This is a genomic window from Vibrio sp. T13N (assembly GCF_032970445.1).
GTDB lineage: Bacteria > Pseudomonadota > Gammaproteobacteria > Enterobacterales > Vibrionaceae > Vibrio > Vibrio diabolicus.
The window spans coordinates 1-115,343 of record NZ_JAWJYE010000013.1 but is presented as its reverse complement, the minus strand read 5'-3'; the positions used below and the strand labels follow the sequence as shown (position 1 = coordinate 115,343).

Annotated in this window: 94 protein-coding genes and 1 pseudogene; 65 read left to right on the top strand and 30 right to left on the bottom strand. The window is 45.7% G+C overall.

The window, feature by feature from the left end:
• Positions 1-63 precede the first annotated feature (63 nt).
• A complete protein-coding gene (locus R2S67_RS18895) occupies positions 64-1,998 on the top strand; it encodes a DEAD/DEAH box helicase (RefSeq protein WP_012842482.1) in 1,935 nt (644 codons plus the stop codon).
• A gap of 73 nt (positions 1,999-2,071) precedes the next feature.
• Here R2S67_RS18895 and R2S67_RS18890 read toward each other — a convergent pair whose 3' ends face one another.
• A complete protein-coding gene (locus R2S67_RS18890) occupies positions 2,072-3,610 on the bottom strand; it encodes a putative bifunctional diguanylate cyclase/phosphodiesterase (protein WP_031780182.1) in 1,539 nt (512 codons plus the stop codon).
• A gap of 363 nt (positions 3,611-3,973) precedes the next feature.
• Here R2S67_RS18890 and R2S67_RS18885 point away from each other — a divergent pair, with 363 nt between their 5' ends.
• The 9 genes and pseudogenes from R2S67_RS18885 to R2S67_RS18850 all read left to right on the top strand — a co-directional run bounded on the left by R2S67_RS18885 (position 3,974) and on the right by R2S67_RS18850 (position 12,775).
• A complete protein-coding gene (locus R2S67_RS18885; protein WP_006742422.1) occupies positions 3,974-5,167 on the top strand; it encodes an acetate/propionate family kinase in 1,194 nt (397 codons plus the stop codon).
• A 354-nt stretch (positions 5,168-5,521) separates the two neighbouring features.
• Positions 5,522-6,301 (top strand): annotated as a pseudogene (locus R2S67_RS22915) (PAS domain-containing protein); the annotation flags it as partial.
• A complete protein-coding gene (locus R2S67_RS22910; RefSeq protein WP_370687804.1) occupies positions 6,299-6,835 on the top strand; it encodes a methyl-accepting chemotaxis protein in 537 nt (178 codons plus the stop codon). The pseudogene R2S67_RS22915 and the gene R2S67_RS22910, both read left to right, overlap by 3 nt.
• Before the next feature lie 290 nt (positions 6,836-7,125).
• The gene (locus R2S67_RS18875) at positions 7,126-7,728 is read left to right on the top strand and encodes an ABC transporter permease (protein ID WP_005391019.1); all 603 of its coding nucleotides are present in this window, start codon (positions 7,126-7,128) and stop codon (positions 7,726-7,728) included.
• 24 nt (positions 7,729-7,752) lie between these two features.
• The gene (locus R2S67_RS18870) at positions 7,753-8,922 is read left to right on the top strand and encodes an ABC transporter ATP-binding protein (protein ID WP_317346638.1); all 1,170 of its coding nucleotides are present in this window, start codon (positions 7,753-7,755) and stop codon (positions 8,920-8,922) included.
• The gene (locus tag R2S67_RS18865; RefSeq protein ID WP_317346636.1) at positions 8,919-9,653 is read left to right on the top strand and encodes an ABC transporter permease; all 735 of its coding nucleotides are present in this window, start codon (positions 8,919-8,921) and stop codon (positions 9,651-9,653) included. Before R2S67_RS18870 ends, R2S67_RS18865 begins: the two co-directional genes overlap by 4 nt.
• Before the next feature lie 35 nt (positions 9,654-9,688).
• Positions 9,689-10,570, top strand: a complete 882-nt coding sequence (locus tag R2S67_RS18860) for a glycine betaine ABC transporter substrate-binding protein (protein WP_046873659.1) — start codon at positions 9,689-9,691, stop codon at positions 10,568-10,570.
• 4 nt (positions 10,571-10,574) lie between these two features.
• On the top strand, positions 10,575-11,411 hold the full coding sequence (locus R2S67_RS18855; protein ID WP_182035718.1) for a nitrilase-related carbon-nitrogen hydrolase: 837 nt from the start codon (positions 10,575-10,577) through the stop codon (positions 11,409-11,411).
• 17 nt (positions 11,412-11,428) lie between these two features.
• On the top strand, positions 11,429-12,775 hold the full coding sequence (locus tag R2S67_RS18850; RefSeq protein WP_317346631.1) for an MmgE/PrpD family protein: 1,347 nt from the start codon (positions 11,429-11,431) through the stop codon (positions 12,773-12,775).
• 37 nt (positions 12,776-12,812) lie between these two features.
• Here the strand turns inward: R2S67_RS18850 and R2S67_RS18845 are convergent, their stop codons facing one another.
• Positions 12,813-13,769: a GlxA family transcriptional regulator gene (locus tag R2S67_RS18845; protein ID WP_317346629.1), complete on the bottom strand. Its 957-nt coding sequence runs from the start codon at positions 13,767-13,769 to the stop codon at positions 12,813-12,815.
• Between the two features lie 154 nt (positions 13,770-13,923).
• On the opposite strand from R2S67_RS18845, the gene R2S67_RS18840 reads away from it, so the two are divergent.
• The 5 genes from R2S67_RS18840 to R2S67_RS18820 all read left to right on the top strand — a co-directional run bounded on the left by R2S67_RS18840 (position 13,924) and on the right by R2S67_RS18820 (position 20,527).
• Complete coding sequence (locus R2S67_RS18840) at positions 13,924-14,817, top strand: alpha/beta hydrolase (RefSeq protein WP_167418992.1); 894 nt, start codon at positions 13,924-13,926, stop codon at positions 14,815-14,817.
• Between the two features lie 58 nt (positions 14,818-14,875).
• Complete coding sequence (locus R2S67_RS18835) at positions 14,876-15,745, top strand: amidohydrolase family protein (RefSeq protein WP_317346626.1); 870 nt, start codon at positions 14,876-14,878, stop codon at positions 15,743-15,745.
• Between the two features lie 55 nt (positions 15,746-15,800).
• Complete coding sequence (locus R2S67_RS18830) at positions 15,801-18,848, top strand: FAD-binding and (Fe-S)-binding domain-containing protein (RefSeq protein WP_317346624.1); 3,048 nt, start codon at positions 15,801-15,803, stop codon at positions 18,846-18,848.
• Positions 18,849-19,056: 208 nt separating this feature from the next.
• Positions 19,057-19,935 (top strand): DMT family transporter, encoded by an 879-nt coding sequence (locus tag R2S67_RS18825; protein WP_048625206.1) that lies wholly within the window; start codon positions 19,057-19,059, stop codon positions 19,933-19,935.
• A 40-nt stretch (positions 19,936-19,975) separates the two neighbouring features.
• Positions 19,976-20,527, top strand: coding sequence for a DUF2301 domain-containing membrane protein (locus tag R2S67_RS18820; protein WP_226420790.1), 552 nt, complete (start codon positions 19,976-19,978; stop codon positions 20,525-20,527).
• A gap of 8 nt (positions 20,528-20,535) precedes the next feature.
• Here the strand turns inward: R2S67_RS18820 and R2S67_RS18815 are convergent, their stop codons facing one another.
• The 5 genes from R2S67_RS18815 to R2S67_RS18795 form a co-directional block, all read right to left on the bottom strand.
• Complete coding sequence (locus R2S67_RS18815) at positions 20,536-21,444, bottom strand: hydroxymethylglutaryl-CoA lyase (RefSeq protein WP_317346653.1); 909 nt, start codon at positions 21,442-21,444, stop codon at positions 20,536-20,538.
• Complete coding sequence (locus R2S67_RS18810; protein ID WP_048625205.1) at positions 21,444-22,283, bottom strand: enoyl-CoA hydratase-related protein; 840 nt, start codon at positions 22,281-22,283, stop codon at positions 21,444-21,446. Before R2S67_RS18810 ends, R2S67_RS18815 begins: the two co-directional genes overlap by 1 nt.
• A 29-nt stretch (positions 22,284-22,312) precedes the next feature.
• Positions 22,313-23,917 carry a carboxyl transferase domain-containing protein gene (locus R2S67_RS18805; RefSeq protein WP_317346621.1) on the bottom strand — a complete coding sequence of 535 codons (1,605 nt, stop codon included), beginning with the start codon at positions 23,915-23,917 and terminating at the stop codon, positions 22,313-22,315.
• 25 nt (positions 23,918-23,942) lie between these two features.
• Entirely contained in the window at positions 23,943-25,112 is a 1,170-nt protein-coding gene (locus R2S67_RS18800; protein WP_317346619.1) for an isovaleryl-CoA dehydrogenase, read from the bottom strand.
• A gap of 66 nt (positions 25,113-25,178) precedes the next feature.
• Complete coding sequence (locus R2S67_RS18795; protein ID WP_012842485.1) at positions 25,179-25,553, bottom strand: MerR family transcriptional regulator; 375 nt, start codon at positions 25,551-25,553, stop codon at positions 25,179-25,181.
• Positions 25,554-25,830: 277 nt separating this feature from the next.
• On the opposite strand from R2S67_RS18795, the gene R2S67_RS18790 reads away from it, so the two are divergent.
• From R2S67_RS18790 to R2S67_RS18725, 14 genes are all read left to right on the top strand, one after another.
• Entirely contained in the window at positions 25,831-27,042 is a 1,212-nt protein-coding gene (locus R2S67_RS18790) for a thiolase family protein (protein WP_317346616.1), read from the top strand.
• Positions 27,043-27,065: 23 nt separating this feature from the next.
• On the top strand, positions 27,066-28,559 hold the full coding sequence (locus tag R2S67_RS18785) for a CoA-acylating methylmalonate-semialdehyde dehydrogenase (protein ID WP_317346651.1): 1,494 nt from the start codon (positions 27,066-27,068) through the stop codon (positions 28,557-28,559).
• A gap of 19 nt (positions 28,560-28,578) precedes the next feature.
• Entirely contained in the window at positions 28,579-29,733 is a 1,155-nt protein-coding gene (locus R2S67_RS18780) for an acyl-CoA dehydrogenase family protein (RefSeq protein WP_317346614.1), read from the top strand.
• A gap of 38 nt (positions 29,734-29,771) precedes the next feature.
• Positions 29,772-30,557, top strand: coding sequence for an enoyl-CoA hydratase (locus tag R2S67_RS18775; RefSeq protein WP_317346613.1), 786 nt, complete (start codon positions 29,772-29,774; stop codon positions 30,555-30,557).
• A gap of 8 nt (positions 30,558-30,565) precedes the next feature.
• Entirely contained in the window at positions 30,566-31,714 is a 1,149-nt protein-coding gene (locus tag R2S67_RS18770) for an enoyl-CoA hydratase/isomerase family protein (RefSeq protein WP_317346612.1), read from the top strand.
• 2 nt (positions 31,715-31,716) lie between these two features.
• Positions 31,717-32,622, top strand: coding sequence for a 3-hydroxyisobutyrate dehydrogenase (mmsB, locus tag R2S67_RS18765; protein WP_005390978.1), 906 nt, complete (start codon positions 31,717-31,719; stop codon positions 32,620-32,622).
• Positions 32,623-32,732: 110 nt separating this feature from the next.
• The gene (locus R2S67_RS18760; protein WP_317346610.1) at positions 32,733-33,491 is read left to right on the top strand and encodes an SDR family oxidoreductase; all 759 of its coding nucleotides are present in this window, start codon (positions 32,733-32,735) and stop codon (positions 33,489-33,491) included.
• A gap of 793 nt (positions 33,492-34,284) precedes the next feature.
• Entirely contained in the window at positions 34,285-35,166 is an 882-nt protein-coding gene (gene cyoA / locus R2S67_RS18755; RefSeq protein WP_317346608.1) for a ubiquinol oxidase subunit II, read from the top strand.
• Between the two features lie 5 nt (positions 35,167-35,171).
• Positions 35,172-37,208 (top strand): cytochrome o ubiquinol oxidase subunit I, encoded by a 2,037-nt coding sequence (gene cyoB / locus R2S67_RS18750; protein ID WP_005375781.1) that lies wholly within the window; start codon positions 35,172-35,174, stop codon positions 37,206-37,208.
• The gene (gene cyoC, locus R2S67_RS18745) at positions 37,198-37,800 is read left to right on the top strand and encodes a cytochrome o ubiquinol oxidase subunit III (RefSeq protein ID WP_005375782.1); all 603 of its coding nucleotides are present in this window, start codon (positions 37,198-37,200) and stop codon (positions 37,798-37,800) included. The genes cyoB and cyoC overlap by 11 nt, the downstream gene beginning before the upstream one ends.
• Positions 37,800-38,111: a cytochrome o ubiquinol oxidase subunit IV gene (cyoD, locus tag R2S67_RS18740; RefSeq protein ID WP_005375783.1), complete on the top strand. Its 312-nt coding sequence runs from the start codon at positions 37,800-37,802 to the stop codon at positions 38,109-38,111. Before cyoC ends, cyoD begins: the two co-directional genes overlap by 1 nt.
• Complete coding sequence (cyoE, locus tag R2S67_RS18735; protein WP_220458597.1) at positions 38,072-38,986, top strand: heme o synthase; 915 nt, start codon at positions 38,072-38,074, stop codon at positions 38,984-38,986. Before cyoD ends, cyoE begins: the two co-directional genes overlap by 40 nt.
• A 680-nt stretch (positions 38,987-39,666) precedes the next feature.
• Complete coding sequence (locus tag R2S67_RS18730) at positions 39,667-40,770, top strand: NADH:flavin oxidoreductase (protein ID WP_317346604.1); 1,104 nt, start codon at positions 39,667-39,669, stop codon at positions 40,768-40,770.
• A 527-nt stretch (positions 40,771-41,297) separates the two neighbouring features.
• Positions 41,298-42,683: an FAD-binding oxidoreductase gene (locus R2S67_RS18725; RefSeq protein ID WP_085343642.1), complete on the top strand. Its 1,386-nt coding sequence runs from the start codon at positions 41,298-41,300 to the stop codon at positions 42,681-42,683.
• A gap of 105 nt (positions 42,684-42,788) precedes the next feature.
• Here R2S67_RS18725 and R2S67_RS18720 read toward each other — a convergent pair whose 3' ends face one another.
• A complete protein-coding gene (locus tag R2S67_RS18720) occupies positions 42,789-43,679 on the bottom strand; it encodes a LysR family transcriptional regulator (RefSeq protein ID WP_104973784.1) in 891 nt (296 codons plus the stop codon).
• Between the two features lie 155 nt (positions 43,680-43,834).
• Between R2S67_RS18720 and R2S67_RS18715 the strand changes: the two genes are divergently transcribed.
• The 7 genes from R2S67_RS18715 to R2S67_RS18685 all read left to right on the top strand — a co-directional run bounded on the left by R2S67_RS18715 (position 43,835) and on the right by R2S67_RS18685 (position 51,624).
• On the top strand, positions 43,835-44,233 hold the full coding sequence (locus R2S67_RS18715; protein WP_005375789.1) for a RidA family protein: 399 nt from the start codon (positions 43,835-43,837) through the stop codon (positions 44,231-44,233).
• Between the two features lie 72 nt (positions 44,234-44,305).
• Positions 44,306-45,766 (top strand): aldehyde dehydrogenase family protein, encoded by a 1,461-nt coding sequence (locus R2S67_RS18710; protein WP_237284292.1) that lies wholly within the window; start codon positions 44,306-44,308, stop codon positions 45,764-45,766.
• A gap of 69 nt (positions 45,767-45,835) precedes the next feature.
• Positions 45,836-46,825 (top strand): membrane dipeptidase, encoded by a 990-nt coding sequence (locus R2S67_RS18705; protein WP_317346600.1) that lies wholly within the window; start codon positions 45,836-45,838, stop codon positions 46,823-46,825.
• Positions 46,826-46,934: 109 nt separating this feature from the next.
• Positions 46,935-48,536, top strand: coding sequence for a BCCT family transporter (locus R2S67_RS18700; RefSeq protein WP_317346599.1), 1,602 nt, complete (start codon positions 46,935-46,937; stop codon positions 48,534-48,536).
• Between the two features lie 101 nt (positions 48,537-48,637).
• Positions 48,638-50,374 (top strand): hypothetical protein, encoded by a 1,737-nt coding sequence (locus tag R2S67_RS18695; protein WP_258687246.1) that lies wholly within the window; start codon positions 48,638-48,640, stop codon positions 50,372-50,374.
• Positions 50,371-51,102 carry a DUF3726 domain-containing protein gene (locus R2S67_RS18690; RefSeq protein WP_301580099.1) on the top strand — a complete coding sequence of 244 codons (732 nt, stop codon included), beginning with the start codon at positions 50,371-50,373 and terminating at the stop codon, positions 51,100-51,102. Before R2S67_RS18695 ends, R2S67_RS18690 begins: the two co-directional genes overlap by 4 nt.
• A 144-nt stretch (positions 51,103-51,246) precedes the next feature.
• Positions 51,247-51,624: a nuclear transport factor 2 family protein gene (locus R2S67_RS18685; RefSeq protein WP_005390944.1), complete on the top strand. Its 378-nt coding sequence runs from the start codon at positions 51,247-51,249 to the stop codon at positions 51,622-51,624.
• Between the two features lie 82 nt (positions 51,625-51,706).
• Here R2S67_RS18685 and R2S67_RS18680 read toward each other — a convergent pair whose 3' ends face one another.
• Both R2S67_RS18680 and R2S67_RS18675 read right to left on the bottom strand, forming a co-directional pair.
• Positions 51,707-52,702, bottom strand: coding sequence for an ABC transporter substrate-binding protein (locus R2S67_RS18680; protein ID WP_005390942.1), 996 nt, complete (start codon positions 52,700-52,702; stop codon positions 51,707-51,709).
• Between the two features lie 141 nt (positions 52,703-52,843).
• Positions 52,844-55,078: a hypothetical protein gene (locus R2S67_RS18675; protein WP_317346597.1), complete on the bottom strand. Its 2,235-nt coding sequence runs from the start codon at positions 55,076-55,078 to the stop codon at positions 52,844-52,846.
• A gap of 430 nt (positions 55,079-55,508) precedes the next feature.
• Here R2S67_RS18675 and artP point away from each other — a divergent pair, with 430 nt between their 5' ends.
• The 5 genes from artP to R2S67_RS18650 all read left to right on the top strand — a co-directional run bounded on the left by artP (position 55,509) and on the right by R2S67_RS18650 (position 59,137).
• Entirely contained in the window at positions 55,509-56,237 is a 729-nt protein-coding gene (gene artP / locus R2S67_RS18670) for an arginine ABC transporter ATP-binding protein ArtP (protein ID WP_104970792.1), read from the top strand.
• 88 nt (positions 56,238-56,325) lie between these two features.
• The gene (locus R2S67_RS18665) at positions 56,326-57,069 is read left to right on the top strand and encodes an arginine ABC transporter substrate-binding protein (protein ID WP_005390934.1); all 744 of its coding nucleotides are present in this window, start codon (positions 56,326-56,328) and stop codon (positions 57,067-57,069) included.
• 1 nt (position 57,070) lies between these two features.
• On the top strand, positions 57,071-57,760 hold the full coding sequence (artQ, locus tag R2S67_RS18660; protein WP_317346595.1) for an arginine ABC transporter permease ArtQ: 690 nt from the start codon (positions 57,071-57,073) through the stop codon (positions 57,758-57,760).
• Positions 57,757-58,425 (top strand): arginine ABC transporter permease ArtM, encoded by a 669-nt coding sequence (gene artM / locus R2S67_RS18655; protein WP_134645775.1) that lies wholly within the window; start codon positions 57,757-57,759, stop codon positions 58,423-58,425. Before artQ ends, artM begins: the two co-directional genes overlap by 4 nt.
• A gap of 139 nt (positions 58,426-58,564) precedes the next feature.
• Entirely contained in the window at positions 58,565-59,137 is a 573-nt protein-coding gene (locus tag R2S67_RS18650; RefSeq protein ID WP_317346593.1) for a protocatechuate 3,4-dioxygenase, read from the top strand.
• A gap of 74 nt (positions 59,138-59,211) precedes the next feature.
• Here the strand turns inward: R2S67_RS18650 and R2S67_RS18645 are convergent, their stop codons facing one another.
• The 3 genes from R2S67_RS18645 to R2S67_RS18635 form a co-directional block, all read right to left on the bottom strand.
• Positions 59,212-60,867: an ABC transporter substrate-binding protein gene (locus R2S67_RS18645; RefSeq protein WP_164665705.1), complete on the bottom strand. Its 1,656-nt coding sequence runs from the start codon at positions 60,865-60,867 to the stop codon at positions 59,212-59,214.
• 329 nt (positions 60,868-61,196) lie between these two features.
• A complete protein-coding gene (locus R2S67_RS18640; RefSeq protein WP_317346592.1) occupies positions 61,197-61,814 on the bottom strand; it encodes an OmpA family protein in 618 nt (205 codons plus the stop codon).
• A 5-nt stretch (positions 61,815-61,819) separates the two neighbouring features.
• The gene (locus tag R2S67_RS18635; protein WP_048625183.1) at positions 61,820-63,133 is read right to left on the bottom strand and encodes a TolC family outer membrane protein; all 1,314 of its coding nucleotides are present in this window, start codon (positions 63,131-63,133) and stop codon (positions 61,820-61,822) included.
• A 368-nt stretch (positions 63,134-63,501) separates the two neighbouring features.
• On the opposite strand from R2S67_RS18635, the gene R2S67_RS18630 reads away from it, so the two are divergent.
• Complete coding sequence (locus tag R2S67_RS18630) at positions 63,502-71,121, top strand: VCBS domain-containing protein (RefSeq protein ID WP_317346589.1); 7,620 nt, start codon at positions 63,502-63,504, stop codon at positions 71,119-71,121.
• 159 nt (positions 71,122-71,280) lie between these two features.
• On the opposite strand, the gene R2S67_RS18625 is transcribed toward R2S67_RS18630, so the two are convergent.
• Positions 71,281-72,942 carry an electron transfer flavoprotein-ubiquinone oxidoreductase gene (locus R2S67_RS18625; RefSeq protein ID WP_317346588.1) on the bottom strand — a complete coding sequence of 554 codons (1,662 nt, stop codon included), beginning with the start codon at positions 72,940-72,942 and terminating at the stop codon, positions 71,281-71,283.
• Positions 72,943-73,080: 138 nt separating this feature from the next.
• Between R2S67_RS18625 and R2S67_RS18620 the strand changes: the two genes are divergently transcribed.
• On the top strand, positions 73,081-74,046 hold the full coding sequence (locus R2S67_RS18620; protein WP_048625137.1) for an electron transfer flavoprotein subunit alpha/FixB family protein: 966 nt from the start codon (positions 73,081-73,083) through the stop codon (positions 74,044-74,046).
• Positions 74,047-74,112: 66 nt separating this feature from the next.
• On the opposite strand, the gene R2S67_RS18615 is transcribed toward R2S67_RS18620, so the two are convergent.
• From R2S67_RS18615 to pdhA, 3 genes are read right to left on the bottom strand one after another with little or no spacing between them, the layout of a single operon-like run.
• Positions 74,113-75,261, bottom strand: a complete 1,149-nt coding sequence (locus tag R2S67_RS18615; RefSeq protein ID WP_047009272.1) for a dihydrolipoamide acetyltransferase family protein — start codon at positions 75,259-75,261, stop codon at positions 74,113-74,115.
• Positions 75,258-76,241, bottom strand: coding sequence for an alpha-ketoacid dehydrogenase subunit beta (locus R2S67_RS18610; RefSeq protein ID WP_005395620.1), 984 nt, complete (start codon positions 76,239-76,241; stop codon positions 75,258-75,260). Before R2S67_RS18610 ends, R2S67_RS18615 begins: the two co-directional genes overlap by 4 nt.
• Positions 76,234-77,328, bottom strand: coding sequence for a pyruvate dehydrogenase (acetyl-transferring) E1 component subunit alpha (gene pdhA, locus R2S67_RS18605; RefSeq protein ID WP_317346586.1), 1,095 nt, complete (start codon positions 77,326-77,328; stop codon positions 76,234-76,236). The genes R2S67_RS18610 and pdhA overlap by 8 nt, the downstream gene beginning before the upstream one ends.
• A gap of 657 nt (positions 77,329-77,985) precedes the next feature.
• Between pdhA and R2S67_RS18600 the strand changes: the two genes are divergently transcribed.
• The 3 genes from R2S67_RS18600 to yegD all read left to right on the top strand — a co-directional run bounded on the left by R2S67_RS18600 (position 77,986) and on the right by yegD (position 80,720).
• Entirely contained in the window at positions 77,986-78,306 is a 321-nt protein-coding gene (locus R2S67_RS18600) for a DOPA 4,5-dioxygenase family protein (RefSeq protein WP_005375836.1), read from the top strand.
• Positions 78,307-78,631: 325 nt separating this feature from the next.
• Positions 78,632-79,255, top strand: coding sequence for a hypothetical protein (locus R2S67_RS18595; protein ID WP_005395624.1), 624 nt, complete (start codon positions 78,632-78,634; stop codon positions 79,253-79,255).
• A 112-nt stretch (positions 79,256-79,367) separates the two neighbouring features.
• Entirely contained in the window at positions 79,368-80,720 is a 1,353-nt protein-coding gene (gene yegD / locus R2S67_RS18590) for a molecular chaperone (protein WP_006742470.1), read from the top strand.
• A 339-nt stretch (positions 80,721-81,059) separates the two neighbouring features.
• On the opposite strand, the gene R2S67_RS18585 is transcribed toward yegD, so the two are convergent.
• Together R2S67_RS18585 and R2S67_RS18580 are read right to left on the bottom strand one after the other, a co-directional pair.
• A complete protein-coding gene (locus R2S67_RS18585; protein WP_114322961.1) occupies positions 81,060-81,533 on the bottom strand; it encodes a copper chaperone PCu(A)C in 474 nt (157 codons plus the stop codon).
• Between the two features lie 93 nt (positions 81,534-81,626).
• A complete protein-coding gene (locus R2S67_RS18580) occupies positions 81,627-82,088 on the bottom strand; it encodes a hypothetical protein (RefSeq protein WP_065646681.1) in 462 nt (153 codons plus the stop codon).
• 438 nt (positions 82,089-82,526) lie between these two features.
• Between R2S67_RS18580 and R2S67_RS18575 the strand changes: the two genes are divergently transcribed.
• Positions 82,527-83,576, top strand: coding sequence for a hypothetical protein (locus R2S67_RS18575; RefSeq protein WP_047009268.1), 1,050 nt, complete (start codon positions 82,527-82,529; stop codon positions 83,574-83,576).
• A 158-nt stretch (positions 83,577-83,734) separates the two neighbouring features.
• Here the strand turns inward: R2S67_RS18575 and R2S67_RS18570 are convergent, their stop codons facing one another.
• Positions 83,735-84,934: a DUF5666 domain-containing protein gene (locus R2S67_RS18570; RefSeq protein WP_317346582.1), complete on the bottom strand. Its 1,200-nt coding sequence runs from the start codon at positions 84,932-84,934 to the stop codon at positions 83,735-83,737.
• A gap of 90 nt (positions 84,935-85,024) precedes the next feature.
• On the opposite strand from R2S67_RS18570, the gene R2S67_RS18565 reads away from it, so the two are divergent.
• The 3 genes from R2S67_RS18565 (at position 85,025) to R2S67_RS18555 (ending at position 87,924) form a co-directional block, all read left to right on the top strand.
• Positions 85,025-85,693 (top strand): response regulator transcription factor, encoded by a 669-nt coding sequence (locus tag R2S67_RS18565; RefSeq protein WP_047009266.1) that lies wholly within the window; start codon positions 85,025-85,027, stop codon positions 85,691-85,693.
• Complete coding sequence (locus R2S67_RS18560; protein WP_317346580.1) at positions 85,665-86,906, top strand: HAMP domain-containing sensor histidine kinase; 1,242 nt, start codon at positions 85,665-85,667, stop codon at positions 86,904-86,906. The genes R2S67_RS18565 and R2S67_RS18560 overlap by 29 nt, the downstream gene beginning before the upstream one ends.
• Before the next feature lie 88 nt (positions 86,907-86,994).
• Positions 86,995-87,924 (top strand): SRPBCC family protein, encoded by a 930-nt coding sequence (locus R2S67_RS18555; protein WP_317346579.1) that lies wholly within the window; start codon positions 86,995-86,997, stop codon positions 87,922-87,924.
• A 147-nt stretch (positions 87,925-88,071) separates the two neighbouring features.
• Here the strand turns inward: R2S67_RS18555 and R2S67_RS18550 are convergent, their stop codons facing one another.
• From R2S67_RS18550 to R2S67_RS18530, 5 genes are all read right to left on the bottom strand, one after another.
• The gene (locus tag R2S67_RS18550; RefSeq protein WP_164665694.1) at positions 88,072-88,527 is read right to left on the bottom strand and encodes a hypothetical protein; all 456 of its coding nucleotides are present in this window, start codon (positions 88,525-88,527) and stop codon (positions 88,072-88,074) included.
• Between the two features lie 12 nt (positions 88,528-88,539).
• Positions 88,540-90,318 carry a S8 family peptidase gene (locus R2S67_RS18545; protein ID WP_317346577.1) on the bottom strand — a complete coding sequence of 593 codons (1,779 nt, stop codon included), beginning with the start codon at positions 90,316-90,318 and terminating at the stop codon, positions 88,540-88,542.
• A 249-nt stretch (positions 90,319-90,567) separates the two neighbouring features.
• A complete protein-coding gene (locus tag R2S67_RS18540; RefSeq protein WP_012842508.1) occupies positions 90,568-90,909 on the bottom strand; it encodes a hypothetical protein in 342 nt (113 codons plus the stop codon).
• Positions 90,910-90,916: 7 nt separating this feature from the next.
• Positions 90,917-92,830, bottom strand: coding sequence for a tetratricopeptide repeat-containing diguanylate cyclase (locus tag R2S67_RS18535; protein WP_253651218.1), 1,914 nt, complete (start codon positions 92,828-92,830; stop codon positions 90,917-90,919).
• A gap of 616 nt (positions 92,831-93,446) precedes the next feature.
• The gene (locus R2S67_RS18530; protein WP_317346574.1) at positions 93,447-94,703 is read right to left on the bottom strand and encodes an aromatic amino acid transport family protein; all 1,257 of its coding nucleotides are present in this window, start codon (positions 94,701-94,703) and stop codon (positions 93,447-93,449) included.
• A gap of 381 nt (positions 94,704-95,084) precedes the next feature.
• Between R2S67_RS18530 and R2S67_RS18525 the strand changes: the two genes are divergently transcribed.
• From R2S67_RS18525 to nirD, 11 genes are all read left to right on the top strand, one after another.
• On the top strand, positions 95,085-95,519 hold the full coding sequence (locus tag R2S67_RS18525; RefSeq protein ID WP_046875335.1) for a GNAT family N-acetyltransferase: 435 nt from the start codon (positions 95,085-95,087) through the stop codon (positions 95,517-95,519).
• A 292-nt stretch (positions 95,520-95,811) separates the two neighbouring features.
• On the top strand, positions 95,812-98,457 hold the full coding sequence (locus R2S67_RS18520; protein ID WP_317346573.1) for a nitrate reductase: 2,646 nt from the start codon (positions 95,812-95,814) through the stop codon (positions 98,455-98,457).
• A gap of 20 nt (positions 98,458-98,477) precedes the next feature.
• Positions 98,478-99,383, top strand: coding sequence for a uroporphyrinogen-III C-methyltransferase (gene cobA, locus R2S67_RS18515; RefSeq protein WP_124008001.1), 906 nt, complete (start codon positions 98,478-98,480; stop codon positions 99,381-99,383).
• A complete protein-coding gene (locus R2S67_RS18510) occupies positions 99,380-100,333 on the top strand; it encodes a glycosyl transferase family protein (RefSeq protein ID WP_317346571.1) in 954 nt (317 codons plus the stop codon). The genes cobA and R2S67_RS18510 overlap by 4 nt, the downstream gene beginning before the upstream one ends.
• 170 nt (positions 100,334-100,503) lie before the next feature.
• Positions 100,504-101,421: a dienelactone hydrolase family protein gene (locus R2S67_RS18505; RefSeq protein ID WP_170891788.1), complete on the top strand. Its 918-nt coding sequence runs from the start codon at positions 100,504-100,506 to the stop codon at positions 101,419-101,421.
• 73 nt (positions 101,422-101,494) lie between these two features.
• Positions 101,495-102,076 (top strand): ANTAR domain-containing response regulator, encoded by a 582-nt coding sequence (locus R2S67_RS18500; RefSeq protein ID WP_317346570.1) that lies wholly within the window; start codon positions 101,495-101,497, stop codon positions 102,074-102,076.
• A gap of 265 nt (positions 102,077-102,341) precedes the next feature.
• Complete coding sequence (locus tag R2S67_RS18495; RefSeq protein ID WP_124007997.1) at positions 102,342-103,706, top strand: CmpA/NrtA family ABC transporter substrate-binding protein; 1,365 nt, start codon at positions 102,342-102,344, stop codon at positions 103,704-103,706.
• A gap of 80 nt (positions 103,707-103,786) precedes the next feature.
• Positions 103,787-104,752, top strand: coding sequence for an ABC transporter permease (locus R2S67_RS18490; protein WP_012842517.1), 966 nt, complete (start codon positions 103,787-103,789; stop codon positions 104,750-104,752).
• An 11-nt stretch (positions 104,753-104,763) separates the two neighbouring features.
• Entirely contained in the window at positions 104,764-105,600 is an 837-nt protein-coding gene (locus R2S67_RS18485) for an ABC transporter ATP-binding protein (protein ID WP_005450080.1), read from the top strand.
• Between the two features lie 10 nt (positions 105,601-105,610).
• Positions 105,611-108,130, top strand: coding sequence for a nitrite reductase large subunit NirB (gene nirB / locus R2S67_RS18480; RefSeq protein WP_317346564.1), 2,520 nt, complete (start codon positions 105,611-105,613; stop codon positions 108,128-108,130).
• The gene (gene nirD / locus R2S67_RS18475; protein WP_301567142.1) at positions 108,131-108,466 is read left to right on the top strand and encodes a nitrite reductase small subunit NirD; all 336 of its coding nucleotides are present in this window, start codon (positions 108,131-108,133) and stop codon (positions 108,464-108,466) included.
• 98 nt (positions 108,467-108,564) lie between these two features.
• Here nirD and R2S67_RS18470 read toward each other — a convergent pair whose 3' ends face one another.
• Positions 108,565-108,969: a PPC domain-containing DNA-binding protein gene (locus tag R2S67_RS18470; RefSeq protein ID WP_029832967.1), complete on the bottom strand. Its 405-nt coding sequence runs from the start codon at positions 108,967-108,969 to the stop codon at positions 108,565-108,567.
• 1 nt (position 108,970) lies between these two features.
• Positions 108,971-109,546 (bottom strand): TetR/AcrR family transcriptional regulator, encoded by a 576-nt coding sequence (locus R2S67_RS18465; RefSeq protein ID WP_005395660.1) that lies wholly within the window; start codon positions 109,544-109,546, stop codon positions 108,971-108,973.
• 144 nt (positions 109,547-109,690) lie between these two features.
• Here R2S67_RS18465 and R2S67_RS18460 point away from each other — a divergent pair, with 144 nt between their 5' ends.
• From R2S67_RS18460 to R2S67_RS18445, 4 genes are all read left to right on the top strand, one after another.
• The gene (locus R2S67_RS18460; protein WP_012842172.1) at positions 109,691-110,305 is read left to right on the top strand and encodes a glutathione S-transferase; all 615 of its coding nucleotides are present in this window, start codon (positions 109,691-109,693) and stop codon (positions 110,303-110,305) included.
• Positions 110,306-110,518: 213 nt separating this feature from the next.
• On the top strand, positions 110,519-110,779 hold the full coding sequence (locus R2S67_RS18455; protein ID WP_005395662.1) for a hypothetical protein: 261 nt from the start codon (positions 110,519-110,521) through the stop codon (positions 110,777-110,779).
• Between the two features lie 29 nt (positions 110,780-110,808).
• The gene (locus tag R2S67_RS18450; RefSeq protein ID WP_317346560.1) at positions 110,809-112,002 is read left to right on the top strand and encodes a PP2C family protein-serine/threonine phosphatase; all 1,194 of its coding nucleotides are present in this window, start codon (positions 110,809-110,811) and stop codon (positions 112,000-112,002) included.
• A 23-nt stretch (positions 112,003-112,025) separates the two neighbouring features.
• Positions 112,026-112,523, top strand: a complete 498-nt coding sequence (locus R2S67_RS18445) for an ATP-binding protein (protein WP_053808346.1) — start codon at positions 112,026-112,028, stop codon at positions 112,521-112,523.
• Positions 112,524-112,555: 32 nt separating this feature from the next.
• On the opposite strand, the gene R2S67_RS18440 is transcribed toward R2S67_RS18445, so the two are convergent.
• From R2S67_RS18440 to R2S67_RS18430, 3 genes are all read right to left on the bottom strand, one after another.
• Positions 112,556-112,747, bottom strand: a complete 192-nt coding sequence (locus R2S67_RS18440) for a hypothetical protein (RefSeq protein ID WP_054868056.1) — start codon at positions 112,745-112,747, stop codon at positions 112,556-112,558.
• A 34-nt stretch (positions 112,748-112,781) separates the two neighbouring features.
• Positions 112,782-113,117 carry an Hpt domain-containing protein gene (locus R2S67_RS18435; protein WP_005395669.1) on the bottom strand — a complete coding sequence of 112 codons (336 nt, stop codon included), beginning with the start codon at positions 113,115-113,117 and terminating at the stop codon, positions 112,782-112,784.
• Between the two features lie 429 nt (positions 113,118-113,546).
• On the bottom strand, positions 113,547-115,343 hold a 1,797-nt coding region (locus R2S67_RS18430; protein ID WP_317346558.1), incomplete at its 5' end, for a serine/threonine-protein kinase.

The window sequence follows — 115,343 nt, the reverse complement described above, 5'->3', positions numbered from 1 at the left end:
GAATCAGTATCGAATTGGAAGAGCATATGGGACTGTTTTTTTGTTTAATTAAGTAGGATCCCAATGCAAGATTCTGTTATTCAATTCAGCGATTTATCTCTGAATGATTCTATCCTTTCTGCTCTAGACGGAATGGGTTTCGTGTCACCAACTCCAATTCAGGCTGCGGCAATCCCACACCTGTTGGAAGGTGCTGACGCGCTGGGTAAAGCTCAAACAGGTACAGGTAAAACGGCAGCGTTCTCTCTGCCTCTTCTAAATAAGATCGATCTCAACCAACGTAAACCACAAGCTATCGTTCTTGCGCCAACGCGTGAGTTAGCGATTCAGGTTGCGGCTGAAATGAAAAACCTTGGTAAGAACATCAAGGGTCTTAAAGTTTTAGAGATTTACGGTGGTGCTTCTATCGTAGATCAGATGCGTGCTCTTAAGAGCGGTGCACAAGTTATTGTTGGTACTCCAGGTCGTGTACAAGACCTTATCAACCGTGAACGTCTACACCTAGATGAAGTAAACACGTTTGTACTAGACGAAGCTGACGAAATGCTAAACATGGGTTTCGTTGATGACGTTACTGCGATCATGGAACACGCACCAGAGTCTGCTCAACGCGTTCTATTCTCTGCAACAATGCCTCCGATGCTTAAGAAAATCGTTGAGCGTTTCCTACGTGAGCCTGTAATGGTTGACGTTGCTGGTAAGAACCACACTGTAGACAAAGTTCAACAGCAGTTCTGGGTAGTGAAGGGTGTAGAGAAAGATGAAGCGATGTCTCGTCTTCTTGAAACAGAAGAAACTGATGCGTCAATCGTCTTCGTACGTACTCGTCAAGACACTGAGCGTCTAGCTGATTGGCTATCTGCACGTGGCTTTAAAGCGGCTGCTCTGCACGGTGACATTCCTCAGTCTCTACGTGAGCGTACTGTTGATCACATCAAACAAGGTGTTATCGACATCCTAGTTGCAACTGACGTTGTGGCACGTGGTCTTGATGTTCCACGTATTACGCACGTATTCAACTACGACATCCCATTCGATGTTGAGTCTTACATCCACCGTATCGGTCGTACTGGCCGTGCTGGACGTAAAGGTAAAGCGATCCTTCTCGTTCGCACTAACCAAATCCGTATGCTTCGCACCATCGAGCGCGTAACTAAGTCATCTATGGAAGAAATTCAACTTCCTCTACGTGACCAAGTTGCTGAAGCTCGTCTAGCTAAGCTAGGCGCTGAGCTTGAAGCAGAGAAAGAGCACAAAGCACTAGACAAATTTGCTGAGCTGGTAGAGAAACTACAAACTTCTCTAGACATCGACCCAGCAACGCTTGCTGCTATGCTTCTTAAGCGCCAGCAAGGTAAACGTCCTCTGTTCTACATTGGCGAAGACCCAATGGTTGAAGCGATTGAGCGTGATAAGCAACGTCGTAAAGAGCGCCGTGAAGGTGGTCGTGACGGCGGTCGTAACTTCAACAACCAAGATTGGGATACTTACCAGCTTCAAGTTGGTCGCGAGCAAGGTGTTCAAGTTAAAGACATCGTTGGTGCTCTAGCGAACGAACTAGGTCTAGGTAAAGGCTCTATCGGTGCGATCAAGCTAGCACAAGGCCACACATTCGTTCAGCTACCAAAAGCAATGACTTCTGAAGCTGCGGGCAAGCTAAGCAAACTACGCATCCGTCAACAAGATGTTGGTGCTGTAGTATGTGACTTCGATGACTTCCGAGAGTCTCGTGGTGGTCGCCGTGACGGTGGTCGTCGCGATGGTGGTCGTCGTGATGGCGGCGGTTACCGTGGCAACCGCGAAGGCGGCAACCGTGGTGGTGATCGTCGTGAAGGCGGTCGTCGCGAAGGTGGCTTCCGTGGTAACCGTGACGGCAACCGCGATGGTAACCGTGAAGGTGGCGAACGTCGCTTCGATCGTAACCGTGGTGGTGATCACCGTGGTAACCACCGTGGTGAGCGTGGTCACGGCCGTGGTCGTCGCACTCAAGAAGCATAATCACGAATCAGTGATTAGAGCAATTGATTAAATTGCCGCAAGAATTGAAAGCCGAGCGAAATGCTCGGCTTTTTTATGCGCGTCGAATACGGCTTTGTTTTTCATCGTGCTCATTTACCCAGGTTATTACTTCGTTTAAGGGTAGGGCTGGACAAAACAAGTAGCCCTGAATGATGTCGCAGCCACGACTGCGTAAAAAATGCAGTGTATCCATGTCTTGAACGCCTTCTGCGACGACTGAATACCCTAGGCCATGCGCTAACGCTATTGTGTTCTCAACGATAGAGCGGGTGCCCTCTGTCCGGCTTGCGGTACAAAGAAATGATCGGTCGATTTTAATTTGATCAACTGGGAGATCTCTCAAAAGCGACAGAGATGAATACCCGGTGCCAAAGTCGTCCAAGCTGATCTTAATACCCAATCCTTTGATTTGGTGAATCAGGGGGTTGAGCTCAACAACTCTATCAATCGCCATCGTTTCAGTAATCTCTAAGCTTATAAGGTCAGCAAATTGAGGGTTTACCTTGAGCAGTGTTTCCAAGCGGTTAAACAATAAATTAGACGAGAGATCTTTAGCAGATAAGTTAACGTGGACAGGAAGCTTGATGTCTTTTTCTATAAAGGTCTGGAGATCTTTTTCAACTTGGTTGAGGACCCACATGGTGATGTTGTGCACTTGATTACTTCGCTCCGCGATGGGGATGAAGTCGTTAGGCGAAATCGTTTTACCATTTTCATCATGCCAACGGATCACGGCTTCAAAGCCGACAGCTAAGTTAGTATGTGCATCAATCAACGGTTGGTAGTATAGCTGGAACTCCTCTTTTTCCAGCGCACATTGAATACGAGAAGAGATTTCGAGTTGGTACTTGGCCCCGACGTTCATGTCCTCATTATAAAATGCAAAGAGATTGCCATTTCGTTTGGCGTGATACATGGCAATGTCCGCATGCTTTATCAATAGATCATTGGACAGAGCGTCATAAGGGTAGGTACTGACACCGAAAACAACGCGGGAAGAGACTTGAAACTCATCTAAATGGAAGCGATTAGACAGTGCCGAATCTAACTCTTCGATGAGACTTTTGCCTGTTTCCTCGCATGCTGACGAGGTGAGGATGACAAACTCATCGCCACCAACGCGGAAAATCTTGTCACTGCCTTTAAGTTTCTCTTGGAGACGTTGCCCAATTTGAATCAGCAGTTGGTCTCCACAAAAGTGTCCCATAGCATCGTTGACTTGTTTAAAGTTAACGACATCGAAAAGGATCACTGAGAAAGGGTCTCCAGACTGTATTCTATCTTCGATTAACTCAAAGCAGTATTTACGGTTAGGGAGTCCAGTAAGTGCGTCGTGAACGGCATTACGCTTCTCTTTTTCAGCAACGGTATGAAGTTCTAGTATGGAGTCGTTGCTCCATTTGATAACCAGCACCACAAAAATGCTGCCACCGAATAAAATGAGAGAAACTCCGGTTTCCAAGAGGGAAGCGATAGGTTTTTGCATTATAGCGTGTAAAAAAGCGGCATATGCAAAAATGAAACAGCTGATTAACAACAATAGGAAAGTCCACCCGGGTACATCAGTTCTCGAGCAGATGTTTTTTGTCATCTGCCATCCCCAGCAGAGCAAAATCAAACCTAAGATCACTAATAGAAATGCAATAGTGGGCACATTATTACCCCGATTTATTGATTGGTTTATTATTTTTGTTCACCCAATAAACAACGTAGCTCATATCTCTGAATTTGTACAAATTGACCTATTCATAAATTATGTTTAACAAGTCATATTTTTTAGTCTTCAAATAAAATCAAAACTTGCTACAGATCAACAAAATTTGTTCAATCAAATCGCTTTTACTAAAAGATTGTTGAAAGATTAAAAAATTATTGAATAATAGAGGGGCAAACAAGAAGTACGCAGCGCACAAGCGCTATTACAACCTCTGCTCTACAACAGGATAACTATTTCATGTCTAATTCGTTTGTACTGGTGATCAACTCTGGTAGCTCTTCATTAAAATTTGCTGTTATTGATTCTGAAACCGGTGAAGCTTTGGTATCAGGTATTGGTGAGTGTTTTGGCCTACCTGAAGCTGAAATCAGTTGGAAATATCAGGGAGAAAAAACCGTTGAAGCAATTCCTGCTGGCGGTAACCATCATCAGTACGCTGTTGAGCGAGTGGTAAAACTACTCGAGACTTTGGGTTTGAGCTCAAAATTTGTAGCTGTAGGCCACCGCATTGTTGCTGGTGGCGAAACCTTTAAAGGCACAGTAAAAGTCGATGAAAAAGTTATTCAAGAAGTTGAGCGTCTTGCTGAGCTAGCGCCACTTCATAACAAAGCGAATGCAGAAGGCATGCGAGCAGCAATGGCAGCATTCCCTTCACTGCCTCAATTCGCTGTGTTTGATACTGCTTTCCACCAAACAATGCCTGCCAAAGCGTTTATGTACGCGCTTCCTTACGAGCTTTACGAAGAGCATAAAGTGCGTCGTTACGGTGCTCACGGCACAAGCCACTACTACGTAAGCCGTGAAGCAGCGAAAATGCTAGATAAGCCGGTTGAAGAAAGCAGCTTTATCACCGTGCACTTAGGTAATGGTGCATCAGTGAGTGCGGTTAAAAATGGCGAATGTGTTGATACAAGTATGGGTTTGACGCCGCTAGCTGGCCTAATGATGGGCACTCGTTGTGGTGACCTCGACCCAAGTGTTATCGAGTTCCTTTTCCGTAAAGGTTGGGAAAAAGACGAAGTGTTCGAGATGATGAACAAGAAGTCAGGCTTCTTAGGTGTATCCGGTGTAACAAGTGACGCACGTGGTGTACTAGAAGCCATGGAAGCGGGTAACTCACGTGCGAAGTTGGCATTTGAAATCTTCACTTACCGTGTTGCGAAATACATTACTTCTTACCTAGCTGCTCTGGATTCATTAGACGGCATCATCTTCACTGGTGGTATTGGTGAAAACTCACTACCAATTCGTCGTGAAATCTTGAAAAACCTAAAACTGCTAGGTTTTGTTGAAGATGAGAAAGGCAACGAAGATGCAAGATTTGGCAATGCAGGTGTTATTGCAACATCTGAGTTGCTCGGTGCGAAAGCACTAGTTATTCCTACCAATGAAGAGTGGGTAATCGCTCAACAGTCGGTGGAACTGCTGTAAAACGGCAAAAATTTTGGGAACTAAGTCAAAGCCCTTTCCTTTATGGAAAGGGCTTTTTTTGATCCAAATACATTCTTTCTCCATACAACTATTCGCATTAATACGGATCTCTAATAGCTGCCAATTGCCTTAATATTGATAAATATATAAACAACTTGGGCGGTGAAGAAATTTCAGTATACTGCGCTTAAGTCATACCAAAGAAAAATAGCCTTATGTCATGTAGGTGTCTCAGCTCGGAGACAGGAATTGCGTTTGAAGAACGATCAAACGAAATCGGATCTTTGCAGGCTATTGGGTATATAAATAATAAACCGTTGACTAGTTCGAAGATTAGTCAAATGAGAGAAAGTCATGTTTTTTAATAAGTCGCTTCAGCAAGAAAACCAACGATTAAAGCAGGATCTGCAACGCTTGCAGCAAATCCAACACAGTTTAGATGAAGAAATGCTTCGCTTAACGCTGGATAAGAAAGGCTGCATTACCTCTGCAAATACAAAACTTCAGCAACAACTCTTTTTCACTGATGCGGATATTTTAGCGAAACCGATTACCGAGTTGGTACCGTCAAATTCGCGTAATACAGAGCACTTTCATCGAATGAAGAGAGCCGTTCAAGACAAAGTATTTTGGAATGGCGCGATGCAAGTACTTAAAGGCAACGGCGAAGAAGCGTGGTTACGAACGGTTATCCAGCCTGTTTTGAACGAACATCAAGAAGTTGAAAGCTTTTTTGTGTTTGCTTCTGAGCTTACGCGAACGATCAAAACATCGCGTGAGCAAGAGGACATGCTGAATGCGTTGAGCCGCTCTATGGCGGTTATTGAGTTCACGTTAGATGGTAATGTATTAAAAGCCAATGATAATTTCCTTAGTACGATGGGTTATACACTGGATCAAATTAAAGGAAAGCATCATCGTATGTTCTGCGATCAGGAAGAGGCTGGTTCTGAAGCTTATCGCGAGTTCTGGCAACGTTTGGCAAAAGGACAGTTTGCTTCAGACCGATTTAAGCGAGTTAACCGTTACGGTGAAGAGGTATGGTTAGAAGCCTCCTATAACCCTATCCATAACGATAGAGGAGAGCTCTACAAGGTAGTCAAGTTCGCGACCGACATCACCCAGCAGGTGATGCAAGAGCAGCAAATGGCTCAGGCTGCGCAATTGGCTAATGAAGTTTCTCAAGAGACCGGAACACAAACACTGCAAGGTCAGCAAGTGATAGGTTCGACGCTAGAAAAGGTGCAAACACTGTCTGACCAGATGCAGCAAGCGAATACGGCCATTGACGAGCTCAAAGCGCACTCATCACGCATTAGTGAACTGGTTAATAGCATCAGTGGTATTGCAGACCAAACTAACTTACTAGCGTTAAATGCGGCGATAGAAGCAGCTCGCGCGGGTGAGCATGGTAGAGGCTTTGCCGTTGTTGCTGACGAGGTCAGACAGCTTGCCACAAGAACCAATGCGACCACTGATGAAATTGTCACAATGGTAACTGAAAACTTAGAGCGAACCGATAATGCTGTCCAACTGATCGCCAAATGTCAAAAAGAAGCACTAGATACGCTAGAACTTTCAGAAAAAGCGGGGAATGTGATGAACGAAATACAAGATGGTGCTAGCCGTGTCGTAGAGGCTGTGGAGCAATTTAACCGCTCATTGTAGTGGGTTTTTCATGCTATCAATGGCTGTTTTCAGTTCCGATATAATCAACTTGTTTACTACTGCTGCTCATCGCCAATAAAGCGCTTTTTTTGGTGATGAGAAAGCTAATTATTTCCCTCCTTAATATTTCGTATTTCTATCTTAACGTGTCGCTATTTTACAACACTGTTAATAAAAAGTAGCGTAATTTAATCTCCTGTTAACTTGGTTACGAATCACAGTTGGGGGAGACCTACTTGGACTTACTAAATTTCACCATAGATAACTTAGCACTGCTAGGTACGCTTACCATGGAGCACATCTCTTTGGTCGCTCTGGCTGTTGGGCTTGCCATCCTAACTGGCGTACCTATCGGCATTCTTATCACACAAAATGAGCGCGTTGCGAAAGTGGTGCTTTACGTAGCGTCCATCATTATCACCATCCCTTCAATAGCACTGTTTGGTTTGATGATTCCTCTCTTATCGACCATTGGTCATGGGATTGGCTACGTGCCCGCCGTGATTACCGTACTGCTTTATTCTCAGCTGCCTATTATTCGCAACACTTATACCGCCATTCACAACGTAGAACCGTCACTCCGAGAGGCAGCTCGCGGCATCGGGATGACGCCTTTTCAGCGTTTGAAAATGGTGGAAATTCCATTGGCGATTCCGGTGATTATGGCGGGTGTGAGAACGGCAGTAGTAATGAATATTGGCGTTATGGCGATCGCCGCGTATATCGGAGCAGGAGGGTTGGGCGTGTTTATCAGTCGTGGCATCTCGCAAAGTGATCCTCGACAACTGATCGTTGGTGCCATCGCCGTCAGCCTTCTGGCTATCATCGCGGATTACGGATTGATTCGACTACAAAAAAGATTAACGCCACCGGGCCTAACCGCTGCTCGATAAAGGATAAATAATAGGGACATTCAAATGATCAAAATTGACAAGCTAACCAAAATTTTTGAAACGCCTAATGGCCCGGTGACTGCCGCAGATCACATTGAGATGGAAGTTCCCAGTGGTGAAATTTGTGTGTTACTTGGCCCATCCGGTTGTGGCAAAACTACCACGCTGAAAATGGTCAACCGAATTATTCCCGCGACATCTGGCAAGATCTATCTTGGCGGTGAAGATACTTCAGGGATGGATACAGTCACTCTGCGCCGCAATATCGGTTATGTTATTCAGCAAATTGGCTTATTTCCCAACATGACGATCGGCGAAAACATCGCGGTGGTTCCCAAGTTATTAGGGTGGGATAAGGCAAGATACATGACGCGTGCAAAAGAGCTATTGGAGATGGTGGCTCTTGATCCTAGCGTCTTCCTTAATCGTTATCCAAATGAGTTGTCTGGCGGACAGCAGCAACGAATTGGTGTTGCCCGAGCGCTAGCTGCGGATCCTCCCGTCATGCTGATGGATGAACCTTTTGGCGCGATTGACCCGATCAACCGTGAAGTAATCCAGGATGAGTTCCTTAAAATGCAGCAAGAGCTCAACAAGACCATCATGTTTGTCAGTCATGACATTGATGAAGCGGTCAAAATGGCCGATAGAATTGCGATTTTCCGTGATGGTCACCTGGTTCAGTACGATACGCCTGACGATTTGCTCGCACACCCGAAAGATGATTTCGTGAAAAACTTTGTCGGAGATGATCGCGCACTTAAACGTCTTCGCTTAGTGACGGCTGAATCCGTCATGCAGACCACTTTTGCGTACGTGAAACCTAACGATACGCTTGCCGACGCTTTAACCAAAATTGACGCGTATGGGTATCGCGACGCCGTGATATTAGTGAATGACCAACACCAACCTATCGGCTATGTGCCAAAAGCTACCGCAATCAATATGAAGGGGTACTGCGGCGAACATTATGTCGGCCTGAAAACAATCGCCCGAACCACGGATGATCTGCGTAAAGTCGCGTCGAAGATGTTCACGCACGACATTGTTTGGATGCCGTGTGTTGACGAGAGTGGCCGCTTAGTGGGCGAAGTCACACAGCGCGGCATTACCCATTATCTAGGCGCAACTTATCAGCGCGATACCTCTCTTAGTGAGCCACAGCCATTGCATCAGGCTAAGGAGGCATCGTGACCAATCAGCTAAAACAAACCTACTATTTCGTTTTATTGGCGTGTGTCTTTGCGTTGGGTATTTATTTACAAGGCGCGGGTACGATCGATGATTTCCTCTACTACCAAGAAGACATGGTTTATTTGACGGTTCAGCACATTGAACTGGTGCTGCTGTCTGGTGGGTTGTCGATCCTAATCGCTATTCCCGTCGGCGTATTGCTCAGCCGTCCTCGTTTTCAGAAAGTCGCAGAATCGGCGATGCAGGTTTTGAATGTGGGGACCACGATTCCTACTTTAGCTATTCTTGCGCTGGCAATGAGCTTTCTTGGCATTGGCACCGTGCCTGCGGTATTTGGGCTGACGATTGCCTCGTTGTTGCCGATTGTCAGAAACACCTACATCGGGCTGAAAGAAGTGCCCGCTCATTTAAAAGAAGCGGCGTCAGGCATTGGTATGACCGAGTTACAAATGTTGTTTCAGGTTGAAATTCCTAATGCGCTGTTCGTCATTTTTGCCGGTATCCGCACGGCGTTAGCTGTCAACGTGGGCACCGTTCCACTGGCCTTCTTAATTGGTGGCGGTGGGTTAGGGGAGCTCATTTTTACCGGTATTGATCTGGATGAACCCATCATGATGCTGGCAGGCGCTATTCCTACAGCGATGCTGGCTATCGCTATCGACAGTGTGGTAGGAGCCGTTTCTTATGTCACTGTACCTAAAGGCTGTAACCCTATTAGAGCTAGACAATAACAATCCTAAAAATTGAACACAGACAGGAGTCAAACATGTTGAAGCAAATTACTCGCCGCTTGCTGGCCGTTGGTGTACTGCTTTCAAGTTTTCACGCATCTGCGGAAATCGTCGTAGGTGGTAAAAACTTTACAGAACAACAGCTTTTAACGGAAATCACGTCTCAATATTTAACCAAAAAAGGCTACGACGTTGATAAACGTTCGGGCATGGGCAGTGCGGTTTTGCGTAAAGCGCAAGAAAACGGCCAGATTGATCTTTATTGGGAATACACGGGCACATCACTGATCATTTACAACAAAGTCAAAGACAAGCTCCCAGCAGAGCAAGTGTATCAACGCGTTAAGGAACTCGATGCGAAGAAAGGTCTAGTTTGGCTTAACCCTTCAAAAGCGAACAACACCTACGCGCTCGCTATGCGCAGTGACGATGCGAAGCAACGTGGCATCTCAACCTTATCCGACTTCGCCGAGCAAATGCGCCAAGACCCGCCAATGACCATTGCTTTGAATGCGGAATTCTATGCACGAAAAGATGGCTTCCGACCTTTACAGAAAACCTACAAATTCAAAGCTTCACGAGACCAAGTGAAACGCATGGATACGGGGTTAACTTATGATGCGCTGAAAGGGAAAGAAGTCGATGCTGCGCTCGTATTCGCAACAGATGGTCGTATCAAAGCATTCGGTTTTACCGTTTTAACGGATGACAAACAGTTTTTCCCTGATTACGCGATCACTCCTGTGGTTCGCCAAGAAACGCTAGATGCGAACCCAGAGCTTGCCGAGCAAATGAACGCGCTTTCTGCGGCGATCGATGGCGATACGATGTCGACTTTGAATCAACAAGTTGATGTGGAGCGACGTTCGATCTCAGAAGTCGCAAGCCAGTTCCTATCTGAGCATAACTTGGGGTAATACCATGACTATCCTGCAAGTCAGTGTGGCCCAAATCAACGCCCAGTTAGGCGATGTGAATGCCAATCTGAATACTCATCAGGATTACATAAAGCAAGCTGCGGCCTTGGGGTCGCAGCTATTGCTATTTCCTGAACTCTCCTTGACCGGATACCAGCTCCAATCTTCTGTGCGTGAAGTTGCCATGAAGCGTGATGATGCTCGGCTTAAAGAGCTTGCGCAACTTGCACCGCACATGTCCGTGATTGTCGGCTTTGTTGAACAGGCTGATCCGGGAGAGTACTACAACGCGATGGCTTGGTTGCTCGGTGGTACGGTGGTTGCTGTGCATCGCAAAATCAATTTACCAACCTATGGTGGGCTTGAAGAGGGCAAGTGGTTTCATTCTGGTGACGCAACCACCAGCGTTTCTCTTGATGATAATTGGCGAGGCTCGGTTTTAATTTGTGCCGATTTATGGAATCCACCTTTGGTTCATTGCGCGCTACTCGATAAGCCTGAAATCTTGCTCGCGCCGATCAATTCGGCCAGCAGTATTGTCAGTAAAGATTTTTCCAATGAAGACAACTGGTTAGTTAACGTTAAATTTTATGCGGTGCTCTACGGAACTCCAGTTTTGATGGCCAACCGTTACGGGCCAGAGGGCGAAGCGTGGTTTTGGGGAGGAAGCTGTATTTTGTCTGCAACGGGTGAGCTATTGGCGCAGGCAGAAGACGGTGAAACCTTGATAACTGCAACCTTGTCATTGGACGATATTGATAAAGCCAGATTCGAGCTGCCTACCATGCGAGACAGCAATACACCATTGATCACAACACTATTGTCGAAGGCAAAACGCTAAAACTGGAGCAGTAGACGATGCAATCTATTCATCGATTTATTCACGAATTAACCTTTGAACAGCTTCCCGCTGACGTTATTGAACAAGCGAAATATTGCGTCTTGGATTTGTTAGGTGTCGCCGCAGCTGGTAAAGCGACGCAGCTGCAAAACATGGTAGCCAAACTCGCGCAGAAGCAGTTTGCCGGTGATACGCCGATGCTGTTTTCTGATCACACGGCTAGTGGTTGTGGGGCAACTCTATATGGCGGCATGTTGATTGACAGTATGGACGCGCACGACGGCCAAGTCCTGACCAAAGGCCATGTTGGCGTCGCTGTTTTGCCGGGGCTGCTCGCCAGTATGCATGAGTCAGCAGTTACGGGAGAAGAGTTATTAACGTCCCTCGTCATTGGTTACGAAATAGCAACTCGCGCCGGAATCGCGCTGCATCAAACCGCTTGTGATTACCATACTTCTGGTGCTTGGAATGCGTTGGGCGTCGCCGCGGTGTCTGCAAGAAGAAAAGAATTAACGGAGGCACAAACAGGGCATGCGCTCGGCATTGCCGAGTTCTATGGCCCGCGCAGTCAAATGATGCGTTGTATTGAACATCCAACCATGCTCAAAGACGGCTCTGGCTGGGGAGCGATGGCGGGCTTTGCCAGTACAGAGCTGGCAGAAGAAGGATTTACTGGCGCGCCAGCCGTGACTCTGCTGGACCAACAAACTCACGCTTTGTGGACAGATTTAGGGCAGCGCTGGTATATTCTGGAGCAATACTTTAAACCGTATCCGGTTTGTCGTTGGGCTCAACCCGCGGTTGAAGCAGTGAGAGCACTGCAACAAGAAAATAAACTAGAACCTGATGAGATTGAACTTATCGAAGTTCACAGCTTTCATCAGGCGGTGTGCCTGCATACCAAGCGCCCAGAGACAACCGAGCAGGCTCAGTACAGTTTGCCATTTTCAGTCGCGAGTGCGGTCATGGATAATACGGTCACGGTAGAAGCCGTCACCAAAGGACTGAAAGATCCTGCTCGCTTGGCAATTACGGAGCGGATGAAGTTAATTGAAGAGCCTGCTTACAATGATAAGTTTCCAGCCGAACGCTGGGCGCATGTCGTGGTGACGTTGAAAAATGGCGACAAACTGACTTCGCCTCCCTGTATTGCGCGAGGTAATCCTGAAAATCCTCTCAGTCGAGACGAGATGCAAGGTAAGTTTCGCACTTTGGCAGAGAAAGAATTGTCCGCTTCGCGCGTGTCAGCGATAGAGGAGGGCTGTTTGCAACTTGATAAAGCCAGTAAAGAGCAGGTACTTGCTTGGCTATCACTGCTTTACCAAGGCACGTTGTCTGATAAGCCGTCTGACACATCACGATGAGATCGAAGAGATCGAACTTCTTTTCTCTTACTCAATCTTAAGCTAAACGTCGCTCTTCACGCGGCGTTTTTTCATAGCGTTTTTTGTAGCAGCGCGCAAAATACGATGTAGAACTGAACCCACAAGCGGTGCTGATTTGAGTAATGGACAGCATGGTTTGCAACAACAAATGTTGAGCGCGTTCTAAGCGCAATTGAAGGTAGTAATTACCTGGTTTGTCTTGCAAGTATTGCAAAAATAATCTTTCCATCTGCCTGACCGATAATCCTACTTGTTCGCCAATTTCATAGCACTTTAGCGGCTCTTCCATGTTGGCTTCCATGATCTCTACAGCGTCGAGCAGGCGCGGGTGGCGGATGTTGTGCTTACGAATTAACGACATCCGCTGTTTATCATGCGCTGGTCGAATCGCAGGGTGAATGCATTGCTCAGCCACTTGATTCGCCAAGTCGCTCCCATGTTGGTTTGTAATTAAATGAAGCATCATATCCAAACCAGCTAAGCCGCCCGAACAAGTTGGTGTGCGTGGGTCGAATTCGTACAACTCACTGGTCACGTTAATGTTTGGAAACTCCTCTGCCAGGCTGTTGGCGGACTCCCAATGCACGGTACACGTTTTGTTTTTTAACAGGCCAGCTTTTGCTAACAACACGCTGCCTGTCGAAGTCGAGCCCACGGCGATACCTTGACGAAGCGCTTGCTTTAACCACTGATTCACCGACCCACTCGCGGCAGCAACGTGGGCGCCAATACCCGCTACAACCAGCAGCAAGTCTAAATGAGCAATGTCGTTGACTGACTGTGTTGGCGAGAATGAAACGCCATTGCTGGCCGACACTTCTTTATCTTCGAATCCATAAATATCCCACTGATACAAATCGCAACCAGCGAGGCGGTTGGCCATTCGAAGAGGTTCGATAACCGCCGAAAAAGAGAGCATCGAAAAATCAGGAATAAGGAAAAAACCAATGCGATACGTGTGTGTCGTTTTCATTCTCTGTGGTCACCAAGTGGGCAGTTCATCTATGTCGTATTTCTGGATAAGAATGTCGCAATTGTTAAATTATTGCTATCAAAATTCGAACATGATGTGACTTAAGACAAGGAGTTCTTTGTCGAGCATACACATTCATTTGGACGAGATAATTATGATTGAACAAAAAGCCCCAGTAATTAGTGATGGTCTACGCCTTGATGGCGCTTTCTTTACTGACGAGAACGTTAACAACCCAGACTTACCGATCGTTATTGTCTGCTCAGGCTTTACTGGGCAAAAAAATATTCACCCAGAACGTTACGCGAGAGCCTTAACTGCGAAGGGCTTTACAGTATTCGGATTTGACTACCGTGGCTTTGGTGAATCTGAGGGTATTCGTGAGCGAGTTATTCTGGATGAACAAGTACGCGACATCGCTAATGCGGTTGCGGTTGTGAAACAGCGCGCTAACGAGGAAGGCCGCAAAGTCGTACTGGCTGGCTGGGGCATGGCGGGTGGATTAATTCTTGATGCTTACCGAGTTTGCCAAGATGCGATTGATGGCCTTATCTCCATGAACGGCTTTTATGATGCGGTACGTGTTCAGGTTGCTCAACGTGGCGAGCACGGCTGGAAAGCGTTCCGTCAATTTATGTTAGAAGAGCGTACACGTCTTGCTCTTGGTGGAGAAAAGCAGGGGATTGATCCATTTGAAATCTACCCGCTTGATCCAGTAAGCCGCGAATATGTATTCACTGAACTGGTCAAAGCGCCGGGCTACGGAGTGACATCTGATCTGGATTTTGCGGATTCTCTCATCAATTTCAAACCGGAAGCTCTACTGGACGAGCGATTTGCAGACGCGCCAATCTTGATTGCGCACGGTGCAGAAAACGACCTTCACCCAGTGACCGAAGCAAAGTCGCTGTACGCGAAATACCCTGGGCCGAAATCTCTATTCTTACTGCCTGAAGGTGGTCACACCGAGTGGATGTTGGACGACGATCCTAAGTTTATTCAGTTTTCTGGTGTGATCGCGAACTGGTTGAGTGAGAACTTCAGTTAAGTCTTCAAGAGGTGCTTTCGTTGATGGCACCTCTACCTTTCTGACAGGATGATTTTCTATGAGCATAATTCCATTTTGTGAAGCGGCTGACCCATTTGTAAATAAACCAACAATCGCGATTCCTGAAGGCGCGGTTGATTGTCACGCCCACGTTTTTTCTTCACGTTATCCGTACTGTGAAACGCGAACCTACACGCCACCCGATGCCAGCGTCGGCGCGTACCTGCATTTGCATCAGCAATTAGGCATTCGTCATGGCGTGCTGGTTCAGCCGAGTGTGTATGGCAATGACAACCAGTTGCATCTTGATACATTACGGTATTTACGCCAGCAAGGTTACGACTACAAAGGCGTCGCGGTCGTGGATGCGGATGTGTCCGAGCAAATGCTGGATGAGCTACAAGAAGCGGGATTTTGTGGGGTGCGGATGAACCTGCTGTTTAAAGGTGGTATTGAGTGGCGTGATGTTGAACGTTTAGCGGCTCGCCTTGCAGAGCGACACTGGCACCTTCAATGCTTAATTGATGTTTCACAGTTTGATGACTTATATCGCCGATTAAGGGCTTTACCCGTGCCCGTAGTGATTGATCATCTTGGACATATGCCAACAAACAAGCTTATTTCTCATCCTGGTTTTCAAACCTTATTGAAGCTTAAGGCCGAAGGGAAAGTGTGGACAAAATTGTCGGCACCGTATCGTTTGTCGCCTCAATCACCGCCTTATGATGACGTTTCTCCATTTGCTCAAGCTTTGTTAGAAGCGAATGAAGAGCAGTGTGTTTGGGGATCGGATTGGCCTCACCCATGTTTTGCCGCTGAGATGCCAAATGATGGCCAGCTGTTAGATACCTTGTGGCACTGGACGCAAGATACGACACTGTTTGGCAAGATTCTGGTCGATAACCCCAAGCGCCTCTACCGCTTTTAACTCCGCATTTATGTTACGAACCTAAAAAGACAACCGTAAGGCACTGATTCAAATTATGCTTCCTGCACTTCCGCTACAGGTTTCCTCTGATCCTGTGGTTATCAAGTTCTTTAACACCCTTAAACAGCTTGGTTTCAAGGGGGATACTGATGCCCGCTATACCACTAGATTGAGCATGGCGACTGATAACAGCGTCTACCAGCAACTTCCTCTGTCGGTCGTCTTTCCTGCCAACCATCATGATGTGGTAATACTTGGCAAGGTCAGTGCACGTGATGAATTTAAGCACCTGACCTTTTCGCCCAGAGGAGGCGGAACGGGCACCAACGGACAATCATTGAACTCGGGGATCGTGGTTGACCTGTCTCGCTACATGAATCGAGTGTTAGAGATTAACGAGCGGGAAGGCTGGGTGAGAGTGGAAACTGGGATAGTCAAAGACCAACTCAACGACATCGTTCGTCCTTATGGTTATTTCTTCTCGCCAGATCTGTCGACCAGCAACCGCGCAACATTAGGTGGGATGATTAATACCGATGCATCAGGCCAAGGCTCTTTGCAATATGGTAAAACCTCGGATCATGTGTTGGCGCTCAAAGCCGTATTGGCGGATGGTTCGGTTCTCGATACCGAAGCAATTCAACAAAACAAATGCTTAAACAGTGATGTAGTATCGCGAGCGTTAAAAATTACGGAGGAAGTTTGTCGAGACAAGCGTCAACAGGTTCTGGATAAGTTTCCTCCTCTGAATCGATTTCTTACTGGTTATGACCTAAAAAATGCCATAAACGACAAGAGTGAAGAGTTTGACGTCACGAGAATATTATGTGGCTCTGAAGGTACGTTAGCTTTTATCACTGAAGCCAAGCTCAATCTTACGCGAATACCTACCACGCGACGGTTAGTGAACGTTAAATACGATAGTTTTGACTCTGCATTGCGAAATGCTCCCTTGATGGTCGAAGCAGAGGCGCTATCGGTAGAGACGGTTGATGCAAAGGTGCTTAATCTTGCAAGAGAAGACATTGTCTGGCACTCGGTAAAACACGCGATCTCAGATGTGCAGGGCAAAGAGATGCAAGGGATTAACTTTGTCGAGTTCGCAGGCAGTCACAACGATGATATTGAGGATAAAGTTGAACGCTTACTTTCAATTCTCGATAAAGAAATGGCTCACCGACGCAGTGGTATCATCGGTTATCAAGTCTGTCGTGAACCCCAAGACATCCAAGCTATTTATGGCATGCGCAAGAAAGCGGTTGGGCTGCTTGGCGCGACCAAAGGTCAGGCAAAACCGATTGCATTCGCGGAAGATACCTGTGTGCCGCCTGAAAATTTGGCGGACTTTATCGCGGAGTTTCGTACGTTGCTAGACAGCAATAACCTGCATTATGGCATGTTTGGGCATGTGGATGCTGGCGTCCTTCACGTGCGTCCGGCGCTCGATATGTGTGACCCTGAGCAAGAAGCGTTGATGCATCAACTGTCCGATGATGTAGTCGCGCTGGTGGCAAAATACAATGGCTTAATGTGGGGAGAGCACGGTAAAGGATATCGCTCAGAATATGGACCAGCCTTCTTTGGTGATGAGCTCTTTACTGAATTAAGGCGTATTAAAGCGGCGTTTGACCCCGACAATAAAATGAATCCGGGGAAGATTTGCACACCACTGAATAGCGACGCTGAAATGGTAAAAGTCACAGCGACCAAGCGTGGCTACTATGATCGTCAGATCCCCGTAGAAGTCCGAGAGTCGCTTAAGCCCGTGCTGTCTTGCAATGGCAATGGGCTGTGTTTTAATTACGATGCTGATAGCCCAATGTGTCCATCATTTAAAGTAACAGCCGATCGTCGCCACTCTCCGAAAGGGAGGGCTGGGATAATGCGTGAATGGCTGCGTCGCCTTAATGACAGTGGCTTCGATTTGCTCGCTAACGAACAACAGCTTCTCAATCAAACATTATCGGTTAAGCTTTTGACTCAGAAGCTGAGTAAGTTGATATCTCGCCCCACATCTGACGACCTATCGCATGAAGTTTATGAGGTGATGAATGGCTGTCTAGCGTGCAAAGCGTGTGCGAGTCAGTGTCCTGTTAAAGTTGATGTGCCTGATTTTAGAGCAAGTTTTTTACACGTCTATCACTCGCGTTATCGCAGACCGCTGCGCGACTATCTGCTGTCGAATATTGAGCAACTGTTGCCGATTATGGCAAAAGCTCCCAAGCTGGTTAATCAAATTGCATCTAGTAGGCCTGTTACGCAAGTATTAGAGACATCCATCGGTTTTGTTGATTCGCCAGTGCTATCGATCCCTACGTTGCAAAGTCGATGTCAGGCACTTGGAGTGAGCCCGTTCGACTTTGCGTATCTAGAATCGCTTTCCCCAGAAGTGAAGCAAAATTACGTCTTGATTGTTCAAGATCCATTTACCAGCTTTTATGAAGCCGAGTTGGTTGCGGACTTTATTCAGTTATTGCAGCGGTTAGGGAAACACCCTGTTGTTCTGCCTTTCAAACCTAATGGGAAAGCTCAACATGTAAAAGGTTTCCTTAAGAAATTCGCCAGAAATGCACAAAACACCTCGGACTTTCTCAACCAAGTTGCTGATCTTGAAATTCCTATGATCGGTATCGATGCAGCCTTAGTGCTTTGTTATCGTGATGAATACCATCAGGTTCTAAAAGAAAAGCGGGGCGAGTTTACAGTTTATACGGCTCATGAATGGCTGGTGGATACACTCAATGAATGGCCGCCAGTAAGTTTATCAGACGAAGAGCCTTGGTATTTGATGGCGCATTGCACAGAAAAGACCAAAGTACCGGAGACTGAGAAGTCTTGGCAGTCTATTTTTCATCACTTTGGTTTAAAGCTGCAAGTGATACCTACGGGATGTTGTGGCATGGCAGGGACATTCGGCCATGAAGTGGATAAGAAAAGTACGTCTGAAGCTATTTATCAGCTGAGTTGGAAACCGAATATAAAGAACCTGCCCACCGAGCGTGTGTTAGCCACGGGATATTCCTGCCGCAGTCAAGTTAAGCGTTTTGAAGGGGAGGTAGTTCGACATCCGGTCCAAGTTTTAGCCAGTTTGTTTAGTGCATAAGATGCTTAGGCAATTTAGTATACGAAAACGCTTGCCTTAAGACTTTACCTGCCTTTAATGTATCCGGCCGCAGAACTTCAATCTGCTTAACAACACAGGAGAGAATTGGGCTTTCACTTCCGCTCGACAGAAACTCCTTTCAAATTGATACAACAGCGCAGCAAACTTCCCTTGCTGCGATACTGTGTTCCATATTTTGTGAGTACTTATGTTTAACTCAGAACGCAAAGCGACGGTTATTCTGGTTGCGACAACGATGATCGCGGCACTTGGTTGGATCTTTTCTAAGGAAACAATACAGGGTTTACCACCTTTCGGCTTTATCGGGGCGCGATTTACTATTGCATCGCTCTGTCTGCTGCCGTTGTGCTATCGACCTTTGTTGAAAGCGAATTTGAGAGATGTGCTTTCTGCTGGTGGTGTCGGGCTCCTGTTAGGCAGTGCCGTTATGACATGGATTTACGCCATCTCCATCAGCGACACGCTCGGGGAAGGCGCATTTATCATGAGTCTCTCCATGCTATTTGTGCCTATTGTTGCGTGGGTTATGTTTCGTCAACGACCACAACGAATTTTCTGGCTCTCTTTGCCTATCGCGGTATTAGGTCTCGCCTGTCTCTCTTTAGTTGGCGGTTGGAAGCAATCGGCCAGTCAATTTTGGTTTCTTGGGGCGGCACTGGTTCTTGCGCTTCATTTTAATGTGAACAGTAAATACTCTCAAAAATTACCTGTGTTGCTGCTTACTTGCGTGCAGCTTTTTTCTGCTGGTTGTTTAGGTTTGTTGGTTTCTTTCTTTATGGAGTCTTTTCCGGCAGAGGTTGACTCCTCCATTTGGTGGTGGTTCGCGTTGAGCACTTTGCTAGCGACGAGCTTGCGTTACGTAATGCAAACCATGGGTCAAAAATTTGTTCAGGCAGGTAATGCTGCCTTGATCATGATATTAGAGCCAGTTTGGACCGTCATTCTGAGCGTGCTGTGGTATGGCGAAGTGCTAACGGCAAATAAGCTAGTGGGCTGTGTGCTTATCTTATTTTCTCTTATTATTTACCGTACTGGCGGGCGATTTCGTTTGTCTATCCCTAGGTAGCTTCAAGAAATGTGGGTAGGGAACAATTTAGGAGTGAAGCATGGCCAATACTGAGCATAAGGAATCACTAGACTTTTTAGATATTTTAAGTGTCTGTTTATACCGTTTAGGAATTAGCGTATTTGCCTTTGGACTTATCGCGATGACGATATCGGGTTTGCACCTTATTGAAGGTTCGGCATTTTATGATCGAAATGTGTTGCTGCTCATCGCCATTGCAGGTGTATTAACTGCAGCAAATATCCATGTCTACAGTAAAACTGTGCGTACTGTCATCAGCTGGTCAACTTGGGTGGGACTGCTCTTCATGGTGAGCGATCCAGACTTATCCCGCGTGTGGCTTTCTCTTGGTTTTGTCTTTGTCACTTTTTCCGGTGTGGCGCTGAAAGAGTCCTTTTGTTTTAAAGTTCCAGGCTTGAAAGCGGTGCCAGTGCTACTTGCCATCGCAACCTTTGCGTTTTGTTTCGAAATACTGACGGTAGCGACTATTGCGACAGGGTTGTCTGGCTTAATTATGGGTTTCCTGTCTATATCAAAGTGGCGGATGCCACTTCATTTTGATATTGGTATTAAAGCAAACTACGAGGTTTAATAAACGTCTTACGTTAGAGGTGTCATACGGTTACGCAAAGCTAGCGATACTTTTGACGTGGGTTCTCGATTAAGCTCTTCGCTGATCATCCAGCCAGCTTTTGCTAACAGCTCCAAGTCGATCCCCGTTTCGATCCCTAATCCTTGGCATAAATACAGTACATCCTCCGTCGCGACATTCCCCGAGGCACCATGAGCGTATGGGCATCCACCCAGCCCAGCTACACTGCTGTCGATGGTATTGATGCCCATACTCAATGCTTGATGAATATTGGCGAGCGCTTGTCCCCATGTATCGTGGAAATGGACAGCAAGCTGGGGGAGAGGTGTAACCAACATGACGGCTTCCAGCATAGCAGCAATTCGATTTGGCGTGCCTGTGCCGATGGTGTCACCTAGAGACACCTCATAGCACCCTAAATCGATGAGGGATTTGGTCACGCTCGCCACCTGTTTAGGGGCTGTTGGACCGTCGTAAGGGCAACCGGCAACGCAGGATAGATAACCTCGAACAGGGATGCCGTGTTTGGTGGCTAATCGCATTACAGGCTCGAAGCGAGTTAAACTTTCTGCAATCGAGCAATTGATATTGTGTTGGCAGAATCCTTCTGATGATGAAGTGAAAATTGCGACCTGATTGGCACCAGCCTCCAAGGCTTGTTCGAAGCCTTTTAGGTTTGGTGTCAGGGCAGAATAAGTAACATGATTTCGCCTTGTTATTGCTTTCATGACCTCTGTTGAGTCCGCCATTTGTGGCACCCATTTGGGCGAAACAAAAGAGCCCGCCTCAATATGCGTTAGCCCAGTATCAGAGAGTAAGTTGATCAACCGGATTTTAGTCTGGGTCGCAACAGGAGATTCATTTTGCAATCCATCTCGTGGACCTACTTCGACAATATTTACTTTGGAAGGCAGCATTACTTGTCCTGTGATTTGGTTACCCAACTTGGGCTTCGTTTTTCAAGAAACGCTTGCAAGCCATCTTGGCCTTGTGGCGATACCCTAATGTCCGCAATGAGCTTGCTAGTATAGTGAATCAGTTGTTGATCGATGGGGTTTTGATGACATTGGTGACAGAGCGTTTTCGCTTTACGCATCGCATCTGGGCTATTAAGTAGTAACGTCTTGATCACGCTATCGACCGCATTTTCAAGTTGTTTGGCTTCTTTCACTTCGTGCACAATACCAAACCGTTCGGCATCCTCGGCTGAAATGACTTCACCACTTAAAATATAACGTCTAGCTTGTCGATTCCCCATCGCGCGCATGACGTAGGGTGCAATGGTTGCCGGAACTAAACCAAGCTTAACTTCACTTAAGCAAAAGTTGGCACATTGGCTCGCGATGGCGATATCACTGCAACAAATCAATCCCAGCGCGCCGCCATAAGCGGAGCCTTGTACAACCGCGATGGTGGGTTGAGGGAACGAATCTAGTGTTTCCATGAGTCTTGCCAAGTTTTGGGCATCAACGAAATTATCTTGCCTCGTGCTGTCGGCCATCGACTGCATCCAATTCAGGTCGGCCCCGGATGAAAAGTGCTTGCCGTTACTTTTTAATACCAAGCATCGCACATCCGTTCGTAAAGCGAGATAATCTAGGCGGTGGATCAGCAAGTCGATCGTACAAGCATCAAAAGCATTGTGCTTGGCTGTTCTGTTTAGAGTGATGGTCGCTACGCCATTGTCATCGACATGCCAAAGAACATCATCTTGTCTTTGGGCGTTGGGAATAATGCTTGGTTGCATTTCCTGCATACTTACTTCCTTAATTTATCTCTGGATATTTACATTCTGAAGACGCCAAACTCGCTATCAGGAATGGGGGCATTTAATGCTGCAGTTAGCGCTTGACTCAACACCTGACGCGTTTGTTTGGGGTCAATAATTCCGTCATCCCATAGCCGAGCGCTCGCAAAATAGGGATGTCCTTGTGTTTCATACAAGTCTATGATTGATTCTCTAAAAGTGTGTTCTTCTTGCTCTGACCACGCTTCTCCCTGGCGTTCCTTCGCGTCTTTTCGAACTTGTGTTAAGACGCCTGCCGCTTGTTCTCCGCCCATCACAGAAATACGCGCGTTCGGCCACATCCACATCATGGTTGGATCATAAGCTCGGCCGCACATGCCATAATTGCCAGCGCCGTACGACCCACCGATGATCACGGTAAACTTTGGTACGTCAGCACAAGCGACGGCCATCACCAGCTTGGCGCCATGTTTTGCGATGCCTTCTTCTTCCACCTTTTTCCCAACCATAAATCCGGTAATGTTTTGGAGAAAGAGAAGCGGTGTTTTCCGTTTGGCGCAAAGTTCAATAAAGTGCGCGCCTTTTTGTGCCGATTCAGAAAACAAGATGCCGTTGTTTGCCACAATGCCGATCAAGTGTCCGTGAACGCGAGCAAAGCCACACACTAACGTTCTGCCGTACAAGGCTTTGAATTCGTCAAAATCAGAATCATCGACGATGCGGGCAATGATTTCTCGAACGTCGAATGATAGTCGTAAGTTGGCATTCACGATTCCGTAGATTTCTTCAGCATCGTAGCGGGGAGGTAGCACGGTGTTTTCCGGCTTAATCGGTATCGCTCTATTGGCATTGGCAATGGCTTCTCGGGCAAGCATTAGGGCATGCTCATCATTTTCAGCGTAATAATCAGCAACACCAGATTTACGACAATGCACGTCTGCACCGCCGAGCTCTTCACCCGTCACGACTTCGCCAGTGGCCGCTTTAACTAGAGGCGGTCCCGCCAAAAATATGGTGCCTTGCTCTTTGACCATAATGGACACATCCGCCATGGCAGGAACATATGCGCCCCCAGCAGTGCAAAGTCCCATCACAACAGCAACCTGAGGGATGCCTTTTGCTGACATCCTCGCTTGGTTAAAGAAAATGCGACCAAAGTGTTCTTTGTCGGGGAAGACGTCGGACTGATGAGGGAGATTTGCGCCACCGGAGTCCACCAAGTATACGCAGGGGAGTTGGCAACGTTGGGCTATCTCTTGCGCTCTAAGGTGTTTTTTTACCGTGAGTGGGTAGTAGGTTCCGCCTTTTACCGAAGCATCGTTGGCGATGACCATACATTGAATCCCCGCTATGAAACCAATGCCGGCGATAACGCCAGCGCAGGGGATGGATTCGTCATACATTTGCCAGGCGGCAAACTGGCTGATTTCAAGAAAGTCAGTGTTGTCATCAAGCAAGCGCGCGATGCGTTCTCGGGCGGGGAGTTTTCCTTTTTGCCTCTGGTGCTGAATGGCTTTTTCACCGCCTCCCTGTTTGATGGTCTCGATGTGTTGATTCAGTTGAGTGACTAACGTTTCCATTGCAGCTTTATTGGAAAGAAATAACTCGTCAGTTGGCTTAGTTTTACTTTTGATAATGGCCATAATGACTTCCTTGTCGTATGTTCCCTTAGCGAGATTCTTCGAACAGTTCTCGGCCTATTAACATGCGGCGAATCTCTGAGGTACCCGCGCCGATTTCATAAAGCTTTGCATCACGTAGCAAACGACCAGCAGGGTATTCATTGATGTAGCCATTCCCACCGAGCAACTGTATTGCATCAAGTGCCATTTGTGTGGCGAGTTCTGCACTGTACAGAATCGCTCCTGCGGCATCTTTGCGTGTTGCGTTACCTCGATCACAAGCCGCTGCGACGGTATATACATACGCTTTTGCTGCACTCATTCGAGAGTACATATCGGCGATCTTGCCCTGAACTAACTGAAACTCGCCAATGGATTTTCCAAACTGCTCTCGTTCATGTACGTACGGGACCACAATGTCCATGCAAGCTTGCATTATCCCGAGTGGTCCGGCAGCGAGGACGACGCGCTCGTAATCTAGTCCACTCATTAACACCTCGACGCCTTGATTCAGATCGCCAAGAATATTCTCTTTCGGCACTACGCAATTGTTAAACACAAGTTCGCAAGTGTTCGAGCCTCTCATGCCTAGTTTGTCCAGCTTTTGAGCATGGCTGAAACCTTCGACGTTGCGTTCAACAATGAATGCGGTAATACCTCGTGAACCTGCATTGACATCCGTTTTAGCGTAAAGCACCACTATGTCAGCGTCGGGACCGTTGGTGATCCACATTTTGTTGCCATTCAGTACAAAATGGTCGCCCTTGTTCTCTGCTTTCAGTTGCATGCTTATCACGTCTGAACCTGCATTGGGCTCACTCATAGCTAGGGCGCCAACGTGTGTACCATCGATGAGTTTGGGAAGGTATTTCTTGCGTTGAGAAGGCGTGCCATTGCGAAAGATCTGATTGACGCACAGATTAGAATGAGCGCCGTAGCTTAAAGCGACGGAGGCAGAGGCTCGGCTGATCTCTTCCATCGCTACAACGTGAGCAAGGTATCCCATGCCTGCACCACCAAGTTCTTCATCGACGGTGACACCGAGCAACCCCATATCTCCAAACAAAGGCCACAAATGCTTCGGAAACTGGTTATCGCGGTCTATATCTGCGGCGATGGGAGCAATATGTTCCGTAGCAAAGGCATTAACGTGGTCTCGGAGCATATCGATGGTATCACCAAGTCCGAAATTCAGTGGGGCGTAGGTGCTTTTCATAACGTCTCCCGATATCAGAGGTAAGGTGGAAAAGCCGATTGCAGTGTCGCTATTTGAGTATAGCGGTTATGTCTCTTTGCTTTTGAGTGTTTGAATACAGCGTTCTTTAGCGGCATTCAACTCTGCCATTACGACGCTAATGTCATTGAGTTGCTGTTGTAGGACGGCTTGTTTCTCTTCAATGATATTGAGCATTTTCAATAACTGTCCTTCGGTTTGTTGCATGTCATAGAGCTCGAAAAGTTCACGAATTTCTGCCAGTGAAAAACCGAGCCGTTTCCCTCTTAAAATCAGTTTGAGACGAATTTTATCTCTGCGTTGATAAACGCGCATGTTGCCTTTTCGCTCTGGTTCAATCAGACCTACGTCCTCATAAAACCGGATACTGCGAGTGGTAATATCAAACTCCTTGGCGAGGTCACTGATCTTGTATTTTTCCATAACATACTTACCTCGAATAAAAATCCAGTTTCTGGAAATCGAACCTTCAACGGAAAGGCCGAACGCAAATTTTGAAAGATAAACGCCTACTTGGTGTGTTTTTTCATCTCATTGTAAAGGCTAGTGCTATGCTTACGTAAACGTCAAGAAATCGCAGTATGAAAGTTTGTCAGTGAGAAAGGGCGACAAAGACTGGCGTAGCACTTGGTAAGCAATGTCATGCAAGGGCGTTATCAGTCAGTCTAGTGTTCACATATACCTCAAGGGAATGCGAATCATGGAAAAAGACATCTGGATTGTCAGCGCGAAGAGAACGCCGATCGGGCGCTTTCAAGGAAAGTTGCAAACTTACTCCGCTCCCCAATTAGGCGCACTGGCGATCAAGGCGGCAATGCACGAAGTGAATGTGACATCTGTAGATGAAGTCTTCATGGGATGTGTGCTCCCTGCGGGTTGTGGGCAAGCCCCGGCGAGACAAGCGGCAATTGGTGCGGATTTACCCATGAGTGTAGGGTGCACGACTATCAATAAAGTGTGTGGTTCCGGCATGAAGAGCGTCATGTTGGCGCACGATCTTATCAAAGCTGGAACTATTCGAACGGCCATTGCTGGTGGTATGGAGAGTATGACCAATGCGCCGTATTTATTGAAAGAGGCGAGAAAGGGAATGCGCATGGGCCACCAGTCGACGTATGACCACATGTTTCTCGATGGATTGCAAGATGCGTACGAAGGGCACTTAATGGGTGTTTATGCTCAGCACGTCGCAGACAGGCTTAAGTTTACCAGAGAGCAAATGGACGAATGGGCAGTGATGTCGGCAAAACGTGCGTTGGAAGCTCAAGAGCGAGGCTTATTTGCAGACGAGCTCTCACCGATTGAATTCAACACCAAGTCTGAACAAGGAACGCTGGATTACGATGAGCACCCGCGCTCGATTGATCTGGATAAAATCCCTCAACTCAAACCTGCATTTGATAAAAAAGGCACGGTGACCGCTGCGAATTCGAGTGCGATTTCCGATGGCGCTGCAGCGCTTGTTCTAATGGATGAAGAGACTGCGATCCACCAAGGTCTTGAGCCACTCGCCGTTATCAAGTCTCACGCCACACACGCCAGAAAACCTGCTGAATATACTTTGGCTCCCGTTTATGCGATTGAACAGTTGTTGTCCCAGTTGGATTGGTCAATTGACGAAGTGGATCTGTGGGAAATCAATGAAGCCTTTGCTGTCGTGACACAAATCGCGGTAGCAGAACTTGGGCTTGATATGAGCAAAGTCAATATTAAAGGCGGAGCGTGTGCACTCGGGCATCCGATAGGCGCAAGTGGCGCACGAATTCTGGTGACATTGATTCATAGTTTGCGTCAGCTACAAGCTTTAGGTACCGACGGTGATCTAGACGCCAAAAAAGTGATGCGAGGCGTTGCGACACTTTGTATCGGTGGTGGAGAGGCAACGGCGATAGGCATTGAAATACCGCTTTAATTGAAATCAGAAAGGAGTAAATGATGACTCGTTTGGTTCCCTTGTTTATTGGTGGCGAGTTTCGTGAATCTCAAACTTCGGATTGGGTTGAGGTGACCAACCCTGCCACTAATGATGTCATTGCGTACGTTCCCTGCTCAACGGATCACGAGATGGAAGCCGCCATTGATAATGCGAAAGAGACATTCCAATCCTGGAAGGAAGTGGCAGTATCCGAACGTGCCAGAGTCATGCTTCGTTATCAGCACCTTCTCAAAGAACATCATGACGAGCTTGCCACACTGCTTTCTCATGAAACGGGTAAGATTTTAGCGGATGCTAAAGGCGATGTGTGGCGAGGCATAGAGGTTGTTGAGCAGGCTGCAAACATTGCCAGCAACATGATGGGCGAAACCGTCGAAAACGTTGCCACGGACATTGATAGTTACTCAATGATTCAGCCCCTAGGTGTGTGTTGCGGCATTACGCCATTTAACTTTCCTGCCATGATTCCGTTGTGGATGTTCCCAATCGCTATCGCTGCGGGCAATACGTTTGTGCTTAAACCCTCCGAACAAGTGCCGTTGACCTCTATTCGTTTAGCCGAACTATTTGAGCAAGCTGGCGCGCCGAAAGGAGTGTTGCAAATCGTTCACGGTTGCAAAGACCAAGTCGACTTTCTACTGGCTCATCCTGACATTCGAACGGTGTCATTTGTTGGCTCGGTTCCTGTTGCCCGTTATATCTACACCACGGGTACGAAACACTTTAAACGCGTTCAAGCTTTTGCTGGTGCTAAAAATCACATGGTGATCATGCCTGATGCGAACAAGGAACAAGTGGTGAATAACCTAGTGGGGGCCTCCGTTGGGGCGGCGGGGCAGCGTTGTATGGCAATTTCTGTTGCGGTATTTGTCGGCGATTCAAAACAATGGATTACAGACCTCAAACAGGCAATGGCGAAAGTACACCCAGGGCCTTGGGACGATGAGCAAGCTGCTTATGGCCCACTGATCAGTGAGCAAGCTAAACAACGCGTATTGGACCTAATTGAAGATGGCAAACAACAAGGCGCAGTGTGTGAACTGGATGGCAGTCAGTGTGAAGTGGAAGGCTTTCCCGATGGAAACTGGATTGGCCCAACCTTGTTTAGCGGTGTAACAGCGAATATGTCGATTTACACGCAAGAGATATTTGGCCCTGTTTTAGTTTGTATGGAAGTCGAAACGTTGCAAGAGGCCATTGAGTTGGTGAATCGCAACCCATACGGGAACGGCACTTCCATTTTTACGGCTAATGGCGCTGCTGCAAGAAAATATCAGCATGACATTCAAGTCGGTCAGGTCGGGATCAATGTGCCTATTCCGGTACCTTTGCCATTTTTCTCTTTTACAGGCTGGAGAGGCAGTTTCTATGGCGATTTGCATGCGTATGGTAAACAAGCGGTACGTTTTTATACCGAGACTAAAACGGTGACGGCACGTTGGTTTGATGACGATATTCCAACGGGGCCCAATTTGACCATCCAACTGCGCTGAGTGAATAGAAGGAGTTTTTATGGACTTTGAACTTAATGAAGATCAACGTGCATTTGCCGATACCGCTCAGCAATTTGCCGATGAGCGTTTAGCGCCGATGGCGGCGGAGTGGGATGAAAAACAGATCTTCCCCAAAGACGTATTGAGAGAGGCTGGAGAGTTAGGCTTCCTGAGCCTCTACACTCCAGAAGCGCAAGGTGGCCTAGGGCTGAGTCGCTTGGATGCTTCAATTATCTTTGAACAACTGGCCATGGGATGTACGTCCACTACGGCGTTTATGACGATTCACAACATGGTCAGTTGGATGATAGCCAGTTTTGCTACCGATGAAGCCAAAACGCAGTTCTGCCCGAAGTTAGTTACGGGGGAATGGTTAGGCTCCTATTGCTTAACCGAGCCCAACGCAGGATCAGACGCCGCTGCACTGACCACTTCCGCTACAAAAAAGGGGGATAAGTATGTGCTCAACGGTGGCAAAACCTTTATCTCTGGCGCAGGAGAGACAGATGTTTTGGTCGTGATGGCGAGAACTGGAGAAGCGGGTGCCAAAGGCGTGTCTGCATTTGTCGTTCCTGCTCAAGCAGATGGCATCAGCTATGGGCGCAAAGAACCCAAAATGGGTTGGAACAGTCAACCAACACGAGCGGTTACTTTTGAGAATGTCGTTATTCCAGCTAGCCATTTACTGGGCGAAGAAGGGCAAGGTTTTGTCTTTGCGATGAAAGGGCTTGATGGAGGGCGTATAAATATTGCGACCTGCTCCGTCGGTACGGCTCAACAGGCCCTTAATCAGGCGGCACGGTACATTCAGGAGCGTAAGCAGTTCGGCAAGCCGCTTGCGCAGTTTCAAGCCTTACAATTCAAATTGGCAGACATGGCGACAGAGCTAGTGGCTGCGCGGCAGTTGGTGCGCTATGCCGCCAGTAAGCTCGACCGAAATGACCCAGATGCCACTGCTTATTGCGCGATGGCAAAACGGTTCGCAACCGATGTGAGCTTTCAGGTTTGCGACCAAGCGCTGCAGCTTTATGGCGGCTATGGTTATATCAAAGAGTATCCAATGGAACGTCATTTCAGAGATGTGCGTGTGCATCAAATTCTGGAGGGAACGAACGAAATTATGCGTTTAATCATCGCGCGCCGTTTGCTCTCTGAGGAGTCGACCTTGCTGTAGCGAAGTATTGGATTTGTTCATTGAGAAAGGATTCATATATGCCATTAACCCAAGAAGCCATTCAACATACGATCACTAATCACGTTGCGGTGGTGACGATGAACAACCCGCCAGCCAATACGTGGACAGCAGAGAGCCTCAAGGCATTGAAGTCGCTCATACTCACACTTAACAATGATAAGCAGGTCTATGCACTGGTTTTAACCGGCAGTGGAGAAAAGTTTTTTTCTGCTGGTGCGGATCTCAAGCTATTTTCTGATGGTGACAAAGCGGTTGCGTTAGACATGGCGCGATGCTTTGGTGAAGCTTTTGAAACGCTCTCGGAATTCCGTGGTGTTTCCATTGCCGCCATTAATGGTTACGCCATGGGCGGAGGTTTAGAAGTGGCATTAGCTTGCGATATTCGAGTAGTTGAAGAGCAAGCGATACTTGCTTTACCTGAAGCCAAAGTTGGACTTTTGCCCTGCGCTGGCGGTACCCAAAACCTCACAGCGTTAGTAGGGGAAGGCTGGGCAAAGCGCATCATTTTATGTGGAGAACAAGTCAACGCTGACAAAGCAAAAGAACTAGGCTTGGCTGAGGAGTTAGTTCCCAAAGGCGAAGCTTTAAGTAAAGCGTTGGAGCTTGCTGAATCTGTTGCGAACCAGTCACCATCTTCTGTCGCCGCATGTAAGGCGCTCATTCAAAATATGCGCTCTGCGCCACTTAAGCACGGCTTAATGAAAGAGCGAGAGTTGTTTCTGAATCTTTTTGATACGGAAGATCAAGTTGAGGGTGTTCGCGCCTTTTTAGAAAAACGCCCACCGCAATGGAAAAACCGATAGGAGGCCACATGGCAGGGATGGTAACCATTAGTGAAATAGAGTGCTTAGATGGCGTGCACCGCATTGGTATCGCAACGTTAGACAACACCGCTTCATTGAATGCATTGACGTATGACATGTTGGTCCAACTCAACGATCAGCTTATCAAGTGGCAAGATGATCCGCATGTGACTTGTGTGGTACTAACCGGCGCTGGAGAAAAAGCATTCTGCGCTGGTGGCGATGTTCGAGCTATGTATCACGTCATGCATAACGAGAGTAAAGAAAAAATCGTAGAGTTCTGTACGGACTATTTCTCGTTGGAGTATGAGTGTGACTATCTCATCCACACTTACAACAAACCTATTATCGGCTGGGGAGAAGGTATTGTCATGGGTGGTGGGATGGGGCTTTTTATGGGAACCAGCCATAAAGTTGTGACAACAACATCACGCCTTGCTATGCCAGAAATCAATATCGGACTGTATCCTGATGTGGGAGGTACGTGGTTTTTAAGCCAGATAGATCCGCAAGTGGGTTTATTCCTCGGATTGACAGGTTCAATGGTGAATTCAAGTGACGCTGTCACCATTGGTTTGGCCGATTGGTTACTGTTGGAAGAGCAGTATCCCACCTTACTGGATGAGCTAAAGCGGCTCCAGTGGGGCAAAGAAGATGCGAAAGAGTTGGTAACTGCGCTACTACAATTAATGGAAGAACAGGTTATTGATAGCAAACCAACCACGCAAATTTGTCCATACTTAGATCAGATAGAGGAAGCGTGCAAAGGCTTTGATCTTAATGCAATAGCACAGCGAATCATGGCTATCGAAGGGAACAGTCAGTGGATAGAAAACGCGAAACAAACGTTCGCCGCGGGCAGTCCGATCACCGCGCATATTTGCTTCAGACAAGTGAAAGAATACCACAGCTTACCACTTGCAGATTGCTTCCGCTTGGAGCTGAGTTTATCGGTTCGCAGCGCCTTATTAGGTGAGTTTAAAGAGGGCGTCCGTTCTCGGCTTATTGACCGGGATGGCGAACCTAACTGGATGTTTAACAGTGTCAGTGAAGTCGATGAAGATGTCATCGATACCTTGTTTACCTCACTTTGGCCGGATGACGAACATCCGCTTGCTGATTTGGGTGAACAAACACTAGGTCAAGAAGGAGAATGATCATGAGTACCATCGCATTTATCGGTTTAGGAAGAATGGGGCATCCGATGGCGCAAAACTTATTAGCGTCTGGATTTAACGTGCAAGTATTTGATGTCGATAGCGAAGCGGCAAAGCAACTTGCACCTTTTGGTGCGGTGGTGGCGAGCTCTATTGAGGAAGTCGTGGATGGTGCAAGCACAGTCATCACGATGCTACCAGCAGGTTCTCACGTTCGTTCCGTGTATCTTGGTGACTTACACGGCGGCGTAGGTGTCCTCAATCTTGTCTCGCCAAGTACCTTGATGATTGATTGTTCAACCATTGATCCGGACTCTGCGCGATTAGTCGCCAATGAAGCGGCAAATAAACGCGTGCTGTTTGTCGACGCGCCCGTTTCGGGTGGCGTTGCCGGCGCTAAAGCGGCGACATTAACCTTTATTGTTGGTGGCTCGGATGAAGCGTTTTCTAAAGCCAATGCCATTTTGCAGTACATGGGTAAAAATGTTTTCCATGCCGGTAAAGCGGGCGATGGTCAAATGGCGAAAATCTGTAATAACCTGATGCTCGGCATTTTAATGTCTGGTACGTGCGAGGCGTTAAATCTAGGTATCGATCATGGGCTCGATCCCAAAGTGTTATCAAACATCATGCTGCAAAGCTCTGGCCGAAATTGGGCATTGGAGCTTTACAATCCTTGCCCAGGAGTGATGGACAGTGCACCAGCCAGCAACGATTACCAACCGGGCTTTATGAGCAAACTCATGTTGAAAGATCTCGGTTTGGGGTTAGATGCGGCGTTACAAACACACTCTTCGGTTCCGATGGGCTCACTGGCGCGTAATTTATATTCTTTCCACAACGCGAGCGGCCATGGCGAGCTCGACTTCTCAAGCTTGTTTGAGTTTTACAAGAGTAAGAAGGGCTAGACTGAGTTTTGCTACAAAGCCGTCTGAAATGGTGAAGTAAAACTCATCATTTCGGACCTCCTAAACAGGCTTGAAATAGGGAACATTATTAGCGACGGAGTGCAGTAACTATGGATATTAAAAATAGTGTCATTGCCATTACAGGTGCAGGGCAGGGACTTGGGCAAATGATGGCAATTACGCTTGCTCAAGCCGGTGCAGATTTAGCGTTATTAGATGTAAACGCTAGCGGCTTAATGGAAACGCAAGAGCAGTGCCGAATGCTGAGCGCAAAAGCGTTGACTTATCAAGTGGATGTAACGAGCGAAATCGATGTTGAAAACACGTTTGAAGCGGTTATCCAAGATTTTGGCCAACTCAATGGGCTAGTCAATAACGCTGGCGTGCTAAGAGATGGGTTACTTGTAAAATCAAAAGACGGCGTGATCAGTAAGATGTCTTTGGATAAATTCAATTTGGTCATGAACGTCAACGTTACGGGGACATTTTTGTGTGGGCGTGAAGCTGCCGTCAAGATGATTGAGAGCGGTTCACAAGGCGTTATCATCAATATTTCTAGTGTCGCGAGAGCAGGGAATATCGGTCAAACCAATTATTCTGCATCTAAAGCGGCGGTCGCAACCATGGCGACAACGTGGGCCCGTGAGTTAGCAAGATACGGTATCCGCGCGGCGGCGATTGCACCAGGTGTGGTACATACCGCGATGGCAGAGCAAATGAAACCAGAAGCCATAGAACGGCTAGAAAAGATGATCCCAATTGGAAGGATGGGTGAAACAAGTGAAATCGCGCATGCAGTAAAATACATTCTTGAGAGTGATTACTTTACTGGCAGAGTTTTAGAAGTGGATGGCGGCATTCGTATGTAAAAGCTCTAGGGTTAGGTCCCACAGACCGGAATGATAAGCTTCTTTCCCTTTCAACATTTCCTATTTTGCCGAGAGCCAGTTCTGGGCAACGTAAGTGTGTTTATTACTCATGTTTGGATTCGCCCTGCGAATGGTTTACCAAAAGTAAATAATGAGAAGTAAATACCACTCAAATACTAAGTGAAATCATTAATTTGACATTGATCACAATTTTCCACTTTTAATTTCCCCTTCGTAATCAAGCTATCTATGTAAATGCAGTTGATAGTCAGTCTCATCAAAATGAATTTGCAACTGTCTGTTTCAAAAGACATTAACTGTGAAACACGTGAAATTCGTGTTGAGGTTAATCTCCTATTTTAAGTGTGTGGGTTTCATTAATGGAAGGTTAGTTTCCAGTTGTGGCTAATGAGCTTTAACTTTTTACTCCTCATAATGCGCCAAATGTAACATTGTGTTTCAAAGTGTAACAATAAACTCACACTAATAGTGTGGTTTTGATCTCCACTCAATTCCGTTTTGTTTCGCTCTGATCCCGACGTTACTCATGCTCAACACATAAACATTCTAATGACTATAACAACTGGTTCTTAGCTTGATACCAATCGTAGCAAGTAATTGTTCATTCTAGCGGGTTAAGATGCTTGATAACGGCGCTGAAAAATTTGTGAGTAGAATAACTACTTATCAAAATTTTTGCCTTTTTATCAAACATTTCCCCTGCGCTGTTTCTGAGCTCTTATTTACTGTGATTGGCATTTGTTTTGAAACCAGACAACCATCGAGAAAGTTAATGGAAGCCTCAAGATATAAACGCATCTTGTCGAGGGGAAGTTTGGCGTCCGTCATACTTATGCTCTCAGGATGTAATTCAGCTTTACTTGACCCCAAAGGTGCCATTGGTGTGCAGGAAAAAGAGCTAATTATTACTGCTCTTTTGCTGATGTTGATCGTTGTAATCCCTGTGATTTTAATGACGATTTACTTCGCTTACCGATACCGCGCCTCTAACACTGAAGAAGAGTACGCTCCCGAGTGGTCACACTCGACCAAAATCGAAGTGGTGGTATGGACAGTTCCAATCATCATCATTGCGATTCTTGCGACGATCACATGGCGTTCGACTCATGAACTAGAGCCCTCCAAACCATTGGAAAGTGATGTTAAACCAATGACGATCGAAGTGGTGTCACTCGATTGGAAATGGTTGTTCATCTATCCAGAAGAAAACATTGCGACGGTGAACTATGTGGCGTTCCCGAAAGACGTGCCAGTGCAGTTCAAACTGACTTCGGACAACATCATGAACGCGTTTTTCATCCCTCGCTTAGGTACACAGATCTACGCGATGCCAGGCATGGTAACCAAGCTCAACCTGATAGCGAACCACGAAGGTGACTACAAGGGTTTTGCATCGAACTACAGCGGCGAAGGCTTTTCGCAAATGAAGTTCACAGCATCTGCAATGTCTGATCGTGCTGCGTTCCTAAATTGGGTGCAGAAAGTGAAGGCGAGCCCTGATCGTATTGAAGATTGGGAGCAATACAGCTCACTGGCAGCGCCAAGTATCGCAGAGCCAGTCACTTTGTTCTCTAGCGTTCCTCCGTTCTTGTTCACCGACGTTGTGACTCAGCATCCTGGTTCAATGAACTGTTTGCCTGAAAACCAAGGATAATCGTAATGTTTGGAAGATTAACTCTTGATTCAGTTCCATTCCACGAACCTATTATCGTCATCACCTTAGCGGTTGTGGCGCTGGTTGGTTTAGCCGTAGTTTACGCGGTAACCAAAGCCGGAAAGTGGCAATATTTGTGGAATGAATGGTTTACTTCAGTAGACCATAAAAAACTTGGCTTCATGTACATCGCAGTAGCGATGGTGATGCTTGTTCGTGGTTTTGCTGACGCAGTCATGATGCGTAGTCAGCAACTCCTTTCTTCTGCGGGTGAAGCAGGTTACTTACCACCGCATCACTACGATCAAATTTTTACTGCCCATGGCGTGATCATGATCTTCTTCGTAGCGATGCCATTGGTTATTGGTCTGATGAACATCATCGTGCCATTACAGATTGGTGCGCGTGACGTAGCTTTCCCGTATCTGAATAACTTGAGCTTCTGGCTGTTTGTTGTTGGTGTAATCCTAACAAACATGTCTCTCGGCTTAGGTGAATTTGGTCGTACCGGCTGGTTGGCGTATCCGCCGCTTTCAGGTATTGAGGCTAGCCCAGGAGTCGGGGTCGACTATTGGATTTGGGCGCTGCAGATATCAGGTGTTGGTACGACGTTAACAGGCGTGAACTTCTTCGCGACCATTTTGCGTATGCGTACACCGTCTATGCCAATGATGAAGATGCCAGTTTTCACTTGGGCATCTCTATGTGCAAACATTTTGATCATCATTTCATTCCCAATCCTGACGGTGACTATCGCTCTGCTAACGCTGGATAGATACCTAGGCATGCACTTCTTTACCAATGATCTTGGCGGCAACGTAATGATGTACGTCAACCTGATTTGGGCTTGGGGCCACCCAGAAGTGTACATTTTGATCTTGCCAATTTTTGGTGTGTTCTCAGAAGTCACCGCAACCTTTTCACGTAAAAAGCTGTTCGGTTACACATCGCTAGTTTGGGCTACCGTAGTTATCACGATTCTTGCGTTTGTCGTTTGGCTACACCACTTCTTTACGATGGGGTCTGGCGCGAACGTAAATGCCTTCTTTGGTATTGCCACGATGATCATTTCTATCCCAACTGGGGTGAAGATCTTCAACTGGCTATTCACCATGTACAAAGGCCGCATCCGCTTTACGACGCCAATGATGTGGACGGTGGGCTTCCTGATCACCTTTACTGTTGGTGGTATGACAGGCGTACTAATGGCTGTTCCGGGCGCAGATTTCGTTCTGCATAACTCAGTATTCCTGATTGCTCACTTCCACAACGTTATCATCGGTGGTGTGGTGTTTGGATGTTTCGCTGCGATCACTTACTGGTTCCCGAAAGCGACAGGTTTCACCATGAATGAAACTTGGGGCAAACGTGCGTTCTATCTTTGGATTATTGGTTTCTTAATGGCGTTCCTACCGCTTTACGCGCTGGGCTTTATGGGTATGACTCGTCGTTTAAGCCAAGACATCAACCCTGAATACTTCCCACTGTTGTCGATTGCCGCAGCAGGTACGGTTGTGATTGCACTGGGCGTATTGTCTCAGTTCATCCAAATTTACGTGAGTATCCGTGACCGCGAGCAAAACCGTGACCTAACTGGTGATCCGTGGGGTGGTCGTACTCTTGAGTGGGCAACATCGTCTCCACCGCCGTTCTACAACTTTGCACACCTGCCAAAAGGTGATGTGCTGGATGCCTTCTGGTACCAGAAACAAAGTGGCGAGTTCGATCCAACTAAAGAAGTGGAATACGAACGTATTCATATGCCAAAAAACACGGCAACAGGCATCTACGTGTCGGCTTGGTCGCTCCTATTTGGCTTCGGCATGATTTGGTACATCTGGTGGCTAGCGGCAGCAAGTTTGGTCGGTATTATCGTGACGTGTATTCAGCACAGCTACAACGATGACGTGGATTACTACGTGGAAGTTGAAGAGATCAAAGCAATTGAGGCCGAGCGTCGAGCTCAGCTTGAAGAAGCGAAGAAAAACTCAGTGAAAGACAGCGAAAGTAAAGATGATCTGGAGGTGACGTATGCAAACTAATATCGCAGCACATCACGACCATGATCACCACCATGACACGAATGGCAACAAGCTATTTGGCTTTTGGGTTTACCTGATGAGTGACTGTGTATTGTTTGCGACCTTGTTCGCGACTTACGCTGTGCTGTCGAGCAATTCAATTGCGGGCCCAACAGGTAAAGACATTTTCGAACTCCCATTCGTGTTTGTCGAAACCATGCTGCTGCTGTTTAGCAGTATCACATTTGGTTTTGGCATTATCGCGATGAAGCGCAACAACGTTGCTGGTCTCAAACGTTGGATGTTAGTCACGTTCGCGCTTGGTCTTGGCTTTATCTGTATGGAGGTCTATGAGTTCCATCACCTGATTGAAGAAGGCTATGGGCCACAAACAAGTGCATTCCTATCGGCATTCTTTACGTTGGTTGGTACGCACGGCCTGCACGTAACCTTTGGTCTGATTTGGTTAGCGGTAGCGTATCATCAACTGTCGACGAAAGGTCTGAACGACAATATGGCAATGCGCTTTAACTGCTTAAGCCTATTCTGGCACTTTCTAGATATCGTTTGGATTTGTGTCTTTACCATCGTTTACTTACTGGGGGTAATGTAATGGATCAACATGTAGAAACCAGTTCGTCAGATTACGTGAAAGGCTTTATTGCCTCACTGATTCTGACGGTAATTCCGTTCTACTTTGTTTGGACGAAATCATTACCAGATACAACGACCTATGCGATTCTATTTGGATGTGCATTAGTGCAGATATTTGTTCACTTTAAATACTTCTTGCACATGGAAACAAAAACATCCGACGGACGTTGGAACCTTGTATCACTGATGTTTACCGCCATTGTTGTACTTATCCTTATCGCTGGCTCGGTATGGATCATCTACAACATGAACGTCAACATGAAGTTGTAGGCCAAGGTATGCTGAAAAGTTATTTGTCTATCACCAAACCGGGCATTATTTTCGGCAACCTGATTTCTGTTGCGGCGGGGTTCTTCCTCGCCGCAAAAACAGAACCAGCCAGTCTAATGTTGTTCGTTACAACGTTAGTTGGTGTGGGGTTAGTCATCGCTTCAGGTTGTGTGGTGAATAATATTTTCGATCGTGATATCGACCAAAAGATGGCACGTACACGAAATCGTGAAACAGTGAAAGGCAACATCAATATCGATATTGCGTTTGTTTATGCGCTTGCTTTATTGCTGGTAGGAACCGCACTGTTATTTATCCGAGTGAACCCACTATCCGCTGTCGTCGTTTTGCTTGGCTACGTGTATTACGTGTTCTTTTACACGATGTGGTACAAACGTAACTCGGTGTATGGAACCTTAGTGGGAAGTATTTCAGGTGCAGTCCCGCCATTAGTGGGTTATTTAGCGGTAACAAACTTTATTAGCTTGGAAGCGATTTTACTCTTTACCATGTTCTGTCTCTGGCAAATGCCGCACTCGTACGCGATTGCCATGTTCCGCATGCAAGACTACCGAGAAGCCGGGATTCCCGTATTACCAGTTAAAGAGGGCATTCATAAAGCGCATCGACACATGAAAGCGTATGTCGTGGCGTTTGGGGCCGTATCGTTGGGGTTATTTTTACTTGGTGAAGCCGGGTATGAATACTTAGCGGTTGCAGCGGTCGTTTGCTTTATGTGGACGAAAGTGACTTTTCGCAGCATTGATGACAGCAACTACATCGCTTGGTCAAAGTCGGTGTTTAAAGTCTCACTGCTAGTGGTGATGGGGATTAGTGGTGTGCTTGGTGTCGAGTTGATTCCTCTAGCTCTGTAACAACCAGACCTAAGCGTTTGCTACGCGCTAATATCTTTTGCTGCTGAATGCATGAATGACCTTACCTAGAAGTAAGGTCATTTAACTTTCTATTGTCCTTTATTTTCCCTGTTTTTCCTGTTTCTCCTCTAGCTTCACTATCACGTATTCATATCTAAAAGCAAAAACAACCAGTGTGTAAAACATAGTGGATCGCGCGTTTCCGCTGACGCGTAATAATGCCAAGAGATAGCGACTATTGAGCTAAAAAGTATAAACAGCGCAATAACTCTATTTGCCATATGAAAATTCAATATCGATAGTTTGTAATGTAAACATTTTTTTGGGGGGGGGAGTGCTAGTTCCCATGGCAGCATACAAACTAACAATGTGAATGTTTGAGTTGAATCACCAGCTAGCGAAATACAAAAGTTTTACGACTGAAAGTGGGTGAGGAAGCATCTTAACTCCAGTGAAATGAACACGATTAAGAATCATCCTTTTACATAATCTAAAAACTCACTAAACCTTAACCCAGATTAAAGTTTTGTCGTCTCCGAGGCATTAAGGTGCGCCTGTAGTTTGCAGGTCTCACGGATTCAGAGAAGGAACAGCCATACGTTGGGTATCGCTGTTCCTTTTTTGTTCTTGGTTACTTGGGAAAAGATAGAACCATAAAGACAACATTAAGAGGACTGGTTTTGAGCATTTTGTTTTCCGAAGCCCGCATTGGCAACATGACCCTAAAGAACCGTTTTGTGCGCAGCGCAACGTGGGAGAACATGGCGACTGAAGATGGCCACATGACGGATAAGCTTTACGATATTTACGAAGAGTTGGCGAAAGGTGAAGTGGGTCTAATTGTTACCGGTTATGCCAATATCGTGGAAGAAGAGAAACCCAACGCTGGGATGATGGGGATCTACAACGACTCTTTTATTGAAGAATACAAAAAGCTAACAGAGCTAGTACATCAACACGATTCTAAAATCGTAATGCAAATTGCTTACGGTGGAACCAAAACCACCTACAACGTCGGTGAGCGTGTCATCTTCGCTCCGAGTGACGTGCCTGAGCGTGGCACGAATACGCAAGGCAAAGTGATGACTACGGACGAAATCGACTACATCGTAAAGGCATTCGCATTGGCGAGTAAACGTGCTCAAGACGCTGGTTTTGACGGCGTAGAGATACATGCGGCACACACTTACTTAATTAACCAGTTTTTAAGCCCGTACTATAATCGTCGCGAAGACGAATACGGTGGTGGCTTAGAAAATCGCATGCGTTTCCTTTTAGAAATTTTTTCTGAAACCAGAAAGCTGGTTGGGAATACTTTCCCAATCCTTGTGAAGCTTACCGCGACAGAATTCTTTGACGGCGGTTTAACGTTCGATGAAACTCGCGTCGTTTGTAAGACACTCGAAGAAGTGGGCGTTGATGCGATCATCGTGTCTGGCAATATTCACGGCAAAGCAAACGAACTTGTTGGTGAAACATTCGATGGTTATACATTACAAGAAGAAGGTTACTTTCACGAATATGGGCACGTGATCAGTCAGGACGTTAACATACCGGTGATTACTGTCGGCGGATTGAGTGACATTGATGCGATTGAGAAAATTGCAGAAGACACAGATATCCAATTTTTCGCTGTGTCACGTCCTTTATTGGCTGAGCCTCAGTTAATAAAGCGCTGGAAAGAGGGTAATCGAGCGCCAGTGGATTGCGAGCGTTGCTCAAAATGCCGAACCAAACGTGGTAACTTTTGCGTAGTGTATAAGAACCGAAATCGTCGTAAATAACCCACCTTAAGTGACGGTATGTCACTGATAAATAGTGCAATAGTCTTCTAAAACACTAAGAAGGCTATTCAATTTAATTCAATATCACTGCCTCTAACGGCTATTCACTATTCGCAGTCCGAAATATTTTTATAATCCTATTTAATTGATAAATAAAGGTAATATAATTAATTATTAAAAATATTAATTATAAGACAAAGTTTCATATCTGAAACTAAATTGCATTCTAAACTTACAATGAACTTATTAATAATTAGGTGCGAGTGTCACGCAGGGTAAAGAATACAGAAGGTGCTTTGAGGTGCGGTATCATTGCGATAACTATCTGATTTTTATAACTGTGTTTCAGCTTTATCGAACCCAAGAGAGTAAGGGAATTTGTGACCCTACGGTATCGTTACTGTGGGACCTTGTTTATTTGCTGAAAATAGCTACTCAAACGTCACGTTTAATTGTGAGGGACTTGTATTAGCTTGTCGTTGCATTGTGCTTTGCAAGCCTCATGTAAAACGTGAGAGGCAACTAATATGAATAGTCTAGAAAATGCAACCATTGAACACTTCAAAAATCAATTTCAGGGTGATGTTGTTTTGCCCGGAGATCCTACGTACGACGAAGTTCGTCAAATCTGGAATGGCATGATAGATCGCAGTCCCGGTGTTATCGCTCGCTGCAAGTCTGCCGATGATGTCGTGATGGCGGTTAACTTTGCTCGGGATAACAATCAGCTACTTTCGGTCCGAGGTGGTGGGCATAATATTGCGGGCAATGCGGTTTGCGATCATGGTGTGATGATCGACTTGTCGCTTTTGAATCATGTTCAAGTGGATGAAAGCGAAAGAAGGGCTTTCGTTGAACCTGGCTGTACGTTGGCTGATGTCGATGAGGCCACACAAAAATATGGATTAGCAACGCCTGTCGGCATTAATTCAACCACGGGAATTGCGGGGTTAACGCTTGGTGGTGGTTTTGGTTGGTTGAGCCGAAAATATGGTATGACGATAGACAACTTGGTCTCTGCAAATGTCGTAACTGCAGATGGTCGTCAACTGCTCGCGAATGAGACAGAAAATGCCGATTTGTTCTGGGCGTTACGTGGGGGCGGCGGTAACTTTGGTATCGTTACGCGTTTTGAATTCCAGCTACATCCTGTCGGTCCAGAGGTGTTAAGTGGTCTCATTGTCTTTCCATTTGAGCAAGCGAAATCCATTATCACCCAGTTTGCGAAATTCACTGAGTCGGCCCCTGATGACCTAAGTGTCTGGATGGTGAGTCGGAAAGCGCCGCCACTCCCATTCTTACCTGAAAGCGTTCACGGTAAAGAAGTAGTTGTACTCGCGATATGTTATGCGGGTGACCCGGCTGAAGGTGAGAAGTTAATTGCACCGTTGAGAGAGTTTGGTGATGCACATGGTGAGCACGTTGGTGTACAGCCATTTGCGGCGTGGCAGCAAGCGTTTGATCCATTGCTTACTCCGGGCGCACGTAACTATTGGAAATCGCACAATTTTAACTCGCTAAGCGAAGGTGTGATTGATGCAGCGATAGAATACGCAGGTAAGTTACCATCGCCTCAGTGTGAGATTTTTATCGCCTCTCTTGGCTGCGCTGCCTCTAGACCTGAGCCCGAGTCTATGGCTTATTCTAGCCGTGATGCAAACTATGTATTAAATGTGCATGGAAGATGGGATTTAGCAGAAGATGATGAAGCTTGCATCAGCTGGGCAAGGGAATTTTTTGCCAAGACTAAGCCCTATGCAAGTGGCGGAGCGTATATCAATTTCCTTACACAAGACGAAGCTGAACGTACAGAGTCTGCCTACGGTCCCACCTTTGCGCGTTTACAAGCAGTGAAGAAGAAGTTTGATCCAAATAACTTGTTCAGAATGAATCAGAATATCAAGCCAGAATAAGTGCAATAAGAGCGTCGTCATTTCATATGACCGGATCTGTCACTTAATATCAAATAACAGTGGCTCTAAAATCTAATGGAGCCACTGTTAGCTAAAACCTTCGAACTACGTCTCTTCATCTTGATAGTTTAGATAACGTACACACAAATCATGAAACGCTTTTGCTTGAGGCGAGATCGTGCGGTCAGTCAACGTAAAGATACCAATTTGCCTTTCAAGGGGTGGATCGATAAGCGGGATCCAAACCAAGCGTGTTTCATTGGTTGGGAAAGCAAGCTTCGGTAGGGTCGTGACACCAATCCCAAGTTCTAAGACAGAAAACAGCGAAGTGATATTCTCGACCGAATAGAGCGCTTGCTCACTCAGCGCTCTGGCTGGGGTTGGATCGAGAAGCGTACAGGTGCCGTTACGAATAAAAGGCTGTTCGAGCAAAGTTTGCCACTCGATTCCCTCTGTTTGATTGGCAATAGGGTTATCTTTTAAACACACCACGCCAATGGGGTCGGACAACAGCGGCGTAAAGTCAATGCCGCCCTCATCAAGGTGAGAGGGGTTACCGAGCGCCAAGTCGACTTCACCGGAGAGTAAGCGAGCCTCGACGCCCGCCGCGTTATCATCGATCAAGCTTACTTCTACATTTGGATACTGCTCGCAAAAGGCACCCAACACGCTCGGGATGAGTTTCGCTGCAACAGAAGGAACGCTCGCAATTCGCACTCTCCCTTGCTGTCCGGCCGCGGCAGCTTTGAGATCGTTGTCCAGCGCACTGTAGATATTGAGAAACTGAACCACCTTGGGCAAACAAATCTCACCAAAAGGCGTTAATTTGGTTTTGTTGCCGGGTTCAAACAGCGTTTGTCCTAGCATTCTCTCTAGCTCTTTTATCGACGTGGAGAGCGCAGCCTGAGATCGATTTGCACGATGTGAAGCGGCTCGAAACCCACCTTCCTCGACTACCATCACAAAATGCATTAATTGTTGAAGCTTAATACTCATCCCTAATGCCTCTTAATCCCTTTATTTACGTTATTCTCAATGAAGTGATAAGTTTTATTTATCAAATGTAAAAAATTTACCGTTAGATTTATCGCCTGTCAATGTGCATCATTTAACCATATTGAAACAAAGCTGTTACAAAGGTTGAAAGGCACGTGAATACTCCTACTAAAAAACACCCAGTTAAAACCAGTCTATTTGCTTCTAAAGCGCCGCTTGAATGGGCGATAGTCAACAACGGAACCCTATATACGGCTCAAATTCCTATTGATGACACAGGTGCGGTTGTGGAAGGCGGCATCGAAGCACAAACACGTCAAACCTTTAACAATCTCATTCACACCCTGGAGTGTGCAGGGGAGTCTTTGGACTCTGTATTGCAGGTCCTGATTTACGTGACCGACAGAGAATACTTAAAAACCGTTAACCAAGTGTACGCGGAATATTTTGAAGCGCCGTACCCAAATCGCGCCGCCATGGTGGTTGCAGGGTTAGCACGAGAAGAAATGTTGGTGGAGTTTGTCGTCTACGCGTCGGCAAGCCAACCAGAATAAATCCAACAAGAATAATTGAGATCAGTGAGTGGGTGGCTTGCCATCACAAATCGGAAGAACAAGGAAAGAACCATGACTTTTATTAACAATGTTCAAGCAGAAAAATCCCTCTATATAGCAGGTGAATGGCAATCGGGCATGGACACCATCGCCAATATTAACCCTTCTGATATCAGCGAAAACATTGGTGATTTCGCACAAGCGAGTGTGTCGCAAGTAGAGCAAGCGATTCAAGCGGCTAAATCAGCGCAGCCAGATTGGGAAAAAACACCAATCGAGCGTAAACAAGCAGTGCTGCAAGCGATTGGTGATGAGCTCATTGCACGATGTGACGAATTGGGCACCTTGCTTTCGCGTGAAGAAGGCAAGCCATTTGCTGAAGGTCGAGGTGAGATTTACCGTGCTGGCCAATTCTTCCAATATTTTGCTGCTGAGGTACTGCGTCAAATTGGCGATAACGCTGCTTCCGTCCGTCCAGGTGTCTCCGTTGAAGTTACTCGCGAAGCAGTCGGCGTTATCGCCATTATCTCTCCTTGGAACTTCCCAACAGCAACAGCGGCTTGGAAAATCGCGCCAGCACTTGCGTTTGGCAACAGTGTCGTCTGGAAGCCTGCCAACCTAACTCCAGCAAGTGCCGTTGCACTGACTGAGATTATCCATCGCCAAGGTTTACCTGCTGGCACGTTTAACCTCGTTTTGGGTAGCGGTTCGCAAGTAGGTAATACCCTTATCAATTCGAAAGACGTGAACGGCGTTAGCTTCACTGGTTCTGTGGACACTGGCCGTAAAGTTGCAGCGGCTACGGCACCAAACTTTGTGCGTTGTCAGCTAGAGATGGGCAGTAAAAACGCGCTCGTAGTGGCAGATGATGCAGACATTCAAATTGCCGTTGAAGCCACAATCGCAGGCTCATTCTCGGGTGCGGGTCAAAAATGTACTGCGTCTTCTCGTCTTGTGGTTATGGACGGAATTCACGACGCGTATGTTGAAGCGCTAATCAAACGCATGAGCGAACTTAAAGTGGGTCACGCACTAGAAGAGGGCGTATTTATGGGCCCTGTTGTTGATGGTAACCAGCTGAATGCGAACTTTGAGTGGATTGAAAACGCTCGCCAAGCGGGCGCAGAGCTGGCTTTTGGTGGCGAGCGTCTGAGCCTAGAGCATGACGGGTACTACATGTCACCAACCCTGTTCTTGAACACACAAAACAGCTGGGAAGTGAACCAAGAAGAAGTCTTTGCACCAATGGCAAGCGTGATTCGCGTTTCTGATCTGGATGAGGCAATTGCAGTCGCGAACGATACGCGCTTTGGCCTGACAGGCGGCATTATTACGCAAAGCCTGCGCAATAGCGCGATCTTCAAACAGCAAGTCCAAACGGGCTGCGTCATGGTGAACTTGCCAACTGCGGGTACAGATTATCACGTCCCATTTGGTGGCCGTAAAGAATCTAGCTTTGGTCCTCGTGAGCAAGGTCAGTACGCCAAAGAGTTCTACACCGTGGTGAAAACCGCTTATCAGCGCCCTTACTAAGAACAGCAGGGTAGCTGGTGGTGTCAGCTACCCGCACTGAAAGGCTAAGAAATTGTTTAAGGAGTGGTTATGTACCAACAACGGATTGTGATTGACGGATTGCAGTACTGCAATTGGGAGCGAGAGTACTTCCAAACACTCAAGGCGAGTGGCATTACCGCCGTTCATGCCACCATCGTCTACCACGAAACTGCGCGCGAAACCTTAACGCGTTTTGCTGAGTGGAACTTGCGCTTCGAGCAAAATGCGGACCTCATCATGCCTATTTATTCAATGGCAGATGTAGAAAAAGCCAAAGCAGAAGGCAAAGTCGGCATCTTCTTCGGCGCGCAAAATTGCTCACCAATTGATGATGAAATTGGCCTGATTGAAGTGATGCGCCGCCAAGGTCTGCTGATCATGCAACTGACCTACAACAACCAAAGCTTACTGGCGACAGGTTGTTACGAACAAAACGATTCCGGCGTAACTCGCTTTGGTAAGCAAGCGATTGAAGAGATGAACCGAGTCGGGATGATCATTGATATGTCCCACAGCGCGGAGCGTTCAACGTTGGAAGCTATCGAGCTCTCTTCGCGTCCAATTTGTATCAGCCATGCTAACCCGACATTTGCGCATGACGCACTGCGTAACAAGTCCAACACCGTGATCAAAGCACTGACGGAGCGCGGCGGTTTGATTGGATTCAGTTTATATCCGTTCCATTTGCCAAATGGCAGCCAGTGCACGCTGGATGATTTCTGCCAGATGGTTGCGAAAACCGCAGACATGTTTGGCGTTGACCATTTAGGTATCGGTAGCGATTTGTGCTTAAACCAGCCGCAACAAGTGTTGGAGTGGATGCGCAACGGTCGTTGGTCAAAAGCGATGGATTACGGCGAAGGTTCAGCAAGTAACTCGGGATGGCCAGATGCGCTGCCATGGTTCTGCGGCAGTGCAGGGATGGAGAACATCTACAACGGATTAATGCGTCACGGATTTAGTGAATCTGAGGCAGGAAAAATATTGGGTGAAAACTGGTTCAACTTCCTCAAAGAAGGATTAGAGCCTATTTCATAGTACTCCCAAAATTAGGAACCGCCTGCCTACATAACAACAATACGGCAGGCGTAAAACTCACATTTGTAGCCAGTCTTTGGCAGCTGCAAAGAACCTCTGGAGCCAGAGTATGTCTGATTTAACCAATAGCATGAAAGCTTCCACGATGAGCGTGTCATCGGGCAAGTCAAAAGCAACACACAACACATCAACAACAGAAAACACGACGGACAAATTAGGACTGAATAACCCGGCCTTTTGGTATAGCGGTGGTTTTATCGCGTTGTTCGTTGCTATTGCACTTTATGACGGCGAGTTGTTATCTACGATCGTTAACGCCGGCTTTGGCTGGGCAGTTCAGGTGTTTGGTCCTTACTGGCAGTTACTGCTGCTTCTCACTTTTCTTATTGGTCTTGGCTTGGCTGCAGGGCGAACAGGCAAGGTGATGTTGGGCGGGATTGCGAAACCAGAAATGGATTCTTTCCGCTGGATGGCGATTATTTTCTGTACCTTATTGGCTGGTGGTGGCGTTTTCTGGGCTGCGGCTGAGCCTATCGCGCATTATGTTAGCCCACCTCCTCTATACGGCGCGCAAGATAACCCGCAGCAAGGTGCGGTGAATGCGTTGTCGCAATCCTTTATGCACTGGGGCTTTTTGGCTTGGGCGATTGTCGGTAGCTTAACTTCTATCGTGGTGATGCACCTGCATTACGACAAAGGTTTGCCACTAAAACCCCGTATTTTGCTTTACCTAGTCTTGGGCGAACGAGCGCTTAAAGGCCAACTCGGTGCATTGATTGACGCGTGCTGCATTATCGCGGTAGCCGCGGGCACTATCGGTCCCATTGGGTTTCTGGGCTTGCAGGTTAGCTACGCGTTAAATGCGCTGTTTGATATTCCTGATGGCTTTACGACTCAGCTTATCATCATTTTGTTTGCGATTGCGCTTTACACCTTGTCAGCACTCAGTGGATTAAGCCGAGGCATGCAACTGCTTAGTCGTTACAACGTGATTCTGGCAATGGCATTGATGGTTTACATCCTGTTTTTTGGCCCTACGAATTTTATCTTTAACGGATACATTCAAGGTGTAGGGAGCATGCTGGATAACTTTATCCCAATGGCGACCTATCGCGGTGACGAAGGTTGGCTAAGCTGGTGGACAGTATTTTTCTGGGGCTGGTTCCTTGGTTACGGTCCGATGATGGCGATCTTTATTGCGCGTATTTCCCGAGGTCGCACTATCCGCCAAGTTATTTCAACCATCAGTATTGTGGCTCCGCTCACCACCTGTTTTTGGTTCACGATTGTAGGCGGCTCTGGCCTTGCGTTTGAAATTGCTGAGCCGGGTAGTGTGAGTGCGGCGTTTGAAGGCTTTAACTTGCCAGGTGCTTTGCTTGCGGTGACTCAGCAACTACCAATGCCAATGCTGACTTCAATTCTATTTCTGGTTTTAACCACGATCTTCATCGTCACGACGGGCGACTCAATGACCTACACAATCAGTGTCGTGATCAGTGGTGAAACGGAGCCGAATGCGATCATCCGTACCTTCTGGGGCGTAATGATGGGTGTGACAGCTCTGATCCTGATTTCGCTTGGCTCTGGCGGCATCTCTGCACTGCAATCTTTCATTGTGATTACCGCGGTTCCGGTTTCTCTGATTCTGTTGCCGTCACTTTGGAATGCACCGCAAATCGCAATCAAAATGGCGAAAGAGCAAGGGCTATAACAATTATCTAATTCAAACAACGTGGAGCTTGTGCGGGTGTTTTCCTCCTGCATCCGCACAAACCCTAGTATTCTTACAATAACAAATAGGTGGTGAGCAAAATGGATGCACATCGTTCTACTTATACGGAAGCAACTATGCGCGATGCAGCGATTGTCATGGCAGCCGAAAGGCTTGGCGCAATGCACCAAAACCGAATCAGCTTTGTTCGTAGTCTGATTCGTAATATGGCAAGCCAAAACTGGCAAGTAACCAAGCATGAGTGGCAACTTTGTCCGCGTGGTTATGGTCACGTTATTTACAAGTTGACCACGCCAGAGCACGTTTATCATTTGGTGGTGTTCTGTGATGAAATTGCTGATGACGAGCGTAATGACCGCGTCATTGCTGAAAAGTGGGACGTCACATTCGCACTGGTTCAAGGCGATGTTGATGTTACTTTGTTGGAAAGATTGCGAGCAAATGTACCGCTGCAAGAAGCGGGACGCAATCCGAATAACGTGCTTGTTCTGGCTCGCGCAAACAAAAGCGTGCGTGTGTTTGAACACATTGTTAGCGCCCTTTCTCAAGGCAAGCAGCCCGAGCCAAAAGAGCTGGCGGAAGTGGGTTATATCCTGCGTACCACAGCTGTTTATGGGAACGGCAAGTTTGGCATCGCCGATTTCAAACTGCTAGAGAACAACTCAGATTTCAGCCAGTCTTTTAGTGCGCAAATGTGCGCAGTATATATGTTGCGTGAATTCAGCTTGGATTGGGTGCACTACCTAGCACTTCAGCAAGGTCACGACAACGCGGTGGCATTGCACCGTGGCTTGCAGCGCTACCTTGGTGTCGGAAATGCTACTGGCTTAGGCATGGCTCCATACTTGATTAATCACCCGTGCATCGTTGACCAATGGATGACCTCTCGCGAGCGTGCAGTAGCGCGAGTCTTTGCGATGCCGTGTGAAGCTTCATTCCATGCTCCTTTGCAAGGATTACTACAAAAAGCGCAGCGTCATTTAGAGCAAGTCATCACCATCAATGAACATCAAGACAGGCTCAATCATCAAGCGACAGCAGACATCAAACAACTGCTATCGGAGCTAACAACGTTAATGGCATTACATCCGAACTGGGCGAGTTTGGTCGAGCATAAGAAAACAATGAGTGTGGAAGCCCAAGAAATCCTCACCTCTTGCTTGATCGAACTCTACCCATCTTTAGTGGATGAATTTGCTAGCCAAATGAATACGGATGAAACGTTATCTATTCCGGGCGGGAAAAAGATCCAAGATTTACTGGAAGTGTTGCAAAGCAAATACCGCTGGGCGATTGATGCGGATTACTCACTAGCCGAGAACAACTACTGGTTCTGGTATCGCTCGCAAGACAAAGAAGAGCCAAGGCTTGGTGTTCGTGGGGAGGAAGCAGGAGAAGAAAAAGAGCTGCCGCTTGATATCGGCAGACAAGTGAATCGCTTGTACCACGCCTTGCTTGGTTGTGATGAAGAAATGTCCGTAGCAGAGTTTCTGTTGCAAAATCCAACTTACCGTTCGATCACACGTCGCGTATGGACGTTAGGCAACCGAGCAATGGGTGATATTCAAATGAACGTGCTGCGTAAAGATGCGTTACCAATGCACTTATTGCGCTGTAAGTTGGCGATCTTTGGTGCGACTAAGTTTGATCCTCGCTCGGATCGTTGGGTTCGAGTAACTTTCTTCCAAGGTGCGCCGCTGTTAGATGAAATTCACGATCCTAAACTGGCGGACACATGGATTTTCCCGAGCATGCCGGAACGAGAAGAAATCGCACAAAGTGACAATCAAAAAATCAACGGAGGATTTGCATTATGATCGTCTCTCACAACGAATTGGTGGCCGCGGTTAATAAGGCATTTCTTGGCATGCGCCGTCACTGTGGTGAGGCGGATGTCATTGCGAACATGGTGGCGGACTTGCAAATGGCTGGCTTGCACGGGGTGCGTCACTTTAATAACGCCAGCCTGTTTCTTGGGTTAGATTCGGACTGCGCCGTATCGGTGACCAACAGCACGCCATCGAGTATCGAGATGGATTTGCACAATGGCAGTGTGGCGTGCCACTTACCCGCCGTGTTGGATTTCGCACTTGAGAAAATGATCAACAGTAAGTCGATTACTATCACGTTGAAACAGTGCCATAACCGTTGGCTAGGTTTTAGTGAGTTGTTGAAGCTCTCTGCAAAAGGCATTGCGTGCCGTGCACAATGGGTCAATGGCTCTAGTCCAAAACGAACGCTTTATGTGTTAAATCGTGGACGAATCGCGCCAGAAGTCTTTTTCTCGGATCAGTTTGATGGGCATGATACGGATTTGCATAGTATGGTTATCGAACTCTCTGTGAACGATTTCGATATCGAGAAAAGCGCACAAGGATACACCATTCACATTGAAGGCGATGAGTTAAGCAACACGCAACAAGCCTCTTGGCAAAATGGTATTTTTGTCGAAGACCAAGAGTGGGAAACACTGAAACAAACCGCAACCGCGTTGCTGGTGGAGAACAGTGAGCGTTCCATGCAGGGCGCTGGTGGTGTGGTTTAAGCTCTGAAGGGACAGTGATTCCAAGTTTCAAGTGATGAAGGCTGCGGTTTAGCGGCCTTTTTTGTGCGCGATGTTCGGTCACTTCTTAGGTTCTAAGGCTATGATTATCGTTAAATACCAAGTAGAGCGACATAGGGAAGAAAAATGGACCTGCAAGAGAACAAAAGAAATGCCATTGCGTTTTACGAAACCGCCTATCGAGGTAATCCAAGAAAGGCGGTTGAAGACTACGTTGGCGATGAGTACATCCAGCACAATCCATTAGTTGGAAACGGCCCCGAGGCTTTTATCGAGTATTTTGAGCGGATGCAAAACGAGTATCCAAATAAAGACATTACGTTTGTGCGAGCCATTGCTGAAGGGAATTTGGTGGCACTACACACTCACCAAACATGGCCTAATGATATTGAATACGTGACGATGGATTTCTTTCGTTTTGATCATAATGGGAAAATCGTCGAACATTGGGACGCTCTGCAAGAGATTCCTAAAGAAACATTGAATGGTCACACCATGTATTAACGAATCGTTGATTAGCCTCCAATACTATTTATTCAAACGGTATGGGAGGCTAAATTATTTGGTACGAGTTAGACGTCAATCACTAGAGCGCTTTTTCGATCTTCATCGCTACGTCTTCAGATACCCAACCTTTCCATAAGTCAGGGTAGGTATTAAAGAAGTAAAACATCGCTTCTTCACCATCTGCGTAGTTATCTTCCATCCAGGCCAGCATTTCACTCATTTGCTCGTTGGTAAATCCGCGTTTCTGCAAGTACGCGAATGCTTGGGGTTCTTTGTTCGCAAATGCCTCAGTTGTTACTGTGCGAACTGGAGAAGGTGGGTACATTGTTACTTTGGGAGAAGTACAATCAGGCTGGGTGGTACAGTTGCGATACTCTTCCAAATCTGTTCCGCTACCAAAATCCACTTTGACCATATCATACTTGCCCAATACGGGTGTTGGTGACCAGTAGTAACCAAACCAAGGCATTTTGCGATCATAGGCTTTGGCGATGGTGCCAGCTAATGCTGCGCCAGAGCCTGGGTCAACCATCTCAAAGCCGTGCTCACTTAACCCTAATGCATTAAACAAGTGACCGGAGGTGATTTGGCATGTCCAACCAGCAGGGCAGCTATAAAAGGCGAACTTGTCATCATCCTCAGGGTGTTCAAACAGCTTGGCGTGTTTAATGACGCCTTCTATCGTCGCGAGCTCTGGATACTGTTTTACCAGATAGGCGGGAACCCAAAAACCTTCTTCACCACCATTGACAAGCGACTCACCAGCGATGCGCAAGCGTTTATCAGCAATGCCTTTATCAAGCGCTTCTTTAATACCGTTTGTCCATAACTCTGGCGCAACGTCAGGTTGTCCCTTTTCAATCATAGAGGTGCCCGTAGGAACGCTATCACCAGGGATCAATTCCGCATCGCACTGGTAGCCTTCATTTAAGACAAATTGGTCGATGTGCGCCATTAAGCTGGCCGAATTCCAATTCATATCCGCGATGGTTATTTTTCCACATTCATCTGCATTTGCATGAGTTGATAATGCTGATAGCAGCAGAACAGAGAGCATTGAAGGTGTCGTCTTCATGTGACTGAATTTCCTTGTCGTTGTCATTTACTTCAGTATATACATCGGTTTATAAAGATTCAGTGAACAAGGTTTTTTCAGTGACGTTAAGCATAAAAACGGCGATTTATGAAGCGTTTAGTGAGAGTGGTTGAAAGGGAGTTAATACAGCAAGAACACCCCTTCGTAGCCGCCGATCTCAATGTGAGAAACATAATCGCCGATGTTACCGTCTTGATCTACAGGTCGCATAGGTTCTGGAAGTGCGATAGTTATCTTCGGTGAGGAGAAATAATCGATATTCTTGCCAAAGAAATCAGTCCGATACAGCACTCGGCCTTTAGTAAATTCGCGAGCTAACACCATCTCCGTAGGGCCATGCATCACTACCGTATCTTCTGAGCGATACGCAAAGTACGTATGGGTTGGTAACAAATCGATAGCGCCATTAGGCAAGTCAGGATGAGCCACTTTGCTCATAGAAGCATCTCCAATCATCGTGTAATCGGCGGAATAGGGCGTGCTGGTGGACATCATTAGCGGAGTCGCCTGATACCCATCTGGGATTTGATTGGCAGGCGTACCTAAATCGATGGCAAGCAAGGTGCTAGGTTGATAAGCAATATTCTTTGGTACGCCTGCCTTCCAGAAGTTGTTAACGGTGGTGTTATTGCTTCCATATACGTAACCATTATTCCACTGACTAAAGTAACTGCGCTCAGGGTGATAGTTTAAGTAGAACACCGCTAGTGCAGAATATTGGTCCTGCTTCCAACTGTTTTCTGTGTTACCAAAGTATTGGACGCGACCATAACGCGTTGTTGCTTGATAAATCACGTTCTGGCCAACTTTGGCGAGAGCAGAGTTATCCCAAAACTTAGCCAAGCCAGCATAGCCACTAAAGCCAGTGGAAGGGAAAAGGTAGTGCTCGCGCAAGTACAAGGAGCCAGCATCAACCAAGTGGTTTTGGCCGTTACGACCGAATAAGTTGGCCGTGCCTATGTTGAGGCCAATTAACGCATCCGCATCCAGCGTCGCCAATTTGTTTAAGAACGCCGAGAATTGCGCTTTGTATGCATCATCAGCGGCTTGGCTTCCCGCCACCAAACCAAGCTCATCCACCGTACCACCAGAATAAACGTAGAACTGATTTTCTCCGAGTAACTTATTCGTATCATCGTTGTACGCACCGTTTAAACCTTGTTTCGCCCATTCAGCTTGATAATAGTGGCGCATTGTATTGGCAAAATCGGGATTGCCGAGATTAGTCAATGCCCAAGAAGAGGTTTGATTCCACATGCGACCAAATGGAATAACGCGTGACTCCCAACGAAATCGTGCCGTTGCATTCTTATTCGAACGGTTTTTGTATTCATTCCAAGAAAGATAATTGTCTTGGTTTAGGTCCGCAGATTTGTCGAAGCCACGAATTTTGCGCCAGCGTTGAATGGTTTGACCTTCAGGTGTCTCCGTTGGTGCTCCTGAGACATTGGCGACAGGGAAGCTATCTTTGAGTTGAATGTTTTCGAGGCGTGGGCGGTTTTCTATGTTGTCGTCATGCCAAGTAATTTTCGCAACGTAAAGGCGGCCGCCGTCGCGTAAAAAAGTGGACCCAAAATACTGACCGCCACCATAGGTTTGTCCGCTACCATCGTGTGTCGTAGCGCGAACCCAATCCGAAGGAACAGACCAGTTTACCGTTTGGTTTTTAGTCATGCTCTCAGTCTTGTCTTTTTTAATTGAGAAGTTTTTCCATTCTGTTACCAGACCGAATGAATCGATGGCAGAAGGGTATTCAATTATGAAGTTGCCACCTTGAGCAAACTGGGAAAACGTAAGGGTTAAGCGGTCGAACTTCTCTGAGTGATAAACATAGAGGGCACCACCATTATTCGCCTGACCGAATACATCAGCATCCCATGGCGGTGGTTGATATAGCCAAAAACCGGCGTGGTCAGCACTAGCCGTATAACCAACAATCATCGGTTTTCGATTGAGCAGAGTATTCTCGCCATGGCTTGAGTCAACCTCTGCGATGATAGTGTCTTCAGAAAAGTGGAGAAAGAAATCTTCGTAGTCAACTCCATTCAGTTCTGCTTGGTTACGTATATCGTTTTCCAGCCAACCTGAGTTAAGTTCCAGCTTTTGGTTGTACATGTAACCAAGCGCTTTTACACGCTCGTTATCACTCTTATTTTCGTAAGCTCCAAACACGATATCGGCATTATCCAACTCCCATTCAAGTGCAGCGGCAGCAGAGATAGGCTTATCTTGAAGATCAATACCCTGTTCATGCAATCCAGGTAACACGATTGCTGTTCTACTCCAAACGCCGGGTATAGAAAGCAAGCTCAGAGAAGCGAGTGTAACGAGAGAAAAACAATGCGACTTCAACATGGAGTTATCCCATTAATACTTAGATGACTCAAATTAAGAGTCAGAGTACAAAGAGAAATTATAGTCCATTCGCGAAGTCGTAATCAGTACCCCGCCGATTGAGGACTTTACAGGAAAACTAACAGGGGGATGCTGTGCAAAAATGAGCGGGTGTACTTGGAATAGATCATCCTCATCGACTCAAAACTTCCTCTACACGTCAGCACAAAAGTAACCACCATTTTAACCTTGTTTCGGTCGTCACCATGTTGTTGGATTTTTCTTCAACAAATTCAGTTAAAACTAACTCTTCAAACCAGTCAGATACTCTGTCTTGGTGGTTGCAGATCATACAAAAAATTAACAAATTAAATTTTTATACATTTTTATTGCATAAAAAGTCCAGTTGAGTAATATAAATACCAAGTGACAATTAATGCGGTATGTCAGCATGACTATTCAGGTAAGCGGAATCAATAAATCCTACGGTGAGACACAAGTGCTTCACGATGTCAGCTTTAAGTGTGAAAGCGGGGAAACACTGGTGTTACTTGGTCCAAGTGGCGCAGGTAAGAGCTCTCTACTGCGTGTTCTTAACCTTCTTGAAGGGGCGGATAACGGCAAGCTAAACATCGCAAATGATGTTTTTGATTTCTCTACTGAAATCAAAGAGAAACAAGGTTTAGCACTTCGTCGTAAAGTAGGCATGGTGTTCCAGCAGTACAACTTATGGCCGCATATGACAGTAATGGAGAACCTGATTGAGGCTCCGGTAAAAGTATCTGGCATGGATAAAGAAGAAGCGAAGAACCAAGCAATGCAAATTCTCGCAACACTGCATTTGGCAGACAAAGCGGATGCATGGCCGATGCAGCTTTCTGGTGGTCAGCAACAACGTGTGGCGATTGCTCGTGCATTGATGATGAAACCGGAAGTCTTGCTTTTTGATGAACCGACCGCAGCGCTTGATCCGGAAATTACTAACCAAGTCGTTAAGATTATTAAAGATTTAAGCGAAACTGGCATCACCCAAGTCGTAGTAACGCATGAGGTCGATTTTGCTAAAAAAATCGCTAGCCACGTACTGTATCTAGAAAAAGGACACATCGTCGAGCACGGCACAAATGATTCGTTTTCTAACCCGCAAACCGCCCAGTTTGCTGACTACCTAAATCACTAAATTACGTTTTTAAAGTTCAGTCTATTTAACAGATAAGCTCGGCTGTCATTGCGAGTGTCAGCCCACTAAGTACACACGGAGTATTGCAATGAAAAAGATTCTACTAGCTTCACTAATCGGCCTGTCTTCTGCAACTATGGCAGCAAACGCAGCAGCACAAGAAGAGATCAAATTCGCGATGGAAGCGACGTACGCACCATTCGAATACATGGATGAAAATAACCAAATCCAAGGTTTTGACGTGGATCTGGCGAACGCACTATGTAAAGAAATGGAAGCCAAATGTACCTTCCATAACCAATCTTTTGACAGCCTGATCCCTGCATTAAAATTCAAACGTTACGATGCGGCTATCTCTGCAATGGATATTACTGAGGCGCGTTTGGAGCAAGTGAATTTCACGAATGCATACTATGAAAACTCAGCAGCGTTTGTTTCTATCAAAGAAAAAGTTGCTGATCAAAAAGCACTAGAAGGTAAGCGCGTTGGTGTTCAAAACGGTTCAACACACCAAAGTTACCTGATTGAGCAAATGCCGGGCGTAACAGCGGTTCCTTACTCTAGCTACCAAGACGCATTCATCGATATGAAGAACGGTCGTATTGATTCTGTATTCGGCGATACAGCTGTCGTAGCTGAATGGTTCAAGAAAGAAGACAATCTAGCATACGTGGGCGAGCACGTAACCAACCCTAAATATTTCGGTAACGGTTTCGGTATCGCAGTAAACAAAGGTAACGATGAGCTAGTGAACAAGCTGAACACGGCACTGAAAACAGTGAAAGCGAACGGCGAATACGACGTAATCTACAACAAGTACTTCGGTAAGTAATATGGCACTAACGGGTTACTCTTTATCGCTTGTTCAAGCTAGTTGGATGACTGTCCAGCTAGCCTTCACAAGCCTTTTAGTCGGTTTGATTCTGGCATTGGTATTCGCCAGTGGTGAAATGTCTCGCCGCGTTTTCGTTAAATGGCCAATGACGGCATTTGTGACGATTGTGCGTGGCTTGCCAGAAATCCTTGTCGTGTTGTTCATCTATTTTGGTTCGACGCAGGTTCTGTTTTTAATCACCGGCGACTTTATTGAAGTTAGCCCGTTTTTGTCTGGCGTGGTGGCGTTGTCATTGATCTTCGCTTCCTACGCTTCTCAAACTCTACGTGGCGCATTGAAAGCCGTTGGAAGAGGGCAAAGAGAGGCAGCAAGTGCACTAGGCATCAGTCAGGCACATGCTTTCGTTCGCATTGTTTTGCCACAAGCAGTAAGACACGCGCTACCAGGTTTAACTAACCAATGGTTGGTTCTGTTGAAAGATACCGCGCTTGTATCACTGATTGGCGTAACGGATTTGTTGAAACAAGCGCAGCTAACGTCTGCTGCGACGCATGAAGCTTTTACATGGTACGCAACCGCTGCGGCGATTTACCTAGGCATCACTTTGATTACACAACGTGCCGTCAAACTGATTGATAAGAAGTTCTCAATTCAAGGCATGAGCATGGGACAGGAGGCAACCGCATGAACGAACAATACGTTTGGCAAATGCTGAATGGCTTGGGCACTAGCCTCCAATTGACCGCCGCTTCCTTGGTTGTGGGCTGCCTCTTAGCTCTGATGATGACGCTGACTCTGATCCTACGTACTCCGGGTTTGCATTGGGTAAGCCGTGGCATCATCACCTTGTTCACTGGTACGCCTTTATTGGTGCAGATCTTCTTGGTTTACTACGGTCCGGGTCAGTTTGATGCAGTGAGAGAAAGTGTTTTTTGGACATGGTTAAGCCAACCTTGGTTCTGTGCGATGTTAGCGTTAGCGCTTAATACCGCGGCGTACAGCACTCAGCTGTTTAAAGGCGCGTTTAACGCGATTCCTTCTGGTCAATGGCAAGCGTGTCGAGCTCTAGGGATGAACAAAACCGCAACGCTAAAAGTGCTGCTGCCATACGCTATTCGTCGTGCCGTTCCGGCTTATTCGAACGAAGTGATTTTGGTCTTCAAAGGCACGTCATTAGCGAGCACGATCACGATCATGGATCTGATGGGTTACGCGCAGCGCATTAACGCACAAACTTACGATACGTTGACGGTATTTGGTATTGCGGGCGCATTTTATTTAACGGTAAATGGTGTGCTAACTCTCATTTTCCGTCAGGTAGAGAAGAAAGCACTAGCCTTTGAAGCCGTTTAATTATTAGTAGCTAATTTGTAAATGCCTCTGTTCAAGCGTTGCCCTGAACAGAGGCATGTTTGTTTTAGTGTACTGCTACGCTGGAAAAATCATCAAGAATCACCAAACTTAAGTAAGGTAAACAATCACTGGTGATGATATGGAACGTCGACACTTCTTAGCTTTATGGTCGCTAATATTTGCGCCTTCGCTAAAATCCGCTAGCCCAATGAAGCCGACACCGCCTCAAACGGAAGGGCCATTTTATCCCGTGGTTCCAGTGCCACTTCGTCAAAGTTTGATTTTGCAGTCGAAAGGTCTGATTGGTGAGCCCATTTTTCTTCAGGGTAAGGTAATGGATACAGCAGGAAACCCATTGTCTGAAATGAAAATAGAAATATGGCAATGTGATGGACAAGGCATCTATGAACACCCGAATCAACCTAACAATAATAAGTTTGATCCTCACTTCGCAGGCTTTGGTGCAGTTTTAACTGACGAAGATGGGAATTACCTTTTTCAAACGTTATTTCCGGTTCCATATAGCTCTCGACCTCCCCACATCCACGTCAAACTATGGAGTGGAGAGAAAGAGCTGTTAACGACTCAGCTTTATTTGAAAGGGCGAACTGGTAACGAGTGGTGGGGCGGAAAAGCCCGTGATTATTTGCAGTTTGAGCCTGTCAACATTGATGGTCGAGTCGTCGGTGAGTTCAATTTTGTGCTCGCTTAATGCGATTAAGCATTATTTTGAAAACTAACCTCGTAGATTACCAAAGTAATTAGCAAACAGAAGCTTCTAACAGATTAGTCTTGTCCGGCTCTGACTCTTAGTTTGTAGAAATCACTGTACCCAGATTTACGGAGTTGAACACCGCTTACACCTTTCGCTCTGGTGATTTTTTCTTGCCCCCAGAACAATGGTAAGATTGTTGTATCAGCTCTGAGCTCCGAGAGTATTCCCTCCAAACGTTTTTCAGGCGTGGGATCAGAGACTGCATCGTGTACGTGATTAACGTGCTGCTCAAATTCATCAGAGTGAAGAGCAAATCGAATACCAGTACCTGTTAATAGCCACTCATAAATTCCATAGGTTAAAGGTGGCTCAATGACATCTTCGACAAAGAGCAAGTCGGCTTGTTCTTTTACAAGTTGAGGATTACTAGCGTCAGTTAGCTCCACAAATTCTACATGCAACCCAGTTTGACGGATTAAATCTACGATCCATTGGTTCGCTTTACTTAAATAATCAATCGTCCACTTTGGATGGGTTATGACCAACGTTCCCTCAAGCTGAGGAATATTCTCATTGTGAGAGCTATCATCGAGAATGTGCATTGTTTCCAAGCCATTCGCTTTGGCAAATTTAAATCTACGACTCTCGATAAAAGAAAATAGGCGCTGCCAAGTTTGCTCGCTTAGTGAGCACTCGGCGCGACGATTACGTGCTAGAAAAGAAAATGCCTGAATCATATAACATTCGGTATCGTCAGTTTCCTGATTATAACTGATGTATTGAGCCAGCTCAGTCCCTTGATGAGAGAGCGTGATTTGCTCCAATAATGCCTTTTTTGCGAAATAGTTATGATGTTTCTTCAGTACTATTTTGTCGGTATCCCAATGCCTAAGTACAAATGGGCCAGTACCTATTGTGATACTGCGACCTTTAAAGCTCTTCTGACGTCGAGTAGTGATAGACGCATTTGCGGTTGCTAAGCAGTAAATGAATAAGTTATTAGGCTGCTTTAAGTCAATACGTATAGCTTGTTTGGCATTATCGAAGCTGATACGAGTGACTTGCTGAAGTAATTTTTGGACGGGGCCATCTGTTGTAACGAGCTTATTTAAAGAGTGTACGACATCTTCTGCTTGTAATGTTAGCCCATCGTGACAGTAGATATCAGGGCGGAGCCAAATATATATACAACTGCCTTCATTTTTGTACTCACAAGCGAGGTGATTTTTTAATTGACCGTAGTGATCAACGGTAAATAGGGTGTCATACAAGCTGCGTATTACCTGCAGTTCTGAAAAGCGATAAGTCAGTGAAGGGGTTAGCTCATCTACCCAAGGATACTGGCTGACGATGAGTGTATTTGAATCTTTGTTTTCTTCTGAAACTTCTGCGAGTGCTTGGCTAAGTGCGCTTACAGCAGTGCTACGGTAATGCTCAAGTAACCTCGAGATGACGTCAAAGCTACCATTGTTGATTTCATTACGAATCGTAAAGTAGAGGGCTTGATGTATTGTTACCGTCACTTTTAGTGTGCTGGCTTTCCCACGGCCACGACCTGGCTCCCAATGGATCCAATTGTAGCTGTCAAGTATTCTCAGTATATTAGATATATTGCGTCTAGAAGTTGAAAAAACCAGTTCTAAATCGTCGAGGTTTACCTGATACGTTTGAGAGTGTTTGTAATGTTTTAATAACTGGCTCAATCTACGAAGACATGTTTCTGTCATGTTTTATTATGTTTCCTCAATAGATGATTGATTTATTAAAGCTATATAATAAATTGATTTCATATTGTGGTGAAGAAAGGTGATTGCTTAAACCCCTCAGTGTTATTGATTGGCTTATCTTCTTCCCATTTAAAAGTATTGGTGGTTTTCATTTTGACTCTAATATATTACTACTAATATAGAGCAAAGGCTCACTTTTTAATTTTTACTATAATATTAGTGAGTTATGATTAATGTTAGTGTTTGTTTTATTAGTTGTGTCTAATTAGTTAGGCGTAATGACATGAAAATACCCCCACTCATCTATGTAAATAAGCAGGGGTATAAGTTTATTTTACTTCTGGGAAGGTAGTGAATATCGTCCACTCATCTTTAACCATCCCTTGCTGGCCGACAACAGTGGCAGTAACGCGGCGGTTTAATGCGTGGCTGACACGATCCATACCCGGCTCTGCTAGCTGTGTGTCGCCAAAAGCAATAATTGCGAGGCGGTCACCCGGGATTCCCTTTTCTATCAATAGATTGCGTACATTCTCTGCACGATGGCGAGATAGGTTTAAATTATAGTCTGCGCGTCCTACCTTACTTGCGTATCCTTGTATCTCTATAGAAGTGGTTGGATACTTTTTAAGAAATGCAGCCAACTCATCTATCTTGTTTTTAAAAATTTGGTTAATAAGAGCAGAGTCATTATCAAACAAAATCTTAAGTTGGTATTGCTCTTCTTTATGCAAATAGGTTTCACAACCATCATTGTCCACTTCTGCCCCTATTGGAGTACCTGCGCAAATATCACGAGCGTTTATCACACCATCTTGGTCCAAGTCGTTTAGGTCAGCAATCTGATTCGCCTTTGGTATAGGAATGTACGCCAGCTCATCTTTTGCGTATGCACTATGATGACTCATTATGACCAAAGCCAGAGTGATTAGAAGATTCTTTTTCATTGTATTTAGTACTCCACCGATTGAGTCCACTCTTCCGGTATGTCGACGCGCAATGCGTCTAAAAGCTGCCCGGTTGAAGTCAGGGTTCGATATTGTGCGTATTGCTGCGCAAATTGCGTTTCTAAGTAGTTTTTGCGTGATTCAAACAACTCGTTTTCAGTGTTCAGCAGATCAAGTAGGGTGCGCTTTCCAATACGATATTGTTTTTGGTATGCAATAACGGTGTTTGACATGGAATCAACGTGTTGTATTAAAAAAGACTTTTGTTGTTTAGTCAGCTCAAGAGCGCTCCAAGAAAGGCGGAGCTCTTGCTCCACACTTCGGTATGCTCGCTCTCTGAGGTCTTTCGCTTTATTGAGTTGGTAGGCCATACTGTCACTGTTTGCAGAGTCTCGGCCACCGTTGTAAAGGTTGTATCGGACACGGAGCATTGCTTGTGTTTCAGAGTTGAGACCATTTACTCCTCCTACATCATCGTTCCAGCTTTGTTTCGCTTCAAATGAGATGACTGGGAAATAGTTTGCATCTGCTTGTTTATATTGGAACCTGGCAGAATCGACATCTGCGAGTGCTATTTTTATGACAGGATGATTGTCAAAAGCCTGCGATTGGGCCTCGTCTAGAGAATTGGGGATAAAGTTTTGGTCTGCGTGCGGAAAAATAAGGTTAGTTGGTGCTTCACCAACTAAGCGAAAGAATGCTGTTTGAGCGTCTTTATGGTTATTTTGTGCAGCTAAAACATTACTTTGAGCTTTTGCTAAACGAGCTTTAACCTGGTTAAGGTCGGCAACTGAGCCAATTCCTGACTCTGTACGCTTTTTAATATCAGTATAAATTCGCTTATGTGTGTTTAGGTTGCTAGTGGAAAGCGCAGTCAGCTTTTGTGTTTTTACTACATCCAAATAAGCTTTGATGACTTCTAACGCAACATTTTGGGCATCTGCAAGTAACTGATAACGCACAGACTCTGCATCTGCAGAGGTACGATCAATGTCATATAGGGTTTTTGAACCATCCCAGATCAACTGGGTAAGAGTAATTGCCATATCTTTGCGGGTCATCTCGGTATCACTCTTACCAGTAGAGTCGGAAGGGTGAATGCTCTCGTAACCGATACCCGCGTCAATATCGAGACTAGGTTTATATGCTCCACGTGATTTATCGATAATATAACGACTACTCATATACTCGTTAAACGCACTTTTGATATCAGGGTTCGTTGCAAATGTTGTCGCTATTGCTTGTTCTAAAGTTTGTGCGCTAGAAACCAGTGGTATTAGCAAACCAAAACACGCGATACTAATATTACTTAGCTTCACTAAAATCTCCCCAAATAATTTAACGCCAGTTATTTTTCAAAAATAAATATTAAAGATTACTAATGTTACCCAAGGCAAACGTTTCCCTTTGCTTGCTTTTTTGGAATGTAAGCTGCTATTTCAATGAAAATTTAATGACAAGTTTAAAGAATATTAAAAATAGGTCGCATAACATATGTTTTTACGGTGCAAAATAAAACAAATTTAAAACATGAAAATTATTGATAGGATAATTGCGTGTTTTAGGTGGGTTAATTGATGCTAGCTTACGCCCAATTGTGTATATCGCTTCTTGAAAATAAGTCTTATTACTTTCTTAGTTTTATGGACTTTGAGATTTTTGTATTTACTAAATGAGGTATAAGCTCTTGGTTGGACCATCAAAATTAACCGCACAAACCTATGTTGTAATCGGCCTAGATGGTCAAATTAAAGCTTTTGCGTCTAAAGAAAACTTGTTACCGGGAGAAGTGGTCGTTGAATTAGTAGAGGGGAAGATCCAACCTCAGCATGTATATATTGCTGACACAGAAGGTGAAGCTCAAACTGATTCTACCGACAAGCTTGCGAAAATATTAGAGGCCATCGAAAAAGGACAAGACCCGAGTCAACTAGGTGATGAATATGCTACTGAAGCTGGTGAAATTACGGGTTCAAGTTTGACGGCCTCTGGTACTGTTGAACGAACGGGGGCAGAAGTACTAGCAAGTACTTTTTTTGAAACCGCCGGCGTGACGACAGAGCAAAGTACAACGCTATTTAATATTTCTCGATTCACAACCTCAGAGCTTGGTGAAACTGAAGCGTTGATTGATGGTGAAGATAGAGGTGCCGTTCAAGAAGACGTGACGCTTGGAACTTCTGGCAACCTCAGTGTTACTGATCCAAATACAGGTGAAGCGTTATTCCAATCACAGAGTGAGGTTCAAGATAGTTATTGGGGCGTCTTCTCAATTGATGCTTTCGGTAACTGGAATTATCAGCTGAATAATGAGCACGAAGAAGTGCAGGCTTTGGATCATGACAGTGACCCAATCATCAGAAGTATTACCGTTTTATCTGTAGATGGCACTGAGCATGAAGTTGTGATCTCTATTACGGGCACTGAAGATGCGCCAGTCGTGACGGGCACGTTCACGGGCAAGGTGACTGAAGGCAATCTCAGTGATGTCGCGACCGCAACAGGCACCATTGCTATTTCTGATGTTGATAATGGCGACGATCCGATTTTTGCAAACACCACCGTTACGGGCACCTACGGTGAGTTGGTATTGGTGGATGGTCAGTGGACGTATACGCTGGACCAAAGCCAGGTTCAACAGCTGGACGAAGGTGATCAGGTAAAAGACACCATCACCCTGACGGCAACCGATGGCACCCAACAAAACATCGTGATTGATATTACGGGCACCGAAGACACGCCCGTTGTGACGGGCACGTTTACGGGGTCGGTGACCGAAGGCAATCTCGGTGATGTCGCGACCACAACAGGTACCATTACTATTTCTGATGTTGATAATGGCGATGAGCCAGTGTTCAGCAACACTACCGTTACGGGTACTTACGGTGAGCTGGTATTGGTGGATGGAAAGTGGAAGTATACGCTGGATCAAAGCCAGGTTCAGCAGCTGGACGAGGGTGAACAGGTGCAAGACACCATTACTCTCACAGCGACCGATGGCACCCAACAAAAGATCGTGATTGATATTACGGGCACCGAAGACACGCCAGTCGTGACGGGTACGTTCACCGGCAAGGTGATCGAAGGCAATCTCGGTGATGTTGCGACCGCAACCGGCACCATTACTATCTCTGATGTTGATAATGGTGATGAGCCAGTGTTCAGCAACACTACCGTTACGGGCACCTATGGTGAGCTAGCATTGGTGGATGGAAAGTGGACGTATACGTTGAACCAAAGTCTGGTTCAAGAGTTAGATGAGGGTGAGCAGGTGCAAGACACCATCACTCTCACTGCAACCGATGGTACCCAACAAAACATCGTGATTGATATTACGGGCACCGAAGACGCGCCTATTGTTGACGGTGCGTTCACCGGCAAGGTGACTGAAGGTAATCTCGGTGATGTTGCGACCGCAACCGGCACCATTACTATCTCTGATGTTGATAATGGCGACGATCCGATTTTTGCAAACACCACCGTTACGGGCACCTATGGTGAGCTGGTATTGGTGGATGGGAAGTGGACGTATACGCTGGACCAAAGCCAGGTTCAACAGCTGGACGAGGGTGAGCAGGTGCAAGACACCATCACCCTGACGGCGACCGATGGCACCCAACAAAACATCGTGATTGATATTACGGGCACCGAAGACGCGCCTATTGTTGACGGTACGTTTACTGGCAAGGTGAGCGAAGGCAATCTCGGTGATGTCGCGACCGCAGCAGGTACCATTACTATCTCTGATGTTGATAACGGCGACGATCCGATTTTTGCAAACACCACCGTTAAGGGCACCTATGGTGAGCTAGCATTGGTGGACGGGAAGTGGACGTATACGCTGGACCAAAGCCAGGTTCAACAGCTGGACGAGGGTGATCAGGTGCAAGACATCATCACTCTCACGGCGACCGATGGCACCCAACAAAACATCGTGATTGATATTACGGGCACCGAAGACGCGCCAGTCGTGACGGGCACGTTCACCGGTAAGGTGACTGAAGGCAATCTCGGTGATGTCGCGACCGCAACAGGCACCATCACCATCTCTGATGTTGATAATGGCGATGAGCCAGTGTTCAGCAACACTACCGTTACGGGCACCTACGGTGAGCTGGTATTGGTGGATGGGCAATGGACGTATACGCTGGACCAAAGCCAGGTTCAACAGCTGGACGAGGGTGATCAGGTGCAAGACACCATCACCCTGACGGCAACCGATGGCACCCAACAAAACATCGTGATTGATATTACGGGCACCGAAGACACGCCTATTGTTGACGGTACGTTCACAGGCAAGGTGACCGAAGGCAATCTCGGTGATGTCGCGACCGCAACAGGCACCATCACCATCTCTGATGTTGATAACGGCGATGAGCCAGTGTTTAGCAACACTACAGCGACGGGCACCTACGGTGAGCTGGTATTGGTGGATGGGCAATGGACGTATACGCTGGACCAAAGCCTGGTTCAACAGTTGGACGAGGGTGACCAGGTGCAAGACATCATCACTCTCACGGCGACCGATGGCACCCAACAAAAGATCGTGATTGATATTACGGGCACTAATGATGCTCCTGAATTTGTTAGTGGGAGTAATGACAACTTTGGTCTGGATGCTCAAGGTAAAACCGACATCGATAGTTACCAGTTTAGCGTTGATGAAAACAGTCAATCGGGTGTAATTGGAAAAGTAAATGCATTCGATGTCGATCAGGACAGTCAGATAACGTATCACTTAAACGGTCATAGCGAACTGTTTGAAATCAACAGTCTTACTGGTGAGATCAGTGTCAAAAATGGTGCAAATCTGGACCATGAATCTATCGATAACTACCAGCTAGAAGTGGAAGCTCGTGACCAGTTTGGCGGTAAAGACACCGCTCAGGTCGAAGTGTTGGTTCGTGATATTAATGAAGCCCCTATTGCTGAAGATGATAAGGGCATTGAAAAAACAACCAAGACACTTGACCAGAGCAACTGGGATGACAGTGCTGATATCACAGTCGATTACTATGTGATTGATACTCGATCTGGAAACAAGGTTTCTGATGCATCGAAAGCTGATTATATTGGTGACGGTGACCACAAATATGGCGTTAGTTCTGCGCTAGACAGCGGCTCAGACCGGGTTCAAGACGGTCAGATTCGATATGATGATGCAACTGGACAAAGTGAAGCAATGCGCTTCTCCTTCGCTAATGGTCAGGTTGCCGATCATGCTGAAGTTGAAGTGAAAAACCTATGGACAGACACTTCGAACGGTAGCTGGGAGCCTGGTATTGAGCGCGGTGTTTGGAAGGCTTACTACAAAGGTGACTTGGTTGCGACAGGTGTGTTTGAAGGTACCCGTGGTGGTAATCAAGTAGTCAACATCAATGCAGATGGGCGTTTCTTCGATAGTATTGAAATGTCTACTACCAGCTATAAAGACGGTGTCATTGATCCTAAAGGCTCAGAGTACTTTATTACTCAGGTATCAGCGGACCTGACGACCTTTGATGAAGCTTACCAGACCAACGGCTCAGGCACTTTAGAGCTGGATGTTCTAGCGAATGACAGCGACCCGGATGGTGACGCTCTGACTATTATCGACTATCCATCAGAAAGCTTCCTTAGTCTGCAAGATGGTAAATTGGTCTTTGATGCGGCCAAGTACCTAGAGTCACTGCCAGCTGATCAACAAACCCTGAAAACGGGTGAAGTGAAAGATTATACTTTCGAATACACCATCCGTGATGACGACGGCCTGACTGATAAAGCAGAAGTTACCGTTAGTGTGATGGGTGAGCCTATGTCGCTCAGTGATGCACACGCAGCATTGGATGAATCTCAAGTTGGCACGGATACTGGCGTACATGCTGAAGGCAACTTTATCGCAAACCTCGGGTCTGCAACGGAGGCTGAATATCACTTCAACGCCGAGCAAAACCTAGGTGGTTTCACCAGCGATGGTAAAGAGGTCGTGTTTGAAGTGAGTGCAGATCAGAGCACTCTAACTGGTTATACTGGAACAGGTGCCGACCGCATTAAAGTGGTTCAAGCCAACATAGATAGCAAAACGGGTCATTTCACAGTTGATCAACATATGCCTCTTGATCATGCGGAGCAGGGGGCGGACATGCTGGATATCCGCGCTAGCGTCGAGGTGGATGCCGGAGGTCAGTCTGAGAGTGCCACCTTGCATCTGAATGTGACGGATTCATTACCGTCATCGTCTTCAGCTCACTACGAAATAAATGATGTTGATTCACAAAGTAATAGTGTTGTGATTGCACTTGATGCGTCAGAATCAATGCTCGACTGGGTAACAGATGCAGACGGACAATATGTTACTCGCTGGCAACTTGCTCAAGACTCCATTAAGTCAATGTTTGAGCAATACCAAGATTTGGGTCCAGTAAGTTTTAGAATTGCAACTTACAGCGGACAACCATCTGGCCAGATTTCTGAGTGGCTAGATTCTGCCGAGGCCATTGATTCCTTTATCTCTGGTATACATCCATATGCATCGACGCCATATAACCAGGCCGTTGACCAAATAAATGAAATACTTAGTGATCCAGAAGATGATGCATTGCTTAGTAATACCGATACCCAGCTTTACTTTATCTCAGATGGTCGACCTTCCGATTTTACCTATTGGACAAATCAAACGAACGTGGGAGAAATTCAAACCCGTGAAAACTTGATTAAGTGGTCAACATCAGATGATTTTGAAAGTGAACAGCGTTATCAGGACATAGTGAATGGTCGGGTTCAGCCTACTTCTGAAGAAGAGGGCATCATTCTGCAAAATGCGATGGAAAATGGCATCAGCAGTAGCGGTCAGGATGTTGAAAATATCTGGTCTGTCGGTATCGGTAATGGTGCGTCTCTGGAACACCTGGAGTCGATCGCGACAGATAAAGGCAGTGCTATTGTCGTTGTAGATGATTCTCAGATTGGGGATTTGCTTAGCAAAACGGTCTCAGGCCAGTTGCAAGGTAACCTTCTGGATGGCATTGGCGGTGATGCTCAGTGGGTAGATCACATCACTATCGATGGCGAGATATATTACTACAACAAAATAAACGGTGATGTCACTACCAGCGATGGCACGAAAATATCGGATCATTCTCTGGCGCAAATTGATACCAACCACGGCAAGCTGACCATTAACTTTGAAAATGGTCACTACGACTATCAAGCGAGCAATGTTGTAGGTCATCAACAAGAGAAGCTTGACGTTACGGTTATCGATGCTGACGGTGATACTACAAATAGTGAAGTTACCATTGATATCCGAGATCGCGCACCAGAATTCATCAGTGTCGGTGATACAGACCAAACCCATGGCACCGATGCCAACGGTATGCCAACAGAAGATACAGCAAGCTTTGACGTCGCTGAGCAAGAAGTTGGGGTATTAGTCGGCCAGGTGGAAGCGTTTGATCCGGATGGCAGTGACACCATAAAGTATGAATTGAGTGGTGGTGATGCTGATCTATTCCGTGTTGACTCTAATAGTGGTGAGATTTGGCTGAAAGATGGTGTAAAACTGGATCACTCGACTCAGCAAACGTATCAGTTGGAAGTGTCTGCAAGCGATGGTGTGGATACCGATACAACTCAGGTTATCCTGAATGTCACTGAGAACCATGCCCCAACCTCATCTCCAGTTCAGGGCTTTGCTCAGATTGAAGACTTACCGATCAATAAAGTGACGGTAGTGTTCGACCACTCGAACAGCATGACCCGTACCTTTGACGGTGAAAATACCGTGGGTCGTGATGCAACCGCACCGAAAACTGAATCGAGAGCTTACAAAGCAGCAGCAGCGTTACATTCCATGGTTGAAAACATGATTGCCGATGGAGGAGAATCAAATACCTATATCCGCCTGGTACGTTTCGACGGAGATACATCCACACATAGCTGGCTGACCTTGAGTGAAGTTGAGTTGATGACACGCCCACCAGAGATGAATGGCCGTGATCCAAACGATTTAAGTTTCCAAAATGAAGTTTCAGAATATGTGCGCAACTGGTGTGACGTAGAATACGGTACCAATACGGATTACGATAAAGCTTTAGAGGCTGTAATGGAGCCTGGTGAGGCAAGTAATGCCGTTTACCCTTGGCAGGATGGTTGGGATTATTTCGGTCCAGAAAAACCGTCTGAGAGTAAGGACACCATATTCTTTATCTCAGATGGCGAACCCAACCCTAGCGAGGGCGCTGTTACTTCTCCTGATCTAGCCGAGCGCTGGGAGGATTACAAACAGACTCATGACGCCAAAGTATATGGGATTGGTATTGCTCTCTCTGATAATGTCAAAGCAGCAGAGGCTCTAGATGAGCTTAGCGACAAAGTGGTGTTTATCGACTCAGGTGAAGACTTGGGGCAGTACCTAAACCAGTTCTCTCCCGATCCAATTGCCGGTGAGTTACTGGCGGGAAGCCAGGACGCTGATGGTGATAGCATGACCGTTTCTTTGGCAGAAGGCGATTTCACTCTGTTGGGTGCAGATCTGCACGGTGTAAGCGTAAATCAGCCGTTAGTTTCTTCATCCAGTGAAGTAGATGGTCAGCTTCATATCCAGACAGCGTTCGGCACCTTGGAAGTGTCATCCAATGGCAGTTATAGCTTTACTCAAAGCGATGAGCTTACTCTACAGGGTGACCAGCAGGCGGATATGCATTTCTTGTTTAAAGTGTCTGATGGTAAAGGTGGCATAAGTGAAAACGTCTTTACACTTACATTGAACGATTCTGGCACCGATATTGCCCAAACTGAGCGCCATGCGTCGGTGGGAGATGAGTTTGCGAATAGTATCACTGGTGGCGAAAGCATTGATATTTTGCTAGGACAAGCAGGTGAAGATACGTTGAGTGGTGGCGCAGGCGATGACATTCTGGTTGGTGGGCTTGGAAACGATATCCTGACGGGAGGTCTAGGCAGTGACATCTTGACAGGTGGAGAGGGTATTGACACCTTCACCTTTACTCAAGAATCACTGGACATGACGTCATCAAGAGATGTGATTAAAGACTTTAGGCTGGATGAAGACAAGTTGGATTTGAGTGACATTCTTGAGTTTGTCGGTGACGACACAACGGATATGGATAACTTGTTGGAACACGTAAGCGCAGACTACGATAGTGCCCAAGATACTCTGAATTTGACGATTACTGGAGAAGGCAGCAACACAATATCAGTGGCATTAGAGAACTTTGATTTATCAGGGTTGGAGCTAGGGTCGTCAGCGACATCTCATGAAATTGTTGATCAGCTGTTCCATCACCAAGTTTTTAACGTGGATTAGTATTACCTGAAGATAAAGTTATTTTAGTAAACAGCACCTGATTGAATCATCAGGTGCTGTTTTTCTTTTCTGCTGTTGTTAGTTACCGACTTTTTGCCTAACCACTTCAAAAATTGGCAGTAGTAAATGCACTGCTTCGCACTTTAAGTGGTTCTTTGGTTACATGTTTTGATAGCTTGGTCCGCCACCACCTTCTGGCGCTTTCCATGTGATGTTTTGTGAAGGATCTTTGATGTCACAGGTTTTGCAATGCACGCAGTTGGCGGCATTTATCTGAAACTTCAACTTACTCTCAACTTCCACCACTTCGTAAACCCCAGCGGGGCAATAGCGCTGGCTCGGCTCGTCATACATACCCAAATTCACATCAATTGGAATGTGAGGATAAGTCAGAACAAGGTGGCAAGGTTGGTTCTCTTCGTGCTGTGTTCCCGATAAAAATACCGACGAAGGCTTATCAAAACTGATTTCACCATCTGGTTTTGGGTATGTAATTGGTTGGCACTCTTGTTTAGGTTTTAACTGTTCGTGATCGTACGAATAGTCCTTGACAGTCCAAGGTAACGGCTTCTTAACCAGTGGTTGCCATAGGTTATGCTCAAAGGTCGAAAGTGCACCGCCCAGTATGCTGCCAAACTTGTGGATGTTCGCACCAAAGTTACGTGTTTCGGCGAGCTCGTCATACAACCATGATGATTCAAACAATGACTGGTAGTCTGGCTCAGAAGCCCCAGTTTGTCGGGCCGTATGTACCGCTTCTGCTGCAATGATTCCGGACTTCATGGCGGTGTGGCTGCCTTTAATTTTAGCGACATTCAAAGTGCCTGCATCACAACCAATCAATAAACCGCCGGGGAATTGCTGTTTCGGTAGAGAAGAAAGTCCACCTTTTGCAATGGCTCTTGCACCATATGCGATACGTTGGGCACCTTTTAGGTGTTGCTCGATAGCTGGATGATGCTTAAAGCGTTGAAACTCGTCAAACGGGCTTAAGTAAGGGTTGCTGTAGTTTAAATCTACGATCAAACCGACCGCGATTTGGTTGTTCTCCATGTGATATAGAAAACCGCCGCCAGTGGTATTTGTCTCGCTCAAAGGCCAGCCAGCGGAGTGGATAACACTGCCGGATACATCCTTGCTGTCAGAGGGTAATTCCCATATCTCTTTTAAGCCAAGCGCGTAGTGCTGAGGTTGCTTGCCTGCGTCTAGGTCGAACCTTTGAATAAGTTCTTTACCCAGATGTCCGCGACAACCTTCAGCAAAAAGGGTGTATTTTGCCTTTAGCTCGATACCTGGCTCAAAGTTAGGTTTGGCTTGGCCGTTCTTATCTAGTCCCATATCGCTCGTATTAATGCCTGTCACGGCGCCAGTCTGATCATAATTGATGCTTGCAGCGGCAAAGCCAGGAAAAACTTCCACCCCAAGATTTTCTGCTTGGTTAGCGAGCCAACGGCAAAGGTTGGCAAGGCTAATTACATAATTATTTTCGCCATTTATCATTGGATGCGGTGTAAGGAAGTGAGGAACGCGAATATGGTTTTGCTCAGTAGTAAGATAAAGGAAATGGTCTTGCTGAACTGAGGCTGATAGCGGGGCGTCCATTTCTTTCCAATCGGGGAAAAGCTCATTCAAGGCACTAGTTTCAAAAACAGCGCCAGATAAAATATGTGCGCCCACTTCTGAGCCTTTTTCTACAACGCAAATTGAAAGTGCGTCACCTTCACTATCTTGGTTGAGTTGAGCTAGACGACAAGCGGCACTTAAGCCCGCAGGTCCGGCTCCCACGATCACGACATCAAACTCCATACATTCTCGTTCCATCTATCTGCTTCCTTTCTATTATCGTCATCTGCGTGACAGGTTTTTGGTTTCTATACAGAAAACTATAGCTCAGTTGACGTTAACGTAAAGTGAACTAAGCTCAAGTAATGGATCTGACGTGTTATACGAGGCATGACCATGGACGACCGACCATTAGCAACACTTGTCATTGCGGAACATGACAACCAGTCGTTGGCTGTAGGGACGCTGTGTGCAATTAAAGCGGCATTTGATATCAAGGATGATGCTAAATCGCTTCCTATTTCTGTATTGCTTATTGGTTATCAGTGCCAATCGGTTTTGGATGAGTTGAAGTGCGTTAAGGGCGTTGCAGAAATTATCTGGGTTGACGCGAAGGAATACGAGCATGGGTTAGCGGAAAATATCGCTCCTTTGATCTCACAAGTAGCCAAAAACTACTCACACATTCTTTCTCCTGCCAGTACGTTTGGTAAGAATGTGATGCCTCGCGTGGCGGCGTTGCTCGATGTAGGGCAACTTTCGGACGTGATGACCATCGAGTCTATCGATACGGTGATTCGTCCCATTTATGCCGGGAATGCATTGGCGAGAGTCGCGTCGAATGATCCCTTTAAAGTGATGACCATACGAAGTACGGCTTTTGATGCCCTAGATCTGTCAGACACACCAGTTGTCCCTAAGGTTACTCAAGTCGATACAGTGATTATCAACAAACTTAGTGAGTTTATTTCGCAGCAAACGCCAGAAAGTGAGCGACCAGAATTGCCAGCGGCTAGAGTGGTGGTATCGGGTGGTCGTGCATTCGGGAGTAAAGAGAAGTTTGCTTTAGTCGAACAATTGGCTGATAAGCTAGGTGGAGCGGTAGGAGCGTCCCGAGCGGCGGTTGATGCGGGGTATGTGTCTAATGACCATCAAGTCGGGCAAACTGGTAAAATTGTTGCACCTGAATTATACATTGCTGTCGGAATTTCTGGTGCTATTCAACATTTAGCGGGAATGAAAGACTCAAAGGTGATTGTCGCAATTAACAGCGATCCCGATGCGCCTATTTTTGACATCGCTGACTATGGGTTGGTCGGCGATTTATTTGAGGTGATGCCGGAGTTGCTAGAGAAGCTGTAGATATAATCTGTTCTCTCAAACAAAAGGCTTCCGAACTGGAAGCCTTTATCATTTGGTTTTTACCAGTTACTTTTCGCTCGGGCGTTGCAGGTGTTCTGCAAGCACTTTAGTAAACCTTGCTGCTTCACCACCAGTACAAGCGCGATGATCAAACGTTACTGATAGCGGCATTGCTTTCACCGAAATTGCTTGACCATTTCTTATCACCACTCGGTCGAGTATTCGACCAGCACCAACAATAGCGACTTGCGGAGGTGTGACGACAGGTGTCGCGTAAATGCCAGCAATCGCCCCGAAGTTGGAAAGCGTAATCGTCGCGTGCTGTAATTGCTCTCGACCGATTTTTCTCTCTCTGATCCCTTCAACAGTTTGATCGAGCCAACGACGAACATCTTGTGGCTCGTATTCATCTGCGTGGCGCAATACGGGTACGTACAAGCCATGACGGCTATCTACAGCAATACCAAGGTTAACCGTATTGTGCACGCAACGCGTCATGGTTTCTGCATCAAACCAAGCATTTAAAGCGGGCTCTTCCTGACATGCATGAACAATCGCTTGAACCAGGCGGATACTGATGTCTTCGTTCGGCAGCCAGTCTTCCAGCAACGCTTCTTCTGTAATGGTCACGGCAGCAACGTGCTCGTGTGACTCAGTCATCGAGGACACCATGGTACGTCGAGCGCCTTTCAATACTTCTGTGCCCGGACGCTGTTTCCCGGCTTCGTCGTAAATGTCGGCATCAACGATAAGACCGTTTGGACCACTGCCTGACACGAGATTAAGATCTACCCCAAGTTTTTGTGCCAATAGACGAGCCGACGGTAGAGCAGTAACTAGATTACTCTCAGTCGTGTTGTGATTGCCTCCAATCCAGAAGTCATCGACGTTAACGTGATGCGCTTGATGAGAAACGTTGCCGACAACGGTCGCGGCGTCAGCGGTCTCTTTTTTCTCTACTGTTGCCCCCCGCTCTGCGCCAGTTTCGTCAATTTCGAGTAGCAATGCGCCAATATTGACGATATCACCTTCTTCCCCATGGCGGCTGACTACACGGCCCGAGTAGGGGGCGGGAACGTCGACCGTCGCTTTTGCTGTCTCGACAGTTAAGATCACTTGATCCAACTTAACCATGTCACCGACATTAACGTGCCATTTTACAATTTCTGATTCAGCGAGGCCTTCGCCGAGATCGGGTAAGTTAAACGTCTTCATTTCCAATCCTCCACGAGTTCGCGCGCTGCGGTCACAATGTCTTCTTCCTGAACCATGAAATAATCTTCGTTACGGTAATAAGGCATAATGGTGTCCATTCCAGTTACTCGTTTAGGTGGGGCTTTTAGTAAGCACATGGCGTGTTCGGCTGTTCGAGCTAAAAGCTCAGAGCCCACACCACAAGTTTTACTCGCTTCATGAACAACGAGTAAACGTCCGGTTTTTTCTAGTGAGCTGAAAATCGTTGCGGTATCAATTGGCTTAATGCTCGCCAAATCAATCACCTCGACTTCAATCCCTTGACTAGATAAGGTCTGTGCGGCTTGAAGTGACTCTACGACGCATGCGCCCCAAGTAACAAGCGTGATATCGCGCCCCTTACGTAAGGTGAAGCAGGTGTCGAGTGGAAGTGCTTCGCCATTATCAACGACTTCAGATTTTACGGTTCGATAAATGCGTTTCGGTTCGAAGAACATGACGGGATCATTACTTCGAATCGCGGCGAGAAGCAGGCCGTATGCGCGTTGAGGTGAAGAAGGAATCACTACTTTAAAGCCAGCAGTGTGCGCAAATAGCGCCTCTACACTTTCTGAGTGGTGCTCTGGAGCGTGAATACCGCCACCAAATGGCGCACGAAAAACCGCAGGGCAAGTGAGGCGACCGCGAGTTCGGTTACGCATGCGTGCCGCGTGGCACATTAAGTGCTCCATTGCCGGAAAAACAAAACCTTGAAATTGAAATTCGGCGACAGGTCGTAATCCTTGCGTTGCCATGCCGACCGCAACACCGCCGATTAACGCTTCAGCGAGTGGCGTATCGATCACTCGTTTGAGACCAAACTCTTGTTTGAGCCCTACGGTGGCACGGAATACGCCACCATTATCACCTACGTCCTCACCTAACACGACAACATTTTGGTCTTGTTGCATTTCGTGGTGCAGAGCGAGGTTTACTGCTTCAACTAACGTTAGCTCAGCCATGTTTGCCTCCCTGCATTCGCATTGCTTTGTTGATGAGTTCATCTCTTTGAGCGTGAAGCTCTTGGGGAAGCGATTCATACAAATAATCGAACCCAGTTTCTGGTGCTTGTGACGGTAAGCTGAGGTAGCGTTCAACTGCCAGTTCCACTTGTTCCTTGCAGTATTCTAGCCATTGTTGCTCTTGTTCATCGCTCCAAGCACCTTGATTAAGGAGATACGTTTTAAGACGTGCTATAGGTTCGTATTGCCATGCGGTTTGAACATCGTCCTCTTTACGATAACGAGTCGCATCATCGGCAGTAGTGTGGTCACTTAATCGGTAACTGACCGCTTCGATGAGTGTTGCGCCTTTCCCTTTTCTCGCTCTCTCAAGTGCGGTCTTGGTTGCATCATAAACGGCGACGACATCGTTACCATCTACCGTAATGCCCGGTATACCAGCGCCTTGCGCTTTTTCTGATAAGAAATCGGCAGCACATTGAAGGCTACGCGGCACTGAAATTGCCCACTGGTTGTTATTCACGACGAAAACAAGTGGAATATTCCAAGCACCCGCACAGTTTATTGACTCTAGAAAATCCCCTTTGGATGTACCGCCATCGCCACACATGACTAGCGCAGCTTCATGGTTACCTTGAATTTTCAATGCGGAAGCCACCCCGACAGCGTGCGTACATTGCGTCGCAATGGGGACACAGAATGGAAGATCTCGGCTAGGAACTGGGCTGTCCTCTGGAGCAAAATCACTACCGCGCTCATCACCGCCCCAGTATTGAAGATTCTTCTCCATGCCAATACCACGACACCACATTGCAGGCATATCGCGATAATAAGGGACAAATACATCATCGGCTTTCAGCGCTCTGCCGACCGCAATGCCGATGGCTTCAGCACCTAGGTGCGAAGGGTAGGTCCCTAACTTGCCGGTGCGTTGCAACGCAACGGCTTTGTTGTCGTAAGTGCGAGTTAATACCATGTCTCGGTAAAACCCGACCAAAGTTTCAGTGTCAGCCCAGTTGGGTAGTTGGCCGACTAGGTCCCCATGATGGTCGATAAACCGATGCATGGGTAATGCCTGAACGTTCATCTCAAGCTCCTTTTGACGCTGCGTGTCTTTTGGACTGCAGCTGTTCATATCAAACCAGAGTTTGTATGGGTACTCAAACTCTGATATCAGCGCAAAGGCCATACCTAAGGTTGCTTGTGTTTTCTATAGCTGTAGGCATCTGTACGTCCTTTAAACTATTTTTTGATAACACCGCTGCGGCTATTTCATCGCAAGACACAGAGAAACATTTTTTCTGCATCTAACCCTCTAACTAAATCGTGGTATAGCCAGATACAATAAGTGTAAACAAATTGTTAAATTGTGCTTCATTTTGACTTTTGACCAGTAGTAAAGTTTTGCTTACACCCTGATTTTGTAGAGTAATATGCTGATTTTTAATTGCTGGCATTTTTAAACTCGAATTTAATTGCTATTGAATGAAACATATTTGCAACAAAATTTGGCTGTAAAATTTGACAAAGTGAGTCATTATTAATGAATCAACTCAAGTAGTTGTTATGTGTTGTATTGAGATTTTTTGTTGTGCCCGAAACTCCGGCCTTATGAGAATACATAACTTCTTCCCAACAGAGTGGAATCAGGGTAGGGTGACGGCATTACAAATGTATACCCTCGGCGGTCCTTGAGCTTATCAACAGTAGATGGCGCTCAAGTCGAAGTGATTATGGAGAAATTATGTATCACGCTCATGTTTATTTTCCTTTAAGAGAACAAGATAAAGCGCAAGCCTTGAACGAGATCATCCGTCAAGAGCGTCAAGATGTGCTGCGTGTGTTTCCTTTGGTTGGAAGATTGGTTGGCCCACATAAAATGCCGATGTTTGAAATTCACCTAGAGTCATTGAGTGAAGAGTTTTTGGCTTGGCTCGATACGATTCGAGGTGATTTTTCTGTGCTTATCCATCCTGTGAGTGAAGAAGAGTTGCTCGATCATACGGAACGCGCTATTTGGCTGGGTAGAGAGATTGGTGTATTTGAAGAGAAGCTAGAGAAATAGCTGTTCCTCCCGCATGTATGACCGCTTTGAATGCTTCTCCCCTCATCGCGGTCACCGTAGCAAGTTAGCGTCTTCATGTTCGTTAATAAGTTGCGGTTTCCTTTTCTCCATTCTGCATCCCCTGTTTTTGTGTGCTAAACCTACAAGTAGGCTTTTGGGCTTAAGCATCAAGTGAGAACATGTTTCTGTTTAGCATGTCGTTAAATAAGTTTTGGCAGCAATAAAATAATAAGTTCAGATAAATGAAATAGGTATAGCAGGGAAGTGCAGTTTACGACCCCAACGCCATTGGCAGTGGAGCCGATAATTTCTGAGGGGGAAGGGTATGTTTTCGATACTCTTGGTCATACTTTCACTGTATATATTTTGGTTGTTGTTTCGCAACGGACCTGCATTCGCCGAACGCGTCGCTCATCAAAAACGTAACTGGGTTGGACCGACCGCCAACAAAGAAGAATGGCGAGGATATTGTACGGATGTATTTCAGCCGTTCAGTTCTCAAACGACTTTTTACGCCATCGCTTATTTTGCGAATTACATTGCAGCAGCAAACGCGATATCTTGGTCAACAGTATATGAAGGGGATTACCCGATCATCATAAGCCGATTTGGTAGCTACTTTATTTTAAATACTCACGATTCACTAGTGGTTGCTGGGTTTATTGCGCTTGCTTTCTTTATCATCAATTGGCAGCTTGCCATGCATTGTTCTGGTATTCTTAGTCAGTATCTAGTGCGGATTCTTATTATCAATCGAACGCGCTTCGTTGCGATTAGCTTAGTGTTTTGCAGTTACTTTGCGTATCTCTTGACTGTTGGTATTTTCTGGTTGTTCCATGACGGTTATTCGATCTGGCACGGGTTAACGCTTACTCCTGTATTCTTATTATTAGCGTTATTGGTTGCGGTTGTTTTGCCATCTATGAAAAAAGAGAGCAATAAACCTTAGATAGACTTGCCACGTTAAATTACACACGATTTTAGGATAGTAATTCCTATGCCATTAAGTTAGCATTGCCGGCTTTTTAACGGTCTACAGACCCTTATTAGTGGGAGGAACTATGTTTATCGGCTTTGACTATGGCACTGCAAACTGTTCAGTGGCGAAAATGGAATCGGGTGAGCCAGTAATGCTTAACCTAGAAGGGAGCAGTCCATTTATTCCTTCCACCCTTGCTGCACCGACTCGTGAATCGGTATCCGAGCACTTATTTCGCCATCGAGATATTAAACCATTAGATCAAGTTGGTGAGCAGGTTTTACGCCGGGCAATCAATTTAAACAGAGAAGAAAGTATTGATCTCGAATCTGACGACATTGCATTTGGTCAGGCGGCGCTTAATCTCTATTTGGAAGATCCTCGTGATATCTATTACGTAAAGTCGCCGAAGTCTTTTCTTGGCGCTTCTGGCTTGCGTGACGTGCAATTGGCTTTCTTCGAAGATCTTGTCTGCGCGATGATGGACAATATTAAGTCGCAAGCCGAAAACGATGCGCAGCAAAGTATTACCGATGCTGTTATCGGCCGACCAATTAACTTCCATGGGCGTGGCGGTGAAACGGCTAACATTCAGGCTGAACGCATTTTGTTGCGGGCAGCGAAACGTGCGGGCTTCCAAAATGTGGAGTTTCAGTTTGAGCCTGTCGCGGCGGGCCTAGAGTATGAAGCGACACTCAGCGAAGACAAAACCATTCTAGTGGTCGATATTGGCGGTGGTACAACGGACTGCTCGTTGATTCAAATGGGGCCGTCTTGGCGTGGCAAAGCGGATAGGACCGCAAGCTTGTTAGCTCATAGTGGCCAGCGCGTCGGCGGGAATGATCTTGATATCGCGTTAGCATTTAAGCAGCTCATGTTCCCGTTTGGCATGGAAAGCAAAATGGAGTCAGGTATTGTGATGCCGACCACCCAATTCTGGAACCCGATAGCAATCAACAATGTAGAAGCGCAGAGTGATTTCTATTCGCGAGAGAACCTATCCGCGTTGAAGTTGCTTCAAAAGCAGGCTCAAGAGCCAGAAAAGCTTGCTCGTTTGCTAGAGGTGTATCATGAGTCTTTAGGCTATAACATTGTTCGCCGTGCCGAAGAAGCGAAAGTGGCGCTTTCAGAACAAGCATCTTACCGAACTGGCATCAACTTACTGTCAGAACTGATTGAAGTCGATGTGCAACGAGACGAAATGATCGAAGCGATTCAGTCGCCGAAGAATAAAATGACGGCGTTGGTGACAGAAGCGGTAGAGCAAGCTGGGGTGAAACCCGATGCTATCTTTATGACTGGTGGTTCGGCACGCTCGCCAATTTTGCGCGATGCGGTGCAAACCGTACTGCCAAATATTCCGGTCGTCAGTGGAAATTATTTTGGCTCGGTAACTGCTGGCCTAGCTCGTTGGGCTGAGGTCTGTTTCAAGTAGAAAGAAAACTAATTGCGCTATGGGCATTGTTACCAAATTTATGGCTTCGCTTAGGCTTATCAAATGATGGTTGGAAGACTTCGCTGAGAGATTGAGTTTCATGCGAGTAGGGAACCTTGTTAGGGTTCTTAAATCTTTCAATGTCATTCTGAACAATGAGGGACGAGCGTGATTCAGATCTATTGTCCGAGCATGCTGTTATGTATATGACTTCGTCTCGCTAAGCGCAACTCGCTGCCATTATTCTGAAGAATCGGGTTATGATCTATCGGAATAATGATTTTTACTAAGCTGAAATAAAAATGCCCGCTAAATCAGCGGGCATTTTTGTTTACGTCATTAATGGTGCATGTGTTTTTCCATGTGACCTTGTTTTTCAACCGCCATTTCTACTTCCACTTTACCCGCGTTTTTGAATGTTAACGTCATAGGGAAGCGGTCACCTTCTTTGAGCGCTTGTGTTGGATTGAAAATCATTAAATGGAAGCTGCCTGGCTTAAACAACACTGAGTCATTGGCGGGAACGCGCACTTCGTCAATCTTAATCATTTTCATCACACCATCTTCTTTCTTATGCGTGTGAATTTCGACATGTCCTGCGATTGGGCTTTCTGCTGCGATCAATGCATCTTCACTGTTACCGTGGTTGGTTAATTGAAAAAAACCACCGATAACAGGTGCGTTTGGTGGCGCTTCGCGGCTCCATGGATGATCGATATGAATTTTCCCTGCTTCATAATCGTGCGCTAAACTCAGCGGGCTAGCGATGACAGCAATAAGCGCGATAGCGGCGGTTTTAAATGATTTAAGCATGTGTTTTTCCTTTTGAATGAATGGCTTCTCTGAATGGACAACAAACAGAGTCATCGTTATTTTTGAATAAAGTTGTTAATGATTAGATGCCTGTTAGGCAGGAAAAACACTCGGCGGAGAGTGCTTAGGCGCGATGTGTTTGTAAACGAGCCTATCGCATTTTGAAAATCGGTAAGGCGTCAGGGCGTTCTTGACTCGGCGCAGCCAATGGATGGTAGTCAGGTATAGCCCAATCGCAACCAAAAGAAAGAATTGAACCGCTTGAAGAAGCGGACACTCAAACTGAAAGCCTTCATGTAAATTAAGATCTTGAATGAGCGTAGAAGAAGGTTGAGCGTTAGCTTCAATCAGCGTATTGATATCCACCCATTTGAAACCATCTGCGGTACACAGTAAGACCTTTTCACTTTGAACTTTGTTAAGCCAGGTTGTGCTGTGAACTTGTGTTGGGTTAAGAGTCGCTGTGGACGCTAAATACAACTGAAACAACACCGCGATAATAACCGCAATAGCGTGCAAGCGATGGTGTTTATGCTGTATTAGAGTGTTTTCCATACAATTGAGTGCTTATCTTCTTCGGCGCGGGATACTAACAAATTAACCAAACAATGTAATTATCAGTTTACTAAAAGGTGATGCAAGTGTGCATTATTTGTTTTATTGCCTGTTATTAACGCTTTAATGTCTTGATTCGGCTGGCATTCACAACCTCCAATTCAACTTGTCAGTCTTGTCTAGTCGCTTTTGAAGATACCGAATTAATCTCTCTTATATGTCACTGAAGCTTCGGTTAGTGGGTGTCGTGGTGGTGTTTTTACGTGCTAGATTTGGCTGATATCGATTCAAAATGCACACCGAATCTTCACTTGTTTTCCATTAACGGAATTATGACAGTAATTTAATAAAGGATACGGTATTCTGCGCTCCTTTGTACATGCCAGAACGTCCGTCCTACTTAGTCGGAGGGGCGATTAATCTTAAGAAATTTCTCAAATGAAATACGAACAACAGATTGGATATCGATACCCTAAAGGTCGATTTGCCATGGTGAGTGTATACGCATTCACTGGTGCCGCGATTTTAGCATCGACTATTTTTTCTCTATTGCTGTTTTTGTCGATCGACGAAAACCCGATGATGCAAACCTTATTTGGTGGTTTAGCGATTATTTTTGAAGCGGGTAAGTTCTACGCTTGGTATGAATACGGTGAGCGCCGAGCCCATCGCAACTATACAGGGGCGGCAACCGCTCTCGTGTTTTATTTAGTCTTAGCTGCGATCTCCATTGGCGGTAGTATTGGTGGCATTAACAGTGCAACAAACAGCGCACAAAGTCATATTTCGGTAGAGCAGGCGAAAGTGGAAGCGTTTAATCGCCAGATTGCGGCAATCGATAAACAGATTGAGCTCAACAATATGGCGGCGCAGAAATACATCGAGATGGAGCGTATCGCGACCGGTGTAACTCGCATTCAGGAGCAAAACAAAACCTTACGCGAAGAGCAGCAACGCTTGGCTATGGAACGCGATAGTTTGCCACCGGTGACGCAAGGCTCAGTGATTGGTTTGATTGATAGCTTAGCCAACGCATTTGGTACCACCTCTCAGCAAGCTCAGCTTGGCTTGGTTGTATTTCTTTCGATTCTGTTGGATTTCTTTGCTGCATTTTTTGTCGGCCTGATTGGTGAAGAGCAACGGTTCAGACATTTCTACCGCCGAAATGAGGGCATGATACTGAAAACGGTTCGCGATATCGATCCAGAGCCAGCGGGGTATCTTCCTCATATCAAAGAGGAGGAAGAGCAAGAAATACCAGTAACGCCGGAGCCTGAAGAGCCAAAAGAACCGAAAACTCTGTTAGAGCAAGTGAGCGATGCACTTAAAACGCATCAAATTACGTGCACTAAAAAAGCCGTTGCCAAACAATTTAGGCTATCTGCGGAAGAGGTAGACAAGGTGTTTGAGGAATTGGCAGAGCTCGGTTTGGTGGGTAAAAAAGCCAACCACCATTATCATTGGATAGGTCAGACAGAGGCCGCATAATTGGTTATCAATTAGAGATCGGAAAGAGCGTCAATCGGCGCTCTTTTTTTACTGTAAGGTTTCGCTACTAAAGTGAGCCAAAAGAAGAGAGATGATTTAAAAATAGAAAAACAAAAAAGTGCCACCGAAGTGACACTTTTTCTTTAGTGTAGAAGGGATCAGTTGTCGTAAACGTCCAACTCCACTTCACGGGCAATATTTTGGTCGTTGATGATTACACCATCGACTTCGACACGAGCACCATTTAGGTTAAGTTCTTCGATACCTTGGAAGCGTGTGTGTGCATCAATTACAACGGTCGTGTTGTTTAGCAATTGATCTGCGTCGTTTTCGCAACGCTCGATGTCAAATGTTCTTGCTTCAGCATCGTAGTTTGATACGTATCCTTCACATTCAAATTCTTTACCGCGCCATTGGTTGTTATCGTCAAAGTCTGGTTGCTCAAACTCAATAACGGTAGCGATGCGTTTGCCATTTTTCATGACAGACGTTACTTCCACTTCTTGGCCTTGTTTTAGGTTCGCTTTGCTGCCATCTTCAAATCGTGTTGCGTTATCGATGAAGAATGCACCTCGGTAGTTTAATGAAAACTCACTGTAATCATTTGCAACCCAAGTCACGATGCCTTCCACATCGCTGTCATTGCTTATGACGTCGTAGCCTTCAACTTCTACCTCATTTGCCATGAAGACGCCGTTTTGCATTTCACCTTCTACTTCCACCCATTGGCCGGTGCTAAGTTGGCTAATGTTGTCGTAAGATACGGTTATATTTGTACCAAGCTTAAACGTGCCAGCATTTTCATCGATACTAGTAATGCGACCTTCCAGTTCGTAGTAGCTTCCAAGAGTTGGGTAATCGTTATCTACGTCGATTTCGACCACAGACAACACTCGATAACCCGCATCCGCAGTCGGCAAGGATGACACCATCACCCAGTCGTTGATCTCTATATCATCACTTAAACCGTCAAACTGCAGATCTACGCCGTTTACCGTAAATGTTTTCTTCACATAATCAATTGCTGTAACACGTCCGGTAATGGTTGGCTCAAGTGTTACTAAGAAGCCATCGTCAGACGCTTTACGAACATCTGTTCCTACTTGAACCATCATTTTGGGTTCTACATCGGCTAATTGCATTGATGTATCGCCATAAACCACCCCAGACACATGGTATGTATATCCATTGACGGTTAACGTGTTTTCTTCAGCGTTGACCGCTTCAACAGAGCCAATCGCTACACTTGGTTTCACTACTGGTTGAGTTGGTGTGCTATCGCTATTGCTGCCACCACCTGAACCACCACAACCAGACAATGCCAAACCTACTACAGAAATAAGAGCGAGTTTTTTCATTGTATTAACCTCAATTTACGAGCTAGTTTAGGAAATTGCCTGTATCTTATTGGGCATATCGTGAAGAGATCGTGAAGAAATGTGATTTTTATGAAAATTTTAATTGTAGATGACAACCACAATGTCTCGGAGACGATTGCGGACTATCTTGAGCTTGAAGGCATGATTATCGATTGTGCGTATCATGGTGAGGCCGCACTGAAGTTAATCGAGGATAATCATTACGATGTAATCATCATGGATATCATGATGCCTAAGCTCGATGGCATTAGTACGGTACAGAAACTGCGACAAGATGAGCTCTGTGGAACGCCAATCCTCTTCCTAACCGCAAAAGATACGTTAGATGACAAAATCGCGGCATTTAAAGCGGGAGGCGATGATTATTTAATGAAGCCATTTGCGATGGAAGAGCTTAGTTTGCGTGTTCATGCTTTGGCTAATCGCGGTCCAAGGCAAGATATTGGCACGCTCAAGTTTGCGGACATTTGTTTAGATGCGCGCACAGGCAAAGTGACGAGAAAAGACAAAGAAATTAAGCTGAGCCGAATTCAAACCAAGATTTTAAAGTTACTTCTCCAACGTGCTCCAGCATCGGTTTCGCGCACAGAAGTGATCGATAGTGTGTGGGGAGACGAACCACCCGGAAGTGATGCACTTCGTAGCCATATTTATGGTTTAAGAACCGCGTTAGACAAAGGTTTTGAAGAATCACGATTAGAGACTATTCATGGACAAGGTTACCGACTTAAAGCATAACGAATATCCAAGTATTTATCGCAAGATCCGTTGGGGTTTTGGGGGCATGACGTTTGTGATGTTTACTCTTTTTTGGTCGCTGATTTATGTGGCAGAAAACAAACTTGAAGTGCTGAGTTTACATCACTGGCTTGATACTGAAGCGGCACTTTATAGTGAGAGTTTCGAGAAACAGGGCTGGGATGCGCCATTGCCAAACGTATTGGAGTTCAACTCATATTGGAGTGAAGCACCGACACCGGATTGGTTGCTCTCTTTTACTTCGCCCGGTTTTTATGAATATCTGCTTGGTGACGAAGACAAACACTTTGTCGTATTGAAACATCCCTCAGGGAAGGGGCTTATGTACATTGTGTTTCAAGATGACTCCGATGACTACCTCGACGAATACGAAAGCTCGCTGCATCAGTTTACGCTACTGCTCGGTGGCTTATTTTCATTTGTTATGGTCGGGTATGGCATTTATATGGTGCGAATATTGTCTCGACCACTAGCGCAAATCGAAGACAAAATCAGCCAAATGTCACCGGATCAACCCGCTTTCCAAGTTGAAACCAAGTTCAGCGAGACACGCCAGATAGAGCAAACTTTGCTGGATAATAAAAACGATATCGCGGGCTATTTCAAACGAGAGCAAGAATTTAGCCGTTTTGCATCGCATGAGTTGAGAACGCCAATCATGGTGATCAAAGGCTCAACAGACATTCTAACGCGTATTCCAGAACAACCTCGAGTCGCGCAAAAAGCCATCGCGAGGATGCAGTCAGCTTGTGAAGACATGCGCGTACTGACAGAAGCGTTTCTCTTGCTCGGTAAAGAGAAAATAGAGCCTCAGCATTACGGAGAGCATCCGCTTCTTACTTGTCTACAAAAACAGTTGGAAGAGCTGGCTCCTTTATTTGCCAAGCAAGATTCGAATTACGCTTTGCACGAACAACATAGTGGTGTAGTGACGGCTCCAGAGAGTTTTGTGACCATTGTTATCAACAATCTGATTAAAAACGCCTTTAGCTATAGTGTAGGGGATATTGAAATTGAGTTGAAAGGTCATGCTCTTAAGATCCTGAATCGTCACGATGGTAACGAGACGTACAACGCCGGCTACGGTTGTGGTCTTGTTATCGTACAACGCATATGTGAACGAATGGGATGGGCGTTAATACTGGACGATGATGGTGTTCGATTTAGTGCGAAAGTGGAATTCTGTTCCTAGCTTTGTGCGTCTAACCCACAGTCAAACAAGAAAAAACTGGAATTTGAATTAGACTGAAGTTAGTGACGCGGAAACTTGAGGAACCGTTATGCTTTCTTATCAGGTCAGCAGAAGTATTGAAATTAATAAGAATCAAAGCGAGATTATTGGCTATCTCAAGGATTTTAATAACTGGCCTGATTGGTCACCTTGGATCATTCTTGAACCGAGCTGCGAGCTGACATTCAGCGATAATCAAGGTCACGTTGGAGCCGGTTACCAATGGAATGGTCAGCGTATTGGGACTGGTGCCATCGTACTTGAAAGCACTCAAGAGCATCGGTTAGATATGGAGCTTCATTTCTTTCGCCCAATCAAGAGTCACGGAAAGGTGACTCTAATAGTGACGCCGTCACAAGATGGTTGTTTAGTCGAATGGCAAATGCAATCACGCGTTCCTTGGTATCTGTTCTTTTTGAAAAGTATGTTTAAGTCGATGATAGAGATGGATTATCAACGTGGGCTACGCATGCTCAAAAGCAAACTTGAAACCGGGCAAGTGCTCTCAGACTTGGTTGAAATTGGTAATCGAACCCTGCCTCAGGTTCACTATATCGGAATAAAAGGCGAGGCCACCATTCCAGAATTAGGTCCGGTAATAGAAGAACAAGTTCACAAGTTAAAGCAGATAGTTGATAACAAGGGCTTATCTGTGAACGGTGAGTTATTTTGTTATTACCAGTCGATGGATACGCAGAAAGGCACGTTTGAGTTTATCACTTGCTTACCACTTGATAACGAGGTAACTGCGCCAGAGGGAGCGGTTTCCGGTACCATACCTAAGAGTGAAACATTTGTCGTCGAGCACCGCGGGGAGTATCAGTTTTTGGGAAATGCCTGGGCTTTAGCGATGAACTTGGTTCGCCAGAGCGGTATGAAAGCCAAAATCAGTCCATTAGGGATTGAGCGCTACTTAGATAATCCGCAAGAAACCACGCAGGATAAACTAAGAACCGAAGTTATTTTATTTAAGAAATGACAGGCGCAGCCGGACACGCTCCCCTAAATATCATGCTAGTTCCGTAGTAATCTACAAAGGAAAAAGAGGGTCTCTATACCCACCTATAAAAATGCCTCAGCAATCGCTGAGGCATGGTTTTATCAGCCAACTTCTCTTGCTAGAGAATTATTGTGCACGGTACTTACCGCTGTTTAGTTCAATTTTAGACGCTTTTACCCGGCTGTCTGCGTTTAGATAGTCGCTAATGCTCAGTAGGTCTTGATCTTGAGATGCTTTTAACACCGCAGACTCTCCCTCTGCGAAGACAACTTCCAGCTTTAGCTCTTTGGCGACCGATTTCGCTTCGTTAGGGTTGTTTACCGTGATGTAAACCAGTCCAGTGGCCTTGGATACATTGCTAAACGCATTCTTAAACACTTCATCACCGGCTTGAAGTTTTACTTCTTCGTATAGGCTCCTAGCTGTACCCGTTTGCACCTTGCGATAATCTTGGCCATTAATCTCAACCGCTTCTGAAGGCACGAACAGTTCAGGTGCGGGTTGTTGAGAGAGTTGTTGCTCAGCGTATGCGCTAGCTGTCATCATAGAAAGAGCCAGCATAGAAAATGATATGTATTTCATGTAATTGACTCCTTAGTGTCCAAAGATGCGCATCGACCAGTTCTTAATAACACCTGGCTGAGTGTTGTTTGCCATCGGAACGTCATAGATGGTTGAAGAGTTAAAATATGCAATGTAAGAAAAGACTTCGTCGCCATTCGTATCTATTGCTCGTAATGTCCATTCGCCTTTTGCATCTTCGCCATAGAACTGGTTAGACAACATTAATTGGTCTTTGTAGCCAGTAATCGTTGGGTCAAGAGATTGACCAACAAGACCATTACGTGGTGTTTGCAAAACGGAACGAGTCCCTGATGGCGAAACGAGCTCGATAGCTAAGTCGGGCAGGCGAGAGTGGTCTAATGTCAATTTCACTTGAACGGATTCTACCTTCAGATCATCGGTAATAGCGATACTTGATGAACCGCCAGCCAGACTCGCATCGGGTACACTGATTTCTTTAGCATTATTAACCCAAGGCGTAATAACTTGAGGCGGTAAAACACGATTTGTCATGCGAGCACGTTGCATTGCTTCATCCAAATCGACAGCGCCGAAGCCATAAAAAGTATGGAAATCTACGCCTGCAGCGTTTTTCTGCCAAGGAGAAATAGCCTCGTAGCTAACCTGTTCACCTTTGTGGTTAGTAAATTCAAGTTGTACGCCTGGATGCGTTTTATCCGTTACTTTTGCTGTTTCTGCTAGTAAAGCACGTACATCACGAGCAGAAAGTGCATGATTTGTGGACATGATTGCCGCGATGGCACCGGACGTGTTTGGCGCAGCCGACGAGGTTCCGTTCATTGTACTGGTATAGTTACAATTCGGGTCTAGCTCCGTACCGCCGTGTAAGCCATTGATACCAAGTCCGTCGCTGGTATTTTGCCCTTCTTCACAACCCATCAAATCGGTGGTGACCATGGCAGGGAAGTCTTGCCCATATTCACCTGCTGGTGCGGCAACCCACACGTTAGACCCCACCGATGAGTAACTCGCTCGCGTGCCATCCGCACGTAGTGCACTGGTGATTAAATTAAAATAGTTGGCGTTGTCATAAGACTGAGCGGAGTTGTGCATCGGCAAGCCTTGGTTGTCTCCACCAGCAAAGAAGTTACTTGGTAATACGAAGAATCTTCCCGCATTGAAATAGCGATAACCATTGCCGGCTGACTTAACAAATACAGCACCGCGTCCCCATGAGTTACTCTCGCTGACATTTTTTATCACGTCCATTTCAAGTTTAAGTTGAGGATCGCTTTCATCAAAAGTTATTGGGTTGATCGGGCTGAAACCATAGCTTTGGTTAAATACACGAACATCGCGTGTGGCTGGGTCCATGCCGTGAGAGATTAGCCAGCCTTCTAATGTCTGGTTGGCTAACCAGTTAAAACCAATAAGAGAAGAGTGAGAAGCAACACCGCGTCCACCTTCACCATTGTTGCCGACTGCGCTGATCAAACCGGCGACAGCAGTGCCGTGACCATTGGTATCAACCGGATAACTTAATGGGAAAGAAGAGTCTTCGACGAAGTTTCTGCTACCTGTAACTATATTACCTGCAAGATCTGGGTGATCGATCTGCACTCCAGAATCAATGACCGCGACTTTTACACCAATACCCGCAATACCCATTGCTTGAGTGAGCTTGGTGTTTAGGTCGTTCCCAGCAACAGCTGGGTTAGCTGCAAAAGCAGTTTGCCCTGTGTTGTCTAAGTGCCATTGTTCAGAATAGAGTGGATCAAACGCCGTGACGGCAGGTGCAATGCCTACTGCCAACATAGCAGCAAATAGGCGGTTAATGCGTATTTCCATTTTTGACCTCATGTCTTTGTTTGGAATTTTTTAGCTCCTGTTTCATATTCCTCTAACAGGAATAAACAAAGCTAACGACAAAGAATAAGGACGAAAACCATTTACAACTTGTTTACGTCAAAAGTTCGACGAACAACATGAGTCAGTGTTAATTCACTGAAATTATAGGGTTTTTTAATGTCGAATAGCGCATGCATGAAAAGTAAAAAGCAGAAAATACGGTCGTACTGTCTGCTTTGAGAGGAAGGATTATTTAGTTGAAGCTGGTTGAATTGTCGCCATTGGTTTCTTCGGTTTGGCCTTTTCTTTGGGTAACACGTTATCAATCCACTTTTTGATGTATAGCTTATTGAACTCACTATCACACCACTTCTTGTTTAAACCACGTCGGTTAAACTCAGCGCCAATCGCAACTTTGGTTTGGTTGGTTGCACGGTTGTAGTAGAGGGTCTCGCACAACTGAGTGTTACTCATTTGCTGGGCATATACGTTAACACTGCTGCTGCGCATTCCCAGTTGAGAGGCTTGATGGTTACTACACGCAGTGAGAAGTGCAGGCGCAAAAATAGCGATGGTTAGGATTTTTTTCATTTTGCTCTTATGACGTCGGGTGAATAACGAAGCGATTTCTTCCTGCTTGCTTTGCGTCATACAAAGCTTGATCTGCGAAGAAAAACCATTGATCCCATTCTTGTTGAATAGTTTTTACGGACAGTCTGTCGACAGCCCCGAGAGAAATTGTCGCGTTTAATGACTTAGAGTCAACCACTAGTGGCGTGTTTTCCACGATATATCTCAATCGATCCAAGAATTTAGCGCAATCTTCAGTTCTGTTTACTTCAAATAATAAGACAAACTCCTCTCCACCCCAACGGATGAGTAGGTCACCAGAGCGAGTCGATTCATTAAATAACCTGGCAATATGCATTAACATCTTGTCGCCAATATCATGCCCATATTCATCGTTAAACGTTTTAAAATGATCGATATCTAATACGGCTAAGGCAAACGTTCTATCTGGGCTTCTACGAGCCATTTTATCCAGCCAAATGGGAAGGTAGCGACGGTTGTGCAGTTGAGTTAATGGATCGGTAGTATTTTCTTGAGTGAGTGCTTTATTAATACTCCTAACGCGCAGTACGTAACGAAAGCCAACGACACCAATCGCTGCGATAGCGATAAAGTAGAACATTTCTCTATAGCGTTGTGAACGCAGCTCTGAAGCTTGCAACGCATTTTTAGTTTCTAGTAGCTTGAGTTCTTTCTGAGCTAACTTAGCTTCGAGGTCAAACTTAATATTAATCATCTCTTCGCCGTGAATATGATGAGAAAATTCAGCTTCTAGCTCTCTTAACTGAGTCAAGTAACGAAAAGCCGCTTCAAAATTATTAAGGGTTTGATTCGCGTTTACTAGGACCGACAGCATATCAATGCGCTGTCGTATTTCTAGCTCATCGGTTGATTTAGTTTGCTCAAGTACGTTGATAGCTGTCGAAATAGCTTTATCGTATTGTTCATCTGCGAGGTATGCTTCTGCATATGCTTCATAACAAGGCATTTTCTTCGCCTCTACGTTTCCCGTGATAGGGAGAGCTACGCAACGCTGTGCAACCATCAACGCTTCATCAATTTTCCCTATCGAACTTAACATTTGTGAGAAGCTGGATAATGAATAGTGTTTGATGACGTCTGACCCCGTTTGCATTGAGAGTCGGATTGCTTCATTAAAATAGTATTCTGCCTTTTCGCTATCTCCACTGCTTAAGTGAACAATACTTAAGTTTGCGTAGATAACCCCAATGAAAAGGCTGTTGTCATATTGATATTCGCTGTTTAAATAGGTATCGAGTGCTTGCGTAAGGTAGCTACTGGCGCGAGCCCAATCGGATGCATCGATATAGACGGTACCGATGTTATTCAGCGTCATGGCAACTTGCATTTCAAATACGGTTCTCTCTAACAACTCATAGGCGGTTCGGTAATACTTGAGTCCGCTACGTAGTTGACTCCGTGAAACCTCTAAGTTCCCTAGCCAGCGATATGCTCTTCCTTCTAGCGCTAAATAGCCGAGATCGCGGGCTTCAGCGATGATGTCATGGAGTACAAGTTCTGCATTCCAATTGTCGTCTAGTTCAATCATGGTTACCGCTTTATTAAGCTGTGCTTCAGCGACTACCCACGGTAAATTATGCTCTGTCCCAAACTCAATTAAATCAGGCATATCTTTGGGCAGCGGAACGCCTTCGTAGCGCTTTAGGTATAGGCGCGCAAAGTAATAAAGCGCAAGAGATTCCGCTGACGCATTCTGTGGCGCAACTAATTCATCTTCTTCAATTGAGCGCGGCTTACCCATTGAACGAAAATAGAGATTGAGCATGGAGCTGCTTTGAGGAGAAATGTGTTCTTCCAGGTAGCTCTGTTTTTCTGTGTTGGCAAGTACATGGGTTGGATGGAAGAAGAATCCAAGTACTGAGAACAGCGCGCAAGTTAGCGTTTTAATCGGAAAGTGCATGAGCTTATTAATAAAATGTGATCTCGTTTAACCCTAATACTAGGTAAGTCTATCACTTCTTATTGGCTAAGTGCGGATGGATTCCGAGTTACAAACGGCTTGTGAAGAAAGTTTCGCGAAAGGTGAGGCTAATATTATGATTTATAATGATAAATCTGTTCAAAAGTGGAAAGATTGATTTAACGACAAGATAAACAGTGCGACGAATCTAGTGTGTCGAACATTGTTAGTGGTGTAAGTTTCATCATTTAGTCGGTGCGATTCGCATCTCGAAAGATGGCTGGTTCGCTAAAAAATTATCTTTCTGTCATAAATATTTAATGTTTGTATGGGTTGTTAAAAAACTCGATATTAGACATAGTGTTATTAAGCCAATAAAAAATGGCTTTTATAATAAACAGGAGATTAACTATGCATAATGAAATGATTCAACCTTCACACTTCGGTATTATTGGCCGCACTTGTATCGCTTCAGTACTTATGATTGCGGGCGTTTTTGCTCTTATTTAAGAGTCAATGGTAACGATGGTTACCCGCTTAAGAGTAAGAAAATTCAGGGAATCACCTTAATCTCGTATAAGGTATTCCCCTGAAAATCCAACCTAATAACTACTTTTTAGCTGAAGAAGCTAAAAATAAATGCACTTACCGCTACAATGCCCGCAGTTAAAACAAAGTAAGTTGAGCCATTTCCACGATATTGTTTCAATGCATCGATTTTGTATACCGCTAACATTGGCATAATAAATAAGATCATCGCGATAACAGGCCCTGACAACGCTTCCATCATACCAAGAATGCTTGGGTTCATGATCGCTGCTGCCCAGATTGAAAAGAAAAGTACTGCAACGCTGATACGATCAACCCGCTTTTCAGACAGTTTAGAGTGTTTGGTAATTAAACCATTTAAGCTTTCGCGTGCACCTAAAAAGTGCCCAAGAAAAGAGGAAGTGATAGCAACAAAAGCCACCAAAGGACCAAGCGTTGCGATAAATGGGTTGTCTGTTGCATTGGCTAAATAAGACAGCACCGACACGTTTTGTTCTTTAGCTTGAGCCAATTGCTCTGGTGACAGCGCTAATACACACGAAAAGACAAAAATAAGCACAAACGCAATTAACATGATGCTAGTGCGTCGAAGAATTACTTCGGATTTCGCATCCGCTTGATCGCCATAATGGCGACGTTGCACATTTGCAAAGCTTGAAATCGCAGCTGCGTGACTAAACGAGAAAATAACCACAGGAACCGCTAACCACATAGTGCTAGCAAAAGCAGACGCTTCAGGGGCGTCCATGATTGGCATGGTCCAGTTTGGTATCAAGTAAAATGAAAGAAAGGCAAGAATAGCCACTAATGGGTAAACCATAATGGCAAAAGCCCGTAGCATGACTTTTTCGCCCGCCATCATAATGGCAATTAATGCAAACACTAGTGCACCTGAAAGCAGAGGGCGAGGCAAAGAAGCCATATCAGCTTGGTTAACCATAAAACTGTCTACGGTATTGGTAATACCGACACCGTAAATTAACAGGATCGGGAAGATCGAAAGAAAATACAGCAGTGAAATAGAGCGACCCGCTTTTGCGCCAAAGTGCTCTTCCACTACATCAGTAAAGTCTGCATTTTTGATCTTGGAAGACAGTACAAAGCGAGCTAAGCCACGGTGGGCAAGATAAGTCATTGGGAAAGCAAGCACAGCCATTGCGACTAACGGCCAAAACCCGCCAATACCAAGGTTGATCGGCAGAAATAGAATGCCTGCACCAACGGCTGTTCCAAACAGACTAAGGACCCAATGTGTATCGTGTTTTGACCAAGATGTTGTTGTGTTTAATTCACTGGAATTTAACGCATTTCGAGATTCTTTCACTTAAAACTCGCTTTTATAAAAATAATAATGCGGAGAATGGTATAGGTTTTGGTGTTTGTTATCACATCGGAAGTGTGGTGAATCATGCTGAATATAAGGGGTGGTTGTAACTTATCAAACTATGAATTTTTTTAAAAACTAGAATTTTAATCTAAATCTTAAGTAATAAATTGGTGTTATATTTCAAATTTTTACTAATGGGTGGTTTTTGATTTCGTGGTTAAAACTTAATCATGGATGTATATGCTAAAGAAGCTTGCTCTTACTTAATGAGCCATGGTGCATATTGGAGGGCTAGCAAGTGGCAGGTCTATGAGTCCTGCATTTAGATGAGTTTTAGGTATATACTGCCGCCACAAATGTTAAAGGAGGAATCATTGAATGGACATTCTGTCTGCACATAAAGACGACTTATTGGCTGTGTATACGCTTGAAAATACTTTATTTGGAGAACATGCCTATCCTCAATTTTTCTTTCGGCAAGCTTTTGATTGTTGGGGGGAAAGCTTACTAGTGGCGAAAGAGGGGGAGCAAGTCGCAGGGTATATTTTGCTGACGACAAGCACAAATGCACAGCAATATTGGATCATGTCACTGGCTGTCGATACTCAACATCGTGGTAAGGGTATTGCGCGTTCTCTGATTGAAAGTGTCATCGCGCCGTTGAAGTTGGGCTCAAGTGTGAAGTTGACGGTCGATCCGAATAATCAGCCTGCATTGTCTTTGTACCTGTCCCTTGGCTTCAAAGTATTAAAAGAAGAAGCGCATTATTTCGGTGACGAAGAGTCTAGATTGGTCATGGAATTAGTAAAGTAACCCTGCACGATAATGAACGAAACTTGCACTCAATCAGTGCGCGGTATTACTTTGCAATAGTTGTTTGCATTCTAACGTTTTGTAAATTAAAGACTTTCAATCTTGGCACCTCGTTTGCTTTGAGATAAATGTTCATCGTTAACTCGATGCGCCGCTCTCTATAGCAAGCGAGAGCGGGATAGGGTATTACTTTTGAAAATGTACTAACAGCGTTAAAGGCATTGCTGCCTCTCTCGATTCGGGAGAGGCTTTTTTTTGCCTGTAATTTAGGATTAGTCGCGCAGGAGGCGTTATGTCACAAGGGTGTAGAAAGACAACTTGTCCGTATTGCGGAGTAGGCTGCGGAATTGAAATCAGCAATAACAAGATTATTGGAGATGCGCTTCATCCGGCCAATTCCGGTTCACTGTGTGTAAAGGGTGTCGCATTAGCAGAAAGCTTAAAAATGCCTTCAAGGTTGCTCTACCCCAAGCTAAGGGAAAAAGAAGTGTCATGGCAGTCGGTCACAGACTTAATTGCACAAGAGATCCATCAAGCGAAAGCGGAGTTTGGACCAGATTCTGTCGCGATGTATGTTTCAGGGCAGTTGCTTACTGAAGATTACTACGTCGCGAATAAACTCATGAAAGGTTATGTGGGTAGCGCGAACATCGATACCAATTCCCGTTTGTGTATGTCTTCGGCGGTTGCGGCTCATGTACGAGCATTTGGCGAAGATGTGGTTCCTGTTAATTACGACGACATTGATAAGACTGAGCTATTGATCATCTGCGGTGCGAATACTGCTTGGACGCATCCTGTTTTATTTCGACGTATTCAACAAGCGAGAGAGAACAACCCTAATCTCAAGCTGGTGGTCATTGACCCTCGTGAAACGGTCACAGCACAACAAGCGGATTTGCATTTACCGATTAAAAACGATGGTGATGTGTCACTTTTTAATGGGCTGATCAAGTTTCTTATCGAGCAGCAATGTATTGATTCTGAATACATAAATTCCCATACCGACGGGTTTGATGCGCTTGCAGAAGAAGTTTCTGATTTGCGTTACGATGTCACTAACTTAACGTCTTCCATTGGTATTTCAGAAGAAAAACTCACGACATTCTTCCAATGGTTCGCACAAAGCCCAACCGCAATCACGCTGTTTTGCCAAGGGGTTAACCAAGCCGAAAATGGTGTCGATAAAGGCAATGCAATCATTAATGCACACTTGGCGACAGGTAAAATTGCTAAGTCAGGTTGTGGGCCGTTTTCTATTACAGGTCAGCCGAATGCGATGGGTGGGCGAGAAGTCGGTGGTTTGGCAAACCAACTAGCGGTTCATCGCGCTTTTGACGCAGATTCTATAAAGCAAGTCCAAGCGTTTTGGGATTCACCCGAAATTGCCACTAAGCCTGGATTAAAAGCCGTCGAGCTGTTTGAGGCGGTAGAACGTGGTGAGATTAAAGTTCTGTGGATCATGGCAACCAATCCCGTGGTTTCTTTGCCTGATAATCAGATGGTTAAGCGCGCGTTAGAGGCTTGTCCTTTTGTGATTGTGTCTGATATTACCGCGGAGTCGGACGTTGCTAAATATGCAGATGTTTTATTGCCAGCGGCTGGTTGGGGTGAAAAGCAAGGCATGGTGACCAACTCTGAGCGTCGACTTTCAAGGCAGCGCCAGTTTCAAACACCTCCGGGTGAAGCAAAATCAGATTGGTGGGCGATAAGCCAAGTCGGACAAGCTCTGTGTGCATTGGAAAAGACACAAAATGGCTTTGCATTTACTTCTGAGCGGGCGGTATTCAGGGAATATGCGGCGATGACAGGCATGAATGCCGATTCGCCATTGAAGCTAGATCTTTCTCAATACGCCAACTTAACCGAGCAAGAATACGAAGAGTGGGTGCCGACACAATGGGGAGGAGAGCGTCCTTTTGCTGATGGAATCTATTCGCACCCAGATGGTAAAGCGCGTTTTGTCCTGACCAGTGAATCTCCAACGCGTTTAGAAAGAACAAAAGGCTGGTGGCTCAATACGGGCAGGCAACGTGACCAATGGCATACCATGACGCGTACAGGGCATATCGCACACCTAGCCGCCTCTGAGTTAGAGCCAACCGTGTACATGAATACACTCTCCGCCACTCAAAATCGCTTAAAAGCAGGACAACTCACCAAGCTGTTTCAGCCTACTTCAAACACCGGTATTTATGCCAAAGTTGCCATTGATGAAGGTTTAGGTTTTCAGGATCTGTTTATGTCAATGCACTGGGCGGGCCGATATGGCGGTAAAAGCAGTGTTAACGCGATAATAAACAGCGCAAAAGACCCTATTTCTGGGCAACCTGCGTTTAAGTCGTCTTATGTTGAAGTGCAAGACGCAGCGGTAAAAACCTACGGTATGTTCATCGGGACACAGTTTGATTCCGGCAAGTTTCTCTACAGCGCATTTCAAGCAGAAAGTAATTTGGGCATCTGGCGCTTCGCACACGATAAACGACCAAAAAAGCAGAGTTTTTGTCGAACGGAAAAGAGCCGCAGGATCACGATTGATATTGCCCAAGGTTGGCTAGCAGTGGATTACGATCTTGTTGGAGACGTTCGTATCATTCGTTCTGTTTTGGTGGTGTCTAGTGAACCGATTCAAACCGATTACACCAACTTTACGCACTTGATTGGCAAGCCGATGGAGTTATCGCAACTGCTTACCATCACTCAATCGCAAAGCAGCGCCAAACTGGTTTGTAGTTGTTTCCGTGTCACCGATAAACAAATACATGACGCGATGGAGAAACAAGACTGCACTTCACTGACCCAACTTCAAAACAAACTCAAATGCGGTACCAACTGTGGCTCATGCGTCTCTCAAATCAAACAAATGGTCGACAGCCATCAGCATCAAAAGGGCAAACAGCAAGCGAGCCAGCAAAGTCTGGCGATGCAAATAAAGTAAATCATAAAGAGGATAAGTACATGGAAGCGCCTTATCAAAAGTCTTGGTTTAAGAAAGGACAAGCGAGTCAGAATCAAGAACGCTCGTCTCGCTTTTCTAAGCATGACCAAGCAAGCAAACTGAACCAACTTCTAGAAAATCACTCCGCAGATCTAGATGCGAACCACAAAGGTTTTGTCTCGATTGTCGGAGCAGGACCGCACGATCCAGACTTGTTAACCGTGAAGGCAGTGAAAGCGATTATATCGGCAGAGGTATTGCTATACGACCGTTTGGTTAACAAAGATATTTTGGAGTTGGCTTCGCCACAAGCCGATTGGATTTACGTGGGCAAACGATGCGGACAACCTAGTATTGGTCAGGAAGAAATCTGTAATTTGTTGGTGTCGCTCGCTCTACAAGGAAAGCGAGTTGTGCGCTTAAAAGGGGGAGATCCTTTTGTATTTGGTCGTGGAGGCGAAGAAGCATTAGCACTCGTCAAACACTCTATCGCTTACGAAGTCATCCCCGGTATTACTGCTGCGATTGGATGTTCAGCAAACAGCTTGATTCCGCTGACTCATCGTGGCGTTGCTCGCAGCGTTACCTTTGTTACAGGGCAAGTGGTAACAGGCGCATTTGAAGCGTGGAGCCAACTGATGCAAAGCGGACAAACATTGGTGTTCTACATGGGATTAGAAAAATCGGCAGACATACAAATCGGTTTAGTCGGCGCTGGTTTGAACCAAGATTTCCCTGTTGCGGTCATCACTCATGGTTGCAGCCCTCAGCAGCAAGTTCATGTTACCCAACTCAATCAGCTCAATGAGTTATCGATTACACTTAAAGGCATCAGCCCAGCATTGATTGTGATGGGAGAAGTTGTCAAACTGCGCGAACAACTAATAGAAACCGTACAGTCAGTGACGGAATACGAGGGAATATGAGCAGCATTTTGGAATGTATCAGAACAGTCGGTCGTGGCGAACGTGGTAGAAAACCACTGAACTTTGATCAAGCGTTTCTAGTTATGGATGAATACCTAAACGGAGAGTGCGATGATGATCAAATGGCAATGCTGCTGATGCTGATCCGCGTACAAAACGAGACTCAACAAGAAATCGCTGGCTTTGTAAAAGCATTCCAATCCCGCATGCCTGCTATTGGTGCAGACATCGACTGGCCATGTTACGCAGGCAAACGTGAAGCGGCAGGTCAGCCTTGGCACCTGTTGGCAGCGAAGATCCTTGCCGATAATGGTCATAAAGTGCTGATGCATGGCTATCACGACCGTCAATCTGGACGTTTACACGCAGAAGATTACCTCGACAAGTTTGCTATTACGAAAGCGGAATCAGCAGAAGACGCAAAGCGTGTGTTAGAAACACAAAACATCGTGTATCTACCGCTCAGTGCATTTGCTCCTCAAGCAGAAACCATGATCGGTTGGAAGAATCGTTATGGGCTTAGAACGCCGATTAATACCGTGGTTCGAGCATTGAATCCGGGGCAAGCAACGGTTGGTATTCGTGGTAGCTTCCATCCTGGTTTCCAACAACTTCATGCAGAAGTCGAATATGAAATCGGTCAAACCGCTCACGCCGTTGTGTCATTCAAAGGGCAATCGGGCGAATCAGAATACAACCCGAAAGTAAGCCAAACGGTATGGTTAAGCCAAACAAGCGGCGTGACATCGCACTACTGGACGGAGCAAATGCTGTCTGAGGTGCCAATGCCTACGAACTGTCCGTTTGGGACGTCAGAAGATGACATGAACCAAATGGCGAATACGGTGTTGGCAACGATGACCGTTGTGCTCTTTGCTCAAGTGCACGATAGGGAACAGGCCTTTGAACGTGCGTTTACTTATTGGGAAAACTATTGTTGTGGCAGTTAATCCTGTGACGAGCTAACCGTGAAACGTTGTTGGATCGGAATCCTTTATCTATTGTTTGTGTAAGCTTGTCAGTGATGTATTTATCACTTGAAGTGTCTCACACTTGGTTGGGGCAAACATCAGTGAGGCCTGACGAGTTTACTTTTCGATAAGAAATGAGGACAAGGATAATGGTTCTAAAGCACTCAAATTCTAACAACAAGGCGTCACATCCCATTCCACAAGAAGCTTTCGATTGGTATGACGAATACGCACATGGCAAAATCTCTCGCCGAGAGTTTCTCAACCGTCTTGGTGGCCTCGCTGTTTTAGGTTTTAGTATGACGGCCCTGGTTGATGCTCTGACTCCAAATTATGCACTCGCAGAGCAAGTTTCCTTTAATGATCCTGAGATCAAAGCAACCTATGAAACCTTTGCCTCGCCCAATGGACATGGGGAAGGTAGCGGCTATTTGGTTGTGCCACAAAAGAAGACCTTAAAATCGCCGACAGTGTTGGTGATTCATGAAAATCGAGGTCTAAACCCATACATCAAAGATGTCGCCAGACGACTCGCGAAAGACGGCTTTATTGCTTTCGCTCCTGACGCGCTTTATCCACTCGGTGGCTATCCGGGGAACGATGATGAAGGTCGCGCCATGCAGAAAGAGATGGACAGAGCCAAGATCGAACAAGATTTTATTGCTGCTGCTAATTTCATTAAACACTACGAGGGTGGGAACGGTAAATTGGGCGCAGTTGGGTTCTGCTTCGGTGGATACATCGTCAATATGCTTGCAGCGGTAATGCCAGAAGAGCTGGATGCAGGTGTGCCTTTCTACGGAACACCAGCGGCGCAAGAGATTCAAAAGCAGGTCAAAGGGCCGTTGATGATTCACTTCGCAGGGCTCGATAAGCGCGTCAACGACACATGGCCTGCCTATGAGCAACAATTGATCGCGAACGATGCGCAATATCAGGCGTTAATGTATGAAAACGTCAACCATGGCTTCCATAACGACTCAACGGCTCGCTACGCACCAGAAGAAGCGGCGCTCGCGTGGGAACGCACACTAGGTTTCTTCAAAGAACATCTCGCCTCTAGTTAAAACGCTTCAACTTTAATTGGCACAGTCCTTGTTATGTCTCTCTTAGTGAGTGAGATATAAACAAGGAATGTGCATGACTCGATCAACGTCAAAAACACCCATCATAGTGTGCTGTGATAGCCTTCAAGAGCAGGCTCGACTGTCCGGCTTGTTGAGCAAAGATTACGACAACATCGTTGGCTGCCAATTGGCACAACTAGAAAAGCTTATGCAGAGAGAGAGCACTGCAAGCGTTGTAGTCGGATGGCAGCAGCCGACGGCGGAACTGCGTTTGATTGTCGATTTCTGTCGCAGAAAATCGGCACCACTCCTTATCGTGCTGAAGCAACTATCATCCAATGATATCAATCGGTTATCAGAAAAAATGGACTATGTTCTCATGCCACATGATAGTGAGTTTGCACTTCAACCCTGGATTGAACATGCGACATTAGTGAGAGCGAAATTCGAAAGTATGCAATCGGAAATTGAGTTGCTGACCCATAAGATCGAAGAGCGCAAGCTGGTGGAAAAAGCCAAAGGTCTGCTGATGAAGATGCACAGCGTTGATGAAGAGCAGGCTTATAAAGCGTTAAGAAACTCCGCCATGCAATCGAGTCAAACGCTCTCACAAGTGGCGAAGAATCTGATTACGGCATTGCAGTTAATGGATTAACTTCTCTACTACTTTGGAGTTATGGCAGAAATTCTACCGTGGTGCGTGTTGCACTAACAGCAAGCAAAAACAGTTGTTTGGTAATCGGGGTAAACTCTAATGTGCTGTATTTAAAGTAGAAAATAAGTTGGCACAGTACTTGGATTAGTTAAAACGGGTTTATTGTTGAATCGCTTATCTCAATTATCAACGGCGGTAATTGTAGACTTAGCAACGGCGCTACTGCTCTTCGGAGTAGTGGCGCTTTTTTTATGGGAGCAAACCAATGAAATGGAGTTCGATGCTGAAAGTGTCAGCAATTTCGTTATCGGTATTCACCGCGGTCAGCGTAAAGGCAGAGTTGGGTGAGCCAGAAATTGAAGACCTGAAGTTTGGTTTTATTAAGTTAACCGATATGGCACCGCTGGCGGTTGCTTATGAGAAAGGCTTTTTTGAAGACGAAGGCTTGTATGTAACTTTAGAGGCGCAAGCAAACTGGAAGGTGCTTTTAGACCGAGTTATCGATGGTGAGCTTGCTGGTGCGCACATGCTTGCTGGTCAGCCATTGGGCGCAACGATTGGTGTCGGCACAAAAGCGGAAGTGATTACCGCGTTCAGTATGGATTTGAACGGCAACGCAATCACGGTTTCCAAGGATACTTGGGAGCAGATGAAGCAATACATTCCAAAACAACCAGATGGCAAACCTGTTCACCCAATCAAAGCGGATGCCTTAAAACCAGTTGTGGACAGCTATCTGGATAAAGGTAAACCGTTCAACATGGGTATGGTGTTTCCTGTATCGACGCACAACTATGAGTTGCGTTACTGGTTAGCGGCAGGCGGGATTCATCCAGGTTTTTACGCACCAGAATCCGGTGACAACAGTGGTCAGTTGGATGCTGACGTTCTTTTGAGTGTTACACCGCCACCACAAATGCCAGCAACAATGGAAGCGGGCACGATCAAAGGGTACTGCGTAGGCGAACCATGGAACCAACAAGCCGTATTTAAAGGCATTGGTACGCCAGTCGTGACCGACTACGAGATCTGGAAGAACAACCCTGAGAAAGTGTTTGGTGTTTCTAAAGCTTGGGCTGAGAAGTATCCAAACACGCACATTCGCGTAGTGAAAGCCTTGATTCGAGCTGCACATTGGTTGGATGAAAACGACAATGCCAACCGCCAAGAAGCAGTGAAGATGCTATCAAAAAGCGAATACGTTGGAGCGGATGCCGAAGTTATCGCCAACTCAATGACGGGCACATTTGAATACGAGAAAGGCGACAAACGAGACGTGCCAGACTTCAACGTGTTCTTCCGTCATAACGCCACGTATCCGTATTACAGCGATGCGATTTGGTATCTGACCCAAATGCGCCGCTGGGGGCAAATCTCAAGCGAGAAATCCGATGATTGGTACATGGATGTGGCAAAAGAGGTTTACCGTCCAGATATCTACCAACAAGCAGCTCAAGCGCTAATTGAAGATGGTGTGTTGAGCAAAAAAGACTTCCCAGATTTCAGCGCTGAAGATGGTTTTCGCGCGCCACAAACACACTTTATCGACAACATCGTTTATGACGGTCGCGAGCCAAATAAATATCTAGAGAAGTTCTCTATCGGGCTTAAAGGAAAAGACAAAGTTTAGGATGAGCAGTCCTACAAAAAATACAGCGGGCAGGTGAGTCTGCCCGCAATAACAAGGATGTAAATTTCTTAGGAGTGAGTATGTCTAGTAATGTCATTTCCCTGTTTCCTGCTAAGCAGGTAGTGAACCGAAGTCGGTTGGTGCTTTTGCCCGTCATTGGCTTGCTGATCTTTTTGGCAATGTGGCACTTAGCAGCGAGAGAAGTGCAAACTTCATTAGGTACGCTACCGGGACCAGTGCAAACTTTTCAGCAGTTCAGCAACCTTGTCGATGACCATTGGCAAGAGCGAGAAAAAGAACAAGCGTTTATCGAACGCCAGGAAAAACGAAATGCTGCGAAGTTAGCCAAGAATCCAGACGCGGAAGTGAAGATTCGTCCTTACACAGGTAAGCCGACGTTCTTCGACCAAATCGTGACGAGCTTAGTGACTGTGACAGCGGGCTTTCTGCTGGCGACGGTTATCGCGATTCCGCTTGGTATCGTGCTTGGTCTTAATCAAGGGCTGTATCAAGCGTTCAACCCAATCATTCAATTGCTCAAGCCTGTATCACCTTTGGCTTGGCTACCCATCGTTACCATGGTTGTAAGTGCCACTTATGTGAGTGATGACCCGATGTTTGCTAAGTCGTTCATTAACTCTCTGATCACAGTGGCGCTGTGTAGCTTGTGGCCGACGCTGATTAACACCGCTGTGGGTGTGACGAGCGTTGATAAAGACTTAATCAACGTGAGTAAAGTGCTTCAACTTTCGTGGTGGCAACACATTCGCACCATCGTTTTGCCTTCTGCCATTCCAATGATCTTCACAGGTTTACGTCTCTCTTTAGGTATAGCTTGGATGGTGTTGATTGCGGCAGAAATGCTCGCGCAAAACCCTGGGTTAGGCAAGTTTGTTTGGGATGAGTTCCAAAACGGCAGTTCGGCATCATTGGGTCGCATCATGGTGGCGGTCATCACTATCGGCTTTATTGGTTTGATGCTCGATAGAGGCATGCTGCAACTTCAAAAGTGGCTGTCTTGGAATAAACAACAAGCGTTGAGATAAGGGAAAAGATCATGGAAAAAGCATTATTAGATCTAACGCGTTTAGGGATGCGATTCCCAACGCCAGATGGCGAATTCATCGCGCTTAAGAACGTCGATTTACAAATCAATAAAGGCGAGTTTGTATCGCTGATTGGCCACTCTGGTTGCGGAAAATCAACGGTATTGAACTTAGTCGCAGGACTGCACATGCCAACAGACGGCGGCGTGATCGTCGATGGACGAGAAGTAGCTGGACCGGGACCTGACCGTGCGGTTGTGTTCCAAAACCATTCACTATTGCCTTGGCTCACCGTGTATCAAAATGTTGAGCTCGCAGTAAAACAAATTGCCGGCAAAAAGGGCAAAGCGTGGATTCAGGAACAAGTGAATCACTATTTAGAGTTGATTCAAATGCAGCATGCCGCGCACAAAAAGCCGGATGAAATCTCTGGTGGTATGAAGCAGCGAGTCGGCATCGCGAGAGCACTGGCACTTCAACCAAAGGTTTTATTGATGGATGAACCATTTGGCGCGTTGGATGCGCTAACACGCGCGCATTTACAGGATGCACTGATGAAGATTCAAGCCGAGCTAAACAACACCGTCATCATGATTACCCACGACGTGGATGAAGCGGTGCTGCTATCCGACAAAATCGTGATGATGACTAACGGGCCGGCGGCAACCATTGGTGAAGTGTTAGAAGTGAATCTACCTCGCCCTCGCGAGCGTGTAGCACTGGCGGATGATGCGCAGTATCAAAAGTGTCGACAAGCGGTGCTGAAGTTCCTTTACGAGAAGCAATCCAAAGTCGAGATTCCTGCTTCGAAAGAAGACAAACCCAAAACCGCAGCGCAAACGGCATAAGGAGGCAGCGATGAACAGTCCTTTAACGATTCCAGTAAAGAACGCATTGAGCCACATCGTTGTGGTAGGCAACGGTATGGTCGGGCAACACCTCGTCGAGCAATTAGTGCAGAAAAACGCGCATTTAGAGCACCGAATTACCGTTATTGGTGCAGAGCGTTTTATCGCGTATGACCGTGTACAACTCTCTTCTTTATTTGCGGGTAAGTCCCATGATGATTTGATGCTGAGTAACCAAGAATGGTACGACATGCATGGCATCCAACTAGTACTTGGCAGCCAAGTAACAGGCATCGACAGAGAGCAAAAGCGTATTCTGCTTGATGGTGAAGATGTGCTGGGTTACGACCAACTTGTGCTCGCGACCGGTTCCTACCCATTTGTGCCGCCAATTGAAGGTAAAGACCGCGACAACGTGTTTGTCTACCGTACGCTTGATGACCTTTCACAAATCAAAAAAGCATGTGAAGGCGCAAAAACAGGCGCAGTAATTGGCGGTGGCTTATTGGGTTTAGAGGCGGCAAATGCACTCAAACTATTGGGGCTAGAAACTCACGTTATTGAATTTGCGCCTCGTCTGATGCCCGTACAGTTAGATGATGGTGCTGGCTTAGTGCTGAAAGAGAAGATTGAAGCGCTAGGGCTAACAGTACACACCTCAACGGGTACGGAACGAATCTGCGATGGTGAAACGGCTAAGCATCGTATGGTGTTTAAAGACAAAGATCCTCTCGAAGTTGATGTGATAGTCTTCTCCGCAGGCATTCGCCCTCAAGATGAGTTGGCAAGGCTGGCTGAGCTAGAAGTAGGTGAGCGAGGTGGCATTGTGATTAACAACCAATGCCAAACCAGCGATGAGAATATTTACGCGATTGGCGAATGTGCCCTTTGGGAGCAGAAGATCTTTGGTTTAGTTGCACCCGGTTACACCATGGCGAGAACCACCGCCGATGTCTTGACTGGGATGCCGAGTGAAGGTTTTAAAGGTGCAGACATGAGCACCAAACTCAAGCTGCTTGGGGTAGATGTGGCGTCTATCGGCGATGCACAAATGCAAACCGAAGGCGCACAGGAAATGGTGTTGCAAGATGCGGTCACAGGCATCTACAAAAAGCTAGTGGTTGATGCGAGTGGTACCCAATTGCTTGGTGCGATTCTCGTTGGTGACAACAGCGACTACGATGCGCTCTTACAGTGTTATTTGAACAAAACTGTCTTGCCAGACCACGCGGCGAATCTGCTGTTTGATACCGGAATGCTGGATGGAGAGATGCCAGACAGCGCCATCATCTGTTCTTGTCACAACGTCACAAAAGGCGATTTAGTTGCCGAGATTCAAGCTGGCACTACCAACCTGACGGACCTTAAAGCCAACACCAAAGCCGGTACTGGCTGTGGTGGCTGTAGCAATATGGTGAAGTCGGTATTGGATACTCAATTGGCAGCCATGGGGGTAGAGGTTAACAACCACCTTTGTGAGCACTTTGAGCTCAGTCGACAAGAGATGTTCCATATTTGCCAAGTGGAACAAATCAAAGACTTCGACACCTTAATCGCACTGCATGGCAAAGGGCATGGGTGTGATATCTGTAAGCCGACAGCAGCATCTGTGTTTGCTTCTTTGTGGAATGAACACATCATGGAGCCACAGCATCAATCTCTGCAAGATTCTAACGATGCCTTTATGGCTAACCTGCAAAAAGATGGCTCTTACTCGATTGTGCCTCGTGTTCCGGGCGGTGAAATCACACCAGACAAACTCATCGTGCTAGGCGAAGTTGCTCAGCAATACGATCTGTACACCAAGATCACTGGCGGTCAGCGCGTGGATTTATTTGGTGCGCAATTAGAACAGCTTCCTGAAATCTGGCAAACCTTAATTGATGCTGGTTTTGAAACAGGGCACGCCTACGGCAAATCGGTGCGCACCGTGAAATCGTGCGTGGGTTCTACTTGGTGTCGCTATGGTGTTGATGACTCGGTCGGATTAGCTATTGAGTTAGAGAACCGCTACAAAGGATTACGAGCGCCCCATAAGCTTAAGTTTGCCGTATCGGGCTGTACTCGCGAGTGTGCAGAAGCGCAAAGTAAAGACATTGGGGTGATCGCCACTGAAAACGGCTGGAATCTATATGTTTGTGGTAATGGCGGCATGAGACCAAGACACGCTGATTTGTTTGCATCCGACTTATCCAAATCAGAGTTGATCACCATGATCGACCGAGTTTTGATGTTCTACGTAAGCACCGCAGATCGCTTGCAGCGTACGTCAGTGTGGATGGAGAGCATGGAAGGGGGCTTAGATTACCTTAAACAAGTGATTTTGGATGACTCTCTCAACCTATGTGATTCATTGGATGAGCAAATGGCACGAATCGTAGATACCTATCAATGTGAGTGGAAGAGTACGTTGGATAATCCTCAAAAATTGCAACGCTTCCGTCCTTTCTTGAACAGCACGTCGGGCAGCAAAGTCTTACCGTACCAACGTGTGCGTGGTCAGCGTATTCCAGTGAAACAGGAGGTGTAAATGGCAGCTTTAACCAAAGTGAAATTGTGCCAACTTGATGACTTAATGCCGTTCATCGGTGCCACTGTATTGATTGAAGGCGAGCACGTTGCGTTATTCTACATTCCTGATAGCGGTGTTTACGCCGTTCAAGATTGGGACCCAATTGGTAAGGCTTATGTGATGAGTCGAGGGATTGTCGGTGATATTGATGGTGAGATGTGTATTGCATCACCACTGTACAAACAGCATTTCAGCTTAAAGAGCGGGCAGTGTTTGGAAGACGATGCGCACTGTCTAAAAACGTGGCAAGTAACGGTCGACGATAATCAGGTTTGTTACTTAGTCGAAGAATGATCCTCGAAATTAGCTTGCTCGATATGAGTAAATTCTTAGCGTAAGAGACAAGCGAATAAAGCTCCAGAGACACCACAGTATGGTTCTGGAGCTTTTTGCTATTTGGAAGGATTCACTTGCAGTTCGGTATAGCCAGTCGAGTCGTCCATCGCTCTAGTGAACTCAAGTTCTGAGTAAGAATGGATGATCAATTCTGCGGTAGTATCAATAACTGTGCCTTCCAGCAAATGCCCGCCCCAGACTCGTCCTTCACGATCAGACACCGAGATATGAACGTGTTGATGTTCAGGCGTCAGGGTTCCCATCACAGAGACAATTTCAAATGGCTCTTGTTTGGTTAACGTACTCTCTGCACCTGCCAAACGAAGGTTGAGGTCAGAGACACAGCCAACGCATGAGGCAATCGAGCCTGCTTTGATAGCATGCTGCTCGACCAATTTCGCTAGGCTCAGTTTTAAGTCCATGCCTTTGGTAAGACGTACTGCTATCACTTCAATCGACATATTATTTCCTAATCAAAACCAGCAAGCAGGAAAGCGCGGTATCCAAGTCGGCATAACGTTTGGCTTTGCCAAGTACGCGCATGCCTTGCATGTTGTTGAGAACAAAGCGAGCGAGTTCTTCTGGTTTCAGCGTTTTGGGCACTAAGGTTTCTTTTTGCGCATTGGTTAGTGCATCCGCAATGATGTCGATAAGATGGTCAAACAAAAAATGCCCTTTGCGCAGCACGTCATCGTCTTCGCCAGCGTGCTCAATCAACGCATTTTGAATAAAACACCCACAGTTGCGTTTGCGTTGCAGCTCAGCAAAAGATTTAAGGAACGATTCCAATTCAGGTAAAGACGCGTCGTCTTTTTCCAAATCATTCAGTGACGGTAGCGAGACCTTCTTCAAGTAAGTATCGAGCGCCTCGTAGTAGAGCTGTTGCTTGTCACCATAGGTGTTGTAAAGACTGAAGCGGTTGATGTTCAACTCGTCGGTGAGATCAGAAATGGATGTATTAGCGAAACCTTTACGCCAAAAAACGTCCATAGCGACTAATAGTTTTTCTTCTCGATCGAAGTTGGCTTTTCTTGCCATATGCGTACCTACCTGAGCGGTTTTTCTCAAACCACTCCTAAACTTATTGAACAACTTTTGGGAAATGAAGTTCTTGACTGATCGTTTATAAACTGGATACAGTATATCCTAACCAATCGGTTAGAAAAAGAAAAAGGATATAAAATGAAGCTCTACGAAACCGCGATAACTCCAAGTTGTAAGCGAGTTAGCATTTTTTTAAAGGAAATTGGTGGCGATGTTGAACGCATCGCTTTAAATGTGCGTGACGGCGAAAATCTAGCGGAAGATTTCAAGCAAAAAAGCGTCAATGGAAAAGTGCCATTGCTTGAGCTTGAAGATGGCACGACGATTTGTGAGAGCGTCGCAATTTGTCGTTATCTGGATGAAGCGTTTGAAAATAATTTAGCTCTGTTTGGGGCAAACCAACTTGAGCGAGCGCAAGTGGAAATGTGGCATCGCGTGGTGGAGTTTCAAGGTCTGTATGCTGCTTTTCAAGCATTTAGAAACATCACAGCTATCTATGAAGATAGAGAGCGTTGTGTTAAAGAGTGGGGCGAAGAGTCCAAGCAACGCGTGCAAGAGTTTTTACCGTTGTTAGATAAGCGACTTGGTGAAAGCGAGTTCATTGCCGCTGATCATTTTACTATCGTCGATATTACAGGCTTTATTTTGATTGGTTTTGCAATTAAAGGCCTAGAAATCGATGTGCTTACTACTGCACCAAACATTGCGCGTTGGTATGAGCAAGTTTCAGCTCGGCCTGCATTTCTAAGTTGATGTACCAGCAGCGAGTAGATCATTGCTCGCTGCTATTGCCTTTCGAATTCACAAGGATATTCAAATTCTTCAGCTTTTTTCTTATTTTGTCTCCTATCGCCTATAATTGGAAAAACAACCTCAATGGGCTTCAATGCGTTTTAGAGCCTAGCGCTCTTAGTCTGTAGACGTTCTTTTCATAGTGGGAAGTCTATTAATAGACAAGGAGAGGTCATGCGTATTCAAGTTAAAACTATCAATAATGTTCTTATTGCTCTTTTAATGGTTTCGGTCTTTGGTCTCGTCGCGCTGTACCTCAATAACACACAGCAGAATGAACAGATTGAAAAACTGCAAAGTCAGTTAATAGAGAAAGAGCATCAGATATTAATCTCCAATGAGGCGCTGTCTTACACTCGATATCAACACCAGTTATTAGCTGAAGATTATAGTCGTTTTAGAAATGAGCAATCAGTGACTAGTGTTCTGCGTTAGCGTGCCCGACTACCGTCTTAAGGAGGCGAATGAAATCCATTCTTTTGGTCGATGACAGTAAAACAGTACTACTTTATATCAGTAGTGCATTAGAAAAGCAGGGCTATGAAGTTATTGCTGTTGAAGACGGACAATCCGCACTTGAAGTGCTGACTTATCGCAAAGATATTCAGTTTGTACTTAGTGACTTAATGATGCCTGGCATTAATGGTATTGAGCTGTGTCGGCAATTAAAATCGCAAGTTAGCGAACGTTACATTTTCTTTGTTTTATTGTCCTCTAGAAATGACCAAAGCTCGATCGTGAAAGGCATCGATGCTGGCGCAGATGACTTTGTGGATAAGAAAACGTCTGTCGAAGAACTTCAAGCGAGAATTCGAGCAGGTTTTCGCACTCTGCAGCTGCACAACAAACTCGTTGATAGAAATAAAGAGTTAGATGCAGCCTATCGAATGATCCATCAAGATTTACAGTCTGCTAGTCACCTGATGGAGCAACTACTCCCAGCGGAGTCGTCTATCCAGAACATGCAATTTAGTTACGCCTACAAACCGTGCTCCCAGGTTGGTGGTGACATGTTGGGGTATTTTGAGCTTGATGAACAACATGTCGCATTTTATGTTTTCGATGTCTCAGGTCATGGTGTTTCGTCTGCTTTGATGGCTTTTTCTATCCAACAGACGTTATCTCAAAATCTGGGACCTGATTCGATAACCATGGAGCTAAGAGATGGCGACTACTGTATCAGTGAACCAGCAGCCGTTATTGATCGGCTAAACCGACGGTATCAGCAAACTAGAAACAGTCAGCTTTATTTCACTATGGTTTATGCCATTCTTAATACAGAATCAGGACAACTTCGCTATTGTACTGCTGGTCATCCTAAATTCCTTGTTTGGCGAGCGAGCACCGAAACTACAGAGCTGGCGGGTGAAGACAACTTCATGATTGGCGCTTTGCAGCCGATGGAGTACGTTGGTAATCAAATTATTCTGAGTGAGGGGGATGTAGTATGGCTTTATTCGGATGGTTTGATAGAAGCGAGGCGAGACGAGGCGATGTTTTCAGTACAAAGGTTGGCATCAAGTATAAAAGCTGTTTGTACTTCGCAATTAGAAGCAGAAGTGCAGGCTAGATGTGTCTTTGAACAAGTACAATCGTGGCAGAACAAAGATGAGTTTGATGATGATGCGAGTCTTTTACAAGTAAGGTGGCGTGGCTGATAGCCTAGGGATAAAGGAGAAGAATGTTCCAGAGCGAGTTTAAACGAACTTACGGTGGATCTCTTACTCGCTCTCGAAGTGCGAGCAAAGAGGTTGCTAAGTTTTTAATGGATAATCAAGTATCGTTAAGTACGGCTCAGTCGTTGGAGCTTTGTGTTGTTGAGCTTATGAACAATGCTTACATCCATTCTTACAGTGAAATTGAAGGCAAGCCGATAGACGTGGAGTGTAGGATTAGATGTGACCAAATGTCAGATTTCATTGAACTTAGGGTTTCTGACTACGGAGCGTCAATCAATGAAATGACATTCAACCAACATAAAAATAAACAGATTGAGGCTCCTAACTTAATGGATGATGATAGTTGGTCTGCTTCAGGTCGTGGACTGATGTTAGTCGCTCAATTATCTGACCAGTTCAAGTTAGAAAAAGAGATTGGAAAAAACACGTTTGTTTTAGTGAAGAAGAACGGAGAAAAACTAACAACCAAGCAAGATCTATTCACCCCACCTGGTCCCTAGCGTTAATCTGACGGTTACGTTGTATATTATTGTTATTTTGTATTTGTGGTTGGTGAAGGCGACAATAATGCTTCCAACTCTTCTGGTGTCAGGATATCACTGATGTTTAGCATATTGCTCTCATCATCTAACGCCATCTTTGTACGACTAAGCAAGTACCTCTTTTGAGTTGGCGTTAAGTCTTTGAGAGACTCAATCAGCTCCTTGAAATTGCTATTGTTCATTGCCATATTTCCCCCAGTTAAGCCTTAATTTGTTTTATTGCATATTCTTCAAGTAAGCAAAGATTTGTTGATTAATGGCAGCTAGCTCTTTAGTAACTATAGCTATATCTGAGCTATCTGGCTCGTTATCGTTTCTTGTTTCTGCTTCTATTTTTGTGAAAACAATGACAGCGGTTTCTTCACCAAAGCTTTCTAGAATGCCCTTTAGACTGTGAGCCAATAAGTAGAGTTCCGGCCAACATTTGTTTGCGTACAACTCATTGATACGCTGTATGTCATTGGCGTGGTCTTCTAAGTATGTGGAAAAAACGGTGACGATAAGATCTACGTCGTTCTCCATGTATTTATTGAGAACATCAAAATTAATCATGTTTACCTCTGACTAACCGCGAGGTAGAAAAATGTATCGGATAGGAACGTTGAAGTGGGGGGAGTTGAGCGCTGAACAGTGTGCTTATCACTTGAGCTAGACTCATAAAAACAAAGTTATTGTTCGGTACACTTTGCCTTATATACAAGAGTCTATGATCTAATCTTTTGTGCAAAGCATTTTGCACTCGTGTCGTGGCAACACAAGTTACGTGATAGTGGGCTCCAAATAAAATGCTAGGTTGGGAACAATCTTGTCTACCTAGTTTAAAGCAATCATCAAATAAGTAAGCCAAGCGCTCGCCAACTTTGACTATTCCTTCAGTCAAGGTTAACTCTCCTAATCGAGTACAAATACAAGCTAGCAACCTAGTTGCATAATGGCAAGTAGCTTGACGCAAAAAAGGGGCCTTGAGCCCCTTTTGTACAATTAACTTTGCTTGGAGTCCTGTTCTACCTGCCTCATTAACTCGTTCGCTTTCTTCATTGCGCGCCTTGCGCTTGTGGTCCTTCTCTTATTAAGCAGTATGTCGGAGAAGCGCAGGTATTTATCTGCAGTTTTGAATCTCAAATCGTTAATATCTTGAAAACCGATAGGAAAGTTCTTCGAAAACTGATCAACATCTTTCACTAAGTTATCGAGGTGAGTTGTTGTTCTTGCCTTTTCTAGGCGGTAATAGAAGTTTTCAAATTCCTCTTGGAACAAAATTCGAGCAGCCTCGTCCGGAAATGGTAGAGGATCGTTAGAGTCTAGCGCGGTCTCATACAGTTTCATCTCGAGGACTGCATCTTTCATCGCGTTGCTTATTTTTAAGTTGTTTTGATGCTCTTCAACGTTCGAGAAGAAAGTATTCCCAACCTTAATTAGCGCAACAAGTGCTGCAGCATCTTTATTTTTGAGTGCTTCAGTTAGGTGTTTACCAAAAACATCGCTAGATAATGAGCTTGGTGTAAATGGGTAATCCTGATGAATTTGATTTAACTCATCTTTCAGTTCATAGATGGACTTACTGTCTTCTTCTTTACTGTATCGAGACTTTTCTAGTTGGCTATTGATTTGTCTGGCTATCGAAAGCAATGTGGAGTGCTTGCTTGATTGAATATCTAACGCCAGAACTTCAATTTTATGTGAGTCAGGGTAGTAGGCTTTTGCTTTGTTTAGTACAGACTCGATTTCATCATAATTTGGATAGTTGTTAGCATCAGAATTCAGAACCTGATCAATCTCAGATTCAAACTCACTTAGAAGGTAGCTCTTGTGCTGTCGTAGTAAGCCAGCTTTAATCACCGGGTGTAAGTTTTTCTCACTATTAATCAGTGACAAGATTTTTTCTGGCGGTGTATCAAGCAACCATTCCTGCCCATTAATCTGATCATTTTGCTTGTTAATAGCTATTTCTAAATCAGAGATGGTTTCTTGTTGTTGTTGATAGCCAAATACGATTCCGGTAACCAATAGTACGCTTGCAGCTACACCGCTAACGATAGGCCAATATCGCATGTTCAACTTTTGTTTTAACTGCTCTGGGGTAAGGTCTTCGGGGATGATGCCAGTTGAAAAAACGCGTGCAAAGATAGGCCACTTAGATGCTGGCATATTAGCAGGTTTCGAGACCTTCATTTTCTTTTTGAGAGCTTCATTAACAGGAGTTCTTGAATAAGGATGCTTGCAACTCAATAACTCGTAAGCAATACAAAATAGCGCAAACATATCGTCGCTTAAGTTTGGCTCTTTACCCGACAACAAGTTGAGCGATGCGTAGTTTGGAGTATAACCAAGAGTCTCCACATTTTCGGATTTACGTTTAGCTGCGTATTGATCTTGCTTTAATTGATGAGTTTTAGATACACCAAAGTCGAGTAATTTAACATTACCTTCAGACGTTAAAATGACGTTAGCGGGCTTTAAATCGGCATGCACGACACCAAGTGAATGGGCGTAAGACAGGGCGTCAAGTACCTGATTTAGAATCGATAAAGTTGCATTAAACTTCAGCCCATGCGGCCTAGATCGTTGTATTAAATTCTCTAATGTTTCCCCATTAATATATTCCATCACTAAGAAATATATTTCGCCATCGACACCAAAATCAAAAACCCTAATAATATTGGGGTGACTTAATCTTTGTGTTTGCTGAGCTTCACGTATCAACATGCGTGCAGTCTCTGGTTGAGATGCAAACTCTTTTTGTAAAATTTTTAATGCTACGTAAGGGGCTTCTGAACC

Excerpts from the sequence above, each read along its gene's own strand:
- R2S67_RS18895 (WP_012842482.1), top strand. The coding sequence starts at position 64 with ATGCAAGATTCTGTTATTCAATTCAGCGATTTATCTCTGAATGATTCT.
- R2S67_RS18890 (WP_031780182.1), bottom strand. The coding sequence starts at position 3,610 with ATGACAAAAAACATCTGCTCGAGAACTGATGTACCCGGGTGGACTTTC.
- R2S67_RS18885 (WP_006742422.1), top strand. The coding sequence starts at position 3,974 with ATGTCTAATTCGTTTGTACTGGTGATCAACTCTGGTAGCTCTTCATTA.
- R2S67_RS22910 (WP_370687804.1), top strand. The coding sequence starts at position 6,299 with ATGCAAGAGCAGCAAATGGCTCAGGCTGCGCAATTGGCTAATGAAGTT.
- R2S67_RS18875 (WP_005391019.1), top strand. The coding sequence starts at position 7,126 with ATGGAGCACATCTCTTTGGTCGCTCTGGCTGTTGGGCTTGCCATCCTA.
- R2S67_RS18870 (WP_317346638.1), top strand. The coding sequence starts at position 7,753 with ATGATCAAAATTGACAAGCTAACCAAAATTTTTGAAACGCCTAATGGC.
- R2S67_RS18860 (WP_046873659.1), top strand. The coding sequence starts at position 9,689 with ATGTTGAAGCAAATTACTCGCCGCTTGCTGGCCGTTGGTGTACTGCTT.
- R2S67_RS18855 (WP_182035718.1), top strand. The coding sequence starts at position 10,575 with ATGACTATCCTGCAAGTCAGTGTGGCCCAAATCAACGCCCAGTTAGGC.
- R2S67_RS18850 (WP_317346631.1), top strand. The coding sequence starts at position 11,429 with ATGCAATCTATTCATCGATTTATTCACGAATTAACCTTTGAACAGCTT.
- R2S67_RS18845 (WP_317346629.1), bottom strand. The coding sequence starts at position 13,769 with ATGAAAACGACACACACGTATCGCATTGGTTTTTTCCTTATTCCTGAT.
- R2S67_RS18840 (WP_167418992.1), top strand. The coding sequence starts at position 13,924 with ATGATTGAACAAAAAGCCCCAGTAATTAGTGATGGTCTACGCCTTGAT.
- R2S67_RS18835 (WP_317346626.1), top strand. The coding sequence starts at position 14,876 with ATGAGCATAATTCCATTTTGTGAAGCGGCTGACCCATTTGTAAATAAA.
- R2S67_RS18830 (WP_317346624.1), top strand. The coding sequence starts at position 15,801 with ATGCTTCCTGCACTTCCGCTACAGGTTTCCTCTGATCCTGTGGTTATC.
- R2S67_RS18825 (WP_048625206.1), top strand. The coding sequence starts at position 19,057 with ATGTTTAACTCAGAACGCAAAGCGACGGTTATTCTGGTTGCGACAACG.
- R2S67_RS18820 (WP_226420790.1), top strand. The coding sequence starts at position 19,976 with ATGGCCAATACTGAGCATAAGGAATCACTAGACTTTTTAGATATTTTA.
- R2S67_RS18815 (WP_317346653.1), bottom strand. The coding sequence starts at position 21,444 with ATGCTGCCTTCCAAAGTAAATATTGTCGAAGTAGGTCCACGAGATGGA.
- R2S67_RS18810 (WP_048625205.1), bottom strand. The coding sequence starts at position 22,283 with ATGCAGGAAATGCAACCAAGCATTATTCCCAACGCCCAAAGACAAGAT.
- R2S67_RS18805 (WP_317346621.1), bottom strand. The coding sequence starts at position 23,917 with ATGGCCATTATCAAAAGTAAAACTAAGCCAACTGACGAGTTATTTCTT.
- R2S67_RS18800 (WP_317346619.1), bottom strand. The coding sequence starts at position 25,112 with ATGAAAAGCACCTACGCCCCACTGAATTTCGGACTTGGTGATACCATC.
- R2S67_RS18795 (WP_012842485.1), bottom strand. The coding sequence starts at position 25,553 with ATGGAAAAATACAAGATCAGTGACCTCGCCAAGGAGTTTGATATTACC.
- R2S67_RS18790 (WP_317346616.1), top strand. The coding sequence starts at position 25,831 with ATGGAAAAAGACATCTGGATTGTCAGCGCGAAGAGAACGCCGATCGGG.
- R2S67_RS18785 (WP_317346651.1), top strand. The coding sequence starts at position 27,066 with ATGACTCGTTTGGTTCCCTTGTTTATTGGTGGCGAGTTTCGTGAATCT.
- R2S67_RS18780 (WP_317346614.1), top strand. The coding sequence starts at position 28,579 with ATGGACTTTGAACTTAATGAAGATCAACGTGCATTTGCCGATACCGCT.
- R2S67_RS18775 (WP_317346613.1), top strand. The coding sequence starts at position 29,772 with ATGCCATTAACCCAAGAAGCCATTCAACATACGATCACTAATCACGTT.
- R2S67_RS18770 (WP_317346612.1), top strand. The coding sequence starts at position 30,566 with ATGGCAGGGATGGTAACCATTAGTGAAATAGAGTGCTTAGATGGCGTG.
- mmsB (WP_005390978.1), top strand. The coding sequence starts at position 31,717 with ATGAGTACCATCGCATTTATCGGTTTAGGAAGAATGGGGCATCCGATG.
- R2S67_RS18760 (WP_317346610.1), top strand. The coding sequence starts at position 32,733 with ATGGATATTAAAAATAGTGTCATTGCCATTACAGGTGCAGGGCAGGGA.
- cyoA (WP_317346608.1), top strand. The coding sequence starts at position 34,285 with ATGGAAGCCTCAAGATATAAACGCATCTTGTCGAGGGGAAGTTTGGCG.
- cyoB (WP_005375781.1), top strand. The coding sequence starts at position 35,172 with ATGTTTGGAAGATTAACTCTTGATTCAGTTCCATTCCACGAACCTATT.
- cyoC (WP_005375782.1), top strand. The coding sequence starts at position 37,198 with ATGCAAACTAATATCGCAGCACATCACGACCATGATCACCACCATGAC.
- cyoD (WP_005375783.1), top strand. The coding sequence starts at position 37,800 with ATGGATCAACATGTAGAAACCAGTTCGTCAGATTACGTGAAAGGCTTT.
- cyoE (WP_220458597.1), top strand. The coding sequence starts at position 38,072 with ATGGATCATCTACAACATGAACGTCAACATGAAGTTGTAGGCCAAGGT.
- R2S67_RS18725 (WP_085343642.1), top strand. The coding sequence starts at position 41,298 with ATGAATAGTCTAGAAAATGCAACCATTGAACACTTCAAAAATCAATTT.
- R2S67_RS18720 (WP_104973784.1), bottom strand. The coding sequence starts at position 43,679 with ATGAGTATTAAGCTTCAACAATTAATGCATTTTGTGATGGTAGTCGAG.
- R2S67_RS18710 (WP_237284292.1), top strand. The coding sequence starts at position 44,306 with ATGACTTTTATTAACAATGTTCAAGCAGAAAAATCCCTCTATATAGCA.
- R2S67_RS18705 (WP_317346600.1), top strand. The coding sequence starts at position 45,836 with ATGTACCAACAACGGATTGTGATTGACGGATTGCAGTACTGCAATTGG.
- R2S67_RS18700 (WP_317346599.1), top strand. The coding sequence starts at position 46,935 with ATGTCTGATTTAACCAATAGCATGAAAGCTTCCACGATGAGCGTGTCA.
- R2S67_RS18695 (WP_258687246.1), top strand. The coding sequence starts at position 48,638 with ATGGATGCACATCGTTCTACTTATACGGAAGCAACTATGCGCGATGCA.
- R2S67_RS18690 (WP_301580099.1), top strand. The coding sequence starts at position 50,371 with ATGATCGTCTCTCACAACGAATTGGTGGCCGCGGTTAATAAGGCATTT.
- R2S67_RS18685 (WP_005390944.1), top strand. The coding sequence starts at position 51,247 with ATGGACCTGCAAGAGAACAAAAGAAATGCCATTGCGTTTTACGAAACC.
- R2S67_RS18680 (WP_005390942.1), bottom strand. The coding sequence starts at position 52,702 with ATGAAGACGACACCTTCAATGCTCTCTGTTCTGCTGCTATCAGCATTA.
- R2S67_RS18675 (WP_317346597.1), bottom strand. The coding sequence starts at position 55,078 with ATGTTGAAGTCGCATTGTTTTTCTCTCGTTACACTCGCTTCTCTGAGC.
- artP (WP_104970792.1), top strand. The coding sequence starts at position 55,509 with ATGACTATTCAGGTAAGCGGAATCAATAAATCCTACGGTGAGACACAA.
- R2S67_RS18665 (WP_005390934.1), top strand. The coding sequence starts at position 56,326 with ATGAAAAAGATTCTACTAGCTTCACTAATCGGCCTGTCTTCTGCAACT.
- artQ (WP_317346595.1), top strand. The coding sequence starts at position 57,071 with ATGGCACTAACGGGTTACTCTTTATCGCTTGTTCAAGCTAGTTGGATG.
- artM (WP_134645775.1), top strand. The coding sequence starts at position 57,757 with ATGAACGAACAATACGTTTGGCAAATGCTGAATGGCTTGGGCACTAGC.
- R2S67_RS18650 (WP_317346593.1), top strand. The coding sequence starts at position 58,565 with ATGGAACGTCGACACTTCTTAGCTTTATGGTCGCTAATATTTGCGCCT.
- R2S67_RS18645 (WP_164665705.1), bottom strand. The coding sequence starts at position 60,867 with ATGACAGAAACATGTCTTCGTAGATTGAGCCAGTTATTAAAACATTAC.
- R2S67_RS18640 (WP_317346592.1), bottom strand. The coding sequence starts at position 61,814 with ATGAAAAAGAATCTTCTAATCACTCTGGCTTTGGTCATAATGAGTCAT.
- R2S67_RS18625 (WP_317346588.1), bottom strand. The coding sequence starts at position 72,942 with ATGGAACGAGAATGTATGGAGTTTGATGTCGTGATCGTGGGAGCCGGA.
- R2S67_RS18620 (WP_048625137.1), top strand. The coding sequence starts at position 73,081 with ATGGACGACCGACCATTAGCAACACTTGTCATTGCGGAACATGACAAC.
- R2S67_RS18615 (WP_047009272.1), bottom strand. The coding sequence starts at position 75,261 with ATGAAGACGTTTAACTTACCCGATCTCGGCGAAGGCCTCGCTGAATCA.
- R2S67_RS18610 (WP_005395620.1), bottom strand. The coding sequence starts at position 76,241 with ATGGCTGAGCTAACGTTAGTTGAAGCAGTAAACCTCGCTCTGCACCAC.
- pdhA (WP_317346586.1), bottom strand. The coding sequence starts at position 77,328 with ATGAACGTTCAGGCATTACCCATGCATCGGTTTATCGACCATCATGGG.
- R2S67_RS18600 (WP_005375836.1), top strand. The coding sequence starts at position 77,986 with ATGTATCACGCTCATGTTTATTTTCCTTTAAGAGAACAAGATAAAGCG.
- R2S67_RS18595 (WP_005395624.1), top strand. The coding sequence starts at position 78,632 with ATGTTTTCGATACTCTTGGTCATACTTTCACTGTATATATTTTGGTTG.
- yegD (WP_006742470.1), top strand. The coding sequence starts at position 79,368 with ATGTTTATCGGCTTTGACTATGGCACTGCAAACTGTTCAGTGGCGAAA.
- R2S67_RS18585 (WP_114322961.1), bottom strand. The coding sequence starts at position 81,533 with ATGCTTAAATCATTTAAAACCGCCGCTATCGCGCTTATTGCTGTCATC.
- R2S67_RS18580 (WP_065646681.1), bottom strand. The coding sequence starts at position 82,088 with ATGGAAAACACTCTAATACAGCATAAACACCATCGCTTGCACGCTATT.
- R2S67_RS18575 (WP_047009268.1), top strand. The coding sequence starts at position 82,527 with ATGAAATACGAACAACAGATTGGATATCGATACCCTAAAGGTCGATTT.
- R2S67_RS18570 (WP_317346582.1), bottom strand. The coding sequence starts at position 84,934 with ATGAAAAAACTCGCTCTTATTTCTGTAGTAGGTTTGGCATTGTCTGGT.
- R2S67_RS18565 (WP_047009266.1), top strand. The coding sequence starts at position 85,025 with ATGAAAATTTTAATTGTAGATGACAACCACAATGTCTCGGAGACGATT.
- R2S67_RS18560 (WP_317346580.1), top strand. The coding sequence starts at position 85,665 with ATGGACAAGGTTACCGACTTAAAGCATAACGAATATCCAAGTATTTAT.
- R2S67_RS18555 (WP_317346579.1), top strand. The coding sequence starts at position 86,995 with ATGCTTTCTTATCAGGTCAGCAGAAGTATTGAAATTAATAAGAATCAA.
- R2S67_RS18550 (WP_164665694.1), bottom strand. The coding sequence starts at position 88,527 with ATGAAATACATATCATTTTCTATGCTGGCTCTTTCTATGATGACAGCT.
- R2S67_RS18545 (WP_317346577.1), bottom strand. The coding sequence starts at position 90,318 with ATGGAAATACGCATTAACCGCCTATTTGCTGCTATGTTGGCAGTAGGC.
- R2S67_RS18540 (WP_012842508.1), bottom strand. The coding sequence starts at position 90,909 with ATGAAAAAAATCCTAACCATCGCTATTTTTGCGCCTGCACTTCTCACT.
- R2S67_RS18535 (WP_253651218.1), bottom strand. The coding sequence starts at position 92,830 with ATGCACTTTCCGATTAAAACGCTAACTTGCGCGCTGTTCTCAGTACTT.
- R2S67_RS18525 (WP_046875335.1), top strand. The coding sequence starts at position 95,085 with ATGGACATTCTGTCTGCACATAAAGACGACTTATTGGCTGTGTATACG.
- R2S67_RS18520 (WP_317346573.1), top strand. The coding sequence starts at position 95,812 with ATGTCACAAGGGTGTAGAAAGACAACTTGTCCGTATTGCGGAGTAGGC.
- cobA (WP_124008001.1), top strand. The coding sequence starts at position 98,478 with ATGGAAGCGCCTTATCAAAAGTCTTGGTTTAAGAAAGGACAAGCGAGT.
- R2S67_RS18510 (WP_317346571.1), top strand. The coding sequence starts at position 99,380 with ATGAGCAGCATTTTGGAATGTATCAGAACAGTCGGTCGTGGCGAACGT.
- R2S67_RS18505 (WP_170891788.1), top strand. The coding sequence starts at position 100,504 with ATGGTTCTAAAGCACTCAAATTCTAACAACAAGGCGTCACATCCCATT.
- R2S67_RS18500 (WP_317346570.1), top strand. The coding sequence starts at position 101,495 with ATGACTCGATCAACGTCAAAAACACCCATCATAGTGTGCTGTGATAGC.
- R2S67_RS18495 (WP_124007997.1), top strand. The coding sequence starts at position 102,342 with ATGAAATGGAGTTCGATGCTGAAAGTGTCAGCAATTTCGTTATCGGTA.
- R2S67_RS18490 (WP_012842517.1), top strand. The coding sequence starts at position 103,787 with ATGTCTAGTAATGTCATTTCCCTGTTTCCTGCTAAGCAGGTAGTGAAC.
- R2S67_RS18485 (WP_005450080.1), top strand. The coding sequence starts at position 104,764 with ATGGAAAAAGCATTATTAGATCTAACGCGTTTAGGGATGCGATTCCCA.
- nirB (WP_317346564.1), top strand. The coding sequence starts at position 105,611 with ATGAACAGTCCTTTAACGATTCCAGTAAAGAACGCATTGAGCCACATC.
- nirD (WP_301567142.1), top strand. The coding sequence starts at position 108,131 with ATGGCAGCTTTAACCAAAGTGAAATTGTGCCAACTTGATGACTTAATG.
- R2S67_RS18470 (WP_029832967.1), bottom strand. The coding sequence starts at position 108,969 with ATGTCGATTGAAGTGATAGCAGTACGTCTTACCAAAGGCATGGACTTA.
- R2S67_RS18465 (WP_005395660.1), bottom strand. The coding sequence starts at position 109,546 with ATGGCAAGAAAAGCCAACTTCGATCGAGAAGAAAAACTATTAGTCGCT.
- R2S67_RS18460 (WP_012842172.1), top strand. The coding sequence starts at position 109,691 with ATGAAGCTCTACGAAACCGCGATAACTCCAAGTTGTAAGCGAGTTAGC.
- R2S67_RS18455 (WP_005395662.1), top strand. The coding sequence starts at position 110,519 with ATGCGTATTCAAGTTAAAACTATCAATAATGTTCTTATTGCTCTTTTA.
- R2S67_RS18450 (WP_317346560.1), top strand. The coding sequence starts at position 110,809 with ATGAAATCCATTCTTTTGGTCGATGACAGTAAAACAGTACTACTTTAT.
- R2S67_RS18445 (WP_053808346.1), top strand. The coding sequence starts at position 112,026 with ATGTTCCAGAGCGAGTTTAAACGAACTTACGGTGGATCTCTTACTCGC.
- R2S67_RS18440 (WP_054868056.1), bottom strand. The coding sequence starts at position 112,747 with ATGAACAATAGCAATTTCAAGGAGCTGATTGAGTCTCTCAAAGACTTA.
- R2S67_RS18435 (WP_005395669.1), bottom strand. The coding sequence starts at position 113,117 with ATGATTAATTTTGATGTTCTCAATAAATACATGGAGAACGACGTAGAT.